The sequence below is a fragment of the Novipirellula herctigrandis genome (genome assembly GCA_007859835.1).
GTDB lineage: Bacteria > Planctomycetota > Planctomycetia > Pirellulales > Pirellulaceae > Novipirellula_A > Novipirellula_A herctigrandis.
Genome location: SJPJ01000001.1, coordinates 1,544,766 through 1,660,108, shown reverse-complemented (window position 1 = coordinate 1,660,108; position 115,343 = coordinate 1,544,766). Strand labels below are relative to the sequence as shown.

Annotated in this window: 86 protein-coding genes and 4 tRNA genes (1 of these 90 only partly in view); 45 read left to right on the top strand and 45 right to left on the bottom strand. The window is 53.3% G+C overall.

Going from position 1 to position 115,343, the window contains the following annotated elements:
* From CA13_RS05960 to CA13_RS05950, 3 genes are all read left to right on the top strand, one after another.
* On the top strand, positions 1 to 1,056 hold the 3' portion of the coding sequence (locus tag CA13_RS05960) for a sigma-70 family RNA polymerase sigma factor (protein ID WP_146395045.1). 612 nt of this gene lie to the left of the window's left edge; the window shows 1,056 of its 1,668 coding nt (coding positions 613-1,668); its start codon lies beyond the left edge, outside the window; the stop codon is at positions 1,054 to 1,056.
* Between the two features lie 180 nt (positions 1,057 to 1,236).
* Positions 1,237 to 1,518, top strand: coding sequence for a hypothetical protein (locus tag CA13_RS05955; protein WP_419193985.1), 282 nt, complete (start codon positions 1,237 to 1,239; stop codon positions 1,516 to 1,518).
* 26 nt (positions 1,519 to 1,544) lie between these two features.
* Positions 1,545 to 2,024: a hypothetical protein gene (locus tag CA13_RS05950; protein ID WP_146395043.1), complete on the top strand. Its 480-nt coding sequence runs from the start codon at positions 1,545 to 1,547 to the stop codon at positions 2,022 to 2,024.
* On the opposite strand, the gene CA13_RS05945 is transcribed toward CA13_RS05950, so the two are convergent.
* The 9 genes from CA13_RS05945 to CA13_RS05905 all read right to left on the bottom strand — a co-directional run bounded on the left by CA13_RS05945 (position 2,005) and on the right by CA13_RS05905 (position 10,684).
* Positions 2,005 to 2,760 carry a hypothetical protein gene (locus tag CA13_RS05945; RefSeq protein WP_146395042.1) on the bottom strand — a complete coding sequence of 252 codons (756 nt, stop codon included), beginning with the start codon at positions 2,758 to 2,760 and terminating at the stop codon, positions 2,005 to 2,007. The two genes, CA13_RS05950 and CA13_RS05945, sit on opposite strands and share 20 nt — an antisense overlap.
* Positions 2,761 to 2,975: 215 nt before the next feature.
* Positions 2,976 to 5,636, bottom strand: coding sequence for a pyruvate, phosphate dikinase (gene ppdK / locus CA13_RS05940; RefSeq protein WP_146395041.1), 2,661 nt, complete (start codon positions 5,634 to 5,636; stop codon positions 2,976 to 2,978).
* 366 nt (positions 5,637 to 6,002) lie between these two features.
* Positions 6,003 to 6,086 (bottom strand) — tRNA-Leu (locus CA13_RS05935).
* 54 nt (positions 6,087 to 6,140) lie between these two features.
* A complete protein-coding gene (gene rplI / locus CA13_RS05930) occupies positions 6,141 to 6,686 on the bottom strand; it encodes a 50S ribosomal protein L9 (RefSeq protein WP_146395040.1) in 546 nt (181 codons plus the stop codon).
* Positions 6,687 to 6,722: 36 nt separating this feature from the next.
* Positions 6,723 to 7,247, bottom strand: a complete 525-nt coding sequence (ssb, locus tag CA13_RS05925; protein WP_146395039.1) for a single-stranded DNA-binding protein — start codon at positions 7,245 to 7,247, stop codon at positions 6,723 to 6,725.
* Positions 7,248 to 7,323: 76 nt separating this feature from the next.
* The gene (rpsF, locus tag CA13_RS05920) at positions 7,324 to 7,758 is read right to left on the bottom strand and encodes a 30S ribosomal protein S6 (protein WP_146395038.1); all 435 of its coding nucleotides are present in this window, start codon (positions 7,756 to 7,758) and stop codon (positions 7,324 to 7,326) included.
* A gap of 69 nt (positions 7,759 to 7,827) precedes the next feature.
* Positions 7,828 to 8,406, bottom strand: a complete 579-nt coding sequence (gene pth, locus CA13_RS05915) for an aminoacyl-tRNA hydrolase (protein WP_146395037.1) — start codon at positions 8,404 to 8,406, stop codon at positions 7,828 to 7,830.
* 5 nt (positions 8,407 to 8,411) lie between these two features.
* Entirely contained in the window at positions 8,412 to 9,038 is a 627-nt protein-coding gene (locus tag CA13_RS05910) for a 50S ribosomal protein L25 (RefSeq protein WP_146395036.1), read from the bottom strand.
* A 386-nt stretch (positions 9,039 to 9,424) separates the two neighbouring features.
* Positions 9,425 to 10,684 carry a class I SAM-dependent methyltransferase gene (locus CA13_RS05905; RefSeq protein ID WP_146395035.1) on the bottom strand — a complete coding sequence of 420 codons (1,260 nt, stop codon included), beginning with the start codon at positions 10,682 to 10,684 and terminating at the stop codon, positions 9,425 to 9,427.
* Between the two features lie 150 nt (positions 10,685 to 10,834).
* On the opposite strand from CA13_RS05905, the gene CA13_RS05900 reads away from it, so the two are divergent.
* Entirely contained in the window at positions 10,835 to 11,629 is a 795-nt protein-coding gene (locus CA13_RS05900; protein WP_146395034.1) for a DUF6690 family protein, read from the top strand.
* A 7-nt stretch (positions 11,630 to 11,636) separates the two neighbouring features.
* Here the strand turns inward: CA13_RS05900 and CA13_RS05895 are convergent, their stop codons facing one another.
* Positions 11,637 to 12,101, bottom strand: coding sequence for a hypothetical protein (locus CA13_RS05895; protein ID WP_146395033.1), 465 nt, complete (start codon positions 12,099 to 12,101; stop codon positions 11,637 to 11,639).
* 237 nt (positions 12,102 to 12,338) lie between these two features.
* On the opposite strand from CA13_RS05895, the gene CA13_RS05890 reads away from it, so the two are divergent.
* The 3 genes from CA13_RS05890 to CA13_RS05880 all read left to right on the top strand — a co-directional run bounded on the left by CA13_RS05890 (position 12,339) and on the right by CA13_RS05880 (position 15,191).
* The gene (locus CA13_RS05890) at positions 12,339 to 12,746 is read left to right on the top strand and encodes a hypothetical protein (RefSeq protein ID WP_419195086.1); all 408 of its coding nucleotides are present in this window, start codon (positions 12,339 to 12,341) and stop codon (positions 12,744 to 12,746) included.
* A 633-nt stretch (positions 12,747 to 13,379) separates the two neighbouring features.
* Positions 13,380 to 14,813 carry a trypsin-like peptidase domain-containing protein gene (locus CA13_RS05885; RefSeq protein WP_146395031.1) on the top strand — a complete coding sequence of 478 codons (1,434 nt, stop codon included), beginning with the start codon at positions 13,380 to 13,382 and terminating at the stop codon, positions 14,811 to 14,813.
* A 304-nt stretch (positions 14,814 to 15,117) separates the two neighbouring features.
* Positions 15,118 to 15,191: transfer RNA gene (locus CA13_RS05880), tRNA-Arg, on the top strand.
* A 30-nt stretch (positions 15,192 to 15,221) separates the two neighbouring features.
* Here CA13_RS05880 and CA13_RS05875 read toward each other — a convergent pair.
* Together CA13_RS05875 and CA13_RS05870 are read right to left on the bottom strand one after the other, a co-directional pair.
* Positions 15,222 to 16,238, bottom strand: coding sequence for a DUF1559 domain-containing protein (locus CA13_RS05875; protein ID WP_146403445.1), 1,017 nt, complete (start codon positions 16,236 to 16,238; stop codon positions 15,222 to 15,224).
* A 195-nt stretch (positions 16,239 to 16,433) separates the two neighbouring features.
* Positions 16,434 to 17,483 (bottom strand): PEP-CTERM sorting domain-containing protein, encoded by a 1,050-nt coding sequence (locus CA13_RS05870; RefSeq protein ID WP_419193984.1) that lies wholly within the window; start codon positions 17,481 to 17,483, stop codon positions 16,434 to 16,436.
* Between the two features lie 500 nt (positions 17,484 to 17,983).
* On the opposite strand from CA13_RS05870, the gene CA13_RS05865 reads away from it, so the two are divergent.
* Positions 17,984 to 18,247 (top strand): hypothetical protein, encoded by a 264-nt coding sequence (locus tag CA13_RS05865; RefSeq protein ID WP_146395029.1) that lies wholly within the window; start codon positions 17,984 to 17,986, stop codon positions 18,245 to 18,247.
* A 240-nt stretch (positions 18,248 to 18,487) separates the two neighbouring features.
* Here the strand turns inward: CA13_RS05865 and CA13_RS05860 are convergent.
* Positions 18,488 to 18,561, bottom strand: a tRNA-Ile gene (locus CA13_RS05860).
* A 172-nt stretch (positions 18,562 to 18,733) separates the two neighbouring features.
* Between CA13_RS05860 and CA13_RS05855 the strand changes: the two genes are divergently transcribed.
* Positions 18,734 to 19,111, top strand: a complete 378-nt coding sequence (locus CA13_RS05855; RefSeq protein ID WP_146395028.1) for a DUF3127 domain-containing protein — start codon at positions 18,734 to 18,736, stop codon at positions 19,109 to 19,111.
* 80 nt (positions 19,112 to 19,191) lie between these two features.
* On the opposite strand, the gene CA13_RS05850 is transcribed toward CA13_RS05855, so the two are convergent.
* The 8 genes from CA13_RS05850 to CA13_RS05815 form a co-directional block, all read right to left on the bottom strand.
* Positions 19,192 to 21,039: a sodium:solute symporter family protein gene (locus CA13_RS05850; protein WP_146395027.1), complete on the bottom strand. Its 1,848-nt coding sequence runs from the start codon at positions 21,037 to 21,039 to the stop codon at positions 19,192 to 19,194.
* A 42-nt stretch (positions 21,040 to 21,081) separates the two neighbouring features.
* A complete protein-coding gene (locus tag CA13_RS05845; RefSeq protein WP_146395026.1) occupies positions 21,082 to 22,215 on the bottom strand; it encodes a tetratricopeptide repeat protein in 1,134 nt (377 codons plus the stop codon).
* Positions 22,212 to 23,321: an MlaD family protein gene (locus tag CA13_RS05840; protein ID WP_146395025.1), complete on the bottom strand. Its 1,110-nt coding sequence runs from the start codon at positions 23,319 to 23,321 to the stop codon at positions 22,212 to 22,214. The genes CA13_RS05845 and CA13_RS05840 overlap by 4 nt, the downstream gene beginning before the upstream one ends.
* The gene (locus CA13_RS05835; RefSeq protein WP_146395024.1) at positions 23,318 to 24,058 is read right to left on the bottom strand and encodes a P-loop NTPase family protein; all 741 of its coding nucleotides are present in this window, start codon (positions 24,056 to 24,058) and stop codon (positions 23,318 to 23,320) included. The genes CA13_RS05840 and CA13_RS05835 overlap by 4 nt, the downstream gene beginning before the upstream one ends.
* Positions 24,059 to 24,070: 12 nt before the next feature.
* Positions 24,071 to 24,943 (bottom strand): ABC transporter permease, encoded by an 873-nt coding sequence (locus tag CA13_RS05830; protein WP_146395023.1) that lies wholly within the window; start codon positions 24,941 to 24,943, stop codon positions 24,071 to 24,073.
* Positions 24,944 to 25,110: 167 nt separating this feature from the next.
* Complete coding sequence (locus CA13_RS05825; RefSeq protein WP_146395022.1) at positions 25,111 to 25,572, bottom strand: NINE protein; 462 nt, start codon at positions 25,570 to 25,572, stop codon at positions 25,111 to 25,113.
* 240 nt (positions 25,573 to 25,812) lie between these two features.
* Positions 25,813 to 26,451 carry a metal-dependent hydrolase gene (locus CA13_RS05820; protein ID WP_146395021.1) on the bottom strand — a complete coding sequence of 213 codons (639 nt, stop codon included), beginning with the start codon at positions 26,449 to 26,451 and terminating at the stop codon, positions 25,813 to 25,815.
* A 6-nt stretch (positions 26,452 to 26,457) separates the two neighbouring features.
* Entirely contained in the window at positions 26,458 to 27,159 is a 702-nt protein-coding gene (locus CA13_RS05815; RefSeq protein ID WP_146395020.1) for a hypothetical protein, read from the bottom strand.
* Between the two features lie 467 nt (positions 27,160 to 27,626).
* On the opposite strand from CA13_RS05815, the gene CA13_RS05810 reads away from it, so the two are divergent.
* The gene (locus CA13_RS05810; RefSeq protein ID WP_146395019.1) at positions 27,627 to 28,814 is read left to right on the top strand and encodes a phosphoglycerate kinase; all 1,188 of its coding nucleotides are present in this window, start codon (positions 27,627 to 27,629) and stop codon (positions 28,812 to 28,814) included.
* A 249-nt stretch (positions 28,815 to 29,063) separates the two neighbouring features.
* Positions 29,064 to 31,829 carry an MGH1-like glycoside hydrolase domain-containing protein gene (locus CA13_RS05805; RefSeq protein ID WP_146395018.1) on the top strand — a complete coding sequence of 922 codons (2,766 nt, stop codon included), beginning with the start codon at positions 29,064 to 29,066 and terminating at the stop codon, positions 31,827 to 31,829.
* Between the two features lie 190 nt (positions 31,830 to 32,019).
* On the opposite strand, the gene ahcY is transcribed toward CA13_RS05805, so the two are convergent.
* Positions 32,020 to 33,360, bottom strand: coding sequence for an adenosylhomocysteinase (gene ahcY, locus CA13_RS05800; RefSeq protein WP_146395017.1), 1,341 nt, complete (start codon positions 33,358 to 33,360; stop codon positions 32,020 to 32,022).
* A gap of 374 nt (positions 33,361 to 33,734) precedes the next feature.
* Entirely contained in the window at positions 33,735 to 34,391 is a 657-nt protein-coding gene (locus CA13_RS05795) for a phosphoribosylanthranilate isomerase (protein WP_419193983.1), read from the bottom strand.
* A gap of 180 nt (positions 34,392 to 34,571) precedes the next feature.
* On the opposite strand from CA13_RS05795, the gene CA13_RS05790 reads away from it, so the two are divergent.
* The 8 genes from CA13_RS05790 (at position 34,572) to CA13_RS05755 (ending at position 44,121) form a co-directional block, all read left to right on the top strand.
* A complete protein-coding gene (locus tag CA13_RS05790; RefSeq protein WP_146395015.1) occupies positions 34,572 to 35,264 on the top strand; it encodes a hypothetical protein in 693 nt (230 codons plus the stop codon).
* 343 nt (positions 35,265 to 35,607) lie between these two features.
* The gene (locus tag CA13_RS05785; RefSeq protein WP_473087444.1) at positions 35,608 to 36,102 is read left to right on the top strand and encodes an EVE domain-containing protein; all 495 of its coding nucleotides are present in this window, start codon (positions 35,608 to 35,610) and stop codon (positions 36,100 to 36,102) included.
* Between the two features lie 55 nt (positions 36,103 to 36,157).
* A tRNA-Leu gene (locus tag CA13_RS05780) sits at positions 36,158 to 36,241 on the top strand.
* Between the two features lie 154 nt (positions 36,242 to 36,395).
* Entirely contained in the window at positions 36,396 to 37,118 is a 723-nt protein-coding gene (locus tag CA13_RS05775) for a 3-keto-disaccharide hydrolase (RefSeq protein ID WP_146395014.1), read from the top strand.
* 178 nt (positions 37,119 to 37,296) lie between these two features.
* On the top strand, positions 37,297 to 39,003 hold the full coding sequence (locus CA13_RS05770; RefSeq protein WP_419193982.1) for a DUF1553 domain-containing protein: 1,707 nt from the start codon (positions 37,297 to 37,299) through the stop codon (positions 39,001 to 39,003).
* A gap of 27 nt (positions 39,004 to 39,030) precedes the next feature.
* Positions 39,031 to 40,386 carry a DUF1501 domain-containing protein gene (locus CA13_RS05765; RefSeq protein ID WP_146395012.1) on the top strand — a complete coding sequence of 452 codons (1,356 nt, stop codon included), beginning with the start codon at positions 39,031 to 39,033 and terminating at the stop codon, positions 40,384 to 40,386.
* A 27-nt stretch (positions 40,387 to 40,413) separates the two neighbouring features.
* Complete coding sequence (locus CA13_RS05760; protein ID WP_419193981.1) at positions 40,414 to 42,555, top strand: PPC domain-containing protein; 2,142 nt, start codon at positions 40,414 to 40,416, stop codon at positions 42,553 to 42,555.
* 288 nt (positions 42,556 to 42,843) lie between these two features.
* Positions 42,844 to 44,121, top strand: coding sequence for a Na+/H+ antiporter NhaA (locus CA13_RS05755; RefSeq protein ID WP_146395010.1), 1,278 nt, complete (start codon positions 42,844 to 42,846; stop codon positions 44,119 to 44,121).
* Here the strand turns inward: CA13_RS05755 and CA13_RS05750 are convergent.
* Entirely contained in the window at positions 44,118 to 44,372 is a 255-nt protein-coding gene (locus CA13_RS05750) for a hypothetical protein (protein ID WP_146395009.1), read from the bottom strand. The two genes, CA13_RS05755 and CA13_RS05750, sit on opposite strands and share 4 nt — an antisense overlap.
* A gap of 101 nt (positions 44,373 to 44,473) precedes the next feature.
* Here CA13_RS05750 and CA13_RS05745 point away from each other — a divergent pair, with 101 nt between their 5' ends.
* The 3 genes from CA13_RS05745 to CA13_RS05735 are packed head-to-tail and all read left to right on the top strand — an operon-like array spanning position 44,474 to position 47,756.
* On the top strand, positions 44,474 to 45,547 hold the full coding sequence (locus CA13_RS05745) for an LOG family protein (RefSeq protein WP_146395008.1): 1,074 nt from the start codon (positions 44,474 to 44,476) through the stop codon (positions 45,545 to 45,547).
* A 35-nt stretch (positions 45,548 to 45,582) separates the two neighbouring features.
* Positions 45,583 to 46,359, top strand: coding sequence for a methyltransferase domain-containing protein (locus CA13_RS05740; RefSeq protein WP_146395007.1), 777 nt, complete (start codon positions 45,583 to 45,585; stop codon positions 46,357 to 46,359).
* Positions 46,356 to 47,756 (top strand): APC family permease, encoded by a 1,401-nt coding sequence (locus CA13_RS05735; RefSeq protein WP_146395006.1) that lies wholly within the window; start codon positions 46,356 to 46,358, stop codon positions 47,754 to 47,756. Before CA13_RS05740 ends, CA13_RS05735 begins: the two co-directional genes overlap by 4 nt.
* Positions 47,757 to 47,790: 34 nt before the next feature.
* Here the strand turns inward: CA13_RS05735 and CA13_RS05730 are convergent, their stop codons facing one another.
* On the bottom strand, positions 47,791 to 49,425 hold the full coding sequence (locus CA13_RS05730; protein ID WP_146395005.1) for a DUF4153 domain-containing protein: 1,635 nt from the start codon (positions 49,423 to 49,425) through the stop codon (positions 47,791 to 47,793).
* Between the two features lie 233 nt (positions 49,426 to 49,658).
* Here CA13_RS05730 and floA point away from each other — a divergent pair, with 233 nt between their 5' ends.
* Together floA and CA13_RS05720 are read left to right on the top strand one after the other, a co-directional pair.
* Complete coding sequence (gene floA, locus CA13_RS05725; RefSeq protein ID WP_146395004.1) at positions 49,659 to 50,669, top strand: flotillin-like protein FloA; 1,011 nt, start codon at positions 49,659 to 49,661, stop codon at positions 50,667 to 50,669.
* Positions 50,670 to 50,748: 79 nt separating this feature from the next.
* Positions 50,749 to 52,422, top strand: a complete 1,674-nt coding sequence (locus tag CA13_RS05720) for a sulfatase family protein (RefSeq protein ID WP_146395003.1) — start codon at positions 50,749 to 50,751, stop codon at positions 52,420 to 52,422.
* A gap of 85 nt (positions 52,423 to 52,507) precedes the next feature.
* Here CA13_RS05720 and CA13_RS05715 read toward each other — a convergent pair whose 3' ends face one another.
* The 3 genes from CA13_RS05715 to CA13_RS05705 all read right to left on the bottom strand — a co-directional run bounded on the left by CA13_RS05715 (position 52,508) and on the right by CA13_RS05705 (position 56,479).
* Complete coding sequence (locus CA13_RS05715; protein WP_419193980.1) at positions 52,508 to 54,784, bottom strand: protein kinase domain-containing protein; 2,277 nt, start codon at positions 54,782 to 54,784, stop codon at positions 52,508 to 52,510.
* 217 nt (positions 54,785 to 55,001) lie between these two features.
* A complete protein-coding gene (gene moaC, locus CA13_RS05710; RefSeq protein WP_419193979.1) occupies positions 55,002 to 55,514 on the bottom strand; it encodes a cyclic pyranopterin monophosphate synthase MoaC in 513 nt (170 codons plus the stop codon).
* A 290-nt stretch (positions 55,515 to 55,804) separates the two neighbouring features.
* Positions 55,805 to 56,479 carry a helix-turn-helix domain-containing protein gene (locus CA13_RS05705; protein WP_473087443.1) on the bottom strand — a complete coding sequence of 225 codons (675 nt, stop codon included), beginning with the start codon at positions 56,477 to 56,479 and terminating at the stop codon, positions 55,805 to 55,807.
* 1,034 nt (positions 56,480 to 57,513) lie between these two features.
* Between CA13_RS05705 and CA13_RS05700 the strand changes: the two genes are divergently transcribed.
* The gene (locus CA13_RS05700; RefSeq protein WP_146395002.1) at positions 57,514 to 58,581 is read left to right on the top strand and encodes a M42 family metallopeptidase; all 1,068 of its coding nucleotides are present in this window, start codon (positions 57,514 to 57,516) and stop codon (positions 58,579 to 58,581) included.
* Positions 58,582 to 58,821: 240 nt separating this feature from the next.
* Positions 58,822 to 61,671, top strand: a complete 2,850-nt coding sequence (locus CA13_RS05695; protein ID WP_146395001.1) for a response regulator — start codon at positions 58,822 to 58,824, stop codon at positions 61,669 to 61,671.
* Positions 61,672 to 61,828: 157 nt separating this feature from the next.
* Here CA13_RS05695 and CA13_RS05690 read toward each other — a convergent pair whose 3' ends face one another.
* Both CA13_RS05690 and CA13_RS05685 read right to left on the bottom strand, forming a co-directional pair.
* On the bottom strand, positions 61,829 to 63,799 hold the full coding sequence (locus CA13_RS05690) for a sialate O-acetylesterase (RefSeq protein WP_146395000.1): 1,971 nt from the start codon (positions 63,797 to 63,799) through the stop codon (positions 61,829 to 61,831).
* 439 nt (positions 63,800 to 64,238) lie between these two features.
* Positions 64,239 to 66,713 (bottom strand): dockerin type I domain-containing protein, encoded by a 2,475-nt coding sequence (locus CA13_RS05685; RefSeq protein WP_146394999.1) that lies wholly within the window; start codon positions 66,711 to 66,713, stop codon positions 64,239 to 64,241.
* A gap of 512 nt (positions 66,714 to 67,225) precedes the next feature.
* On the opposite strand from CA13_RS05685, the gene CA13_RS05680 reads away from it, so the two are divergent.
* From CA13_RS05680 to CA13_RS05670, 3 genes are read left to right on the top strand one after another with little or no spacing between them, the layout of a single operon-like run.
* Complete coding sequence (locus tag CA13_RS05680) at positions 67,226 to 70,912, top strand: secretin N-terminal domain-containing protein (protein ID WP_419193978.1); 3,687 nt, start codon at positions 67,226 to 67,228, stop codon at positions 70,910 to 70,912.
* Positions 70,912 to 71,835, top strand: a complete 924-nt coding sequence (locus CA13_RS05675; protein WP_146394997.1) for a hypothetical protein — start codon at positions 70,912 to 70,914, stop codon at positions 71,833 to 71,835. Before CA13_RS05680 ends, CA13_RS05675 begins: the two co-directional genes overlap by 1 nt.
* 11 nt (positions 71,836 to 71,846) lie before the next feature.
* Complete coding sequence (locus tag CA13_RS05670) at positions 71,847 to 72,752, top strand: ion transporter (RefSeq protein WP_146394996.1); 906 nt, start codon at positions 71,847 to 71,849, stop codon at positions 72,750 to 72,752.
* A gap of 31 nt (positions 72,753 to 72,783) precedes the next feature.
* Here the strand turns inward: CA13_RS05670 and CA13_RS05665 are convergent, their stop codons facing one another.
* The 6 genes from CA13_RS05665 to CA13_RS05640 all read right to left on the bottom strand — a co-directional run bounded on the left by CA13_RS05665 (position 72,784) and on the right by CA13_RS05640 (position 79,546).
* Positions 72,784 to 73,242, bottom strand: a complete 459-nt coding sequence (locus CA13_RS05665; RefSeq protein ID WP_146394995.1) for a hypothetical protein — start codon at positions 73,240 to 73,242, stop codon at positions 72,784 to 72,786.
* A gap of 238 nt (positions 73,243 to 73,480) precedes the next feature.
* Positions 73,481 to 74,230: an FkbM family methyltransferase gene (locus CA13_RS05660; RefSeq protein WP_419195085.1), complete on the bottom strand. Its 750-nt coding sequence runs from the start codon at positions 74,228 to 74,230 to the stop codon at positions 73,481 to 73,483.
* Positions 74,231 to 74,273: 43 nt separating this feature from the next.
* Positions 74,274 to 74,828, bottom strand: a complete 555-nt coding sequence (locus CA13_RS05655) for a hypothetical protein (protein ID WP_146394993.1) — start codon at positions 74,826 to 74,828, stop codon at positions 74,274 to 74,276.
* A gap of 180 nt (positions 74,829 to 75,008) precedes the next feature.
* Positions 75,009 to 77,282 carry an ABC transporter permease subunit/CPBP intramembrane protease gene (locus CA13_RS05650; RefSeq protein ID WP_146394992.1) on the bottom strand — a complete coding sequence of 758 codons (2,274 nt, stop codon included), beginning with the start codon at positions 77,280 to 77,282 and terminating at the stop codon, positions 75,009 to 75,011.
* Positions 77,279 to 78,070: an ATP-binding cassette domain-containing protein gene (locus CA13_RS05645; protein WP_146394991.1), complete on the bottom strand. Its 792-nt coding sequence runs from the start codon at positions 78,068 to 78,070 to the stop codon at positions 77,279 to 77,281. Before CA13_RS05645 ends, CA13_RS05650 begins: the two co-directional genes overlap by 4 nt.
* A gap of 168 nt (positions 78,071 to 78,238) precedes the next feature.
* Positions 78,239 to 79,546: a homoserine dehydrogenase gene (locus tag CA13_RS05640; RefSeq protein ID WP_146394990.1), complete on the bottom strand. Its 1,308-nt coding sequence runs from the start codon at positions 79,544 to 79,546 to the stop codon at positions 78,239 to 78,241.
* 341 nt (positions 79,547 to 79,887) lie between these two features.
* Here CA13_RS05640 and CA13_RS05635 point away from each other — a divergent pair, with 341 nt between their 5' ends.
* Both CA13_RS05635 and CA13_RS05630 read left to right on the top strand, forming a co-directional pair.
* Positions 79,888 to 82,251 carry an NAD(P)H-dependent oxidoreductase subunit E gene (locus tag CA13_RS05635; protein WP_146394989.1) on the top strand — a complete coding sequence of 788 codons (2,364 nt, stop codon included), beginning with the start codon at positions 79,888 to 79,890 and terminating at the stop codon, positions 82,249 to 82,251.
* A gap of 3 nt (positions 82,252 to 82,254) precedes the next feature.
* A complete protein-coding gene (locus CA13_RS05630) occupies positions 82,255 to 83,814 on the top strand; it encodes a 2Fe-2S iron-sulfur cluster-binding protein (protein WP_146394988.1) in 1,560 nt (519 codons plus the stop codon).
* A 2-nt stretch (positions 83,815 to 83,816) separates the two neighbouring features.
* On the opposite strand, the gene CA13_RS05625 is transcribed toward CA13_RS05630, so the two are convergent.
* A complete protein-coding gene (locus tag CA13_RS05625) occupies positions 83,817 to 84,389 on the bottom strand; it encodes a hypothetical protein (RefSeq protein ID WP_146394987.1) in 573 nt (190 codons plus the stop codon).
* Positions 84,390 to 84,510: 121 nt separating this feature from the next.
* Between CA13_RS05625 and bioB the strand changes: the two genes are divergently transcribed.
* Complete coding sequence (gene bioB / locus CA13_RS05620; protein WP_146394986.1) at positions 84,511 to 85,554, top strand: biotin synthase BioB; 1,044 nt, start codon at positions 84,511 to 84,513, stop codon at positions 85,552 to 85,554.
* Between the two features lie 267 nt (positions 85,555 to 85,821).
* On the opposite strand, the gene cysK is transcribed toward bioB, so the two are convergent.
* From cysK to CA13_RS05605, 3 genes are all read right to left on the bottom strand, one after another.
* Positions 85,822 to 86,763, bottom strand: a complete 942-nt coding sequence (cysK, locus tag CA13_RS05615) for a cysteine synthase A (protein ID WP_146394985.1) — start codon at positions 86,761 to 86,763, stop codon at positions 85,822 to 85,824.
* An 81-nt stretch (positions 86,764 to 86,844) separates the two neighbouring features.
* Positions 86,845 to 87,855 carry a 2-oxoacid:ferredoxin oxidoreductase subunit beta gene (locus tag CA13_RS05610; RefSeq protein WP_146394984.1) on the bottom strand — a complete coding sequence of 337 codons (1,011 nt, stop codon included), beginning with the start codon at positions 87,853 to 87,855 and terminating at the stop codon, positions 86,845 to 86,847.
* A 56-nt stretch (positions 87,856 to 87,911) separates the two neighbouring features.
* Positions 87,912 to 89,852, bottom strand: a complete 1,941-nt coding sequence (locus tag CA13_RS05605; protein WP_146394983.1) for a 2-oxoacid:acceptor oxidoreductase subunit alpha — start codon at positions 89,850 to 89,852, stop codon at positions 87,912 to 87,914.
* A gap of 441 nt (positions 89,853 to 90,293) precedes the next feature.
* On the opposite strand from CA13_RS05605, the gene CA13_RS05600 reads away from it, so the two are divergent.
* The 9 genes from CA13_RS05600 to CA13_RS05560 all read left to right on the top strand — a co-directional run bounded on the left by CA13_RS05600 (position 90,294) and on the right by CA13_RS05560 (position 101,358).
* Positions 90,294 to 90,650: an ArsR/SmtB family transcription factor gene (locus tag CA13_RS05600; protein WP_146394982.1), complete on the top strand. Its 357-nt coding sequence runs from the start codon at positions 90,294 to 90,296 to the stop codon at positions 90,648 to 90,650.
* A 182-nt stretch (positions 90,651 to 90,832) separates the two neighbouring features.
* Entirely contained in the window at positions 90,833 to 91,393 is a 561-nt protein-coding gene (locus tag CA13_RS05595; RefSeq protein WP_146394981.1) for a rhodanese-like domain-containing protein, read from the top strand.
* A gap of 52 nt (positions 91,394 to 91,445) precedes the next feature.
* Positions 91,446 to 92,534 (top strand): DsrE family protein, encoded by a 1,089-nt coding sequence (locus tag CA13_RS05590; RefSeq protein WP_146394980.1) that lies wholly within the window; start codon positions 91,446 to 91,448, stop codon positions 92,532 to 92,534.
* 7 nt (positions 92,535 to 92,541) lie between these two features.
* Positions 92,542 to 93,633 (top strand): efflux RND transporter periplasmic adaptor subunit, encoded by a 1,092-nt coding sequence (locus CA13_RS05585; RefSeq protein WP_146394979.1) that lies wholly within the window; start codon positions 92,542 to 92,544, stop codon positions 93,631 to 93,633.
* 294 nt (positions 93,634 to 93,927) lie between these two features.
* Positions 93,928 to 97,254 (top strand): efflux RND transporter permease subunit, encoded by a 3,327-nt coding sequence (locus CA13_RS05580; RefSeq protein WP_419193977.1) that lies wholly within the window; start codon positions 93,928 to 93,930, stop codon positions 97,252 to 97,254.
* Positions 97,247 to 98,434 carry an efflux RND transporter periplasmic adaptor subunit gene (locus CA13_RS05575; RefSeq protein ID WP_146394978.1) on the top strand — a complete coding sequence of 396 codons (1,188 nt, stop codon included), beginning with the start codon at positions 97,247 to 97,249 and terminating at the stop codon, positions 98,432 to 98,434. The genes CA13_RS05580 and CA13_RS05575 overlap by 8 nt, the downstream gene beginning before the upstream one ends.
* On the top strand, positions 98,431 to 99,642 hold the full coding sequence (locus CA13_RS05570) for an ABC transporter permease (protein WP_146394977.1): 1,212 nt from the start codon (positions 98,431 to 98,433) through the stop codon (positions 99,640 to 99,642). The genes CA13_RS05575 and CA13_RS05570 overlap by 4 nt, the downstream gene beginning before the upstream one ends.
* Positions 99,639 to 100,364 (top strand): ABC transporter ATP-binding protein, encoded by a 726-nt coding sequence (locus CA13_RS05565; RefSeq protein WP_146394976.1) that lies wholly within the window; start codon positions 99,639 to 99,641, stop codon positions 100,362 to 100,364. Before CA13_RS05570 ends, CA13_RS05565 begins: the two co-directional genes overlap by 4 nt.
* A gap of 10 nt (positions 100,365 to 100,374) precedes the next feature.
* Positions 100,375 to 101,358, top strand: coding sequence for an aldo/keto reductase (locus CA13_RS05560; protein WP_146394975.1), 984 nt, complete (start codon positions 100,375 to 100,377; stop codon positions 101,356 to 101,358).
* A 14-nt stretch (positions 101,359 to 101,372) separates the two neighbouring features.
* Here CA13_RS05560 and CA13_RS05555 read toward each other — a convergent pair whose 3' ends face one another.
* Both CA13_RS05555 and CA13_RS05550 read right to left on the bottom strand, forming a co-directional pair.
* Positions 101,373 to 101,951 carry a hypothetical protein gene (locus CA13_RS05555; RefSeq protein ID WP_146394974.1) on the bottom strand — a complete coding sequence of 193 codons (579 nt, stop codon included), beginning with the start codon at positions 101,949 to 101,951 and terminating at the stop codon, positions 101,373 to 101,375.
* Between the two features lie 15 nt (positions 101,952 to 101,966).
* Complete coding sequence (locus CA13_RS05550; protein WP_146394973.1) at positions 101,967 to 102,803, bottom strand: putative RNA methyltransferase; 837 nt, start codon at positions 102,801 to 102,803, stop codon at positions 101,967 to 101,969.
* Between the two features lie 225 nt (positions 102,804 to 103,028).
* On the opposite strand from CA13_RS05550, the gene lepA reads away from it, so the two are divergent.
* Complete coding sequence (lepA, locus tag CA13_RS05545; protein ID WP_146394972.1) at positions 103,029 to 104,825, top strand: translation elongation factor 4; 1,797 nt, start codon at positions 103,029 to 103,031, stop codon at positions 104,823 to 104,825.
* A gap of 288 nt (positions 104,826 to 105,113) precedes the next feature.
* On the opposite strand, the gene CA13_RS05535 is transcribed toward lepA, so the two are convergent.
* On the bottom strand, positions 105,114 to 106,325 hold the full coding sequence (locus CA13_RS05535; RefSeq protein WP_419193976.1) for a DUF1559 family PulG-like putative transporter: 1,212 nt from the start codon (positions 106,323 to 106,325) through the stop codon (positions 105,114 to 105,116).
* Positions 106,326 to 106,611: 286 nt separating this feature from the next.
* Between CA13_RS05535 and CA13_RS05530 the strand changes: the two genes are divergently transcribed.
* Entirely contained in the window at positions 106,612 to 107,856 is a 1,245-nt protein-coding gene (locus tag CA13_RS05530) for a cysteine desulfurase family protein (RefSeq protein WP_146394969.1), read from the top strand.
* A gap of 814 nt (positions 107,857 to 108,670) precedes the next feature.
* On the top strand, positions 108,671 to 109,315 hold the full coding sequence (locus CA13_RS05525) for a hypothetical protein (RefSeq protein ID WP_146394968.1): 645 nt from the start codon (positions 108,671 to 108,673) through the stop codon (positions 109,313 to 109,315).
* Between the two features lie 232 nt (positions 109,316 to 109,547).
* On the opposite strand, the gene CA13_RS05520 is transcribed toward CA13_RS05525, so the two are convergent.
* Entirely contained in the window at positions 109,548 to 110,483 is a 936-nt protein-coding gene (locus tag CA13_RS05520) for an SHD1 domain-containing protein (RefSeq protein ID WP_146394967.1), read from the bottom strand.
* A gap of 127 nt (positions 110,484 to 110,610) precedes the next feature.
* A complete protein-coding gene (locus CA13_RS05515; RefSeq protein WP_419193975.1) occupies positions 110,611 to 113,400 on the bottom strand; it encodes a TolC family protein in 2,790 nt (929 codons plus the stop codon).
* A gap of 386 nt (positions 113,401 to 113,786) precedes the next feature.
* Between CA13_RS05515 and CA13_RS05510 the strand changes: the two genes are divergently transcribed.
* Positions 113,787 to 115,265, top strand: coding sequence for a hypothetical protein (locus tag CA13_RS05510; RefSeq protein WP_146394966.1), 1,479 nt, complete (start codon positions 113,787 to 113,789; stop codon positions 115,263 to 115,265).
* The last annotated feature ends 78 nt before the right edge of the window (positions 115,266 to 115,343 follow it).

Here is a 115,343-nt window from a genome sequence, read left to right as displayed (position 1 = left end):
TTGGTCCGCAAGAGTGTTTCACCACGGCTAAAGACGGAACTGCGTCGCCGCTTTATTCTGAACCGACGAAAGTGTTTGCAATTGGTCGAAGAATTGAGCTTGCGAAGTCGCCGCGTCACACCACTACTGGGGCAACTCGAAAAAATCTCGCGTCGTATGAATTTCATTCGCCAGCAGTTGGCAGATCTTGGTAATGATGCAATGAGCCGTGACGAAGCAGCCGATTTGCGTCAAGAATTGCGTGAGTTGATGATTGTGACTCAAGAGAGTCCGCGTAGTCTCCATAATCGCGTCACGAAAACTCGCCGTCACTTTGACGAATATGAAGCAACCAAGCGAAAGCTCAGCAGTGGTAATCTTCGCTTGGTCGTTTCGATCGCTAAGAAGTACCGAAATCGCGGCTTGTCGTTTTTGGATCTGATTCAAGAAGGGAACACCGGATTGATGCGTGCGGTAGACAAATACGAGTATCGCCGAGGTTTCAAGTTCAGTACCTACGCCACTTGGTGGATTCGACAGGCGATTACTCGGGCGATTGCTGACCAAGCTCGCACGATCCGTATCCCTGTTCACATGATCGATGTGCTTAGCAAATTGCGTCAGGCACAAAAGCGGATGACACAAGATTTGCGTCGCGAGCCGACTTATGAAGAAATCGCCGAAGCGACCGAAGTGCCAATCGAAGAAGTCCGCCGTGTGATGGACATTGGGCGTCATCCGGTAAGCCTTGACCGTCCCGTTGGGGAAGGAGAGGACAGCAGCTTTGGTGAGTTCATCGAAGACAGTGACGATGACAACCCTGTGAAAATGGCAGCGAGTGGCATTTTGCGAAACAAGATCGACGAGCTTTTGAAGACGTTGACGTTCCGCGAACGCGAGATCATTCGATTGCGATACGGCTTGGTGGACGGGTACAGCTACACGCTCGAAGAATGCGGTCGAATCTTCAAGGTTACTCGTGAACGCGTGCGACAAATTGAAGCCAAGGCGGTCGCGAAATTGCAAAGCCCTTCACGAGCCGACCGCTTGGCGGAGTTCCTGAAAACGGCGGCATAGTTGCCAAAAAGAGTAGCGTCGTTCACGAAAACGGCGGCGAAAGGTCCGGTTGCAACGATTCGATCTGTTCGATCAGTGGATAGGGTCGGATTGTGCTGCTTGGGGGGCGAAAGAATTGCATTTTCAGGTCTCATCGATTATTGTCGGGGATTGGGTTCTTGTGTTTCTTTCGCCAAAAAGATGCGTCGATCGATGTTCTACTTCATTCTCTGGGTTTTGTTCCTGTTCGCAGTCATCCTAGCGGTTCCGGTGGTTTCGTTCATGGAAAAACGAGCGGCTCGCGGTCCCGTCGTGGACGAGAATGTGGCGGAGGATGGGCAAGCCGAAGAGAAAGAGTTTGGTGAAAACGAAGGTTTCACCGATGACGCGATGGCTCCCCAAGACGCCGAATTTGCCTCTGCCGAACCAATGGAAGGTGAAGAGGTCCTGGCCGTTGACGAAGGTTTCGAAGAATTGAAGTAGCAACCGACAAAGGAAATTCACTTGCTATGTTTGGACGATGGGTCGAAATCGAGTTTGACTGTTTGCCGCTTCGTAGCGTGGTGCGAATGGACGTACCGATCGATGCTTCGCCAGCGTACGAGCAATTCGTCGCGAGAGTCAAAGCGGCGATGGCCAAGCATGGTTCCCATAATACCTATTACCTACACCGTGGCGCATGCAGGTACTATCTAACTAACGATCCTCAGATCGGAATGGTGGAATTCGCTTTTGAGGGAACCGTGATGACGGGCGAAAAGGACTTGAAAACCAAGGCGCTTGAGTTGAAAGTTGAACTCAAAGGCGAGACATGTTCGTGGTTGACTGAGCCGTTGGTGGGATCGCTGGCGGAAAGTGCAGAACACGCCGTGATGGTCGAATTCGATCGCTATATCGAAGCGGGTGATTTGAAGAAAACCGAGGAACGAATCAAAGCGATCGAAGAACAAAGCGATGCCGACGGTGGGTTCATGGGGATGTACCTCTAAGCTGCCGATTTTGATGAACCAGAATCGAAGTCGTTAACGCAATCGCCGCCAATCCACTTTGCGGTGTCCAGCATAGAAAAATCCCCATCAGTACTTTGTCGAATTCCATGCCGAGCCCATTTCCCACGGCAATGGCAACGGCAATCAATGTGAACGCCGCTGGCATTAGGATCGCGACACGGCGTTGCCATGAAAGGTTCTTAGGCAACATCGCAATTGCAACAAGGCAAATGGGGCCGAGTGCGTAGATTGCAATTAACGTTTCGGGATGCACGGCCAATTTGCTTGCGATTGTCGTAAAGACGGCAACGATTGTCGTGGCAACCATCAAACCGAACAAACTGAATTGAATGGGTTGCTGGTTCATTCCTGCGGCTTCGGCTTCAAAATCTTCAACCATTCGGTTGAGCGGGTCACGATAGTGGGCGGCAACCAATCCAATGATCAAGCCAATCGCGGTCGCCACCAAAATATTGATTCCTAGCATCGGATAGTCCGCGAACATTCCGCCATAGGTGTTGCCGGCTTCCCAAACGATCATGGGAAATCCGATTGCTTCGTGAGTCGATTTTGGCTTGCCGATTAGGCTGCTCCAATCGGACGAGCGGAAGAAGTACGAGACCGCGTTGGTCATTGCCATGATCAGCATCCCAACCGCAGTCCCGCGACTAAACCAACGAAAACGCGAGCCCGCAAGCTGAGGCGTAGGATGATCGCTGGGTGAGGGAGTGTTCAAGATATTCGTCGCGTTGAAAGTGCCTAAAAGATTATGAGCACTAGGGATCGAGTTTGGCATTTGAGGTGCGAACAAGCACGCACATAATGTTTTGCATCTATCACATTCTAAAGGTTGGGCAACCGCATGTGAGCAGCCATGGCACGAAAAACGCCGGCCTTTTGGGGCCGGCGTTTCGTTAGTTTTCTCTCGACTAAATCAAGTCGTTAACTGGCTTAGCTCAATGCCGCTTGTGCTGCGGCCAAGCGTGCAATTGGTACTCGGAAAGGACTGCAGCTAACGTAGTTCAAGCCAACTTTATTGCAGAATTCGATCGACGCAGGGTCGCCGCCGTGTTCACCGCAAATGCCGACTTTCAAGTCCTTCTTCGTGCTACGGCCCTTTGCACATCCCATTTCGACCAATTGGCCGACACCGCTTTGGTCAAGCGATTGGAACGGGTCGACTTCGAGAATGTCTTGCGACAAGTAGTCGGGCAAGAATGTGTTGACATCGTCACGGCTGTAACCAAACGTCATTTGCGTCAAGTCGTTGGTGCCGAAGCTGAAGAAGTCGGCGTGTTCGGCGACTTCATCTGCTGTCAAAGCAGCACGTGGAATTTCGATCATTGTCCCGATCAAAATATTCAACTTGCCTTCGAACTTCTTGGATGCCTTGGTGTCTTCGATCACGGCTTCGACCTTGCCACGAAGCAATTCTAGCTCGTTCGCGGTTCCGACCAATGGGATCATGATTTCGGGTTGAGCCTTGATCTTCTTTTTGGCACAGTTGATCGCCGCTTCGACAATTGCTCGAACTTGCATTTCCAAGATTTCTGGGTAGGTCACGCTCAAGCGGCAACCACGGTGACCGAGCATTGGGTTGGACTCGTGAAGTGCCTCGCCTCGCTTGGCCACTTCGGATGGCTTCACACCGAGTTGACTAGCAACTTCTTTCCGGCTCTCGGTGGTGTGAGGCAAGAATTCGTGAAGTGGTGGGTCAAGCAAACGAACGGTCACTGGCAGACCATTCATTGCCTTGAAAATGCCTTCGAAGTCTTTGCGTTGGAACGGTAGCAACTTCTTCAGCGCTGCACGACGATCTTTTTCGTCTTCGGCCAAGATCATCGCTCGCATGTCGGTGATGCGGTCGCCTTCAAAGAACATATGCTCGGTACGGCACAGGCCAATACCTTCGGCACCGAAATCACGAGCACGTTTAGCGTCGGCGGGGGAGTCCGCATTCGTACGAATCGCAAGCGTGCGGTATTCGTCAGCCCACTTCATCAACTTCGAGAAGTCACCGGACAATTTCGGTTCTTGTGTTTCCACTTCACCCGACATTACCTCGCCGGTCGTTCCGTCAAGGCTGATCACATCGTTGACGCCGAACGTCCGTCCGTTGACCTTGATCTTCTTGGTCTTGGCGTTGATTTCGATTTCGCCGGCACCCGCGACACAGCACTTGCCCCAACCGCGAGCGACTACTGCCGCATGCGACGTCATTCCGCCGGTGCTAGTCAAAATCCCAGCCGAGCAGTTCATGCCGTCGACATCTTCTGGGCTGGTTTCTTTACGAACAAGGATAACGCTATTTCCCTTGTCGGATTCTACTCGAGCGTCCTCCGCGGTGAACGCCAATTTGCCCACTGCCGCACCTGGCGATGCGGGCAAGCCGCGGCATAGCACGTCGGCTGCGTTGCGTGCGGTCGGTTTGAAACTTGGCAACAGTAGTTGCGTCAAGTCGTTTGCAGGAACTCGCAAGACAGCGGTCTTTTGGTCGATCAACTTTTCCTTGACCATATCGCAAGCGATCTTAACCGCAGCAAGACCCGTTCGCTTTCCGGTACGGGTTTGCAGCATGTACAACGTTCCACGCTCGATCGTGAACTCGATGTCTTGCATTTCCGCGTAGTGGTCTTCGAGCGTCTTTTTGATGCCTAGCAATTCCTTGTGAACCGCACGATTCCATTTTGGCATGTCGGCAACCGGTTGCGGAGTTCGGATACCTGCAACGACGTCTTCGCCTTGCGCGTTGATAAGGAATTCGCCGAAGAACTTGTTTTCACCGGTGTTGGGATTACGAGTGAATGCGACGCCCGTTCCCGAATCTTCGCCCATGTTGCCATAGACCATCGATTGAACGTTCACTGCGGTTCCAAGCAAGCCGCGAATGCCTTCGATTTCACGATAGCGTACTGCGCGAGTGGTGTTCCACGAACCGAAAACCGCCATGATCGAAAGCTCAAGTTGCTTCATCGGATCTTGCGGAAAATTTTGGCCAGTGTGTTTCTTGAAAACAGCTTTGTATTCTTCGCAGAGCTTCTTCAAGCCTTCCGCTGGCACGTCGGTGTCCTCGGTGACCTTAAAGGTTTTTTTGACCGAATCGAACGCCTTCTCAAAGATGTGGTGATCCATCCCCATGACAACGTCGCCGAACATGTTGATCAAACGACGGTAAGCATCGTAAGCGAAGCGTTCGTTTTTGGTTGCTTTGGCTAACCCTTGGGTCGCTGTATCGTTTAAGCCAAGGTTCAAAATGGTGTTCATCATCCCTGGCATACTGACGGCCGCACCGCTGCGAACGCTGACTAGCAAAGGATTGGCATCGTCGCCGAATTTCTTGCCGGTTTCTTTCTCAAGCGTGGCGACTGCTTTGTTGACTTCTTCGGTCAAACCTTTCGGCAGTTTTTCGCCTGACTTGTAGTAGGCATCGCACACTTCGGTGGTGATCGTGAAGCCAGGAGGAACAGGAAGTCCGATCGAGGTCATTTCGGCGAGGTTCAGACCCTTACCGCCGAGCAATTGCTTTTCTTTGCCTTTGCCTTCGGTCTTGGTTTTGCCGAAGTAGTAAACCATTTTTCCAAGTTTGGAAGCTGCAGCAGCTTTTTTTGCCATGAGTCTTTCTCTGTTTGTACGTGCAGAACGATTCTGCTGAGGAACCGTTACGGAGTGTGTTTGGGTTAGAGGAAATCAATCAAGAATCTAGATGTCAGGATGGGCGTAAAACGTCCGAACGATCCCGGCTCTGGCCCGTGTTGGCCAGCGTGAAGAAAACACGTCTTTTAGGGCCAAACTCTATTTCCAAAAGCGAGTTGGGTCAATGCGTCGACGTTGATTTATGCAGTTTTTTGAGGGTGTTTTAGGGTTTTCTTTGAGTTTGTGTCTTTGCATTCCAGTGCATCCGAATGACCCGTTGCCGAAAGTCGTCGGGCAGCGTTTGCGCATAAAAAATGCCGCCTCCAAAAAGGAAGCGGCATTCAGTAGGGCTGACAGGAATCGAACCTGCACTCCAGTAAAGGAACTGGATCCTAAATCCAGCGCGTCTGCCAGTTCCGCCACAGCCCCGGGCACTAAGTGCTAAGCACTCAGAATTAAACAATCAAGCCTAGGCAATCAGGCTTAGCCTTCGGTTGCTTCGGTAACCACAGTTGGCACGACCCATACCTTCAAGCTGGCGTCGACTTCCCCATGCAAGTGGACACGCACCGTGTACAGGCCTAGTTCACGCAGAGGACCTTCGAGTCGGATTTGGTCTTGAGCCAACGTGAAGCCGGCACCCTTGAGGGCATCGACGATCTCTTGGGCTCCCACGCTGCCGTACAAATGGCCTTCGTCGTTGGCGTTCGCTTCGATCGTGATCGATTGTTTGCCAAGTTCGTCTGCCAAATCTCGGTAGCTCTTCAGCTTTTCGAGTTCCAATTCGCGGAGCTTCTCGCGATGCTTGTCAACCATGCGGGCGTGGTGATCGGTAGCGACCGTCGCTAGTCCTTGTGGCAACAAGTAGTTGAGCGCGTAGCCCGTGCGGACTTCGACGATATCGCCTTGTTTGCCAAGGTTCTCAACGTTGTGGATTAGAAGCAATTGAATGCCGCCATTGGGGCCTTTTGGCAATCGCTTGTAGGGCCGTTTGTAGGTCCGGCCGCCTTTGGTTTCTGTCTTCGGCATTACAAAACTCTGTTATTCGATAACGTTAAAAGGGTGTTAGAAAGGGATGTCGGGGTCGTCGTAACCAGGGCCGTTACCGGTTGGTTGGGCTTCGCGATTTCCCGGTGGGCTGCTATGCCCATCACTATGGCTAATGTTTTCGTTGGAGTCGTAAACGGCGTCTTCACGCACTTGTTGTTGCGGTCTCGGTCGTGATTGTGAGCTGCCGCCGGAGCCACCACCCGACCCACCGGGGCTGCCTAGCATTTGCATGCGTTCGCCAACCACTCGCAACTTGCTTCGTTTTTGACCGTCCGTTTCCCAAGTGTCGTACTTCAGCCGCCCTTCAACCAGCAGCGGTGATCCCTTGCTCAGGTATTCGCTGGCTACTTCGGCGGTTCTTCCCCATAGTGTGATGTCAACGAACGTTGTCTCTTCGACCCACTCGCCGGTGGTCGCCGATTTTCGTCGGTCGTTTACCGCCAATCCGATATCTGTTACCGCCAATCCGCCCGGTGTGTATCGAAGTTCGATATCACGCGTCAAATTGCCAACCAGAATAACGCGGTTGTAGCTAGCCATAGGGTACCTCTTGGAAAAAACGATGCCAACAATTGCACGGTTTGCATCCATGCAGCGGTTTGCATGCGAATGGTCCTTAACGCGATGCAGTTGCGTCGTCGGCAACCGCGTCCGCGTTACTTGTTTTGGCGGAATCGTCGGCCTCATCGCCGGAACTGGAGCCGGCCGAAGGGTTGAACGACTGGCCGCGAGCGTTCGCGATCATCGGTTCAACCAAACGTGGGTCAAGTTTGAGAGTCAATTCGCGGACCACGGGTTCGCAAAGCGTAAAGGCGCGAGCTAGATTGCTCAGGATTTCGCCTTCGGCTTCGAAGTATGCCAACCAATAGGTGCCCTTTTGGTGGCCATCGATTGGAAAGGCCAGCTTTTGTTCCATCCACAGTCGGTTCACAAGGACATTGCCGCCATGTTCCGTAATGATGTCTTCGAGCTTTTTGCCAACGCCGCCGGGATCGCGAGCGTATTGGTTGCTATCGAGGATGAATAGCGTTTCGTAAGTGTTTTTTGCCACGGTTCGTTCGTCTCTCTACAGTTTTCTGATCGCTAAAGGTTTTCACTGAAAGCTCGGTTTGCGAATCCTTCAGCGACTTGATTCGGGGTCCGCATTGAATTTGGTCATTGTTGAAGTAATTCCAACGCTGGTCCATTCGATCGCGGCGTAAGCAGCACGAGTCGTCGCCGCTTCTATCGTCTCTTGTTCACTCTTACTAAATTTGCCCAGCACGTAATCGACCACTTCCCACCCTTGGGGTGGTCGGTCGATCCCGATTCGAAGTCGGGGAAACGACTCCGTGCCGAGATGCCGGACAATATCTGCCAGTCCCTTTTGCCCGCCCGACGAACCACTTGGCCGTAGCCGAATTCGCCCGGTGGGTAAATTTAGATCATCGCAAATTACAATGATGTCTTCAGGAACCAACTTGAAAAAATCGACTGCCTTTCGCACGCTTTTGCCACTGGCGTTCATGTAGGTGTGGGGACAAAGGATGGCCATTTTTTCGCCATTCGACGTCCCTTCGGCCCACTCTCCTTCGAAGCGAATCTTCGAAGGATCCGCATGGATCAGCGCCGCAAATTTTGCAACCGCCATGAAGCCGACGTTGTGTCGCGTTTGTTCGTACTTGCGACCTGGATTTCCCAGTCCAACAATCAGCTTCATGCGTTTTATTCGTCTTCGTCTTCCTTGGGTCCGCCCTTAGCGATTACCGCCGGTTCGGCGGTTTCTCCGTCCGCGGCTTCTACAGGCTCTTCGACCCGAACTTCTTCAACATGGACGATGGGCGTGTCGCCGGGGGTGACTAATTCAACCCCTTCGGGCAACTCCAATTCCGATGCCGTCATCGTCCCACCAAGTGCCAATTCGGCCACATGGATCGTTAACCTCTCAGGAATTGCACCCGCTGGGCAGATGATGTCCACGTTGTGACGGTTTTCAATCAAAACGCCACCTTCGCTAATGCCGATCGCTTGGCCATGAACATGGATTGCGACTGTCATTTCGACCTTTTCGGACAAATTAACTCGCATCAAGTCCATGTGTAGTACGTCAATACCCAATGGATCCCACTGCATATCGCGAATGAGCGCGGTGTCTTTGATCGCACCCGTGAGTTCCACGGTTTTGGCGTGGTGTCGCAACAAAGCCTTCACTTGGTCAACTGAAACCGACAACGATTCGGTTTCTTGACCATGTCCGTACAAAACAGCAGGCACGAGGCCGCTTTGACGCAAACGCCGAGTGGCTCGCGAGCCCAATTGCTCTCGCTTCTCGACTTGCAATACGTCTGCCATGGCTGGACTAACCTTCCAGTCAGATTGTGATTCGGTAATAAATATTCAGGTAAATGCCGAACGCCGGCTCCTAAACCCTCTAGGGAAGCGGCTAAGTATGGCGGATTCGCTCCCATACGCAAGCCCAAAGCGACCGTGATTTGAAGGCATTTTTTCAACCCAGAAGCCGGCAGCTTGAAAACGCTACATGATATCTGCCGCTCGAACTTGCTTTACGCATTCTTCCCCATTCCGGTCGGCCCGTTCGGGACTTAGGTTCGCGACTTAGGTGGTGTGCACCGCCCCGACAGCTCCTCCGGTAATGCTGGAATAACCACATTCAAGCCAAGTTTCCTAAGTTCTCGGGATGCACCTTCGGTGTTGCGGCCGCTTCACAGATGCGCTGCTTAGCCGATGCGCTGCTTAGCCGGTGCGCTCTTCACAGAAACAGCGGCGAAGACGCGTTGGCCGGTACGGCCGATCCATAAGGTCACTGGGGTTTCGCCGCATTGGCGAAATTGCTTGACCCATTTCGCCGGATCGTGGTCCGTCCCACGCACTTTGATCGTTTCAGGATACCAATTCCGCTTGCGAAACTCTTTACGCAATTTCCGGTGGTCACAACTCCCAGCCCATGCGATTTGGCCGATGTTGGCCATTTTTTCTGTCAGAGTGCCCGAGTCGCCCGTCAAGAAATCTGCATCGCCCGTCAGGAATCCTGCCGATCCGCCGAGCGTCCGAAGGGAATATGTTTCTGCGAAAGTTTCGGTTAGTCCCGCCGCGCGGATTGCCGCGTCTGGGTCGACCAGGAATGCCATGGGGGCGTTGGCCGGTTTTGCTTTTGCGTTAAGCATTTGCGAATCAGCGGAAAAGATCGAAAACGCCCCGTCCCGGCGACCCACCGCCGCTGAAACCGTCCCGACTTGCTGTCCTGCCCGCTCGGTTGATTCCCCCAATAGCACGGTCTGCTCGCGAACGCTCCCTGACAATGACATCCAACACCGATGTCCCGACCTTTGGATCGGTTCAGGCAAAATTGCCGCCGGGGCCAATTTGATAATAGCCGAAGACGCTTTGCCTACCATCGCCATTACATCGTCAAGCTGCGGCTGGTAGTCCTCGGGACGTGTTGTCCGCTTGCCGCCCGCGCGGCGATCGGGGTCGACATGAAGCGATGCACCAGCCTCGATTGCAATCGATCTGGCGTCGGCACACACGGTGGTTGTCCTCTCGGCGGCTCCCGTATTGTCAAGCGTTTTGGCGGTAATGAATTGCAGGTTCGCATCGGCGTACTCGATCACACGTGGGTCTGAATCGACCGCTACCAGCTGGCAAGTCCCGCTGGCTCGCAATGCCAATTGCATCGCATCGCCGCCGATGCCACAGCACAAATCATAGGCTTTGGCATCTCCGAGCCATTGAGATTTCAGCTTCGCGATCTGCCACGGGGTTGCTTGTTGCAGCGATTTTTCCGTCACCCACCAAACGCCTGGCCCGAATTTCAGGCAAGCTTTCTTTTGTAGTCTCGCAATTAGAATGAGTTCGCTCAAGCGTTCCGAGCCGAATTGCGTTCGCAATCGTTCAGCATCCGCCGGGCGAGGCGCAGGCAAAGCGGCTAATTTGGCGATCACACTTCGGATGGATTCGACGTCGGTCATTTGGGTCATGGTAACGGATTGTGATTGTGGTGACGATTGAGAGCAAATTTCCGAACGTGCGATTGGATCGATGATTTGGAGACAAATGGAGTTCAAAAGTCGATATCGCTTCAAGGTCATCCTCTCCTGACTTCCCTTCCGGACCCAAGCGAACGATCCATGTCCTTCACCACCCGAGCTCGCAATGTTGCGATTGCCGCTACGCTTGTTGGCGGTCCGTACGTCGCCTCGGAAACCGATCTCGGGCGTGATACGATCGCTTCTCTTAAACAACCGTTTGCATCGGAAGAGGGCGTCAACGCTTACACGACTCTCACCAGCGGTTCGTCGTACGCGAATCATTCGCACTACGAAGTCGAGCAACTTCGCAATGCAAGTTCATCGAAATTTCGCTACGACTTAGAAACGGCGCAGCGTTTGGGCGCAATACCCGTTGCTGCCGAACAGCAACCGCAGCTTGTTGGCAGCACGGTGCATGACATTCGCGAAGTACTCCGTTTTGACATCACTCCCGAGTGGGTCTTACAGCGATTCTCACGTGTCAGTACCGTGCTAGCCGACTTGAAAATGGAGGGCCTGCGAGTCCCCATTGTCACTGGGACTCGCCCCGATGATTTGGCCGGAACGCTTAGTTTCTATTTTGATCCTACTGGCAAAGTCCAGCGGATCACGATCCATGGCTTCACTGGAGACCCTGCCCGAATGGCTGCGATCATGACGGAATACTATGGGCTCAAACCAGAACGTTCGCTCGAAGCAGGCGTGTTGACGCGAAGGTGGAATGGCGAACCGATTCAATTCATGCGGCTGACTCATGCACCCGTCGTCTACAGTGATGCGGTTCACCAAAAATTCACGGTGTTCATCGAAATGAACGAACCGGGCCTTGCGTACGGAATTAGCGATGAAGCGAAAAGGATCGTCGCATCGGACCGATACAGCGGACGCTGGTAGCGGGGGGCTACTGGTTAATCGATTCTTGAATTAACGATTCTTGAATCAATCGAATCGCTTCTCGCCGCATTTGTGCGACAAGCTCGCGCCGTGGTTTGTCGAGAGGCGTGGTCATTTCAAGATTCCGAGAATTTCTGAGCAGCGTTTCCGCTACTCGTATCCTTTTGGATCCTTTTCTTTTGAATCCTTGGACGGTATTTCTAGCAGCGCCACCGGTCGTGGCGCTAGCAGGAGCATTTGCAGGGTCAAGTGAAGAGCCGTCGAGCACGCTGCCTAGATCGCGAATGATTTGCTGGACATCCTCGGTAATCGGAACGTCCACCCGTGGTTGGCTCGCCGACCTTTCCACGTCACGCCTCATCGCTTCGGCCGAAGGGGCTTCGAGGGTGGTTGTTTGGGCATGGATCGACGCGAAAGCCGCAAGGCAAAATGCGATCAGCATTAAACCGGTAACTTGGGTAAACGTCTTCATGATGGCGCTTCGTTAGGGACGTGGTCTTCGAGAAGCCACCGTTTTACGGCAGGCGGCGTTAATTCCAAAGCCCAGATCCAATTTCAAAGCCCAGATCCCTAACCATAACTTCCTCGCTACAACTTTTCCGGTTAGGCAATCTTTTCTAAAGATCCGGGTTTTGTGGGCCGATAACTAGCAATACTACGACGTTTAATCTCGAGGGGGGATACCTCGAAGCATCGCTCCGTGTCACTTATGTTGCGCCGATTGAGCCTCCAAGCTGTTTCGCTTCTCTTATGCGCTGGATTCATTTTGGTCCAGGGTGGCTGTGTCGCACTGAATATCCCCAGCGAGCGGATTGCCGACCCAACGGACGGCGGCGGAATGTTTGGCGATTGGAATAAAGGCCAACATCGCGGGGCAGCAAATCAGGGCCCTCGTCCCACAACCTTTGCCGATGGGTCGGAAATCGCATTCGATTGCGACGACCTCGGTTGTAAGAGCGACGGTGAGGGCATGAATCGCGAATTTGGTTGTGGTCCACTTGAAGTCGACCCGTTTGATGATTCGGTGGACCAAAGCGGTGTAGTGAAGCCGCCTGAGATACCTTGGCCTCGCTTCCACCCGGTTCCTACCCGCCCTGTTTTTGGGCCGCGGCCGTAACCTCCTTGCTCGTAACCTCTCAGGTCGTAACCTCCTTGCTCGTAACCTCCTTGCTCGTAACCTCCTTGCTCGTAACCTCTCAGGGCGTCATCTATCTCCCTCAGGACATCGTTCATCGTTCATCGTTCCCGCTCGGCTTGGCATTGATTGTTGCCCGGCTTTGCTACTATGCCCATGTCCTGTCCTGCATCCGTTGTCGCTGAAATGGATGTTATCGTGACACGAATTTAGCGACCAGCCTCAGCGGGCGAACGCAATCCGAGCGGCAGTTTGCTTCGCTTGGGGGTCACAACGCACAGCGATGATCCTCGCGTCAATGGTGAGACTGTTCCGTATTTGAATTGCCAGATCGTGAGTGTTGAGATCGTCGGAATGGTCAACGGGATTTCCCGAAATTCCCTCATTCGACTCCGTTTTTGGCTAACGAAATCGCCTGTTTCTTTTCCTGTAAGCATGTCCAAGTTGCTCAAGCGTTAAGCTTGGTAAACCTTGCGGGCCGCCCTATATCACATCAAGCAATTGCGACAATTGGACCGATCCAAACAGCCATGCCGGTAATACCGGCGTTTGCTTGGCGATTCGTCGTAGTGTTCGCCATGATTGTGAATCCGACCGACTCGGGTATAGGGATATATGCGACCCACAATCCTCGTTTGCCCGGCTCTTGGCCGCTTTGTTTTCACCAGCGTCGTTTTGTCGCTTGTGACATTCTTGCAGCCAGCAGCCGCTCAATCGCCGTCTCAACGCGGCAGCAGTCCCGCCAGTCATCGGGAAACGCCGACGGTGCTCGCGATTCGCCGTGCCTCGCCTGCGGTCGTCAATATTCATGGCCAAAAAACCGTTCGATCGACTGCTGCCGGTATGGCCGGTGCCACCGGTCCCGATTCGTTCCGTCAAGTCAACGGAATGGGTACCGGGGTTGTGATCGACCCACACGGTTATGTGATCACCAACTATCATGTCGTCGAAGATGTCGATGACATCCTTGTTACGCTCAGTACGGGTGAGACAACGACGGCCGAATTAGTCGAAGCTCGTGTCCGAAACGATTTAGCGTTGATCAAGGTTAACGTCACCAGCGAAATTCCTACCATCCCTCGCGGCACCAGTAGCGACTTGATGGTTGGCGAGAAAGTGATCGCAATCGGCAATGCGTTTGGCTACGTCCACACCAGCACCGAAGGGATCATCAGCGCACTGCATCGCGATGTCCCGGTCAACGAGACGCAAGAGTATAGCGATTTGATTCAAATCAGTGCCGGCATCAACCCGGGCAACTCGGGTGGACCGCTGCTGAATATTGATGGCGAAATCATTGGCGTGAATGTGGCTGTTCGTGTCGGTGCACAGCAAATTGCTTTTGCGATTCCAATCGATCAGGTGGTTGAAACCGTCACGGGGATGATAGACGACCACAATGAACAACGACTTCTTACGGGGCTGCGAACGAACGGCGGACCTCGCGATGGCGACGGAGTTACTGTCGCCCATGTCGCTGCAAACAGTCCGGCCGCCCGGGATGGGCTGAAGCCAGGAGACCGCGTGGTCCGCGTTGGTGCGCAGTCGATCGACGATCGGCTTGACCTTGCTTTGGCCCTTTTAAGTGCCAATCCAGGGGATGCGTTAAAGATTGCGGTCGAGCGAGACGGTCACCGTGTTGATGTGGCAATGCGTATGGAAGCGGCCCCGAGTCGGCTTTCCAGTGCATCGATCGGAGAGTTGGCATGGTCGACGATCGGGATCCAAGCTCGGCCCGTCGCCGACTCGACGGTTCGCCGGCTCAACAGTCGCATGCGAACGAAGTATCGTGGGGGGCTGTATATCACATCCGTTCGATCGGGTTCCCCCGCGGACCAGCAGGGGATCAGTGCCGGTGATGTACTGCTAGGGATTCATGGTTGGCAAACGGCAAGCCTGAGTGACTTGGCAGGCATCTTGGAGCATCCCGAAATGCAACGAGGTCCGCGAGCGAAGTTCTACATTGTTCGCAAGGAGCAAACGCTGTTCGGTCATCTTCAAATTGCGGCTCAGCCGGGAACCGTGCATATCGAAGACTCACGTCGATAATGATTTGGCGGAGTGATCGTGCCACACTCGCCGATTGACGCGCACGTCCCGGGGTAAACTTGTTCGCAGCGACCCGCAAACGCTCGCAAGTTTACCGACCCAGCCGGGACGAGAGCGCGTCAACGCTGCGAACCTTCGGCCTTCGCCATCGGTCCTGTTCCCGCTGGTTGTCCCCTCGGATCTGGCTATACTAACGACCGAGTGGAAAATAACTGCTTGACTAGTAATCGCTAGTAACGCGTAGGAATCGGCCCTAACGTCAACGGCCGCACTTATTTTCCGCTCGATTCAATGCGTAGCACTCGCGCCCATAGCTCAGCTGGATAGAGCAACGGACTTCTAATCCGTAGGTCGTAGGTTCGAATCCTACTGGGCGTGCTTCGCTTCTTTGGGCTCGATTGGAAAGGCCTATAGCTCGATCGCCTGATCTTTTTTCATGCGAGTCGATGCCGCTTTCCAGAGGTCGCCGTCGACACTGTTGGTAATAAACTGTGTCGATCCATCGCCATAGAGCACGTTCACGCCCCCCGCGTGACGACTGCGAGCGGTTCGCCATCCGAACGGCGTGTAGATCGTATCGGCTCCCCCGGACAACTTTGCGCTGATGCAATCGTGAGTCGGAGAATTGGGAACGAGGTAGTGGTTGTAAAGGGCCGTTCGGTATTCGCCGCTCGCCCAGGAAAAACCGCGAGGGTCAGCGTAGTTCCAACTTGGCGCAATCCGACACGCAAACTCGGTCAGTGGTGAGGCGAAAGAAAATTTGTAGGCGGTGTCCGGGTGGCGTTGGCTTGAGCCTGACTCACCGAGCAGGCTTTCGGACAACACAATCGTTTGCGACGAGCCATCTTCAATATCCGAGATACGTGTTCTTGAATTGACGTAGAACACACCGTCGGTGTCAATCGGCGTGCCACCCCCGGCACCGCTTCCGGTGCAAGCCGCATAGTTGGTCGGGCCAAAGCTTTGGCTCAAGCGTTCGCTACGGTCACTCGGGCAAAGGAAGTCAGGGACGATCAATTGCACGCCCGCGACGTTTTCAGCGGTGATCCCAAAGGTGGCCGTGTAAAGCGGTTTGCTTAAATCGATGCGGTCGACGACATTGGATTTCTCCATGAAGGGAGAAACCGATGCGAGTGCTGACCAGCGATAGAAAGTCCAAGGCGTGCTGGGGACATCCACATATTGTTTTGCGACCGCACCGGCCGGTAAGTGATCGAACGCGGCATGATGGTTGTGCATCGCAATTCCAATTTGCCGCATCCGGTTTTTGCATTGCATGTTCCTCGCACTCTCGCGAGCCGCTTGAACCGCAGGCAACAGCATTGCAACCAGGATCCCAATGATTCCAATCACTACCAAAAGCTCCACCAGCGTAAACGCTCTCGCGAGGGTGAAGCGGATGCGGCGGGCGTTGGACGTCGGCATCAAGGGCGGCGCTTTGGGTTGGCGATTGTTTGGAAGGCTCAGGCGAATCACCCCAGTTTAGGGAGCATGCGCGGTGAGCGGCAAGACGCTTGACGGCGGTTTTGAGCGGAAAACCGCCTCGCATCGATGCATGCGGCCAATCGTTTGCCGCAATAAAAGCGATCTATTCGGCTCTTAGGCCACGAGGTTGTGAGCTTAATACCGCTTTCGCCGGCGAATAGCCACCCCGGCGACACATAGCGTCAGCATCGCGACCGAGCTCGGTTCGGGGACCGCTGAGGGAACGAAGATCACACTACTGAGCGGAGTTACTGTCGAGCCCGTCTGCGCGACCAGGGATCCGCTACTGTCAAATTTGAACAGCCCGCCATTGGATTGGAAATTGTCAGCTGCGCTTGTGGGGTTTGTCCGCCCTAATGCGGCTACAAATAAGTTGCCGTTCTCATCGTATGCAACCCCTGCGGGGCTGGTAAAATCTGGACTCGCGAATGTCCCTGATGGCAGAGGCAATAGGGCTGCGTCAATCGTCAAGTAAGGATTGCTAAGTCCGACGCCATTTTCATCAAAGCGAAGCAGATCATTACTGAACGCAGCACCTCCCACAACAAAATTGTCATTCGAATCAAAGGCAATCATGCCATTGGCCAGTGGGGATGGGGCAAGCGACGAAACGATGCTCGTGTTCGGGTCAAATTGAAATATACCCGCTCCGGCAAAGGTGGAAATGAGGAGACGGCCGTTGCTGTCGAACGCTAGTCCGCTCGGCTGATTATTGCCGACACCAATATCGGGAACCGTGATGGTGTTGACTTGGTTCCAATTGGAATCGAACACGCTGATGGAGCTTCCGCCGTTGTCGGAGACAAAGACTTGCCCATTTGAGTCAACCGCCAAACCAGCGGGGGTTGTTGACAATTGGTGGAAACCGAGCGTGGAGCCTGTGTCGGCGTCAACGGTGTATATCCGTTGTGATATCCGAGCACTAACGTAAAGCTGTCTCGTTTGGTTGTTCAATGCGATACCGGATAGACCTGGAAATGGATCGCTCGCAGAGGCAATCGATGCAAAGGTCGTTTGAGCTAGCGTGTCGGGATCAAACCGCTCCAAAGTTCCCGAAAAGAAACCGGTCGCGATCACTTCCCCATTTGCCGAATGAATACCGCCACAAAGAGAAGCAACCAGCCCAATGGAAGCGGTGACCACCCACCCGGAAAAACGGCCAGAAACCTTATTCAATATCATCATGTTGTCCATCGAGTATGTTTAAATTCAACAAGCGAGCCAGTTCTAGGCTTCCCCTTGTCTTGCGACATTCAATCACTCTAGTAGGCATCCAACGCGTTGGCAAGTGTTCAGAAAAGGTGTGAAATTGTCATACTTTTGAGGGCCTTTGCCGAGCTATTGAAAGCCGCTGGCGTCGTGCTGTCGAATCCAGAATGCCTGATGATGCGAGAGTCTCAAGCGAAGTTTTAGAGGGCAACTTCATAGGTGCGGCTAAGCGATCGATGAGCGGTTGGCATCAAAATTCGGCCAAAGCTTGAACACCAACCATTTGGCGAGAGGCTTGTCGAAGCAGTGGGCTGTCACTCGGAAATAAGTCGGAAAGTCGTGGGCTCCGGAAAGGGAAAGCGAAGGACTAGAATGGACTCCATCCGCGTCCGCAAACCGATGCGAACGCCTAACGGTGGCGGATTGAGTGAGGTGTTGGAGGGAAAAGTGCCCGTCCTGAGCTATCGGAGCAAGATATGGATTTCTGGGATAATCATTCGTTGCTATTTGTATTGGCGATGTTCTTTTTTCCTCGCCTGACGATGTTGTTCGCGACCACGTATGGCGGAGGATTTCTGTATTGGCTCGGGTGGTTGTTCGCGCCTCGATTGACCGTCGCCATTATCGCCACAATGTTGTACGGAGACACCAATATTGTGTTGGTGGTGTTGACGTGGTTTTGGGCAATCGGCGGCGAATCCACCGAAAAGACCGTCGCATCAAAACGAGCGAGGGATTGATTCGCACTGGTACTCTTGAGTCGCGTGCCCCCAACCGGCCACGAATCCATGCGCGGTCGTTGTGGGAGTTCTGAGGCGACGCGGCTGGCGACGAGAAGCCTTTGCTAACAAAAAAGGCTCGAAACGCTTCAGGAAAGACGAGCCGAACGCAGGGTCCATCGAAGAGCCTCCGCGACGTTATCTGGGGCATGCGACGTTTTGTGGGGCAATGCGAAAAGTCAGGAGCGGCAATGCGAAAAATAGGGGTGGCAGGACTCGAACCCGCGACAAAGGGATTATGAGTCCCCTGCTCTAACCGACTGAGCTACACCCCCGGCAAGACGATTTTAACGCAAAATCGACATCGAGGCACAGGGGGCCCAATTGTCTCTCTACCGACGGTGACGCAAGCGGGACATGTGAGGCTGCCGGGTTGCCAGAGCGATGGTGGGTCATCCATAATAGCAGCTGTCCATTTAAGCATTTTTAGAATTTAGAGCGGTAAGTATGAGCGAGACGAAAGTCACCGGCGTGGTCCATTTGATCGAAGACACCAAAACATACGGAAGCAAAGGTTTCCGCAAGCGTTTGGTTGTTTTGGAACAAGACAAAGGTAGTTTTACTAATTATGTCCCTGTCGAATTCATCAAAGATGGATGCGACTTGGTAGATGATATGAACGTTGGGGATGAAATCGAAGTCGTCTACCGGCTCAACGGACGGCGTTGGCAACGCGATGAACAAAGTGAAGTCAAATTCTTTCTTAACGCCGAAGCGTTGTCATTCCGATTGGTCAACAGTTCGGGCGACACGATGAGTGAGCGAGTGACCGATTCGCCCAACGATGCTTTCGACGAAGCAAGCGAACAAGACGCCCCGTTCTAAACGTGCGATTGTGATGGTCGCCTTTTGTTCCGAAAACGATGCACCCATCGGGATGCTGCTTTCGAAGACCGAAAGGCGACTTAGGTTGAATTCGTCTGAGTGAGCTTTTTCACAAGCATCACAACGGCGACCGTAAATGCGAGTGCAGCCAAACCGCAAACCAACGCGTTTTGGTAATGTCCAAAAATGACGTTTCCAACGCCCGGTAGGATCGAATAGACGACACCGGTTGCGCACAGGGCTGCCAAAATCGATAGTCGTAAATCGCGATCAACCTTCACGTTTGGATTTCGTTCTGCAACGGGTCCCCAAAAAATGCCTCCGGGACGCACTTTTTGGAAAAAGGCGTCGAGCGTTTTCGGGTCATCGGCGGGGGTGATGTAGGTCACAACCACCCACAACAGAATGGTTAGCATCGCAACGCCGAACATTTTCTCTTCGGGGCGCAGAGGGCCATAGCCGATCGCCACCGATAGCGGTTCAATGGCAAGGAAAAAGACGAGCGATCCGAGCATCGACGAGATTTCACTCCACGCATTGATTCGCCACCAGAACCATCGAAGCATGAAAACGGCTCCGGTTCCAGCACCGAGGGCCAGTAGAAGTTGCCAACCGGCGTCGACCGACTTGCCGAACATCAACACTGAGGCAACGCCACCGGCAATCAGCACGATCAACGACGCGTAACGTGACGCGCGGGTCAATTGAGCATCCGATGCGTCGGGGCACATAAAACGCTGGTAGACATCGCGGACCAAATACGATGCACCCCAATTCATCTGCGTGCTCAATGTGGACATGAACGCTGCAAAGAAGGTCACCGTCAACAAACCGCGAAGCCCAGGCGGACTCAATTCACGCATCACCCGCGGGTAACCAATCCCTGAATCAAAATTGGGATCAGCGATCTCTTGAAGTCGCAGTTCGGGGTACATGGCTAGCGCCGCCAAGGCAACAATCAACCATGGCCAAGGACGCAAGCAGTAGTGTGCGATCTGGAACCACAGTGTCGCTAGTAGTGAATGCGTTTCATTCTTGCACGCCGCCATTCGCTGGACCACATAGCCACCGCCGCCTGGTTCGGCGCCGGGATACCACGTAGCCCACCACTGGACTAACAACAGCAGCAGAAAAATATGGACCGGTAACCAAGCGTTGTCACCCGAGAAGTCGGGAATCAGATGAAACGCCGCCGTTCCTCCGTCACCATAGTTTTCGATCACCTTGGCTTCCAGTTCCGCCGCACCGCCAAAGTGATTCACGGCGATCCATGCCAACCCGATGCAACCCGCCATGGCCAAGACGAACTGCATCGCATCCGCGACTGCGACGCCCCACATGCCGGAAAGCATGCCGTAAATACCGACGAGAACCAGGGTACCGAAGATGATGATCCACGGTCGGATCGATAACGCCGCGTCGCCAAACAGGGCGGTTTCAAACCCCGTTGCGGCTACTTCGTAAAGTATGGTCTCGTTTAGCACTTTATACATCGCCGATGAAACCCAGCCGATGATGATCGGGTTGACAATCAAAGAGATGTAGACCGCTCGGATGCAACGAAGCGATGCAGCGGGTTTCCCAGAGTAACGCATTTCGACCAATTCGACATCGGTCATCACTTCGGCACGTCGCCAAAGTCGGGCGTAAACGAATGCGGTGATCATGCCACCAAGAGCAAACGACCACCAAACCCAATTTCCGGCGAGTCCATGTTGGATGGTCAATCCGGTGACCGCCAAAGGTGTATCGGCGGCGAACGTGGTTGCCACCATCGACGTGCCCGCGATCCACCAGGGCAGATTACGACCGGAAACGAAGTACTCGTCGATATTCTTGCTGGCACGATTCCGAAACCAGAACCCGATGGTCACTGTGATCGCGAGGTAGGCGAGGATGATCGAGTAGTCAATCGGCGTGAGGATCATGAGTTGAATTGGAGGTAGGCGGGGCAATTTGCAGAGCTTCGTTTAGGCCGGCGGCTCCACTATCATCATGTCGTCGGTGTCCACTGGCAATGCCTGACCTTCGTCTGCCAACGTCTTTTCAATCTCTTGCACCAGTAACGCCAATCGAATACGGGGTGATTCATCGTAGGAATACTCGGCTAAACGAATCGCTTGCTGGACGTAGCTCCACGCCTGTTTCGAGTCACCGCGACCGTACCAAATCCGGGCAACACGGCACATTCGATTGGTGGCGATTTCCGTATGTCCCGATTGTTCATAAGCCGCTGCAGCAAGTTCCAATGCCACGGGGATTTCGCGATAGTTGCCTGCCAATCGAAGGTGTTTCGCTTCCTTGTCAAAATGCCAAGCGGCCTGCAATATTTCGCCCTTGGCTAGGTGAATCATTGCGGCGACATTCTGCAATTCTGCTTGTAACGCTTCGCTGCAGACTTCCGAAGCCAATTCGCATGCGCAATCAAAATGCTGCTTGGCACACTTGATGTCATACACTTCCGCGGCCAAACGGGCACGGGCAAGATGGATTTGGGCGTTGTAGTCATCCTCGCACTGTTCGGTGGCTTTCTTTTGTTTGATCCGCGAACCAACACAAGGGATCACCGTGACGCATGATTCTTTGCAGGGATCTTGTGAACAGCATGTGCAGCCGCCTGGGGTTCCTTCGCAGGGAGGATTGCAGCAAGCGGCGCGATCGACATAGATGTTCGCCTCTTCGAAGCGGCATTCTTGTTGAGCAATCTTGGCTTCGAGTAACCATGCGTTACCGGCGGAGCTTTTAGCGCGGCATAACTCGGTCCGTGCATCGAGAAGCCAATCTTTCGCTTCGGTATCCTTGCCAGCGCTGGTCATACAGGCGGCTAGGTTGTAAGCATTGGTTCCCGATTCATAGGGATCGTCGATCGCCCAGGCACGCCGAATCGCTTTTCGATATTGTTCGATCGCGTCGTCAATATCCCCTTCGGCAAATGCTTCGCTGGCATTGCTCGAAAATCGCCCCAGCGTGGCGTCGACTTTTGGAGGCGAATCGGCCGTGCTGCGGCACCCCAATTGTCCGAAGCCAATGATGGCGATGATCGCGAAAAGCGTCCATTGGGTACTGGTGATTCGGCGCATGGAGTCTGACACGTAATGAATCATCGTACGGATCCTCCGCGAATGGTGGACGGTGATAATTGTTCGGTCGCGGTAGGCTGTTTACTGTAGCGACGCAGTAGCCAATGGCTTCTAACTTCGCCCACCAAATCCTGTGTGTCGTCGACGGTGTTGTTGACCCGCTGCGTTGTTCCGGGCAAGTCGTTTGCTTCTTTTCGGACGATCCGAACGACTTCGCGTGTCTCTGTGGCAAGCTGCTGCACCTGTTCAGCGGCGACGCGGAGTGCATCCAAAGTTTCGGCGATGTCTTCGGTTACGGTTTCGGTGCTTTGGTTCACCGTTACAGCGGCTTGGCTGATGTCGTCGGTCGATGCTCGCACGTCGACTAACGTGTTTCGCATGTCGCTTTCGATAAGTTGTTCGATTTTTTGGGTAAGCGTTTCTACTCGTTTTTCCAAATTCTGGGTCACTTCACGAATCGTCTGCATCGTATCGATGGCTGCGGGGCGGATCGCTTCGTTGGACTTCAAGAACGATTCCGACGCTTCGCGAGTCGTCGCCAGGGTTGGGTCGATCGAATCGTTGAGCGATCCTTGGAAACGGTTCGCGGCGTTTTCGATGCCTGATAGTGTTGGATCGAGTTTTAGTTGGATTCGGCGAACCGATGCGCTAACCGATTCAACCTCGGCGGCCATTTGATCAAGTCGGTCTGCTTCACCGCGGAAATCTTCAATCTGACTACCTGCGGGTAAGGGGATTGGTTCCCAAGCGACGTCGGTTGGCGCACGGCGGATCACCAACATCGGTGTTCCCAGTCCATAGCGTCGCTCGAGCATGACAACCGAATCGACGAAGATGTCTTTGCTTTTGTCGGGATCGATTCCTAAATCGACACGGATTTTGTCGGTATGGTCCATGTAGGAAATGCTCTCGACAAGCCCTGCCCGCTCGCCCAGGATGTACACGTCGGCTCCTCGGTGTAGGTCGTCGACATCGGTTTGACTGGTTTCGATCCAAAATTGGTCTTTCTCGACAAAGTAGTCGCTCGCCCGCAGTAGTAGCACGGCTAGGACAATCAGAAACAACAACAAGATCATCAGGAATGTACCGACGATTTGGTTTGTATAACGCAACCGATAGGGTTCGTTCATGATGCAGATCCTCTGGTGCTTGGCGTTAACTTTCCTTGTTGAAGCGAGTAGATCATTCGTGGCGCGGTGATCTGTTCGCTTTCGTCCGCCGAATTACTGGTTAACCACAGCACGGCGGCGCCTTCGGAGCGAGCCTCGTTGATTGCTTCGACCAATTTCGGGCGTAGTCGATTCGAGACCGATTGCATGGGGCGTTCGAGTAGAAGAAGCTTTGGTTTCGAGAGGAACGCTCGAATCCATTGGTAAATCTGTAAGACGGATGGCTCGACAAACGCAGGTCGTTCCCGGCCGACGTTCTTGACATCGAACCGTTTTCGCCATTTGGCTAGGTCTTGTTCGATCGATGCACTGTCGATTTGGTGGTGCCTGCGCGCCAGTGTGACGTTCTCGGCAACATTCAAATTTTGAATCCAGGCGTCCGATTCAAACACGCGTCCGATCCGACTTCGCATTTTAAAATGTCGGTCAAAGTCGTCTCCGCCCCAATCGCCACCTTGGCTATCGAAAAAGAACTGAACGTCCCCTTCGGCTGGCTGTTTCAAGCCTTGCAGCATCGACGCCAATTGACGTGGGTGTTGGGATCGGTCGAGGTGAATCATTGCAAAGTCACCTTCCCGCAAGGTCATGTTGACGCGCTGCAGGTTGACACCACTTTCACGACCGGATCCGAAGGTGACGTTGGTCAGTTTCAGCACAATTGGTTTTTCACTTGGTGGTAGATCGGGTTGCCGAGTCATCGATTGTCCTCGCTATAGAATTTTGAAAACGAGGAGACGTCCGTAAATCAATACCGACAAAACGGCCGAGACAATAAAGACGGCGGTCAAGGCATGGATACCGCTGCGGCTGGATACTCGTGGTACGTCCGTCACACTAGTGCGGACACTCAATCCATCGCTGCAACAAATGGCGCCCGCGAACGCGCCGGCGATAATCGTCTTTGGAACAAAGAAGATCAGGTCCAACGAGTTGAATTCGCGAATGATGCCATCGAGGAACGTCATCCAGGGAACGTGGATGGCTCCCATCCCCCAACCAATCACGTAGCCTGTGATCACCATCGAAGCAGCGATGATTATCGCCAAACAAAACGCGCTGATCACCATGCCGAGGATCCTTGGCATGACGAGGGCCGTCATCGGATCGATGCCTTGTGCGTCAAGCACCTCGACTTCGTGATTGACTAGCATCGTGGCAAGTTCCGTCGAGATTGCGATACCACTGCGCCCGATCACGACCAAGCATGCCAACAGCGGAGCAATTTCACGAACGATGGCACGCCATAACATTGGTGCGATCACGTCGGTGGTGACCCCAAGCATGTCGATCCACAGGGCGGCTTGAACAATGATCAGCACGCCCACCGCAGCCCCGAACCGGCACGCCACCGCGACGCCATCGACGCCCGAGAACAACAACTGGCGTGCAAAGATGCTTCGAACCGGTGGTGTCCACGACGAGGGGCGAATCGCCAACCGGACGGTGGCCCAAAGAATCGCCAAAATGGAAGTCACCGTCGCCAGCCGACCGAGAACCTGTTCGCCAACCCATTCTGCGACCCGGAGTGGCCCGTGCCTGAATAACAAGCGAAGTATCGACGGTAGTTCGCGAGCGGTTGGCACAGTGACACTGAGTAAAAGTACGAGTCCGAATCAAACCAGCTCGAGCGACCGGTATCTTCGTTCTAATCGGCGTCATAGGAAGATGCGCGCAGCAAAACTGGTAGAACCCGCATTGCTAGCACGCCGCCTTGGTGGCTCACGCTGCATATTCGGCACAACCGGAACGACTAATAGCTCCGATTCAGCTCGTCGACCTGTTCATTCAGCGTACAAAAATCGTACACAAGGCCGATTCCGAACAGACCGCCTGTCAATAAGAAGACGACGCCGGTGATGATTTTGCCTATATAGAACCGGTGGATTCCGAATATCCCGAGAAAGGTCAGTAGAACCCAGGCGACCGTATAGTCGATCGGTCCGCGCCGAAAACGGCGGTTTGCCTCGTCCGACATCGCGGGAATGAAAAAGAAGTCCACGATCCAACCGACTAAAAACAGCCCGCCGGTGAAAAGCCACAGAATGCCGGTCAGCGGTTTGCCATAGTAAAACCGATGAGCGCCGGCAAAGCCGAGGATCCAGAACAGGTACCCGACCAGTACCGGATGCGTACTATCGGCGTCGACGACAGCGTGGCCATAGGATTCGTTCGGAGCGATATGATTTGGGAGTGGGGGAGCAGTGTTTTGCATCGGATATGGCTCGGGGGCGGTCGAGGCGGCTATGACATGATTCGTTGGCAAAACGAGAATCTTCGCAAATGCCAGGCCACTTTTAGGAGAAATGTTTGTCAGCTCGATTGCACGCTGCCAATCCCGGAAACTCATCGGGCCTCATGATCATCGGGCCTCACGATCATCGGGCAATAAGATCATCGGGCAATAAGATCATCGGGCAATAAGATCATCGGGGCTTACGACCATTCAACGCGATCAGTATTGGCCATGGAAAGTGCCCCACCACCAAATATAGACCGCTACGGCGACGAGCGCTGTGGTTGCAATTGCTTGTACCCGTTTCGGGCGTTTCACTTGAGCGATCATTGCGACAGAAAAGATCAGCATGACACCAACATTGCCCCAAGGCACCATCGCATGGACAAACGACCATTCCGAAAATGGCCATAAGGGCTTCAGCGGCCAATCACTCAAACCTTCCGCCCCCGAGACCAATGCGTCCGCGGGAATTTGGCTTAGAGCGGCAATAAATGCGACGGCGACCCAAACAAACCATGTGGATCGCGAAAACGTGTGACGGCGATCCATGTACGGCGCAAGTTCTTGTAGCGGTTTGAAACGAACCAGCCGACCAGCGACGCGTCCGCTGATGTCGAAACGATAGTCGATCGTCCCCAAGATCAAAGCAACGAGGAAGCAAGCGAGCAGGTTGTGGCCCCATACGCGGTGGCCATGTTCGAACCGGGACATGTCGATGAACATCGGCAATCCATCCCAATCAGGCGCAATCGCGGCAAACGCGGCAAGTGCGGCCAGTTTCCATCCGTGACGCTTCTGTAATCCCGTGGCAAGAAGCCCGTTCATCCCCAGTAGCGCGTGTTCGAATGTGGTCATGGTCGATTAACGGCGGTCGTCGGCCACGGTACGAGCCGCGCTGATTCGGGCCGTTTCTCGGGCTGTTTCTCGGCGGCTGATTGACGTGATCACTTCGACAAATTGCCGACGCTTGGCCGGAGAAACTTGGGGTAAACGTTCGGCAAAGTTGATCATCGCATGCGGGTTGACACGTGATGCTTCGGAGATTTGACTGACAAACCGAGCGGTTTCGATAAAGTTCGCGTCAGCCGACCGGCCAATGAACCCGCTGAGGGTGCGAGCGACTAGATCGGCTCCCAGATTGTCGAATTGCACAAAGCAATCGAGCGTGCCGGTGACGGTGGTTTCACCCGAAGCCGATTTGGCGTACGTGCTGCGAAAAACAAATACGCCGCTGCCTTTGATCGGGCGAGCAACCATCCGGCCGTCATAGCTGCCATCGGCGACAAAGATATGCAAATGGGGGTCGCCGTAGACCAAGTCGACTCGGCATGTCGTGCCGCTGCCGTCGGAGGCGTCCAATTGATACGGCCCGGTTCGTGTTGTGGTCACCTGGGTCACTCCCATCACATCCCACATGCCGACAAGGATTTCTGGATTCCGTGTGATGAACAGAAAGAAGTCACGGTCGCACGCGATCGCTTGGGTGGGCAATTGACGGTAGATCGTCGGAGAATTCGTGATTCCCGTGATCCGCTGTTGCGCTGCGGGAGTCAGCCGATTCATCGGTAGACTTTCGATCACCTGACGCCGACGCTCTATCGACCCTATCCCTGATTGGGGGGCGTCGGACGGCTCCTCCCGATTGAGGGGCCCTAAGATACCTTCGGCTGAGGCATCGGTTGTGCCGAGAATGTCGATCATGGGGCAGCCAATTAGCTCCCAAAGGGGCAAAAGCAGCACCACCGCGATAGCGCAATGTCGCCATCTGCGTACGATTCGCGTTGTCGATCCGCTCGGCACTAGGTTCCCCCACCAGAAGATTGACCGTAGTCCACCAACCACGGCGCATAATGCCACCGACCGATTTGCCGATTGCAGTGCTTGAAATCAATCTTCGGTCTTTGCGGATGGTTCAGTTGAGGAAAACTGTGACGCGTACTCGACACCCAACGCTGATTGTCGATAATCGCGATCTTGAAGGCCTTGGAAACCACAAAATATCTGTTAATTCGTGAACCACGAGAAGAAAAATGGCAAAGAAAACAATCGACCAAGTCGACGTTGCTGGTAAAACCGTTTTGATGCGAGTCGACTTTAACGTCCCACTCGATGACGACCAAACGATTTCCGACGATCGCCGCATCCGGATGGCAATGCCCAGTATCACGAGCGTGGTCGACCGTGGCGGACGCTTGGTTCTGATGAGCCATCTCGGTCGCCCCAAGGGGGAAGGAGACGATGCAAAGTTTTCGCTCGCACCAGCCGCCACACGGCTATCGAAAATCTTGGGAAAACCAGTTGCATTTGCATCGGATACCGTTGGTGATGACGCGACTTCGAAAGCCAAGGCACTCAAAGACGGCGACGTCTTGGTGCTCGAAAATCTTCGATTTAATGCGGGTGAAAAGAAAGGCGACAAGGACTTTGCCGGCAAGCTTGCCGCGCTGGCCGACGTATATTGCAACGACGCGTTCGGCACCTGCCACCGCAGCGATGCATCGATGGTCGCCGTTCCCGAAGCGATGTCCTCCAAACCACGCGTCGTTGGCCACCTGGTCGCCAAAGAAATCGCCTACCTTAGTGACACCATAAGCAATGCATCACGCCCCTTCGTTGCGATCCTTGGCGGAGCAAAGGTGAGCGACAAAATCAACGTGATTAACAATTTGCTCGGCATTTGTGACGCGGTGATGATCGGCGGAGCGATGGCGTACACCTTCTCGATGGCAAAGGGCGGGAAAGTAGGTAACAGCCTTGTCGAAGAAGACAAAGTAGCATTGGCCAAAGAACTTATCGCAAAGGGTGGCGACAAGTTGTTGCTGCCGATTGATTCTCATTGCGGTGACGATTTCAAAGCGGATTGCAACAAGCAAGTTGTCGAAGATGGCGAAATTCCCGACGGATGGCAAGGCTTGGACATTGGACCAAAAACATCAGCGAAGTTTGCCGACGTTTTGAAGAATGCCAAGACCATCGTTTGGAATGGTCCTATGGGTGTCTTTGAAATGCCGCCGTTCGATGCAGGCACCAAAGCCGTGGCTCAAGCTGTCGCCGATAGTGATGCAACCAGCATCATCGGTGGTGGTGATAGCGCAGCAGCGGTTGAACAGCTTGGGTTCGCTGAGCAAGTTAGCCATGTCAGCACCGGTGGCGGAGCCAGTTTGGCGATGCTTGAAGGGAAAGCGTTCGCGGCCGTCGATTTGCTAGACGAAGCGTAACCAGAGCAATGGGGTGCCAGGGCAATGGGGTGCCAGGGCAATGGGGTGCCAGGGCAATGGGGTGCCAGGGCAATGGGGTGCCAGGGCAATGGAGTGAATAGGGCATTGGCGGAATGCATTGATAGAAGTAGGTCATGACAGAGAAATCTGTCATTAGGTATTTGCCATTCATCATCCGCCATTTGTCTTTGGGGTCTTCTGTTTTGTATGTAAAACTTTTCCTACTGTATCCTCCATGCTCGATTGCCAATGACTGCTGAAGAAATCCGCTTGCAACAGAGTGAAGATCGGACGCAAAATTGGCAGCGATGGGGGCCATACCTTTCCGAGCGGCAATGGGGCACCGTCCGCGAAGACTACAGCAACGGCGGCGATGCCACATGGAGCTATTTCCCGCATGACCATGCTCGTAGTCGCGCCTATCGTTGGGGCGAAGACGGACTGCTAGGAATTTGCGACCGTGAGTGTCGGCTCTGTTTTTCAGTCGGTCTATGGAATGGACGTGATCCGATCCTAAAGGAACGACTGTTCGGCGTGACAGGCCCCGAGGGGAATCATGGCGAAGATGTCAAAGAGTGCTACTACTACCTCGATAGCACTCCGACACATAGCTACATGAAGGCCCTGTATAAGTATCCGCAAAGCCGGTATCCCTACGAGGAACTTGTTGACGTTTCACGCAGCCGGGCTCGGACGGAGCCTGAATACGAACTGACCGATACTTCGGCGTTTGACCAATCGCGATACTTTGACGTTCAAGCGGAGTATGCGAAGAACGATCCCGAAGATCTATTGATTCGGTTGACGATCACCAATCATGGGCCTCATGCGGCGGTGCTTCATGTGTTGCCTCAACTTTTCTTTCGTAACACTTGGACTTGGCGATGTACCGACGAGGGCTGCACGACTCGGCCGTCAATGCGGCTTGTGGATAACGTGGTACAAACCAATCATGAAACGCTTGATCGCTATTGGTTAGCATGCGATACGATTAGCAGCAGCGAGTCCGTCGGTGGTGGGGCTTCCGCTGGCAACGGTGATTGGGAATGGATTTTCACCGACAATGAAACGAACACAAATCTTCATCCTGATTTGCCGAGTGAATCGGATTACTTCAAAGATGGGCTGAACGATTTTATTGTTCTCGGTGATACCCATTCGGTAAACCCCGAACAGCGTGGGACCAAATGTGGTGCCTACGGACTATTGATGATCCCCAGTGGCGAGACCACGCAAATTCGGCTGCGGCTTGCACATGTGGATTCTCCGATCATCCGTGAAACGAGCCGAGGCGAAGCGAAACAATTCGGCACACTCGCGTTCAATGATTCGTTCGAAGCGTGTTTTGACAAACGAATTGCCGAAGCCGATGAGTTCTACCAAGCACGGATTCCCGACTTGCTCACCAGCGAGCGGGGAGCGATTTCGCGGCAGGCCTATGCCGGGCTATTGTGGACGAAACAGTTCTACTATTACTCGGTCCGCACGTGGCTCGACGGCGATACCAATAATGTCTCGACAAGCCCGTTTCGCAAGTTCGGTCGCAACAGTGATTGGCGTCACTTGTATAACCGCGATGTGATTTCCATGCCGGACAAGTGGGAATACCCTTGGTACGCGGCTTGGGATTTAGCGTTCCACATGGTCCCGATGGCGACCATCGATGTGGAGTTTGCCAAACAGCAAATGTTGTTGTTTTTGCGGGAATGGTACATGCATCCCAACGGCCAAATTCCTGCCTACGAGTGGAACCTTAGTGACGTCAACCCGCCCGTTCATGCTTGGGGCGTTTGGCAAGTTTACAAGGCGAGTGGTCCGCCACAAAAACGAGATAAGGAGTTCTTGGCTCGCGCGTTCCAGAAATTGCTGATCAATTTCACTTGGTGGGTCAATCGCAAAGACCCGCGAGGAAAGAATATCTTTGCGGGCGGTTTTTTGGGGCTCGATAACATCGGAGTCTTTGACCGTAGCAAACCGCTTCCCGAAGGACACCTTGAACAAGCCGACGGTACGGCATGGATGGCGTTCTATTGTGGCACGATGCTGAGGATGGCGATCGAATTAGCTGAGGACCACTTGGCGTACGGCGATATGGCAAGCAAGTTCTTTGAACATTACGTCGCGATCGCAGAAGCGATGAACTCGATCGACGGGTCGGGATTGTGGGATGAAGAAGACGGTTTCTATTACGACCATTTGCTCGTTCATGACAAGTCAATTCCGATGCGCGTCCGATCGCTTGTCGGATTGGTGCCATTGATGACGGGCGTTATTCTCGAAGAACCCGTGATCGAAAAGTTGCCCGGTTTTGTCAAGCGAATGAAATGGTTCTTGGAAAATCGCGGTGACCTAAGTGCCCACATGACTTACATGGAACGGGAAAACGTTACTGCCGGTGCGCTTTGTCATCGATTGTTGGCGATTCCCGCAGAAGATCGTTTTCGCCGCCTGATCGCGGTGATGTTGGACGAGAACGAATTTTTGTCGCCGTTCGGAATTCGCAGCATGTCGGCGATTCATCGTGACAAACCGTTTGTGTTTGACTTCGGCGGCCAACGCCACGAAGTGCAATACATGCCTGGCGAAAGCGATAGTGGAATGTTCGGCGGCAATAGTAATTGGCGAGGCCCGATTTGGTTCCCGATGAATTTTTTGCTGATTCAATCGCTGAAACGCTATCACGTCTTTTACGGCGAAGATTTCAAGGTGGAATGTCCCACACGCAGCGGAAATTGGATGACGCTCTTGGAGGTCGCTCGAGAATTAGAGCGGCGGTTGATTTCGATTTTTGAAGTCGGAAAAGAGGGCGTGCGGCCACTCAACGGAATCGATTCGATATACCGTGATGATCCGGCATGGAAGGATTTGATTTTGTTCTACGAGTATTTTCATGCCGATGAAGGAACGGGATTGGGAGCGTCGCACCAAACCGGTTGGACGGCATTGGTCGCAACGATGTTGAGATCCGGAGCGAACGCGGACAAATGGCAACCAATCGCCGCGAAGCGGAAGTGAGCGTTTCAGCGGCGTGTTGTGATCAAAGGTCATGACTCAATGTTTGCCGCTTTTTGCTCTGCCAAATGGGGAGCAAACGGCGATGATGTTTCGCCAATCAACGAAAAAACCCGGCCACCTAGGGTGACCGGGTTCCATTGCGATCGGCTAGTCAGGGAATTCTTCGTAAGCTTCCCCTGCGAACTCGCCGTTAGTAGCGGTAATGTTCCGACTTGTAAGGACCTTCAACGGGGACGCCGAGGTATTCGGCTTGGTCCGCGGTCAACGTGGTTAACTTCACGCCAAGTTGTCCCAAGTGAAGGCGAGCGACTTCTTCGTCCAACTTCTTCGGCAACATGTAGACCTTCGTTTCGTATTGACCATCGTTGCCCCAAAGTTCCATTTGAGCCAGAACTTGGTTGGTGAACGAGGTGCTCATGACGAACGATGGGTGACCGGTTGCACAGCCAAGATTGACCAAGCGGCCCTTGGCCAAAATGAGCACGCTGCGGCCAGATTTTTTGAAAGTGTAACGATCAACCGCACCGATGTCCGCTGGTTTGATCTCGTCCTTGGTCGCGCGACCCGCGGCGACTTCGGCTTCCAACCATGCCACGTCGATTTCAGTATCAAAGTGACCGATGTTACAAAGAATCGCGTCGTCAGCCATTTCGACCATATGTTCGCCAAGGATGATATCCTTGTTGCCCGTCGTGGTGACGTACAAACGACCTTCCTTGCAGGCTTCTTCCATCGTCGTGACTTCGAAACCTTCCATCGCCGCTTGCAGAGCGTTGATTGGATCGATTTCGGTGACGATCACGCGGCAACCGTAACGTTGCAAGCTATGGGCACATCCCTTGCCAACGTCGCCGTAACCGCAAACCACAGCGACCTTACCAGCCAACATCACGTCCGTCGCTCGCTTGACGCCGTCGGCCAACGATTCGCGGCAACCATAAAGGTTGTCAAACTTGCTCTTGGTCGCCGAGTCGTTCACGTTGAACGCGGGGACCTGCAAACGGCCGGTGCGATTAAGTAATTCCAAGCGGTGGATACCGGCGGTCGTTTCTTCACTGATTCCCTTAACACCCGCCAGTAGTTCCGGGAACTTGTCGTGGACCATCGCGGTTAGGTCACCGCCATCGTCGAGGATCATATTTAACGGCTTACCCGATGGGAAATGCAGCGTTTGCTCGATGCACCAATCGAATTCTTCTTCGTTCATGCCCTTCCAGGCGTAAACCGGTATGCCGGCGGCAGCGATCGCGGCAGCTGCATGATCTTGAGTGCTGAAAATGTTGCAGCTACTCCAAGTCACTTCGGCACCGAGTTCGATAAGCGTTTCGATCAGCACGGCGGTTTGGATTGTCATATGCAGACATCCCGCGATCCGTGCGCCAGCGAGCGGCTTCGTTTGACCGTACTTTTTACGAAGTGCCATCAAACCTGGCATTTCGTTTTCGGCGAGTTGAATCTCTTTGCGGCCGTATTCGGCCAGGCCAATGTCTTTGACTTTGTAAGGCAGTCGGTTCGTTTCGACTTGTGACACGTAAACACTCCAATTCGGAAGAGGGGGGAAAGTTTCGGAGCAAGCACGTTAGAGGGGTTGCGGACCCAACACGGGGACTCCCGCTGGTTCGCAATCCCCCGAACGTACTTACCAATTCAGGTACCAATTTTGGTGGTGCGGTTCGTCGACAGACGTTCTTGCGTTGGTAGTTAATACCCCACCAGAGTTATGACCGCATTTGAGACAGCATGATAAACAGTGAACGCGATTTTGACACGGGGCAAAATCGATCGTTTTTCCGCCAATTTGATCGGAAAATACGGGGTTTGAGTACGCTAGCGTCCTTCTCGAACACCCAGGTTCAGGCATTTTCGGGCTGAGCCGTTGGGCCTTTTGGATGCTGTGAAAAAGGGCTACGGGTTGGCGTTTCGGCAGAATTCAGAAATCAGGGTAGCTGACTTTTTGCCTCGTGGTGACTCAACGCCGCTGGCGACGTCAACGCTTTTCGCCCCAGTCACGTTGATCGCTTCGGCCACGTTGTCGGGGCGAAGTCCGCCCGCAAGCGTCCATGAGGTGTCTTCGTTCGCCTTGGACCATCGGCCCAGGGAGTCCCAATCGAGTGCCGTGCCGCTGCCGCCGTGCGCGGGTCCGGCATCGACGTCGAGCAGTACACCAAACCCAGCCTCGGTCCACGGACGGATTCGCGAATCGATTTGATTCACTCCGATCGGCCCGGCTGGTAACTTGATCGCTCGCAAAATCGGCAATCGGATCGCTGCCAACGCCTTCGCGTCCCCAAGCGTCTCGTCGCCGTGCAACTGGATGACATCGATCCATTTTTTTTCAGAAATCGATCCGATCCGTTCAGCCGATTCATTCACAAACACGCCCACACGCGTCAGACCCCGTTTCTGTGCGTAAATCGCTAGTTCGCCGGTGGAAGCGGATTGGGGGTCGAGGTAGCGAATACTTTTGGGGAAGAAATTCAGTCCCACCGCGTCGCCACCCGCCGCTTCGATTGCATCAATATCCGACTTGAGACGAATCCCGCAAATTTTAATGTGAAACACGTTTCTTGCTCCGCACAACCCAAACAATTCGATCGACCCGACTGTTTCATTGGACCTATCAAGGTCGCTTTGCCGATAAACAGAAGGCTGATAAACAGAAGAAGGTGTAGCGAAAAAGTCAACCGCCACACTATTTGGTCCTCTTCCCGCACGCCTCTTGTCCGAACGAATTTGCATCACATGAAGCTCCGTGGTCAACAAACCGTTGCATTGACCGACTTGGTGCTTGTCGCTTTGGCCACCATCGTAATCGCTCTGCACTGGATCCCATTGCCGGAGCCGCGACAACAGGTGGCCCAACGGGCAAGCGACGGACGCTACGTGCGATACACGTTGCCGATTCGTGATCCGCGAATTGTCGCAATTTTGGATAACAAAGAGCCGATGCCGTCCGTCGAACAGTTGACCGAGCGTTGGCGAGGCGAAGCGTTGCGTTTCTATGCCGAAGATCCACGAATGGCGGAGTTGGACGCTGCTTCGGGCAAAATTGTTCAAGTCGCTTTTACCGATTCAACGGCGTTCCCGAAAATTCCGACCAAGGATGCTAACAAGGGAAAGTTGGCGATCGGTTCGCAAGTTCAACCGCCACATACGATCATCGATTTTGCGATCTCTCTCGCAATTGGGATTTGCGTGGCGACCCTGTTTGCCCTTTGGAACGTCGTTTTTCCAGCGTTTCGTTTAAGGCATCCGCAGTCGCAAACCGCCGCTCGCCATCACGTCATGGATCGTTCGGTGGACGGTTTTCAAGGTGTTTTGGCGATCGAAATCGAACCTAATTGGATATCGATCCGGCAACCGTGGATGGTTCGAATTCGCCAAATCAGTTTGTTTGCGATAGTGGCCGTCGCGATCACGACGCTTTTGGTTTAATGTCTTGACTCAACGTGCTGTGACGAGAATTTGGCCGACAAGTATCCAAACGGCGGTAAACAGAATACCAAGCGTGGCATGGAGAGTATCAACATTCATTGAATCGGGCCTTTCGCAAAAGAAAGTGAACGGTCATGTTTGGCCCGTTCCTTGGCCCGTCGTTTGGTGAGCGGTCAGCTTGACTCGCACAATCCGAACGATTTTTCGATGCACCTCATTCCTGGCGCATGGTTAGTATCGGAGTGGAACCCGAGGAAACTTACAAGAAAATGGTTCGCACCCGATAGATTACCCACTCGTCACACCTTCCCAAGATGTACTCAAGAGAGCAGAGCTGACGCCGATGGCCATTCAATATTGGTTAATGAAAACCGAACCGACGACTTACTCAATAGACGACCTTGCTGCCCAGGCGGACAAAACGACGTGCTGGGAAGGGGTTCGCAATTATCAAGCTCGCAATTTGTTGCGCGACGAGATTCAGGCGGGTGATCGAGTCCTGTTCTATCATTCGGCTTGCAAGGAGCCGGCAGTCGTCGGCACTGCGATTGTTTCCAAGAGCGGCTACCCCGATCGGTTCCAATTCGACAAAAAAAGCAAGTATTTCGATCCCAAAAGTGATCCCGACAATCCACGCTGGTATCTCGTCGACATCACCCTCGACGAAAAATTCGATGCACCGGTAACGCTCGCCGAGCTACGTGAGACAGCCAGTGTGAAGGAGATGGTACTGCTGCAAAAAGGTAGCCGATTAAGTGTCCAGCCGGTGAAGAAGAAGGAATTCGACGCGATCCTAAAGATGGCCAAAAAGAAGGCGAAAACGTCACCAAAAAAGTGACCTGCGCAGGGGGCTTGTCGAACGGAGCGGAATCAAGCAAATTATGGGCCTTCAAGCCGAAGTGGCGGAATTGGCAGACGCGCTGGATTCAAAATCCAGTTCTCGCAAGGGAGTGAGGGTTCGAGTCCCTCCTTCGGTACTAGGGTTATCCAAAATCCAATGGAAAGGCTCGCGAAACATCTTGTTTTGCGAGCCTTTTTTCGTGGTTTCGGTCATGCACCCAAATGGGCGATGGGGTAAAATCGAGGTCCTCTCACCTATTTTCCCTCCTTTACCTGCCCAAGGTCATCACCATGCTGTCGAAGTTTTCCGTCGTTTCCGTTGTTGCGTTGACACTCCTTTCGGTCTGCGCTGCTGCGGATGAGCCTTCGGTGAGTCTTTTTAATGGGAAGGATTTGACCGGCTGGCACACGGATGTTCCTGCCAAGGATAAGGACGCGAACGTCAGAGATTCTTTCATCGTTCGCGACGGAATGTTGGTTAGTCTTGGCACGCCGCCCGGTCATTTGATCACCGACGCGAGCTATAGCGACTATCGACTCGAAGTTCAGTACCGTTTTGCTGGCAAGCCAGGTAACTGTGGCGTTTTAGTGTTCGCTTCCACGCCGCGGGCGCTCTACGGAATGTTCCCACAGTCGATTGAAGTTCAAATGATGCATCAAAACGCTGGGGATTTTTGGTGTATCTGCGAGGACATCACGGTTCCGGATATGGAAACGCGACGCGGACCGAAAGAGAAATGGGGGACATCGGGCAATAAACAACGTCGCATTTTGAATCTGACGGATGGTTCCGAAAAGCCGTTGGGCGAGTGGAATACGATGGTCATCGAGTGCCTAGGCAACAAAGTGAAAGTTTGGGTCAACGGTGATTTGGTCAACAATGGCTATGATAGTACCGCGAAAGGCGGCCAGATTGCTCTGCAAGCGGAAGGATCAGAGGTGGAATTCCGCAAGGTGCAATTGACGCCAATTACCGGATTGAGCGAAAAGATGGTGAGCGGAACGGAGGAATAACTGGTTTGGCCACAACGAGAGTAAAAGCAACGCGAAAGATCAGGCGATTTTATCCGTTACCCAATGGGTCGGTGGGGGTTAAAGTAATGCCCTGTTCGGAGCAAATGAGTTTTCGTTTGCTCGCACCTGCCTTCGTTTGCTGCCACCTGCCTTCTGCTCCTCGATGGAGTTGTCTGTTGTGAAAATATCACTGTGGATCGTGTTCGTCCTGCTGCCAACCATGCTTACGGTGAATGCGAACGCCGATGGTCCCCCGCAATCGCCCCCGTCGCGGGCGGTTTTCGAGTCGACTCGTCCCGTGAACCGAACAGGCAAGATCGATCGTTTGGTTGTCGATTCGCTTGATTCTCTCGGCATCAAACCAGTACTTTGTTCCGATGCTGTTTTCATTCGCCGGGCCTATTTGGACACGATTGGGACGCTGCCGACCGCGACCGAAGTACGCCAATTCCTTGCCGCTCCGAACACGGCGAATAAACGAATTCGACTGATCAACCGTCTGCTTGATCGTGAAGAATTCGCCGACTATTGGGCGATGAAATGGAGCGATGTGCTAAGAATCAAGGCGGAGTTTCCGATCAATCTTTGGCCCAATGCCGCTCAGGCCTACCATCATTGGGTACGGACTTCGATTGCCCAGAACAAACCGTATGACCAATTCGCTCGCGAGTTGCTGACCTCCAGTGGCAGCAATTTTCGTGTCGCGCCCGTCAATTTTTATCGCGCTGTGCAAAACAAGACACCTGAGGGTTTGGCCGGTGCGGTGGCGTTGACGTTCATGGGATCACGCGCGGATTCTTGGCCGGCCGAACGCTTGGACGGTATGGCGGCATTCTTCTCGCGGGTCGGTTACAAGCCAACTTCCGAGTGGAAGGAAGAAATCGTGTTTTGGGATCCGATGCACGAGAGTATTGATGCGGCAAATTTTGCACCTGGCAGCGCAGTGCCTGGAAAAGTCGCCGAGCTGAAAACCAACGACGAGGGTTCATCGTCAAAGCAGCGGCCAACGATGGCGGTGTTTCCTGGTGGGAGAAAGGTCAAAATTTCGGCGGACGTCGATCCACGCACTCAGTTCGCCGATTGGTTGATCAGGGACGAGAATCCCTATTTCGCTCGTAGCATCGTAAATCGCGTTTGGGCCTGGATCGTCGGTCGCGGCATTGTCGAACCTGCAGATGATTTTCGTCATGATAACCCAGCGGCTCATCCGGAATTGCTGGCGTATCTCGAAAAGGAATTCATCAACAGTGACTATGACCTTAAATCACTTTATCGGATGATTCTTTCATCGCAGGTGTACCAGTTTTCGTCTCTGCCCGACTCAAAACAATTGTCCGATTCAAAACAACCGGATCTTAAAAACGGCGGCGTCGCGCTAATGGCGCATTATCCCGTTCGTCGTTTGGATGCCGAAGTATTGATCGACGCGGTCAACCAAATTACCGGGACGAATGATCTCTATACCAGTGCGATTCCCGAACCGTTCACCTACATCCCACGCGACCAGCGAGCGATTGCGATTGCCGATGGCAGTATCACCAGCCCGTTTTTGGCATTGTTTGGGCGATCAGCGCGAGCGACTGGAATGGCGGATGAACGCAACAACAAACCGGTCCCGGCCCAGTGGCTGCATATGCTCAATTCGAGTCACATTCAAACCAAACTCGAACGTGGTGGAAAGCTGCGGAATATCTTTACCGCGAAATCGTTACCACGGAAAAAGATTGAAGAACTTTACCTGACGATCCTCTCTCGTTATCCGACGGAGGACGAGTTGAAAATCGCAATGTCGTACCCAAAGACACGAGGCAAGTTTCGTTGGGAAGACGGCATCGATATCAGTTGGGCGCTAATCAATAGCACCGAGTTTCTATACCGGCATTGAGACCTACTCTAACAAGGGAATTTAGAAATGAACCGCCAACCAAACAATCCGTCGCAGGCTGGGATTTCCCGACGTCAAACGCTTCGCTGCGGAGCGGTTGGTGCGACCGGTGTGATGCTTAGTGGTGGCGTGCAAGGACAAGCCTTTGCCGCGGAGGCAGCGAGCGCAAAAGCAGTGCGTTCGAATGCAAAAGCGAAAACGGTGATTCAAATCTTTCTGTGGGGCGGGATGTCCCACAACGATACTTGGGATCCGAAACCCAAGGCCGGCCGCGACTATACCGGCGAGTTTTCGGGCGTCATTTCGACCAATGTCCCGGGAACGCAATTGGGTGAGTTGTTTCCATCGTTATCGAAGCAGGCGGACAAGTATTCGTTGATCCGAAGCATGACGCATGGCAACAATGGCCACGAAACGGCTGCCTACCTGATGCAAACCGGCCATCTTCCAGGGGAACGATTGGCGTACCCAAGCGTCGGAGCCGTTTTTTCGCTGTTCAAGGGACGCGACTACGATGGGATCATTCCGCCCTATGTGGTGTTGACCAAACCGCAGGGCCGTTTTTCCGAGGAAGGATTCCTGGGGCCAAAATTCAAACCGTTCGCAACGGGTGGGGATCCAAACGCAGCACGATTCGCTGTCGAAGGGGTCGTGGCGAAGAACATTTCCGACGATCGTCAAAAAGCACGCCGCCGATTGCTTGAGAAGATGGATTCATTAGGTGCGACCATGCCGCAACTTGAAAGTGCGATTGCGACCAAAGAGGAAGCCTACGAGTTGATCCTCGGTCGGGGGAAAGAAGTTTTTGATTTGTCGATGGAAGATGACAAGCTTCGCGATCGTTACGGCCGACACACATTCGGCCAAGAGTGCTTGGTTGCACGGCGGATGGTCGAAACGGGGGTTCCCTATATTGTGATCAATTACCCAGGTGGATGGGACACCCACAAAAACCATTTCCAAACCATGCGGCGCCAAGTGCCGCAGTTAGATCAAGGTTTGGCTGCACTACTCGAAGATTTGAGCGATCGTGGTTTGCTCGATAGTACGATCGTGTGGTGCTCGGGTGAATTCGGTCGTGGCCCGAAAGTCGATTGGCAACCACCATGGAACGGCGGGCGCAATCACTATGGAAAAGTCTTTTCCGTTTTGGTTGCAGGAGGCGGATTTCAAGGCGGTCACGTGGTCGGTGCGTCCGACGACAAAGGCGAAACGGTCAAAGAGCGGCCCGTCTATCCGGTCGATTTGCTAGGCAGTATCTACACATTGGCCGGGATTGATCCGCACGCCAAATTGCCACATCCGCTGGGTGTCGATGCGCAAGTTCTGCCGCAGCCATCGGAGACGGTGAAATCAGGCGGATTGTTGACTGAGATTATGTAACCAAATCGTTGAATTGGATTGATGAACATGCCTACCGAAACTAGCCGCCGGAACATTTGGGGCATCCGCTATTTCGTTCTCTGTTTCGTTTTTTCGTTGACATCAACGTCGGCCTCGGCGCAACAAACTCCGTACATTGGGTACGTTTATCCCGCCGGCGGCCAACAAGCCACGACGGTTGACATCAAACTTGGGGGCCAACGACTGGATGGCCTCAAGGATGTCGTGGTTTCCGGATCGGGCGTCACCGCCAAGATCGTGAAGTTCTATCGAAAGATGAACAATCAAGAAGCGGTGTTGTTGCGAGAGCAGGCGAAAATCCTCAACCCGCGACAACCGAGAAAGAACGTCAATTCACGTGTTCGGCTGACCGCTGCCGAAGCGGAGATCCTTCGGAATATCCAAGCCAGAATGGTTGAGTACAACCCGCGGCCAGCATCGGCATCGATTTCCGAATTGGTTTATATCCAAGTGACAATCGCGGCTGACGCGAAGCCAGGGCCACGAGAGATCCGGCTCATTTCGGCTCGCGGTATCACCAACCCAATGGAGTTTTATGTAGGCCAAATTCCGGAAGTTGCACGCGAACCGATGCGGACCAGTGTATTGCAGGTGCTTGGCAAAGAAGAAGCAGCGCTTCGGAAACGACCAGCCGACGAAGCCGAGATGGCCATCGAATTGCCCTGTACCGTGAATGGTCAAATTGCCTCGGGTGAAGTCAATTGGTATCGATTCGAAGCGAGCAAAGGACAACGGTTAGTTTTGTCATGTGCGGCTAGGCAATTGATTCCCTATATCGCAGACGCGGTGCCCGGGTGGTTTCAACCGGTGATGTCGCTCTACGACAACGAGGGAAAACAAGTCGCCTACAACGATGATTTTCGATTCAAACCCGATCCCACGATCTTCTTCGAAGTGCCTTCCGATGGTGAATATCGCGTCAAGATCCATGATGCGATTTATCGCGGACGAGAAGATTTCGTGTATCGTATCTCGATCGGTGAACTGCCGATGATCACAAGTATCTTTCCGCTGGGCGGTTCGTTGGAATCGATTGCGGAAGTCCAACTAACCGGATGGAACTTGCAGGGGGCAAAGCTAAGTCAAGTGAATGCAACGGAGGATTCTACAGCCACTTCGTTGTCGGCATCGGTCGCTGGGGTCTCTTCGAATCGGATGCCCTATGCGATCAGTCGGATGAACGAGTCGTTTGAATCGGAACCGAACAACACGGTGAAGCAAGCAGAGAAGGTCCAAATGCCCACGATTGTCAATGGGCGGATCGAACAACAAGGCGACTCGGATGTGTTCGCCATCAACGCGAAAGCCGGGCAGATGTTGGTGGCCGAAGTCACGGCACGACGTTTGGATTCGCCTCTCGATTCAATGCTAAAGATCACCGATGCCGATGGTAACGTGATTGCTCTGAATGACGATTATGCCGATGTCGCCTCGGGACTTAATACGCATCATGCCGATTCTTATATCATGGTGAAAATCCCCCAACGCGGCGTCTACTACGTTCACATTGGCGATACCAGCCATCGCGGTGGCGAGGCGTACGCGTATCGTTTGCGATTGAGCGGTCCGCGGCCTGACTTCGAGTTGCGAACGCAACCATCGGGGTTGGCATTCCGCAGCAAAAAAGCTGCTGGCCTAAATGTTTTTGCAATTCGCAAAGATGGATTTGAAGGTGACATTCGTGTCCGCGTTGGTGGCTGGATGAAAGGTTTTACGTCGGGGTCGGCCGTGTTGAAAGCGGGTGAAGACATGACAAAAATGTGGATCAAAACCGCGCGAACCGAAACCGAGTCACCAGTCAAATTGTCGATTCAAGGCGTGGCAACGATCGGAGGGAAGCAGGTATTTCGCCGAGCGGTTGCTTCGGAAGACAAGATGCAAGCATTCCTATGGCGGCATTTAGTAACGACCGAAGGGGACTGTACCGCGATCGTCTTTAAGCCTCGAAATGTACCCGATTTCAAACGCGAGTTGCCTCCACCACCAACCATGGCCGACAAGCGGGCGGCGGAATCCGGTGCCCCACCTCAATTTACCGAACGGCAAGTCCAAGGACGGCTCAGGCAATTGAGGTTGCTGTATGACGATTGGATGCTAACGGACAATTTCTACACTGAGAAAGTGGCTCAGTGCGAAACGGTTCAATAACAGGGACGGCCTTTTCTTTCTTTGTCTGAGTCGCCCTCCTGCGACATCTTGTAACCCGGCGATTGACCCTCTTTGCGGGGGGCGGATGCCCCGACAAAGTGACCATTCCCCTTATTTGGTATAAACCGGCCGCCAGATCGCCATTGTTTGGGGGTTTCGCCTGAGGAAGTGACCTCTACCGCGTAGGCATAACTGACTATATTTCGGGCCTTGATTTTCGCGTTTCGCCGAAAATCGAATTTGGGGCTATTCGAAAACACTCAAACTACTTGGGCACAAGCACGGAAAATGTCGGGCGCAACACAGAATCGCGGTGTACTCCGCACACTCATCGATAACTCTTTCTTACTCATTGCCGGTGCCGTTGGGGCACTGGTTTGGGCGAATATTGACCAGCACAGCTATGAGCAATTGATCCATTTCGATCTCTTGTCGCTGTTTGGTGGTGGCCATGAAGTGGCACATGAAGCGACCGGCGAGGGAGCTGAGCATGCTGCATCTCACGGTTTGACGCTGCACTTCATTGTCAACGATATTTTGATGGCATTGTTTTTTGCGATTGCCGCAAAAGAAGTGTGGGAATCGTTGCTGCCCGGTGGCGCGCTTTCGAATCCTCGTAAAGCGGCCACGCCCTTGTTGGCAACCGTTGGTGGTATCGCCGGTCCGGCGCTGGTTTACATCGCGGGCGCGTACATGACCGGAACACAAGTGGATCTTGGCAAAGGGTGGGCGATTCCATGTGCAACCGATATTGCATTTAGCTATCTGATTGCACGATTCATTTTCGGAGCCAGCCATCCTGCGATCGCGTTCTTGTTGTTATTGGCAATCGCCGATGACGCAGCCGGACTAATGATTTTGGCTGTATTCTATCCGCAGGCACCAATCGCGCCTCAGTGGTTACTACTGACGCTCGGCGCGATGTTAGGTGCTTTGGTCCTTCGTCGAATGAAGGTTCATACTCATTGGGCTTACTTGATCGGCCCGGGGATTGCGTGTTGGTACAGTTTTTTCCAAGCAAACATTCATCCGGCGTTGGGTTTAGTTCCGATCATCCCGCTACTGCCTCACGCTCATACCGACCTTGGGATCTTTGCCCGCGAGGAACTCAATCGCGGTGACACGCTTAGCGAATTTGAACATTTTTGGAAGTTGCCCGTAGAAGTGGTCTTGGGTTTGTTCGGTCTTGCTAATGCAGGCGTGGTAATGAGTAGTTTGGGTACTGGTACCTGGATCGTGCTCGCCGGTTTGCTGATTGGCAAACCGGTTGGCATCACCGCATTGACGTGGTTCGCTGAGAAAGTCTTGAAGCTCGAGAAACCTGCTGGGATGGATTATCGCCATGTGGTGACTCTGGGCATGGTCGCAGGAATCGGATTTACCGTTGCCTTGTTTGTTTCCGTTGCTGCGTTTACGGTTCCTGGTGCGATTCAAGATTCGGTTAAGATGGGGGCGTTGCTGAGTTTTGGCGCGGCACCGTTGTCATTCTTAATTGCCAAAGTTCTCGGTGTCCGTCCGCAAAAAATGGTTGACGTGGATGTGCCTGCCGAAGCCCAACCGGCTTAAGGGTCGTGTATGTTAGGCTGTTGTGCTTGACGTCGAAGTTTTGTCGCCTCGGACGCTGGACCGCCCCGCGTCACCGTTGGCAAATGCGTCGTCACGGCTAGCGAATGCGTCGTCACGGCTAGCAAATGCGTCGTCACGGCTAGCGAATGCGTCGTCACGGCTAGCAAATGCGTCGTCACGGCTAGCGAATGCGTCGTCACGGGTGTCCAAAGTGAGTACACCAAGGCATGCTGGTTTTTTTGGTTGTCCAATGGTTAACCTAGAAAGGCCACGTGTTTACGAAAGCATCCAATCCTTCGACACTCCAATCCTTCGACACTCCAATCCTTCGACAAATAGAAAAGACGAACGAATGCATCAAGACAAAATACCAAGCGAAGCGATTGGCGAAGACGAACTGAAGCGGCCGCAGCCGGCGGATGAGCCAATTTCGGCGGTCGATTCGAAAGACTTGTTGCAGGTCATGAGGCACACGGTTGACCGATTAGAGAAAGACAAGTCGGCGCGGGGTGACCTGAAAATTCTCTCTCGAACGCTGCGTGAATTGCGTTACGCCTTTACCGTCTTTCGCCCCTTTCGACGTCGACGCAAAGTCACCATTTTTGGCTCCGCTCGGACGGAACCTGGGCATCCGGAATACGAAACCGCCGTGGAACTCGGACGCCGTATGGCGGGTCACGGATGGATGGTGATCACCGGTGCGGGTGGCGGAATCATGGAGGCGGGCCACAAAGGGGCCGGGCGAGAAGCGTCGATGGGGTTGAACATCATGCTTCCCTTCGAACAAAGTGCGAACCCCTACATTCAAGGTGACCCAAAGTTGGTCACGATGAAGTATTTCTTCACGCGTAAGTTGATGTTCGTCAAAGAATGCAGCGGCATCATCTGTTTGCCGGGCGGATTCGGGACACTCGACGAAGCCCTCGAAAGTTTGACGCTGATGCAAACCGGCAAGCAAGTGATTATGCCGTTGGTGCTGCTCGATTCACCCGAAGGGAGCTATTGGCACGATCTTGGCGTGTTTATGAAGAAGCAACTGCTGGGCAACGGCATGATCAGCCCCGAGGATGTCCATCTTTACAAAGTCACCCATTCGGTGGATGAAGCAGTCAAAGAGATATTAGACTTCTATTGCGTCTACCACAGTATGCGTTACGTTCGCGACCAATTGGTTTTCCGGTTAAAGGAAACTCTCAGTGACGCGACGCTTGAGCAAGTCAATGAGAAGTTTTCAGACATTTTGGTCAACGGGACCTTTAAACAAACCGATGCTTTGCCGGAAGAAATCGAGGAAGCCGATTTGGCACATTTGCCGCGTTTGGTATTCCACTTCAATCGTAAAGCGATGGGGCGATTACGAATGCTGATCGATTTCCTTAACCAATCCCACGCGGATTGTCCTGATGATTGCTGCGGTGAAACTTAGAGCATGTCTTAGCGTCAATCCACAGAGGTTCTTCCATGAGATTCGTTTTTTTGGCAAAGCTGGCTTTGCTCTTTGCCTTGACCAGCGCCAATGTCTTAGCACAGGATACTGCGGTCACAGACGCTGCGGTCACAGACGCCGCGGTCACAGACGCCGCGGTCAACACGACGGTGGATGTTTCCGACCCCAAAAGTGTTAGCCCGAATATTAACCGTCGATTTTTAGACCCTCAGATGGATGTACAGGAGTGGGTTGAGCGGTTTGAAGTGGAAAGCCGTGAGGTCTACCATGCTCGCGATGCGATCCTTCGTGGTTTGAACCTAAAGCCTGGTGAACGCGTTGCGGACATCGGAGCGGGAACCGGTTTCTATTCGCTCTTAATGGCTGATGCCGTCGGGCCAAAGGGCTGGACTTTCGCGGTCGAAATTTCGCCCAAGTTCGTCGCCTACTTGTCGGGAATGTTCGAGGGGCGGGACGTCAATAATGTGACCACTGTCATGTGCGATGAGAATTCAATCTGTTTGCCGCCAAATTCGATTGACGCAGCATTTATTTGCGATGTCTATCACCATTTTGAATATCCCGCCGAAACGATGACTTCGATGTTTCATGCCCTGGAATCGGGTGGGCGGGTCGCGGTGGTCGATTTTGAACGTGTCGCCGGTTTGTCGAGTGAATGGACGATGGGACATGTGCGTGCGGGCAAGCAAACGGTCATTGATGAAATCCAAGCGGTCGGTTTTGAGTTTGTCGCCGAGAGAGACATTCCAGGATTCAAAGACAACTATTACATCGAGTTTCGCAAGCCATGATGGACCATGGGGATGACACGCGGCCGAGTAACCCCGATCAGCCGACGCCACATTCGAATCGTGAACCGGCGCTTCCGCAAGCAGGGCGTTCGGAAACCGAACCTGTAAAATCGCTCGATTTGGTCTCGGCCACATCGTTGGTTGCGGCCAGTATGATCGGTGCGGGGGTCTATACGACGAGCGGTTTTACGCTGGCCGATCTTGGGTCGCCCGGATGGGTGATGACCGCTTGGGCGGTTGCGGGCGTGATCGCGATTTGCGGAGCGATTTGCTACGGTTCGCTAGCTCGCGAGTTGACGCAATCGGGCGGCGAATATTTGTTCTTGTCTCGGTCGCTGCATCCGATCGCTGGCTTGATGGCGGGTTGGGTCTCGATTCTTGCTGGGTTTACGGGGGCGATCGCGTTTGCCGCAACGACGTTTGAAACCTATCTGCCGTTTGAAAACGGTTTGCCGCGAGGGATAATCGCTTCGGGGGTTGTTGTCGTGGCTGCGGTTTTGCACACCATTGGGGTGCGGCCGGGAGCCCGAATCCAAGACGTTGTTGTGATTTTTAAGTTTGTCTTGATTGGTGCATTCGTGCTAATCGCGGCGCGTTGGATTGTGATTGCTGATTCGACGACTGCGACGACTGCCACGACTGCCACAATTCCCGCTGCCGTTTCACCCTTTGCGTTTGCATTGAAATTTGCGACCGCGCTAGTTTGGATCTCGCTCAGTTTTAGTGGTTTTAACGCAGCGGTTTACGTTGCCAGCGAAGTCAAGGAGCCGGGACGTACGGTTCCTCGGGCGCTTTTGCTTGGAACGGTGTTGGTGACCATTTGCTATTTGGTGCTCAACGCGATATTTGTTTACGGTGCTCCGTCAAGCGCGATTGCAGGGCAACCCGATGTCGCCGCCGAAGCGGCCCGCGCGATTGGTGGCAGTGGTTTTGAGGCGTTTGTTCGGATCGTGATCTTGTTTGGACTGTTCACGTCCGTTTCGGCGATGGTCATGAGCGGGCCGCGAGTCTACGCAAAGATGGCAGATGATGGTTTTTTGCCCGCATGGTTACGGTTTCGTGATCGGCCGCCCGTTGCTGCGATTTGGGGGCAAACCGTCTTAGCGATCGTGGTCATTCATTTGTCGACACTTAAGCAGCTTTTGGAATACCTTGGGTTTACCCTGTCGTTAACCGCCGCAGTGACTGCCAGTTTACTGTTTTGGGTGCGTGGCAATTCGGGCGAACGAATTAAGGTGCCATGGTATCCCATTCCACCGATCCTATTTGTCGGAGGGACGCTTGTAACAGCGACGCTATCGGCGATCGGTTCCCCTTCCCAAGCGGTCGTAGGGCTGGTCACGATCGGCGTCGGAGCGATTTTGTATCCCTGGTACGCCCATCGGCATTCGGTGTGAGGCGACGGTAATATACCGATGGTCTTTCAGTGACTTAGTACCACTTCATCGCATAATTCTTGAAGCGATTGATGACGGTTGTACGAAGTCCCGGTGAATCCAAATACGGCGCCCAAGTCGCTTGGTTTTGTCGCAGTTGTTGAAGCAACATCGCGTCGGAAGCTTGATACTCCTTCCAATCGCTGGTGGACTCGCGCAGGTTCGTTTCGATCTCACTTTGTCGGTTGGCCAAAAGTGCCTGCACACCTTCGCGAATCGTTTGATCCGGATGGTCGGTGAGCGAAAGGAGCGTCAGCATTCCCTCGTCGTTGATTTGTTTGACAGCCACCATTACCGATGGCGGCAAATAACCGTCGTTGACTCGGTTCGCATTATATCGATGAGCAACATAATCAACGGGAAACAAACTGAATGCGATGATTGTCACCATGACTGCCATCAGTTGATATCGAACTAACCACCAAAACGACCGGTGATTGGCAATTTTGTAGAGCACCAATAGGAAGCCGATGACGACGACAGTGATTCCAAAGAATCCAACCGTTCGCATCCGTGTCATGCCGTTGTAACCGACATAGATCGTCAAGCGGTTATAGACTGCTAATGCCAGCAGCAAATTGAGGGCTGACCAAAACCAAGCGAGCCAGCGCAAATGCGTAACCCGTGGGTCTTGCAGGACTTTTCCGTTGAAGATCGCCGACAATAGCAGCGTCGCCAAAGCCAATGCGACCGTTAACCATGCTGCACCTTGGTGAGCGTAGCCAGCGTAGTAGAAGCCTTCGGGAAATTCTCTTTTCCACAAAGTCACAAATTCGAAACACAGGTACAACGCAAACAATGCGATCAGCGTGACCAGCGAATTACGAAACGCAGGGAGCCAATCCGACGTTTGTCGTTCATCGGGGATTTCGATGAATTCGGTTTGAGGCCCGAACCGGAACATGGGTAGTCTCGGACACAAAAAACCGGCACCGATCAGCAACGCAAAAATGCAAAATGGAATTTCCCAGGCTGATTCCACCGAGAACCATCGCCAAACGTAATCAGCCAAGTCGGCGAGGTAGCTCGTCGTCCGGTTCACAAGATCGGGGTTTGCAAGGATAAATAGAGTGCCAAACACCATTACGGAGACAACCGGTAACAACCACGTAGCGGTCGATCGTTTTCGTGACGCTTGGTTCTCGGTCGCTGCGCGGAAACGATACTGTGCAATTCTAGCGGCGCCTTCGAAAAGAACTCGAGATGCAAAGGCAATTCCTTCTAGCACATACGGCATTGCGCCAGCTGCGACCATGGAAAGGGCAATCGTTAGCACGACACCTGCAAACAATGTCAACTGCGAACCCATCCATAACAATCGCAACGCGACTAGTAACAGCAGAAACGAAATCGTCAAACCGTGGCGTGGCATCAAGAACTTGTAGCAGCCGATCCAGAACAGAATGGGGACGAGTGCAAAGAAGAGTGCGGGGCCCGTAAATCCATCACTGCGAAAGATCAGAACATCGGCCAGTGCCGTCCACGCGATGACTGCAAAAAGTTCGCGGCTGCGTACCGGAGTGAGGGCTCGAGCAGGTGTGATAGGGGAATCGTCTTCTGCCGAGCTAACCTTAGCCGTAGGAGCTTCGTCGGCAGGGAACGCTGCTGAGCTGGATAGATCGTCCGACATCTGCAAATTCCCCTGTTGGTAATCCAATCGCCCAACCGATTGTCGAGCCGATCCACATTATACTCCCCAAGTCCACGAAGGGTTCGGCTGCCCCCATTGTGTAACTGCTTGGGGAATCTAGACTAACGGGTGGCAAATGCGGCCCTATCGACAGCGGCGCATGACTGTGTCGAAGGCATTGGTTCTTTCGATGAGTCGATTTTCAAGTTGCCCTTAGATAAAAGGAGGCAGCTATGTTGGAATCGGTGTTTTGCGTGGCGCTACCCACTTCGGGTCAAGTACTCGTCGCCGTTGGCGTGTTCGCCGTGATCGTTGCGATGGTCATTGTGACGATCATTTTCAAGTGGGGATCATTTTGGTTCCAAGCATACATGTCCGGTGCCAGCGTCAGCATGGCGAGCCTGATAGCGATGACCTTTCTTCGGATTGACCATCGGATGATTGTCACAGCGATGATCATGGGCCGCCAAGCGGGCTTGAAGACCGACCGCGAAAGTGGAATGACGACGGGGCGCCTGCAATCGCACTATTTGGCTGGCGGTAACGTCAAGAACGTTGTCCAAGCGATCATCGCCGCCCAACGCGCGGGAATCGATTTGGATTTCGACCGTGCTACCGCGATCGACCTGGCTGGTCGTGATGTGCTTCGCGCGGTCCAAACGAGTGTCTCGCCAAAAGTGATTCACTGTCCTGACAACTCGCACGGTGCAGCGCGGACGCTTAGCGCCGTTGCGAAGAACGGAGTTGAATTGCGAGTTGCTGCACGCGTGACGGTCCGCACCAACTTAGAACGGTTGATCGGTGGCGCGACCGAAGACACCGTGATCGCTCGCGTTGGTCAAGGAATTATTTCTGCGATCGGTTCAGCTGAAACTCACATGGACGTGCTGGAGCGGCCTTCGCAGATATCCAAAGGAGCAATGGCCAACGGTTTGGACGCCAATACGGCTTTCGCGATTGTGTCGATTGATATATCGGATATCGACGTGGGAGAGAACATCGGCGCGCGTTTACAAAGCGATCAAGCGGACGCAGATACTCGGATTGCACGCGCCAAAGCGGAAGTGCGCCGCGCCGAAGCGGTTGCTCGAGAGCAGCAGATGAAGGCAAAAGTGACGGAAAGTCAAGGGAATTTAGTTCTAGCCGAAGCCAAGGTGCCTGCGGCACTCGCCGAAGCGTTTCGAGGGGGATTATTGCGGAATCAGGCTCCGAAATTATTGCAGAATGAAAACAATCAACAATAGTTGACCCGTGAGTATGCAGCCATCACAATGGATCCCTGTGAAACGAGATCAACTTCAATAATCAGGGCCAATAAACGCGATGAAAATGCTCGTCCGAAACGCATTACTCTGTGCGCTCGCAAGTCTGGCTGTATCGGTTCACGCCGAGGATCGTCCGAACATTTTGTTCATCATGTCCGACGATCATACCGCTCAAGCGGTCGGTGCCTACGCAACACTGCTGAAGGATTTGAACCCCACGCCGACGATCGATACGCTCGCTGCCGAAGGCGTTTGTTTCGATAACGCGTTTTGTACCAATGCGATCTGCACTCCCTCGCGTGCTTGTATCCTGACCGGCAAATACAACCACAACAACGGCGTGTTTGACTTGGGGGGCAACGTTCCGCCGAAAGAACAATTGCTTCCGATTGAAATGCGAAAAGCTGGATATCAAACGGCGATTATTGGGAAATGGCATTTGGTCAAAGAACCGAACTTTGACTATTACAAGGTGCTTCCGGTACAGGGGAAATATTTTGATCCCGATTTTCGGATTCAAGGCGACAAGCCTTGGCCGCGCAACCTTGTTACCCACAAAGGGATGCACTCGTCCGATGCGATCACCGATTCAACGTTGGAATGGTTCAAGCACAAGCGTGATCCGAATAAGCCATTCTTTGTTTGTCATCAATACAAAGCGCCGCACGATTTCTTCGAGAATGCACATCGTTATGACGCGTACTTAGCCGACGTCGAAATTCCCGAACCAAAATCGCTCTGGGAAAAACCAAGCGATTGGGGATCGATCGCAACCCGTGGTGTGAATGACGAGTTGGTTCCTCACGTTGGGACTTCGATCGGACGTCGTAACCCGTGGCGGTCCTATGCACGCGACTTGCCTCGAGCATTCCCAGAGGAATTCAAGTGGGACATCAACGATCCGAACCTATCGGATGACGAGATCAAACACCTCGCTTACCAGGCTTACTTGAAGAAGTATTTGCGGTGCGTCAAAGGCGTCGATGACAACCTCAAACGCTTATTTGACTATCTGAAAGCCGAGAACCTTTACGACAATACCGTGATCATCTACACGGGCGACCAGGGATTTTGGTTGGGCGAAAAAGACTACCAGGATAAGCGATGGGCTTATGATGAGTCCGAGCGAATGCCGTTTATCGTGCGGTATCCGAAGTCGATTCCGGCGGGGACACGCAGCGATGCAATTGTCGAAAACGTTGATTACCCGGCGCTGATGCTCGACTTCGCTGGGGCCGAGATCCCCACGGAGATGCAAGGCCGATCGTTCCGCTCGATTTGTGAAACCGGCAAGGAACCTGCCGATTGGAAGAAAGCAGCTTACTATCGCTATTGGATGCATATGATCCATCACGCCAACCCCGGTGAGATGGCGATTCGAACAAAAGAGTACAAGCTAATCTTTTTCTACGGATGTGATTACGACGGTGGCGAGCAAACGCCGCCCGCATGGGAAATGTACGATCTAAAGAGAGATCCGCAGGAGCTTCACAATGTGTACGACAATCCCGAATACCAAGCCATTCGCGATGAACTAAAGTCTCAGTTTGCGCAACTTCGCAAAGACATTGGTGACGATGGGACGCATCACCCTAAATGCGAAGCTGTCGTGCAGAAGTTCTGGGACTACGATGACGTTGACCGTCAGGAAGCGGTCGAAATTTCCCATGAATTTCGATTGCGTCGCGAAGCGTTCGTCAAGGCAACGCAAAGTAAGAAGAAAAAGAAATAGATCCGCATCGCAGCCATTGGCGAGCGTCGCGTTGGAAAAAAATGCGAACTCGGTCGCTTTCTAAGCCCCACCCCGGTTTCGGGCGTTAGACTTTCTGCGGAATCAACACGCCGTAAACTTCGGTCGTTTTTCCTGATTCGTCAAAGATCGGTTGTCCTCGAACGACTAAGGTTCGATACCGCGATTGGGCTCCGCGTTGGCGAATCGAGATCTCGTAGGCTGCACCGGATTTGATTGCCGTAGTGATTGATTCCTTCATGATTTTGCGGTCTTGTGGGTGAATTAAATCCATGTATTCGGTCATCGTCGGCGTTCCTTCGGCCCGTTCACGTCCGGCCAATACGAACGCTTCGTCGCTCCAAGTGACCTTCTTGGTTTGAACATCGTATGACCACGTCGCTAATCCCGCCAACGCCTGTAAGTCTCGCAATCGCCGCCGGTTTTGGCGAAGTTCGTTTTCGGCCTTTTTGCGTAGCGAGATGTCGCGAATGCTAGAGATTAGCAATTTTTCACCATTGATTGTTGTCATTCGGGCGCTGATCAAAACATCGATGGGCGTTCCATCGCGGTGCAGAATTTGGGCGTCGAAGTTGTCGATTCGCCCTTCTTTTTCGAGAGCAGCCAGCAATTCGTCGCGTCGGTTCGGACATTCCCATAGGTTTAGCTCGTGCATCAACTTGCCAACGACTTCGTCTTCGGTGTAGCCCATTAGATCGCCAAAGGTTTGGTTCGCTTCGATGACTCGGCCCGACGAAATTCGCACCAACAGGCCCGCGTCTGGGGAATGGGTGAACAGAACCGAGTAGCGTGATTCACGCTGCAGGGTAGCATCGCGTTGGTCTCTTTCGCGGCGGACTCGGGATGCGCGTTCGCTGTCGCCAAGCCCCACGGCATCATAGAGTGACACGGCTAGGTCCAAGTCACCTTGTTCGGTCGCAGCGGCAGCGAATTGGAGGTTCAAATCCACTCGGGCTTCTTCGGCGCGGCGGTTTTGGGGCCAAATTTCCAGTGCTTCACGCAGTAACGCGTCGGCAACTCGAAAGTCCTCGTAGTGATTTTCGGCAGTCGCTTTGCTCAAATGTTCGTTGACACGTTTTACCAGCCGGGTGCTTTCCTCGTGTTCACGTTGCAGGTGGATCGCCGTCAAGAAATCGTCGACGCTGGCATATCGATCCGCGGGCGAAGTTGCCATCGCCTTGATGGCGATGTCAAGCAATTCCCCTTTGATACTGGTCGGACGGATTTTGTTTTCCGCCGCCGCTTGGATGCACTCCAACAGCGTCTCGCCATGATGGGGCGGGAAGCCTGTTTTGATTTGGAATAACACCGCACCAAGCAAGTAGACATCGGTGGCAAAGGAAACGTGTCGAGCATTACCGGTTGCCAACTCGGGGGCCATGTAGGCAGGCGTTCCACCGATCGAATGCGCTAGGCCACCGACTTCCTCATCAAGGTTTTGACTTGGATTGTGGCTAATGGCCAATCCCCAATCGGCCAACAAAACTTCGCCGAATCGTCCGAGCATCACATTTTCAGGTTTGATGTCGCGATGGACCAAGCCGCGTGAATGGGCATAGCGAATCGCGTCAGCAACTCGTGTCAGGATTTGCACGTTCTCGGAGATCGACTTTTCATTGATTTGTTGATCCCAACTCGTCCCGTCAATCCGCTTCATCGAATAGAACAGCCCACCATCTTGATCGATGCAGACTTCATGCAACGCGATAACATTGGGATGGTCGAGTCCACCGATCACGCGAGCTTCCGTCAAGAACCGTTCGCGGGACGCGGGGTCAACAGCCAAGTTTCCTCGTAAGGCTTTGATGGCCACTTCACGATCGATGGCCCTTTGGTGAGCCTGGTACACAATGCCAGTCCCCCCGGCACCTAGTTGGCCGACCAACCGGTAATCGATCTCGCATCTCTCAACGCCGGCAGGGATGTTTACTCCCCCGATCGTTGCGACTCGTCGTTTGGGAACAAAGCCACGATCTTTGCACGGCGTTTTAGGAACAAAGTCGGTCGGTTGATCCAGCGAACCGATACCCGTTTTTAGTGGCAATTCAACCGTTTCGTTTTCGTCTGAATTGGTGGGGGCGTCTCCGTCAAAGTGGTTCTCTCTCCATGCAGGATGAGCCAGCGTGGAGGATGCTAGGGCGTCACCAGAGAGAACCACGGTTTTTTCGTCCGAGGGCATCGAAGCCAATCGCTCACGCATCACTGAATTCGTCAGCACGGCAGTGATCAGGTTGACTGGATTGCCCTTCGTTTCCGTGTCAGAAACCATCGCACGTTGCACATCTGAACTAGCAGCGACACCCGAGGGCGAAGCGAGGGATTCGGTTGGATCGGGTAATTTCATGGTTGTTTGGCCAAACAGGTTGAGTGCATCCATACCGCTAGGACCCCGAATAAAATCGGCGGTTCACTTGAAAGCAGTATAAGTGGGCGGGAACGGAAACGACACGCAAAATTGACCTGCCCCGATAGGAAATCCCAGCAAGAATTCGACGACAGATGCCGGTGTCCAATGCCACACCATGATCGATCGCTCCATTGGCTAAACACCCAACGGCAGGTTAGGCCCGGTGATAATCGCCTGATTTGCCACCCGATTTTTGTTCAAGCACGATCGGACCAATCGCAATCGAGCGGTCAATTGATTTTACCATGTCGTATACCGTAAGTGATGCGATCGACGCGGCTGTCATCGCTTCCATTTCGACCCCCGTTTTTGCACTCGTTCGAACGGTGACGATGCAGCACAGCGTTTCCTGAGATTCTGTTTTGGCAACCGACTTCGTTTTGTTGTCGTCGGCCCACTGAAAGTCTACCATGACGGACTCAATGGGAATCGAGTGACACAATGGAATCAACAGTGACGTGAATTTCGTTGCTTGGATCCCGGCCAGTCGTGCGATGCCAAGCACGTCTCCTTTATTCGCCGTGCATCCGCGAATCACTTCGGCGGTTGCCGACGCCATCACGATTTGAGCCGACGCCGACGCTTGGCGAACCGAGACCGGTTTTTCCGAAACGTCCACCATGTGGGCGTCACCGCTGGGAGTTAAGTGGGATAGTTCGTTATTCAACGTTCAATTGGATGGTATTGGGGCGGAAACGGATAGGGAACGAGAAATATTGACGTTCGGTTGAAGAGTGTCAACGGTTGGCGGGGAAAACGTTGGCGGGGAAAACGTTGGCGAATTGGCGGCCGAGTAAGCGAAGCGACCGATGCACGGTAGCGACGTAATTTCTATCGGCGCGCAAAAAAACGTCGTACACCGCGGGAGGCGTACGACGTCTATGATTTGACGAGGCATTGCTGAAATCTCGATCAGTCCCTCCGGCGCGGCTTTCGCTGTGCAGGGTAAGGGCTGACTTAGACCAATTCTTTTTTGCTTCCGACAAGCGTTCTCAGGCGTTCGGCGAGCAAGTGCGCGTCGAATGGCTTTTTGAACGTCTCGTTGATGCTGCTTCGGTCGAAGCTCATCGGTTGCCCGTCGTCAGGAAGCAATGCAATCAAGACGATATCTGTGAAGTCGACATTCTTGCGAAGATTTTGGCAAATCTGCACAGCTTCGATCTTGCCGATCGAGAAGTCAACAATGATACAATCTGGATTAAAGCTTTCTGCTTGAATGCCAGCTTCAAAACCGCTCGCGGCCACAGCCACTTTGAACGCTTTCTCAGGTGGTAATTCTCGCTTGAGGTTCTCGATCAGCACCTGGTCTTGGGCGACGATCAGGCATTTAGCCATCGCTTCGTCTTCCAAGTCTCCCAGGGGCATGCCGTGTTCCTTTAGGAATTTGATCAGGTACTCACGCGGAATGCGTCGGTCCTGAGATCCAGGAATGCGATAGCCCTTTAAACGCCCCGAGTCGAACCATTTTGACACGGTTCGTGGAGCCACTTTACAGATCTTGGCGACCTGTCCAGTTGTGAAGACCTTCATACTAGGTTCTCCATAACGCCTCGTTAATTTTCCCTCGAACAATGGTGCGTCGGTAACCATTTGTTCTAGCGGCCATGTTTCGTCATCTGAATCGTCTGTCATCGTCCGGTCCTGAATCGGTCGTCTTGTTCGCAATTTGTGGGTTTGCCAACAAAGTAACAGGGATCTTCTAACGCTGGGTCCGGCCAGCCGGCTCGCATCCTGCGACACTCACCGAACGGGATTCCTCGCGGTTTGGTTGTAAAAGTAAGCACGGTTCCACCGAAGCGGGACCGGTTTCCAGGGGACAAGAAGCTGCGTGCAGATCGATTGCCTTCATCAAGTACGTCTGTTACTCGACTCCGAACTTTCGTTACGATTGTGCCGAAGTTTACACGCACGCATCGAAGTCTTCGTCACCGAAACCTTAGACGCCAGATGTCTGCAATTAATGTGCTGCTTACTGAAGCCACTTCCATTCGCAAACGCGAAAGAAGTATCCTCAGCCGAAGCGTTTCCCAGATTCCCCCCTGGGGTGGGTCGAGTGTTTGGCGTGTCTTCGTTCAAACCACGTTTCTAATCTGCCTATGTCAGCCGAGGCCAACTGCGGAACAGAAAAGTAGTCTGGGCGAAAACACCTCGATCCAAGGATTAATGTCGAGTAAAACCGGGGTAACTCTTTAGTGCGTTTGATCGCGAAAAACGAGTATCAACGGTTTCTCGTGTCAAGAGTGTTTTGACGACCATGCAGGTGCGGACCGGCCGTACGCCAATTCTCTCGCGTTTCTTCACATTCTGACGCGCCAATCGCACCATTTGCTGCAAAGAAAATAGTCTTCTCGGAGAAGAAAAAAAATCTCGTTTCTTAACGTTTTCATGACAAAGTACGCCAAAACGTCGCATCTTCGTGCAAAGAAGTCGTGGAAAAGTTGTGTTGCAACGCAAGCTTGCCTAAAGTTTTGCGATAAGCGGCACCATCAACGACCTATTGATGTTGAAGTAAACGCTCTCCTCAACCACCCGCTCGGTCGTATTCTATCCACAACCCGCTTGTATCGTCTCGTTATTTTTTTTCTGATCGATACGATTGGATCATGTCTGATCGATACGATTGGATCATGTACGTGTCCGCCGCCTTCTTTTAAAAGGATCCACCCATGCAAGACGCATCCTTCGATTTCTTCCGCAATGCCATCGAAACGCCCAGCCCTTCCGGTTACGAAGAACCGATCACACGCCTCATTCGTGATTACGCCAAACCCTTCGCCGATGCCATTCGCACGGACGTCCATGGTAACGTGATTGTCAGTGCTGGCGACACGTCGGGGCCGCGATTGATGTATGCGGGACACTGTGACCAAATCGGAATGTTGGTTTCACACATCGACGAACAAGGATTCCTGTACGCTCAGACGATTGGTGGTTGGGACCCGCAGCAATTGATCGGGCAAGGGATGACAATTTGGACCGCCGACGGACCGATTGCAGCGGTCATCAGCCGAAAGCCAATTCATTTGCTGACGACGAAAGAACGCGAAGAAGTCGTTCAGTTTAAGCAAATGTGGCTCGACATCGGCGCTGCCGACGAAGCCGAAACAAGGTCGAAAGTCCGTATCGGTGACCCCGTCACCCTTGAACTTCGTTACCGACCACTGTTGGGTGACTTGGTCAGTGGACCTGGAATGGATAACAAGACGGGGATGTGGACCGTCATCGAAGCACTCCGGCGATCGTCAAAGTCGGGAAATTCGCTCCAATGTCACCTCCATTCGGTCGCCACGGTCCAAGAAGAAATTGGACTTCGTGGTGCGAAGACTGCCGCTGGTAGCATCCATCCTGATGTGGCGATCGCGGTCGACGTCACGCATGCCTCGGATTGTCCGACGATCGAAAAGAACCAACAAGGTCATATTCGCATCGGCGGTGGCCCGGTCATTTTCCGTGGACCGAATATTAACGCAAAAGTCGCTGTTCGGTTGATCGAGTTGGCCGAAAATAACTCGATTCCCTACCAATTAGCAGCCGTGGGGCGAGCGACGCCGAACGATGCCAATGTGCTGCAACTGCATGGTTCCGGAGTGGCAACAGGGTTGGTAGCGATTCCCAACCGCTACATGCACTCAGCCGTTGAAGTGATATCGCTGTCGGATATTGACCATATCGCCGAGCTGCTAGCCAAATTCGCAGAATCACTATCGGCCGAGGACGATTTTGTTCCATCATGATGTGGGCTGGAAATCGCGTGGGCTGGAAATCGCATGGGCTGGAAATCGCATGGGCTGGAAATCGCCAAGCGCGGTCGCTTCATGTGTCCCGTCCATCTTGCCCGTTTCCTAAACTTTCGTTGATGGTACCGCTGGCATTTGTGGTTCAAGCAACCTCACGTCATCGCTTATGAGTATGATGAAGGGAAGCCAGCAAAGGGAACCGATTGACTCGATCGCCTTAAAGGAACAGTTGAAATTATGTCTGAAGGTAGCGGATTCCTTAGTCGCGTCTTTGCCGATGCGAGGTCAACCTACCAAGCTCTCGCCGATGCATTGCCCGTTAGCTTGGTTATCAAGGATATTGACGGACGCCGGATCTTTGCCAACAAGCAATACTTGACCGTCCGCGGCAAGAAACTTGAAGAGATTCTCGACAAAGACGATTTTGAAATCTTCCCCGTGGAAATCGCCAGCAACTATGTTGCCGACGATCAAATCGTGATCCGCCATGGTGAAACGCTCCATTGTGTAGCGCAAGACGTTTTTGCGGATGGCCGAGTCCACTGGATCGAACGATTCAAGTGTCCGATTTTTGATCACGAACATAAAGTGATCGGCATCCAAATCATGTTTTGGGATGTTACCGAACGCATCAAGGCGGAGGAGAAACTCAAGCATGAACAGAGCTTGCTCCGCACGCTGATGGACAACATTCCCGATTCGATCTACTTCAAGGATGCACAAAGTCGATTTATGCGAGTCAGCCGTATGATGGCAGACAAGTTTGGAATGGAATCCATCCATAGCGTGATCGGGAAAACGGATGCTGACATCTTTACCACGGAACATGCAGGTGGGGCTCGCGACGACGAGCTTCGGATCATGCAAACCGGCGCACCGCTGGTCGATCGCGTCGAGCGAGAAACGTGGCCCGACCGAGATGATACGTTCGTGATGACCACCAAAATGCCGCTGCGCGATGACGCGGGAACGATCATCGGAACCTTTGGGATCAGCCGCGATGTCACAGAACTAACAAAATCGCAAGAAGCGCTTCGTGAAGCTCGCGATGTGGCGAACAAAGCAAACGAGGCGAAAAGCAATTTCTTGGCCAACATGAGCCACGAGATTCGCACTCCGATGAATGCGATCATCGGTATGTCCGAGCTGCTTGCGATGACCGACTTGACGCCCGAACAACGTGACTACAACAACATGGTCACCGAGTCCGCTGATTCGCTGCTCCGGTTGCTGAACGAGATTCTCGACTTTTCGAAAATCGAAGCCAACCGGCTCGAACTCGAGAGTATTCCGATGGCGATCCGCGATGTGATCGAGAAATCGGGCCAAACGCTCTCGGTCAAAGCCGCTGAAAAATCACTTGAACTACTTTGCCGAGTATCTCCCGATGTTCCTAATCGACTGATCGGGGACCCTGGTCGACTTCGGCAAATCCTAGTGAATTTAGTCGGTAACGCAATCAAATTCACTGAAACGGGTAGCGTGTTTGTTGACGTGAACCGCGTTGAGAAGAATCCGTCGGACCAGTCTCCTAATCCACAAACCGGCGATACGTCCAATGACTTATGGGTGCGTTTCCAAGTCACCGACACGGGAATCGGAATTCCCCAGGACAAGGTGAAATCGGTTTTGGAAGCGTTCACGCAAGCCGATTCGTCGACCACGCGTCGCTTCGGTGGCACCGGTTTGGGACTCGCCATTTCACGCCAATTGATCAGCTTGATGGGCGGGACACTACACGTCGAAAGCGAAGAGGGAAAAGGGACGACGTTTTGGTTCATGATCCCCTTGGCTGTTGCCCAGGAGCAGCACGAACCCGGCGGCGAACTTCGTACGCTCAGCGGGACGCGAGTATTAGTTGTCGATGATAACGAAGTGAACCGGAGAATCTTGGCCGAGATTTTTTCGCATTGGGGATTCCGAGCGACGATGGTCCAAGGGGGCGAGCAAGCGTTGGCGAAGTTGCAGGAAGCGGACCACGCGGTAGCACCCTACGATTTAGCCGTCCTCGATTGCATGATGCCCGGCATGGACGGCTTTGAATTAGCCGAGCAGATCCGAAAACGTTTTCCGAATATGAAGACCGAATTGATTATGTTGTCTTCGGCCAACATGCCCGACATCGATTCCCATTGGAAAACGCTTGGGATTGCTCGCTATATGACCAAACCGGTCGTTCAATCAGAGCTTCTTGAGGCGATTTTTAATGTTCTTGGTGTGAAAAACCAAGCGGTCGACGATTTGCCGATGTCCGATACGCCCTCGTGTCCTGCGCTGCATGTGTTGGTCGCTGAAGATGGATTGGCGAACCAGCACGTAGCACTTGGAATGCTCCGAGCATGCGGTCACTCGGCCGTTGTCTCCAGTGATGGGAAAGAGGCAATTGACAAATGGCAAGGGGCGGCGAATCGAGGAAGACCATTTGATTTGATTCTGATGGACATGCATATGCCCGTGATGGATGGCCTCGAAGCAACACGCACGATCCGACAACACGAGGAAGAGAAAGGAACAGGGACGCGGATCCCGATTATTGCGCTCACCGCAGCAGCGATGCAGGATGATTCCGATGCGTGTATCGAATCGGGAATGGACGGTTTCCTGGCGAAACCGATTCACGCTCGGCGACTACAAGAGATGCTGATCGATTTCGCGCCACGAGACAGAGCAATCGACACGGTGCCAAAACTCTCGGAATCCGACGCCCAACCGGAAGTCGAAGCGTCCGCCGAACTCAATTGGGACGAGACCGATGTGGTCGATTTGCGAGCGGCTCAGCAGCGCTTGCCGGGTGGCCTTCGCGGGATGAAACGGTTGGCAGAAGTCTTTATTGGCGAATGTGATACGTTGATGAAAAAGTTCGACGAAATCATTCCTGATGGCGATTTGACGGAGATCCAACGAACCGCCCATACATTGAAAGGGTCATCGAATCTGTTTTGCGCCAGCCAAGTCTATGAGACATCACGCTTGATGGAGGTGAACGCTAGCGAAGCGAACCGAGACACACTTCCGGAATTACTTGGGACGCTTAAACGACAAGTCGACGTCATGTTGCGTGTGTTGCGAAGGTTGGTCGATACCTAGTAGACCGACATGTTTGGAAAAAACAACGCGCTAACGCCAATCCCATAAGCAATTACAGCCCGCTGTGATTACGTATTGCCGAATACCGCGTAGCACGTCGATGGATCGTGAAACACGGATCGCTGATACATGCATGGGTGCCGACGCGCAATGTCGTTTATTCCACATCGGTTCGGAACGGAATCGCAGGCAAGCCTTCGGCGTTATAAAAATTGCCGATCGGATTGTTGGCCCAATTGTAGCGCACGGCCGTCGGTTTCGTGACACCTGGCGACGAAACGATGACGGTGTCTCCACTAACCGCTGCATCGGCCCAGACGAATGTTTTGTCGTCGCCCGCGATAGCAAAGCCTTTCAATTTGTCACCCTTGGCGACCAACCCAGCGCCAACGTGTTTGAATTTAACCAATGCCTGTCCATCCCGATACTCAACCGAATCGAACTCCGGTCCGCTATAGACGATCTTTTGGTCATAGCCAATTCCTAGAGCTGCCAACATCAATCGGTGCCCGACGTCTTGCTTGTTGCGCGGGTGAATGTCGTTCGCTTCGCCAATATCAATTGCAACTGCCAAACCGACCTTGTCATCATTCTTTGCGGTCATCGATTGCGCTTCACGAAGATCAGCCCACCCTGGTTCAACCGGTTGTTGCTGGACTGCCATGAAGTTCGCCAATTGGACGATCAAGAACGGAAACTTGCCTACTTCAAACCGGTTTCGCCAATCGCCGATCATGGTCGGCAGCAATTCGCGGTACTGGGCTGCTCGACCGGCGTTCGATTCACCCTGATACCAAATCGCTCCCTTGATCGCGTAAGGAACAAGTGGTGCAATCATGCCGTTGTACAGAACCGTCACCACATTCGGGTTTTGGTGCAACCGTTGGGGGATCGGTTTCATTTGCGACACAGCGGGCCCTTGATGGATCTTCCAATCACCTGCGAGGGAGACACGTTCGTTTCCGTCGATTGCGAGAGACATCGCTTCAGGTTGGCCAAAGAATCCACCTTCGCCGCCAGTGTCAAGTACGCGAATCGTGATCACGTTGCGACCTTCCTTTAAAATGCCGGCGGGGATTTTGTAATTCCGGTCAACGTTCCACTGGTCATTCTCGCCGACCCATTGGCCGTTAATCCAAGTGGTGTCTTGATCGTCGATACTTCCAAGACTAATCGAGGCTGTTTCGCCGTTTATCGATTTGGGAAGTTCGACAGCTTTTTGGAACCAGACCACCCCATCAAATCGGCTTACGCCGTATTGTTCAAATTCCGCCGGCAGTTGGGCGGTTTTCCACTGGTCGGTTTCTGTGTTCGCATTTTGCCAATTGGCAGCACTGCCGGGGTCGTTCTCTTGCCACCATTTTTGAATCGCTTCACGATGCTTCTTATCACTCAGGTTCCCCAATGCAACGGATTGTTTGAGCGATTCCAGGCTGGCGTCAAAATCGTGCATTTTGCGCAGGCCTTCTTCGCTCGTCCACGCTTCTGCGACCGTTCCACCCCATGACGTATGGATCAAACCAATGGGGACATTGAGTTGTTGGTGCAAGTCGCGACCAAAGAAATAGCCGACCGCGCTAAATCGCGGGACATTGCTAGGCGTGCAAACTTTCCAAGTGCTTTTAGTGGTTTCGACTGGTTGCCCCGCAATTCGTTTAGGGACCGTGAATAATCGGAGTTCGGGAATATTGGCTTTAGCGATTTCCGCTTCTGCATGGTTCGAGGCCGCTAAAGGCCATTCCATGTTTGATTGTCCCGAGCAAATCCAAACATCACCAACCAAGACATCGGAAATACTCTGCGACGACGATTCGCCATTGCCGCTGGCAACCACCTTCAATGTGTGCGGGCCTCCCGCTGAAAGTGGTTCGATTTTGGTCGACCAATGGCCTTCGGCGTCTGCGGTCGCCTTGGCGGTTTTCTCTGCAATCGAAACGGTGACGGTTTGATTGGGTTCGACCCAACCCCAAATTGGTGTCTGGGCATCCCGTTGAAGGACCATGTGATCGGTGAATAGGGAATGCAGTACCGATCGATCTTGGGCGATTACGAGATTTGGAAGTGTGGCAGCAATCAAGCTAACGGTTAGGAAGCAAACCGAGCGAAGGCGAGTGCAGAGTGGTGGCATGGCGGATCAAACTTCAGAATGGAATATGCGGCGGGGTGTTGAGCGGGGAACGGTTGGCGAGATCCGCTTTAGTGTGCAAGCGGACGTGAAACACCGACTTCTATTCTACACCGAAGGGAAGCGTCGTGGAGACAGAACCAGCCGAGATATTTAGCCGATATCTCTGGTTTTTTCCTGCCTCCCCCCTCTCGCTTCTCCGTGTTGCCCAATCGTTTCCTAATCTCAACTGAGGTTCCTCTAGTCCTCCGACCGAACGAACCAAAACCAAAGCAATCCCGCACCACTTAGCAGTAAGAATAGCGAAACAATGGCGATCAGCATCGAAACCATGATGTGGTGGTGAGCAAGCAAAGGGGTGTTTGGGGGACGTTGGAATTGATTACTCTAAGGATGCATTCGCATCCGCCATTCCGAGTCGGAACAGGCTAAAACGGTGGACTTAAAACAGTGTGACGCTTTGCTCCGCTTGGATCAAGCTAAGTTCGCTATCTTCCTCATTTTGAGCAATCGATGTCATCGGGATCATGCCGACTTGTTTGGGATCAATTTGCTCTGCGTTCGCCTGTGGTTCACCGAGTGCATTGATGACAAGTAACGCATCAAGTGCGGTAATAAAATAGTCGCCGTTGACGTCATAGTAAAAATCGTTTTCGATCGGCTCCGTCTTTGGATTGAGTAACACTACCGCAATTCGATCGGTCAATTCATTGATGACCGCCAACGCATCGAATGCCGAGAAATCTCCGCTACTGTCGACGTCTAACGGCATTTCTTGGTTCTGATAGAAAGGGGGTTCGTCATCAAGTAAATCAATCGATGCTTGGTCGTTGAGGTATCCGGTCGCCGTGAAGGCATACGCATAAGATTGCATTGGTTCGGGATCGTTGTCATTGACAGGCAACACGTCCAACACCACGCTTTGCTTTCCGGCGGGGATCACAAAATCGGCACTAAATCCAAGTTGTTCTGTATTCCCACCGGTTGCATTGACGGTGAGTGCCGAGTTTGTGTTCGTGTTACTTCGGGACAAGGTTAATTTGACGGATTCCGCATCATTTTCGAGAACTTGCGGCGAGCTAAAGATCGCATCGATCGTTTCATAATCGGTGACGGTTAATTCCACATTACCGGGATCAACGCCCGTTGCTGCCGCAGCCAGGGTTAATGATTGGGAGCCGTCCAGCAGTGCATCGTCAACGGCATCGACTGGAACGGACACCGAAGTCGCGCCGGCTGTGATCACCGCGGTCGCTGGCAAGGTTGCTTCGCTGGTATCGTTGGACCGCAGCGTCACGGTCAATGACTTGTCGGACGCCGGCCCGCTTCGCCGCACTGTCAATGTGGCTGCGTCTGTTCCCTCGTTTTCAACGATCGAAGATTGATTCAATGACAATTCAAGCTTCGGAGGTGCCGCGACGGTCACGCGAAAGGTTTCCTGGTCCGAGCCACCGTCGTCATCCGAGACCCGCACGGTAACGGTATAAATGCCGGTTTCGGTGTAAGCATGCGTGCCATTGAAGGATGCCAATGTATCTCGTGTTGCGTTACCCGTTTGGTCGATCGTCGCGTCGCCCGCAACGATATCGCTGCCATCACCCCAATTGATCGTGTAGGTAAAAGTCTCGCTTGTCGGCGGGGTAGACGCACTTTGGTTAAATCCCGGATCCGAAAGAGAACCGATGTTGGTTAGACTCAGTGCCACGCCGGCGACCACAGATTGGTCGGTCGGCACCGTCAATGTTGGAGCGACATTCGTGACCGTTGCGGTGGTCGCCGGAATCACGACCTCACCGAGTTTGCTACCGCGAAGGATGATCTTTGTTGGAAACGCTCCGTTGTCCGCGTATACATGGTTGGCGGTGACCGTTAAGGTCGAACCAAGGAGTGTCCATCCAATGTCATCGAGCGCAGCAACATCAAGTGGTGTCACTGGTTGGCGTTCACCTTGCGAAAGATTCTCGCGCATCAATGTCGGTTGATTGTCTTGCGTTAGGAGCGAATCGCCCCAATGGTAGCTTTGATCTAGGGGGACGTTTCCCACGCCAACATAAGCCGCTTTCGCTTTCACGCCGGTAAATTGGTCGTTCACCGCGAAGGTGTCCCAGGACTTATTGATTCCAGCCCGACCAAAGCCGAGCACGTGAGCCAATTCATGCATTGCAACGCTGACGAAATCGGTTTGGCCATCTTGAGCCCCATCAGCGTCACGGCCAAAGTACCAATTGGTTCCGAGGGTATCGAAGGCGATTGATCCACCCCACGGCCCAAAATCCGTAGGCGTCGTTGCTTTTGCACCCGTTTCGCCGCGGAATTGCACGGTATCCCAAAAAGCTAAAATTTGTTGTTGCTCGGCGATGGTACTTGGTTGGACCGGCGGGAGATAATAGCCGCCTGGTCCGCCGCGGCCTCGCTCGTTGCCACTGAGGTCCCGAGCGGCCACAAAGACGACCAACTCGTTTGAGCCCACACTCAAATTTTTTGCAACCGAGACGTTCACGGTTCCGTCGGGATTGAGCGTCGTTCTGCCATTGGCTGGGTTAATAAACTGAGCGTTCCATTGCAACTTTCCACCTGGAGTGATCGCTTGTAAGTCGTCATTGAATCGGCGGACCAATGCATCGGCGGCTTCTTGAAGGATCGTACGGCGTGAAAGGTTCGCTCCGGCAAAAAAACCACTGGTGTCGAGCGAATAATCGAGCCGAATCTTCAGCCTGCCTGACGCTGGTTGAGCGGACACTTCGCCACTCGTTTGGGTGCCGTCCCCCCATTGGACTTGGGCGGATACCGTACCGAGAAGTCCGGTCGCATCGACCGTTTTGCTGAGCGAAAAGAGGTCGCCCTCCGCCACCAATAACCGGCGTGCTTCAAGCGGCTCAAACCGCATCGCGCGGCGAGAACGCGAACGTGGGCGCATTATAACGCGGGAAAATAATGCAGCTGACTTCTTTGGTCTGAACATAACCGTATGGATGCAAGAGTCACAGAGAGAAAAGAGATACCAGCGTTCATGTTGTTTGTTCAGGCTGCGTGCATCGTCATTTCGGAAGTGTATACCTTTGAGCAGATTAGGTGTATGGGGAATCTTCAGTTCCTTTTGACGGAAAAGTGAGGAGGGTTGATCTCCGGTAAGCCACTTCTGGAGCTCGTGAAACATAGTTGACTCAATTTGATTGTAGCGATTAACCGGGTCGTGCCGATGAATCCATTTGAACGGACAATTACGCGCCCATTTCGTTGGCATAGATTTGGCCGTTCACCTAGGGAAGCAACTTCATCCCTAGGGAAGCAACTTCATCCGTACCGGAAAGGTGGTCGCAAATGCGGCGTCGGACTTCCTGCAAAATGACATTGGGTCTAGCGATCTTCGCGACAATATTGGCCGCTTCGAGCCCGCTTTCGGCACAAAATGGGGTGAATCCTCGTTCCGTGAAACCGGAACTTCGAAAGTTGGCCGTTCCGTCGTCGCAAACACGTGCGATCGCTACCCGGCTAAGTTTGAAGTATCACGATATGCCGGGTGTCCAAATTTCGCCGGACACACGTAACGGTCAATTGGTGGTTATGGCACCGGAAGCGGCTCAGATGCGGATTGCCGACGACATCCAATCGATGCTTCGGTCCGGCGGCGTCTCGCAAGTTTCCGCAACAGGCCCGGTCCAGGTGCAACTCAAACATGTCACATGGCGTGAATTTGAAGACGACCTAAAGCAACTCGCCGGCCAGAACCTGCCGATCACGACCAGCAACAACGGTGAACGCGCATCGTTCATGTTAAACGCGATGCCACTCGCCGGAACCACGGTCCAAGTCGACCGGCGTAACAACTTGGTTACCATCATGGCGCCAAGTCATGCGCAAACGCCTTGGCGCGAAATGATTGAAGCGCTCGACGTTGACCCAGGCACAAACGGCGGTATCACCCAATTGATACGACTCGAAAATGCCGAGCCGGCTCCTGTTCAACGCGCGATTCGTTTGCTCGGTCAGCTCGACGCACAACGACCGACGCCGCTTGATGCCAATGCCGGCTTTCGAAATGCTCTTTTTCAACAAGAGGCTGCGGGCAATACTGCGGACGCCGGGCAACCAGGACCTGCAAACGGACCTGCAAACGGACCTGCAAACGGACCTGCAAACGGACCTGCAAACGGACCTGCAAACGAGGCTACGATCGGCAATGGTCAAGAGGAATTGTTGGATGATGCCGCTGGCGGGTCAGGGGTGATTGGCGATACACAAATCCAATTCGTTCCTGAGTTAGGAACGATCATCATTCGGGGTGCCAAACGCGATGTTCAACGCGTGATGGACGTGATTCGTGAAATTGAGAAACAAAGCGAAGTCACCCGGCCTGACATCGAGGTTGTCATGCTGCAGCACGCCGACAGCACAGCCGTTGCGACACTTTTGACCCAACTTTACACCGACGTCCTGTCGGCTCGCCAAGGCGAAGTCAGCATCACCTCGCTCGATGCCCCCAACGCCCTTTTGTTGATCGGCCGCACCGAAGCGGTAAACGGTGTACGCGATTTGATTGCCAAGGTAGACCAGCCGATTGACCAATCAAGTAAGCTGAGGATCTTTCGGTTGCAGCATGCATCGGCAGCAGACGCCGAAGAAACGATCCGCGAATTCTTTACCGAACGTCCTGGCAGCGACGATGAAATGCGTCCAACGCTTGGGATTCGCGTTCGCCTGTCAGCCGATTATCGAACGAATTCATTGATTGTCAGTGCTTCGCCACGCGATATGGCCGAAGTCACGCGACTGATCAACGACCTTGATGTACAAGAGATTTCATCGCAAAGTGAAATCAAAATTTTTCCGCTCAGCAACGCCATCGCTGAAGACTTAGCAACCGTCATCCAATCAGCGATTAGTGGTGAAAGCGACGTTGATGGCGATGGAAACATTACCACACCTTCATCCACCCTGTCGATCGTTTCGATCGACGCCGAGGGTAGCCGGATTCTCGATTCAGGGATTTTGACTGGGGCGATCGTGACCGCGGACGCCAACGCGAATTCGATTGTCGTGCGGGCTCCGGCGGCAAGCATGCCGTTGATCGGTGAATTGATTCGTCAATTAGACAAAACGCCCGGTGCCGAATCATTGGTGAAGGTGTTTACGGTCGAAAATGGTGACGCAGTGCAATTGGCAACCGCATTGCAAACGCTCTTTGGCGACGAGGCCGCGACGAGCGGAACGAGCGTCGGCGCGGGTAACCTTGGCGGATTACCGAGTTCCACAGCCGGAGTGGATAGTACATTGGTACCACTGCGGTTTAGTACCGATCAGCGAACCAACAGCATTATCGCCAGTGGTTCGGCGGACGATTTGGAAGTGGTAGAGAGTATTTTGATACGACTTGATACCGAAGGGTTTGCCGAACGCATTACCGAAGTGATTTGGTTGCGTCACCAAAATGCGCCTAACATCGCCGCAGCGATCCAAGACTACGTGACTCAGCGAACAACGCGAGTCAATTCGATTCAACAATTCCAACAAGGTGGACTCGGTCCCTTTGACCTGCCCGATCGCGATTTGATTGTGGTAGCTGAAGAGAACAGCAACAGTTTGTTGCTAAGCGTATCGCCGCGATTGTACGAAGACGTCCGTCGTCTGATCGACAAACTTGATCGTCGGCCGCCGATGGTATTGATTAAAGTCGTGCTAGCTGAAGTAGCGCTAGGTGACTTGTTTGAGATCGGTGGCGAAGTTGGATTGCAGGATTCGTTGATGTACGATCGTGGAATCGTGTCAAGTGCCTTTCCTACGTCCGATCCCGGGTTCAATTTTAATGGCAACGGGGCAACGAACGTGAGCTCGTTCGGCAAAGAAAGTTTGGCCGGAAGCGGGCTAAGCAGCTTCGGCGTTGGCGCCACCAACGGCACTTTGGGCTACGGAGGATTCGTCCTGAGTGCTGCCAGCGAGTCGGTCAGCTTGCTGTTGCGGACGTTGCAAACGGCGGATCGACTGCAAATTCTCAGTCGACCGCAGATCATGACGATGGACAATACCGAAGGTTACGTTCAAGTCGGTCGCCAAATTGCACGTGTGACCGGTGTGATCAACAACGGTGTCTCCGGTACGCAAGTCGTGACCGAAGACACCGAGGTTGGATTGATCATGCAAGTGCGACCACGCGTTGGTGCCGATGGATTGATTGTGATGGAAATCGACGCTACCCGTTCAGCACGCGACACCAGCAGCGGCACGCTCATTCCAGTGGCCGGTTCGGACCCGATTTTGGTCAACGATATTCTGCGTACGACCGCTCAATCGACCGTCGCAGCCTACAGCGGGCAAACGGTGATCTTTGGTGGCTTGATTCAAAAAGAACGTGCCAATTTTAGTCGCCGTGTCCCGTGGTTGGCAGACATCCCTGTTTTGGGGCACATGTTCAAGTACGATCAAGAACGCGAACTCCGGACAGAACTATTGGTCATCATGACCCCCATGCTGATCACCGGCGAAGAGGACCTCGACTATGTCAAGTCGACCGAATCGAGCCGAATGAGTTGGTGTTTAGCCGACGTGGTGGAAATGCATGGCGATGTTGGACTCAATGGGGGTTACGGGTTATGGGGCCCCGCAGTGGGCCAAACGATCTATCCCGATTTGCAGCCAACGGTCGACCAATTCCACCAAGAAATGGCAGCCGACGGTCGAGGCAATGGTCGCGAGTATGCGGAAGGTGTTTACATCGGAGCCGAGGGGACCGAAGGTATCGATGGGACAAATTCCGTCATCGCGCCGCCAGCAACGTACGAGCAATTCACGGATCCCGCGATGATCGATTCAGGTCTCCAATGGGATCAGGGCGATGTGATCTACGGCACCGAAAGTGTTCCGCTTGAATCGGTTCCACTTGAATCGTCCTCAAGTTCACAGTCGCTCGAGAATCCGTTTTCGGATCAACCGATCGGTTTGATGGTTAACCCAAGCCAAATCGAAAGTGCGTCGCAACCATCCGCCGGTCAGACCCGTCAAGTCGGATACCAACGTGGTTTGCCTACGCGGCTAGGTGCGAATTCAAAAACGACACAACCGCCGACGATGACGTCACCTGCGGTCCAATCAAGCATCATGCCCCAATCATGGATCAAATAATGAAACGAACTGTACTCAATGGCGTCGCGCTGGTTGTGGTTGCGGCGATGGTTTGCAGTGCCGGTTGTGTGACAGTACCAGCCGGCAGTCCGAAGGAACTGGCTAAACCGAGTAAGCTGTTCTCGTGGCAGATGCCGTGGAACAAGAAGAAAGACGAGGCACCCGCGCCGTATCCGAAGCCAGTCAAAATGGCGACGACTTGGTCACCCGATACGCTGGTGCAAACCGGTCGTACGCCAACTCGAGGTTTCGGAGGACGCATCTTTTTCTATGATGAAAAATCAAGAGCCGTGCCGGTCGAAGGGACACTCATCGTCCACGCATTTGACGAAAACAGCCCCAACCCCCAAGCCAATGCGAAGCGTTACGAATTCACATCCGAGCAATTGACGAGGCATTTTAGCCAAACCGATCTCGGTGCCTCGTACAGTGTTTGGATTCCTTGGGATGCTGTGGGTGGAGAGTCCAAACGGATTTCGTTGGTCGCTTCGTTCAAACCGGTTGAGCCAAAGGGTTCGATACTCAGCGCGAACGGCAAAACACGCGAAGAAGTGAAGTTGGTTCAAGGATTGCCGGCCATGGTGATGTTGCCAGGTGTTGATTCGGAACTCAACAAAATTGCCAAATCAGAAAATCGAATGTCACCCGAGTATCAAGATTATAAGGCTGCCTTAGCGTCGATTGATACGAAACCGTCGGGCTTAACGACAACGACGATCCAGCGGCGTCGAGGCCACCATCGCTCGTCCGATCCGATTCCATCGATGAAAATGCCACGAAGTCTGCTGCCCAGGGGGGTTAATGAATTGGGGACGCAAATCGCCGAAGGATCGTCAACACCTTCATTGGAGATTAAGATGGCAGGTCGAAACGCGGGGCAATCGAACGTCTTGCCCGCTAGCGCCACGATGCCATTGCAGTAACCGTTTGCCACATGACACCATCGAAACCAACACCCGCTGCGGAACGCCGTCGACAAAATCAGCGTCCGGAAGGGCCGCCGTGGCGTCAACAGATGTACGACGTCATCTTCGAAGCGGACACGCCCGCGGGATATGGTTTCGATATCGGGTTGTTGGTCGCGATCATCACCAGCATCGTGTTGTTTTCCCTCGAGACAGTTGAAGGATACGAGGATGCGGTATGGATCAAAAATGGAGAATGGTTTTTAACGATTCTCTTTTCGATCGAATATGTGTTGCGGCTGATTTGTTCGCGACATTCGTTCCGCTATGCGTTAAGTTTTTGGGGCATCATTGACCTGTTTAGCGTCTTGCCAAGCTATTTGGCCTTCTTTATCGGCGACTCATCGCGATCACTAATGATCCTCCGCAGTGTTCGATTGTTGCGTGTTTTTCGCGTGATGAAACTGTGGCGGATGATGAACGAAGCGGACGAATTGTCGACTGCTATTTGGCGTGCACGCAATAAAATCGTCGTCTTTTTAACTGTCGTCTTGGTCGCGGTGACAATCAGCGGTTCGCTGATGTATCACGTCGAAACCTTGATGACCAATGTCGACGAACAAAAGAAAAACGATACTGAAAGCGACTTCACGTCGATCCCCCAAGCGATGTATTGGGCGACGGTCACGATGACCACGGTCGGCTATGGCGATGTGGTTCCCAAAACGGTGATCGGCAAAATGATTTCCGCCGCATTGATCTTGCTAGGTTACAGCCTGATCATTGTGCCGACCGGATTCGTTAGCGCGGAAATCCTGGGGGGCAAAGCGGTCGGTAAGGAGCCGGATTTCATGTGCGATGTTTGTGAAGCGACCGGTCACCCCGTCGATGCGCATTACTGTTACCGATGCGGGGCCAGGATGCACCATGCCTAGTGTCGATTGTGGCACCACAGCAAGGGGGACACTATTCGGGTGCAGCCTGCTCAGACGCAGCCTGCTCAGACGCATCTTGTTCAGACGGATCTTGCTCAGACGCAGCCTGCTCAGACGCATCTTGTTCAGACGGATCTTGCTCAGACGCATCTTGCTCAGACACATCTTGCTCAGACGCATCTTGTTCAGACGCATCTTGTTCAGACGGATCTTGTTTGGGGGCAGATTCGATTACGGTCTCCGTCGACTCATCCGCCTTCGCTGTATTGTCAGGCCCCGGTGTGGCTGGGGTTAACGAGTTGATATTTGGAAAGCGGGGCGGAGTGAACCGCGTGTTATGATAAATGAGCACTGCAAATCCGCATAACGTCGTCGTCAAGAAGAACGCCAACAGAACATTGCCGTGATTCTTTTTCCACGGATTAACGTCCATGAGCGAATGCGGAAGATACTCCTCGTCATCTTCTATCTGAGATTCCTTTTTGCTCATTGTCTTGCTCTACAGTAGCTCACGGGCATTGTCAGGGTTATGTTTTGCAGTGTCGACTGCCAACGTCATGTTAATGTTGACTTCGTTGAGCTTGCAACCGCGCGTCGAAAAAAATTGGAGATTCTCGCATCCACGTTCTTTGATGCAAACCGAGTCGAAGTTGGCTTTTGCACCGCCGCAGCTGCATGTTCAGCCGCAATTTTGGATGAGCGGATCGCGACATGGGGTCACTGTCGAACTAACGCCATGCAAGTAATTGGACCTGTCTCGCCCCGACTTCACGTCGCCACGCATCGAGGTGTGCCGGCAACGCGTGCTCATCGAAACGAGATTCCGATTCAACTTGGAAGCCCGCCGCACGAAGTTGACTTTCAATTGCTACTGCGGAATTCGTTTCGATTGTCTCATTGGTTTCGTGAACTTCGGCATAGATCGCATCGATGTTGCCAAGCAAATCATTGATCTCCGTCAACACACTCTGCTCGACGCCCTCGATATCCAATTTTAAAAACGCAATTTTTTTACTGGCTAGATGAGTTGAAAGCCGCGTGCAGTTAACGGTCGTTTGTTTCCCTGAACCACGGACTCCGTCGACCGAGCGGTTTCCCCACACCGGTTCGATCGAATTGCCTCGTGCATCGCCACCGGCGCAAATGTCGCCATACAAAGTGGTTTTGCCGTCGGTGTCCGAGAGCGCTGCATTAATACAGCGGACGCCGGGTATGTCGTTCACGTCAACGTTTTGTTCGAGCGCCGCAAAGGCGAATGGATCCGGTTCGAAGCAAAGTACCTGAGATTGTGGCCAACGCGTTTTCCATTCCAACATCGAAACGCCAATATTCGCTCCGCAATCGACGATCAGCGGGGAGTCACCGACGGGAGTAAAGAATGACGGGAACTCCTCGATTTGCCGAATCATCGACTCGGCTGCGTCGAGGTCTTGGTAGAAGAGTTTGAAACTGCGGAATTTGAGGTGGTGCTGAAGCATCACCTCAGGATATCCGGGGATCCGATAGCGTGAAAGCCAACGCTTAGGACAAAAGTAGATCGTTCCCTTTGTCGCCTTCTTCCCATTCGCGGCGGACTTCTCGTAGACCGTAGGCGCACAATTCAAATTGTTCGCTGAGTCGGCGAAGCAAGTCAGACGGAGGCCGCTCCTCGCCACCTTCAATCTCTGCTGCGATCGCGTAGGCTCGTTTGCCTTGTTGGCAATAATTGACAAAGCCGTCTGCGGATTCCGAAGGTTTAATGCGTCGCAAACTTTCCGGGTACATTCCAGACCAGAACAGCGTGAAGTCGCCGATGTGGCGGTGGACTTCGCGGCGAGCTAGTCCAATCCGGCGATCAGCTTCGAGCACCATTTGAAACACCTCGGTTGCCGGTTGTCCATTTGGGCGGCGCACGCGATGCATCGATTCGGTTCGGACGAACCGCAGCAGCATCCCGCTGAGGTAGTCAACGAGTTGGACGTCGGCGACGCCAAGTTCGGACTGAAAAATACACTCGCTAATTCCAGTCAGAAAACGTTCGATGGTCGAGCTTTTTTCAGCCGAGCCCTTGTTAGAAGAGTCTTCGTTCGGATTCATACTTGCCTCCTCCGCGAATGTTTTTCCGGATTGGTTCAAAATGACCACTCTTCACAACTACTGTGAATCCGCATTCATGTCAAGGCAAATCTTTGCATGTCGCCTATCGCTTTGCAGTTCGCGACGTGGGTGAAACGCGATTTAGAGGCGACGAAAATGCAACTCAAACACTCGATTGCACTAACAACCGGTCAAGCGGGCCGACGGATCAACAAGAGGCGTATCGGTATCGAATCGCTCGATTGCAGCTTCAACCGGTTTCGACCGGAGCGTTGCGAACCACCAGAACAATATCAGGGCGATGATCCCGCTGCCGAGTACCCATAGTGGTTGGTACTCAGGCCCTTCGCTTGTCATTCGGAACATCATTGCGGCACCACCCCAATTGCTGGTTGCAATCGTTTCCAACGAGACGGATAACGCATTGTTGGTGAAGTGCAACAAAATGCATGGCAACACGGAGCCGGTTTTCCAAGCGAGCACACCTAGTAGCAGTCCCATCACGGTTGCTGCAAGTGATTGTTGAAGTACGCCGTGAGAAATGCCGAACATGACTGCGGAGACCAAGATTGCTCTCATCGCAGTGCGGTTGCGAGTGAAGCTGTTTTCGCGATTGAGTCCGCCGAAAATGAAACCGCGAAATGCCAACTCTTCGCATACGGCCGGTAACAGCGCCATCAGGAACAACACCGACATTAGCGGCGCACTGCGGAGGTGTTCCGCGAACGGCTTCATCGCAGCAGCAGCTTGTTCGCTGACGGGGTACATGTAAGTGATCCACGATGCCATCGAAACGTAAAGCGGATGCAATGCAATCCCCAGCAAAACCGCCAATGGCAACGTTGGCCAATGCGGCATTCGAATGCGAAGACTCGTTCGCAGGGAGGTCGTTAACACCGTCGCCATCAACAGTGTCGGTGCCAGGATCATCCCGATTTGTGGCATTAGGATAAGCTTTGCGATTCCTCGGAAATCGCCGGGCATTTCCGTGACAGCAAGTTTGCCGAAAAATAGTGCGACCAAAATGATCGCCCCGCATGCGACGCCTTGCGCCGGAGTCGCTACCAATTGGCGATCGCGCCACAAGTGACGGACCCAATTTCGAAGCTCCCATTGGTCGCTGTCTCCGAACAACACCGATTCGTCCTCGAATTGTCGGTGTGCCCATTTTGCCGCCATCATTAAGCACGCGACCATAACGATGGCCACCAGCGGAAAATGCCAAAGGGCGAGCGCGTATTGGCCTTCAACCAAGGCACGGACCATCAAAAACATGCCCGTTACGGGAATCAAACTGGTCCCGGTCGTCAAGGTCGTGCCTGGCAACATCGGCAACATCACGAGCGGCAACGTTACCATCATCAACGGCATCAAATAGTATTGGCCTTCTTTACTGCTGCGTGCCATCGCGGCCACTGCCAATGCCAATGCACTGAACAAAGCCGACAGGGGAACGAGTGCCACCAACAACCATAACATTGGTATGATCGGTGGTGCTCCGAATGAGTTTTCGGCCGCTCCCAAACCGATGTGGCTGAACACGAACGAACTCGTGATCAGCATACTCGTGGCATTCAGAATTGCCGTCATCATGCTAAACGAGGTAACGGTTGCCAATTTCCCTAGCACGATTTCCGAACGAAGGGCTGGTGAGCAAAGGAGTGTTTCAAGGGTTCCGCGTTCTTTTTCGCCAGCCACCAAATCGATAGCCGGATAGAACGCGCCGGTCATCGCCCAGATCAGCATGATGAACGGCAGCAATTTGCTCCACAACGCGGCTTCGCGTGTTCGTTCGGGGGCGATATCGATATCGGCCATTTTGAATGGCTCAATCGCGTCGACATCAATTCCCGACCGACTCAGGCGATCGCGTATCCATCCGCTGCGCCATTCGCCTAACAAAGTTGAAACGCGTTGCCGCGCAACCATCGATTGGTCCGAGGCGACGTTGTACAAGACCCGGACGGATGCTTCGGAATCATGCAGGCGGTCGGGGGAACTAGCGAACGACGGGGGTACCAACACGACACAATCGAATGCACCGGTGCGCACCCATTCGGTTGCGCGGTCTTCGACGGTTTGGGTCGTGATAATGTCTTTCCACGCGTACGTGACGACCCTAAGTTGTTCTGCGTCGGACGAAAACGTTTCGTCGAAGCAATCTTCGCCGACGAGCGGCGGAGCATCTCGAAGGTTTTCGGTGCCGATGACACAAACACTCGCCGAATGCTGGTGAGTGAATTGGACGATTTGTAATAGCAGTGTGCCAACCAGCGGATACAGCAGCATCGGCAAGACGGCGATGGTAAACAACGTACGGCGATCGCGAAGTTGGTCACGCATTTCTCGCATGAAAATCAGCCACACGGCTGACATCCGAGGCTTGCCAGCCATTTTTGCCGCTAACCGTTTTTCTTTTGCGGATTCGATGCGCTCGATGGCCCATTGTTTCATGATATCACTCCGCGCTCATTAAGTTCGGAGCCGTGTGAACGTAGCTCACCTTGTTCGTGCTTGCTTAGCAAACCAAAAAATAGTTCTTCAAAATCTTGTTCGCCGTGGCGACCACGAAGTGCTTCGAGTGTACCGGAATCCAAAATCCGGCCTTGGTGCATGATCGCGATTCGGTCGCACAGTTTTTCGACCTCGCTCATGATGTGCGTTGAAAAAATCAAGCACTTGCCGCAATCTCGCAGGTCGCGGATCACGGACAACAAATTCCGTGCGACCATCACGTCGAGTCCTAGCGTGGCTTCGTCGAAAATGAGCACAGGTGGATCATGAACCATCGCTCGAGCGATCGAGACTTTTTGTTTCATACCGGTCGACATTTTTCCGCCAGGAACGTCACGGAAATCGTTCATTCGCAATTGCGTGAACAAGGTTTCAATGCGTTCGCTCAGGGTGGCCGGCGTCATGCCATGTAGACGGCCGAAGTACTCAACCATTTCCCAGGCGGTCATCCGGTCATACATCGCGGTGTTATTGCTGACGAACCCGATCCGTCGGCGAACTTCGGCGGGATCGTTGACGACGTCGTGTCCGGCGACGTTGGCGATGCCCGATGTTGGGCTTAGCACCGTGCTAAGGATGCGAAGGACCGTCGTTTTGCCCGCTCCATTGGGACCGAGTAGGCCAAAGATTTCACCAGATCCGACCGTGAACGAGACACCATCGACGGCCGCAAATGTGCCTCGATGTAAGTCTTCGTAGTGTTTCGTGAGGTGCTGTACTTGGATCATGTACGACCGGTGTTGGTAGACGAACTCGCGTAGAGTTCGATGATTGGCTGTTCATGTGGGAAGCCTTTACGGCTTTCTCTACCGGAGAAGTTAGCCCCTAAAACCGCGTTATGAAAATAACCAATCCATGGACACCAACACGAATGTCCAACGATTCGCAGTTGGCGGTCAATCCTTCACTCTAAGCCGTACAACCGGACCGTTAACGGCCGCAAGTGCTTCGATTTCTTTCGTCGCGGCTTTGGCCGCCCCTTCGGCTGCTGCGTGGGTCATGATCACCAGCGGAACGGTATCAGCATGCTCTGTCCCATCATCCGGTTCATGTTGAATAACCGATGCAATCGAAATACTGTGTTTCGATAGCACCGCGGTGATCGCGGCCAGCGTGCCGGGATGGTTGGCAACGCTTAAACGGAAATAGTAACGCCCGAGCAGCGTCGCGGCATCACGCAATTTGACGCGTGGCGGATTGTCGATCGAAAAATATTCGAGCGTTTGGAACGTCAACCGCGTTCGACCCACCGCCGTATCGATCAAGTCGGCGACAACCGCCGAAGCGGTTGGGTTTTGGCCAGCCCCGAGACCATGATAGAACACGGGGCCGACTGCATCGCCGATAACTCGAATGGCGTTAAACGCATCGCGAACTTCGGCAAGCGGGGTGCCGATGCGAACCAGTGTCGGACCAACCGAAAGTTCGAGGCCATCGTCTGCGAGTTTCGCCAACGCTAGTAGCTTGATTCGGTAACCAAGTTGGCGGCTGTATTGCAGATCGTCGGGATCGAGCCCATCGATACCCACGCGAGGAATCTCAGCCCAATTGACCGTGGCACCAAAGGCAAGGTGAGCGAGGATCGCGAGTTTTTGGGCCACGTCGGTTCCATCGACATCCATCGCCGGATTCGCTTCGGCATAACCGAGTTCTTGGGCGCGGCGGACGACATCGTCATAGGGAGCGTCTTTTTCGTCCATTTGCGTAACGATAAAGTTGCTCGTGCCATTCAGGATCCCTTCGAGCGACAGGATTTGATTGGCCGACAAGCATTGGCTGATGTTGGCAATGATCGGAACGCCACCTGCGACGGATGCTTCGAATGCAATCGTTCGGCCTAGCTCGCGGGCCCGAGTGAACAACTCTGCACCGTGTTCGGCTAGCAGTGCTTTGTTGGCCGTGACGATGTTTTTGCCCGCTTCGAGCAGGCTCAACATGATCGTTCGAGCTGGTTCGAGGCCACCGATCAATTGGGCAACGACTTCGATCTCGGGATCATTGATTACGTCGTCAAGTGAATCGGTCAGAACGCCTTCCGGTAAATCGACTTCACGGTGCTTTCCTAAGTCGCGATCGACCACTTTTTTCAGCCACATCGTCCGACCGGCATGACGCGCTGTACGGTCTCCGTGATCAAGAAGGAGGCGAGCGACACCGGTGCCAACGGTTCCAAGTCCAACGATAGCAATATTTGTTTTTTCCATGACGCAAATAATAATCGCCAACCAGCGAGATTACGAGTGGTGATTCGGTTGCCACCGTCACGGCGATGGTGGACAGGGTTTGATGATCGCGATTTGGGCTCTTTCGCACCGCTTTGACAGCGTCGTTTTCCGCGTTGAGAGGATGTTTTTGCGTTATTCGACGGTCGCTGGGAAAGGTCGAGAACAGCATTTGCAGTGAACGTGAATGACGGAGCAACTGCGACGCTTTGCCACTCGACGCAATCTGCACTACCCGGGTAAGATAGGGCTAAGCCTCAAGGGAGGCTTGCCCCCCGAAGCTCCTCTCTTCACATTGCCGCCCACCTGATATTAGCTCCTCTATGGATACCATTGACCTCAATTTTGTTGACGACGCGATCGAGCGAATCGGTCGGGGGCCGGAGGCGGTGATCCCGATTCTTCAGCAGATCCAGCAGCATTACAGGTACCTGCCCCAAACTGCTCTCCGGCACGTTTGTGCTCACACCGATATCACCCCCGCGTCGATCGAAGGGGTTTCGAGTTTCTATACGCAATTTCGGCACGAACCGGTTGGCGAACATTTGATCCATGTTTGCCTGGGCACCGCGTGTCATGTGAAGGGGGCTCAATTGGTGATGGATTCGATTCGCCAAGAATTGAAGATTGCCAAAGGGGAGGACACCGATCGCGACGGGAAGTTCACCGTTCAATCGGTCGCTTGTCTGGGGTGTTGTACGCTCGCCCCGGTCGTCCAAATCGACGAGCTTACGTACGGGGGACTCACCCCTAAGAAAGTCCCTGAGATGTTGCACGACTTTTCCGCTCAGGCTATTCGGCCTGCAAAGCCTGCGGCCATTACGGCCCACCGCAGCGGTGAATCGATTGGCGAAATACGCATCGGCATGGGGTCATGTTGTGTCGCACAGGGCAGCGACAAGGTGCGAAGTGCTATCGAATCGGTGATCGCCCAATCGGGAGCGTGTGCCGACGTGAAACGAGTCGGTTGTGTAGGGATGTGTCACCAAACGCCACTGGTAGAGATTGTTCCCAAAAGCGGAGAGACGAGTCTTTACGCGAAGGTTCAAGCCGACGATGTCGAATCGTTGGTGATGAAACATTTTAAACCGAAAAGCCTTATGCGGCGGATCAGCTACTCTGCCGAAAAATTCCTCGATCGATTTCTTAGCGACGACGAGGATGAGCCGACGATCCAAAAATCGATCAATCCACGTGAAGGCAGTGTGTGCGCGTTCTTGGGGCCACAGAAGCATCTGGCGACGGAATACTGCGGCCAAATTGATCCGATGAATTTGGAAGAGTATAAACGCCACGATGGCTTTGCCGGTTTGAAAAAGTGCATCGAGATCGGTGATCCGATGAAGATCATCGAAGAAGTTCAAAACAGTGGCCTTCGAGGCCGCGGTGGTGCGGGATTCCCGTCCGGCATTAAATGGCAAAAGGTTCGTGAAGTTGCCATCGATCAAAGCCGAGGCGAGAAGAAATACATTATTTGTAACGGTGACGAAGGCGATCCCGGTGCGTTCATGGATCGTATGCTGCTCGAATCGTTCCCCTATCGAATCATCGAAGGGATGGCGATCGCGGCGATGGCGGTCGGTTCCAACGAAGGTTACTTCTATGTCCGAGCCGAGTATCCATTGGCGGTCAAGCGGATTCGCGAAGCGATCAAAATTTGTGAACAGGACGGGATTCTCGGCGAGAATATTCTGGGTAGCGATTTTTCGCTCAAACTTGGAATCATGGAAGGCGCCGGTGCATTTGTTTGTGGGGAAGAAACGGCATTGCTCGCGTCGATGCAGGGCGAACGCGGTATGCCCCATTTGCGTCCACCTTACCCCGCAGAGTTGGGACTTTGGAAACAACCGACTCTGATCAACAACGTCGAAACCTATGCGTTGGTTCCGTGGATCATGCGAAATGGATCCGATGCGTTCGCTGCCCTTGGGACCGAAAAGAGCAAAGGGACCAAAGTATTCGCTTTGGCAGGCAAGGTGTCGCGTGGTGGTTTGATCGAAGTGCCGATGGGGATCACCATGCGGCAAGTGATCGACGATGTCGGTGGAGGCGTGGCGAACGGCAAGAAGCTCAAAGCAGTCCAAGTCGGCGGACCTTCGGGCGGATGCGTCCCGGCGTCGCTCGCCGATACATCCATCGATTATGAATCGCTCGCCGAAGTCGGCGCGATCATGGGCAGTGGCGGTTTGGTGGTCTTGGACGAAGACGACTGTATGGTGGATATTGCGAGATATTTCCTACGGTTCACACAAGATCAATCTTGCGGCAAGTGTACGTTTTGCCGAGTCGGCACGCGGCGAATGCTCGATATCTTGGACCGGCTTTGCGAAGGCAAAGGCAAGAAGGGAGACCTCGATACACTCGAACGATTGTCGCATGACGTCTCGGCGGGCAGTCTTTGCGGGCTGGGGAAAACAGCACCGAATCCTGTGTTGTCGATGTTGAAATACTTCCGTGAAGAATTCGAAGCTCACCTCGATGGTCGTTGCCCCGCTGGAAAGTGTGTGGCGATGATCGAGTATAAAATCAACAGCAAGTGCACCGGATGCACGATTTGTGCCCAAGAATGCCCGGTCGATGCAATCCCGCTGACTCCTTACAAGATTCACACGATCGACAACGATAAATGCACCCGCTGTGACACCTGTTTACAAGTTTGTCCCGAAAACGCGGTTTATGTGGAATAGTCCATGCCAAAACTTACGATTGATAGCCGCGAAGTCGAAGTCGAGCCCGGGGAAACGATCCTCGACGCCGCTCGGAAACTTGGCATTCATGTACCAACATTGTGTTACCTGAAAGGGTACAAGGCGTCGACGTCGTGCCAAGTGTGCTTGGTAAAGATGGTTGACAACGGACGCGTCGTGCCATCGTGTGGCATGCCCGCGGCCGATGGAATGAAGATCGAAAGCGAAACGGCCGAGGTCCACGCACTGCGGCGAACCGCTTTGGAACTGTTGCTGAGTGATCACGTTGGCGATTGTTTGGCCCCCTGCTATTTCGCGTGTCCCGCACATATGGATATCCCGAAAATGTTGCGGGAAATCGGTGACGAGGATACTGCGGCAGCGATTGCGACGATCAAAGAGGACATCGCTCTACCAGCGGTTCTTGGCCGCGTTTGCCCGAAACCATGCGAAAAAGGTTGCCGGCGAAACAGCGCGGATGGACCGGTCGAAGTGTGTGACTTGAAACGGTCGGTTGCGGACCGTGACTTGGCATCGGGGACCCCTTTCATTCCCGAATGTAAAACCGATTCCGGCAAACGGGTTGCCGTGGTGGGCGCGGGGCCGACGGGGTTGGCGGCTGCGTTCCATTTACGCTGCGAAGGTCACGCGGTGAAGTTGTTTGAGGCAGCCGAGAAAGCAGGCGGGCGATTGCGACATGAATTTCCCGTCGATCTGCCGGCGGAAGTGCTCGACGGCGAAGTCGACGTGATACTGGAAATGGGAATTGATTTTGCGCCAAAAACGCGAATCGGCGAGGATCTTTCGTTGGATGAGTTGAAGCAAGATTTCGACGCGGTGCTCGTTTGCAGCGGCGGTGATACTAAGGACCACGCGAAAGATTGGGGATTGAAGATCAGTCGACGAGGGGTCGACATTAACGCAGGGACTTTTGAAACGGGAACCGAAAAGGTCTTTGCAGCCGGAAACGCGATTCGCGGAAAAGGATTGGTCGTGCGAAGTGTGGCCGATGGAAAAGAAGCCGCTGGAACGATCAACGAGTTCTTGCAAGGCAAGCCAATCACGCCTATTGCACGTCCGTTTTCCTCGCGGATTGGAAAAATTCCCGAATCGGAAATGCCCGAATTCTTGGCCAATGGAAAACCGATTCATCGTTTGGCAGAGCCAGAAACGAACCCGTTTGATTTGCCAGTTGCTGCCGAACACGCCGATCGTTGTTTGGAATGTGGTTGTATCGCGCACGGCAATTGTTCGCTCGAAACGTACGCAGCAATGTACGGAGCCGATCCGACGCGTTACCACAGCGAACGACGAGCGTATGTAAAAGTGAATCGTTCCGGATCCGTCGTTTACGAACCGGGTAAATGCATTAATTGTGAATTGTGCATTCAAATCGCTAGCGAATCGCAAGACGCCTTGGGCTTGAGCTTCGTTGGACGAGGCTTCGACGTCCGCGTCGGGGTTCCCTTTCACGGCACGATGGAAGACGCGTTAGGCTCAACGGCTGAAAAGTGTATCGACGCGTGCCCAACCGGGGCGTTGTATTCGGCAAGGAAACGATAGCCTCAGGGCTGCGTGTTTCCGTTGAAGCATTTGGTGGTTCCGGCACATCCAACGCATCCGCCGGTGGTTCCGCAGCCCATTCCTGCGACGGTTCCACAGTCGGGACCGCATCCATCCCGAAGCAATTTGGCGAAGTGACGCGTCCGGGCGACTTGCTCGTATTGCTCAGTAATTTGTTTGGTAATGCTCTCGGCCAATGGGTCGATTTCGCCCAAAAAGTGCATCACCAGGGTCCCGCCATCAAACAGTTGGTCCACATCCAACAGCACCGCACTTGACCCGGCTCGGGCCAATTCTTCCCGACATGCTTCAACTGCCTCGCGGCGGTGCCGGTCGAGCCGGCGGATCAAAAGCTCGTCTTGTTCGGTCGTGGGACGCAGAATTTCAGCTTGCGGCACACCTGCCAGTGGCGAAGATTCGTCAGAAAAGGCCGAAACGACTTCGGCCAATTCCACCCCGCGGGCGGTTCGCGTGATCACGCGTGTACCGCGTGGGAGCGTCATATGGGACAGATTGGCGTCTTTAGCAACGAATAGGCTCCCTAGCGATCCAATTCGTACTAAGTATAGGCCCATGGCAAAAATCATCCTCAAGACGGCTTGTCGATTCGGCCCTTCGCGTTCACCATGTTGGTTCAATGATCACTCGCCCAAAATAGGCGATGCTTAAGCAAACTCGAGCCAAAGGCAATCTATAATGTCGATAAGCACTGACTCCTCCGCGACGCTAACCGAACCCGAACTTTCGCCCGAGCTGCCGATGAGTCGCTACGACCAGCTTGCGGATCAAGTGCTCGACGGACAACCCGTCTCTCGCGAAGAGGCCCTTGCGATCCTGGACGCGCCCGACACTCACGTCCCCGCTATCTTGGCAGCTGGGTTTAAGATCCGCAACCGTTACTTTGGTCGTACGGTGCAAATGAACTTCTTGATGAGTGCCAAGAGTGGCCTTTGCCCAGAAGATTGTAGTTATTGTAGCCAATCGAAGGTTTCCGAAGCTCCGGTACCAAAGCACAATATTCTCAAACGCGATGACCTGATGAAGGCGGCCGCACAAGCTTCCGAGCAAGGTGCCAAAACCTACTGCCTCGTTATTTCCGCTCGCGGGCCAAGCGAACGCGAAATGAAAGCGGTTGAGGAAATCGTGCCTGAGATCAAACAAAAGTACGATCTCGATATTTGTGCTTGCCTGGGGCTACTTAACAAAGAGCAAGCGGATCGGTTGAAGGAATGCGGCGTCAATCGAGTGAACCATAACTTGAACACGAGCGAAACGCATTACGCCGAAGTTTGCACAACGCACACTTATGCCGATCGTGTTCAAACGCTCAAACACGTCAAAGCGGCTGGCATGGAAATGTGCAGCGGCGGGATCATCGGGATGGACGAAAAGTCTGATGACATCGTCTCGATGGCAATGGATCTACGCGAACTTGGCGTTCATTCGATTCCGTTGAACTTCTTGGAGTCGATCGATGGGACACCGTTCCAAGGCAAATCGAACCTAACGCCCAACAAGTGCTTGAAAGCGTTGGCGATGTTCCGGTTTGTGATTCCGGACAAGGAACTGCGAATCTCAGGTGGTCGTGAAATTCACCTGCGTTCGCTTCAACCGCTCGGGTTGTACGTCGCTAACAGTATGTTCGTTGGCGATTACTTGACAACCAAAGGACAAGCACCGGATGCGGATCGTCAAATGATCGAAGACCTTGGTTTCGAGATTACGACGAAGGTTGAGTAGGTCCAAGGGACTAGCTGTTCATTTATTAGCCGACGGTGAAAGCCGTCGGTTTTTTTGTGTCTTGAGAACATGCGCTGGTGTTCAGGATTTCGCCGCCCGAGTATGGGAAAGCCGACGCCGGACGGCGCCTCAAGGCTGGACACCCACTTGCGCTGGTGTGCAGGCTTTCGCCGCCCGCGTATGGGGAATGCTCGACGTCGGACGGCGCCTCAAGGCGGGACACCCACATGCGCTGGTGTCGAGTATGGGGGCAAGGCGAATTCGATCCTAAAGACCTAAATCGCCGAACAGCGGAGTGCTTAGATAACGCTCACCGAGGCTGCACATGACCGTGACGATTCGCTTGCCTTTCATCTCGGGGCGAGCGGCAACTTGAGCGGCAGCCCACATGTTCGCTCCGCTGCTGATGCCTGCAACGATGCCTTCTTCCTTGGCAAGGCGTCGGCCCCATTCGAACGCGTTTTCGTCGTCAACTTTGACAACGTCATCAATCAGTGATGTCTCTAAGTTCTTTGGGATAAACCCAGCACCGATGCCTTGGATGCGGTGTTTGCCAGGCTCGCCACCGCTGATTACCGGTGAATGAGTCGGTTCGACTGCGAATGCTTTGAAATCGGGGTTTTGTTTCTTCAGAAAACGGGTCACGCCGGTGATCGTTCCGCCGGTTCCCACGCCCGCAACGATGGCATCGATGTGTTGGCCGCTGTCCATCCAAATTTCAGGACCGGTGGTCAATTCGTGTATTGCGGGGTTCGCTGGGTTTTCGAACTGCTGGGGCATGTAAGCGTTTGCCTCTTCGCTGACCATCTCGGCAGCTTTATTGATCGCCCCTTTCATTCCCTCGGCGGCTTGAGTGAGTACCAAGTTGGCGCCCATCGCTCGCAGTAGCGCTCGACGCTCGACGGACATTGATTCCGGCATGGTCAATGTCAGCCGATACCCTTTTGCTGCGCAAACGAATGCTAACGCAATCCCTGTGTTACCGCTGGTAGGCTCGATGATATGCGTGTCTTTGTTTATCATTCCATCCCGCTCACCTGCTTCAATCATTGCGACGCCGATTCGGTCTTTCACACTATTGAGTGGCTGAAAGAATTCACACTTGGCAAGCACTGCTGCTCCGCCGCTAGGGACGAGGCGATTGATTTCGATCATCGGAGTATCGCCGATGGCTTTTGAAACGTCCGAATAGATTTTTCCGCGCGGCATGAATCCAATTCCCGATAGCAGTAAACAATTGAAAGTGAAACGCTGGCAACCATTAGCAAGTAGCTGATCGCTGACAGTTTCCTAGGCAACTTCCCATGTGTCGCCGGTGGTGAACAGTTCTTGGAGGCTTCCGGGCCCCTTCTTGATCTTCGCTTGTTCGACTTGGTCGTTGATTTGGTCATTGTATGTCGCGACCCCTTCGACTGCTCGCAGGACTCCGATCGGCTCCGGCATCTCAGGGTAGCGCATCCGAGCCATCATCATTTGGATAGCAGGATTGGGTTCTTTTTCGTCATGGATCAACAAGTCGTCGACTGGCACATCGGCCAAATTGACCACTTCCAATCGGCTGCCGACCAAGCGAACGCCCTTGTCGCTTTTTTCGCCGAAAATCAAAGGCTTGCCATGTTCAAGCTCGACCACATTTTCAGCCCGTTGTTTGCGTTCTTGAGCGTACGCCATCGCGCCGTCATTGAAGACGTTGCAGTTCTGGTAGACTTCCACGAGCGAAGTCCCCTTGTGTTCGGAAGCACGTTGAAGCATGTTGCCAAGGTGTTTTACGTGTGCGTCGATACTCCGCGCGACAAACGTTGCTTCGGCTGCTAACGCCAACGATAGCGGATTGATCGGATGATCAATCGAACCCATTGGCGTACTCTTGGTCACCTGGCCTTCGGTACTAGTCGGACTGTATTGGCCCTTGGTCAAACCGTAAATCCGGTTATTGAAAAGCACAATGTTGACGTCGATGTTTCGGCGAAGTGCGTGGATGAAATGGTTTCCACCAATGGACAACGCGTCGCCGTCACCGGTGATTACCCAAACCATCAAATCCGGCCGCGTTGATTTTAGGCCCGTCGCGAAAGTCGGCGCACGTCCGTGGATGCTGTGCATGCCGTAGGTGTTCATGTAGTACGGAAATCGGCTGCTACAACCGATCCCGCTGATGAAGACGATCTTTTCACGGGGTACGCCCAAATCGGGGAGCACCTTTTTCATTTGAGCCAAAATTGAATAGTCGCCACAACCAGGGCACCATCGGACGTCTTGGTCGGAAGCGAAATCAGCAGCTTTAAGTACAGGAAGATTCATGGGTGAAATTCAAAGAGTGAAGATGGAAGTTTGGAAAGGGAAGCGAAGGTTTCGTATTAACTGGCACGACTTTGAACATTCGCTTTGCCGTTTGGCTTCGAGTTTCCGGTTGACTTCGAGTTTCCGGTTGACTTCGAGGGCACCGAAACGTGCGACTCGATGGCATTGACCAACTCACTGATATGGAACGGTTTCCCTTGCACTTTGTTCACTCCGATGCAATCGACCAAATAGGTCGAACGTAACAGCATCCGCAATTGGCCCATGTTCAATTCAGGTACGATCACCGTCTTGAACGCCTTCAACAATTCGCCCACATTCTTGGGCATTGGGTGAATGTATCGAAGATGCATGTGGCTGACCGAATGGCCAGCTTGGCGACACTTATTGACTGCCGTATGGCAAGCACCATACGTTCCGCCCCACGATACGACTAACACGTCACCGCTGGTTTCCCCCAAGATATCTTGGTCCGGAATCCGTTGGGCGATTTGGTTGACCTTGGCCGCGCGAGTGTCGGTCATGTGTTGATGGTTCGCCGGATCGTAACTGACGTTTCCAGTCCCCTCTTGCTTTTCCAAACCACCGACGCGGTGCATCAATTCTGGTGTTCCTGGGATCGCCCAAGGGCGTGCCAAATGCTCGTCACGCGCGTAAGGCAAGAACGGTTCGTCGCCATCGGCTCCTTCGGGATGTTTGATATCGATCTTTGGCAGCGACGCGATATCCGGAATGCGCCACGGTTCGCTTCCGTTGGCCAAATACCCGTCCGACAAAATCATTACCGGGCACATGCATTCGGTCGCTAATCGCCACGCTTCAACCGCAATGTCAAAACAGTCGCCGGGCGAGCGAGGTGCTAGGATTGGAAGAGGCGATTCGCCGTTGCGGCCATACATGCACTGTAGCAAATCGCTTTGCTCGGTCTTCGTTGGCAAACCGGTGCTGGGGCCGCCACGTTGGACGTTGATCACAATCATGGGCAATTCCAAAATCATGCCCAATCCCATTCCTTCGGCTTTCAACGCGATGCCCGGTCCGCTGCTAGCGGTGACCGCCATCGTGCCTCCAAATGCCGCACCGATTGTTGCGCACATGGCGGCAATCTCATCTTCGGCTTGGAATGTTCTCACGCCAAAGTTCTTGAACTTAGCTAACTCGTGCAAAATATCACTAGCGGGCGTGATTGGATACGTTCCATAGAACAAATCCTTACCGCATAATTCGGACGCCGTAATCAATCCCCAAGCTAACGCTTGATTTCCCATCATGTTGCGATAGGTACCAGGCGACAACGTTGCTGCTTCGACTTGAAAGCTTTCGCCGAATGCTTCGGTCGTTTCGCCGTAGGCCCATCCGGCGCGAAGTGCCGCAATGTTCGCTGCCGCGATTTCCGGTTTACGCCCAAACTTGTCTTCGATGAAACGCAATGTCGTGTCGAGCGAGCGTCCGAATAGCCAATAAACCAATCCCATCGCAAAGAAATTCTTGCAACGATCGCCTACTTTTTGACTGAGTCCATGTTCGGCAACCGCAGTTCGGGTCAACTTCGTCATCGGAACTTTGAAGACACGATAGGTCTCCTCAATCACGCTCGCGTCGAGCGGATTCGCTTCCAATTTGGCGAGTTTGAATTCCTTTTCGACAAAGCCGTCGACATTGGCAATCAAAATGCCGCCTTTTCGCAAATCACCCAAATTGGTGACCATCGCAGCAGGATTCATGACCACCAAGGCATCGAGTTGGTCACCGGGGGTGAATATTTCTTCACTAGCAAATTGGACTTGGAAGCCGCTCACGCCAGCCCGTGTCCCGCGTGGAGCCCGGATTTCCGCTGGGAAATCGGGGAAAGTCGCCACATCATTTCCCGCCAACGCACTGGTGTTGGTCAATTGGGTGCCAAGCAGTTGCATACCATCCCCCGAGTCACCGGCGAGACGCACGGTGATACCGGAAACGGTTTTTACGTTCTTGGACGTGGTGGGAGAGGCCGTCATTTATCTAATACCGTCACTTCTTCAAAAAGTGTGCGCGATATGGCGCATCTTTAGTCATACAGAGGGTTTGAGGAGGATCATTACGATTGTATCGATCGTTCCGGTCAGGAAAGTTACCGAAATTCTATATTTTGGCGATTCAGGCGTAAGGCTAACGGACCTCAATCTCAGGGAATTTGATGAGAAAAGGTCGCAGGCACGCAGTTTTTTAAAAAAAGTGCCTTTGCCGAACCATCGAATTGATTCCTTGTCCACTGAGCCATTCAGCGGCTTCCCTGTTCAACGTGCGTGGACCAACGATTTATATCTGCAGGGGGGGGCTATCCGAAGGGGGACTCAATGGAGTCGCTTCGCTCGAAAAATCATGTTCTTTCGAGATAAATACTGAATTGACACCTCGCGATGTTGCGATATATTGATTCGTAAGGAGCAGTGATCGCGATGGCCAAAAGTAACTCAAACAAAATCAGTACGTCTGCCGCAGGTCAAAAGCCTGTGGGGGACACCGAAGCGTTTGCGCCCGCAGCAGAATGTCTCCGCACGCTCGCCCACCCGGTTCGGCTAAGGATCGTCCAGCTCCTGCTTCACGGTCGTTACAGTGTCGGTGAATTGGCAGATGATTGTGGGATTCCCGATAACGTTGCCTCCGAGCACCTGCGGTTGATGCAGCGTTGCGGGTTCTTCACAAGCGAACGGGAAGGACGCAAGGTGTTCTATCAAATCGCAGAGCCGCATCTTGCAAGCTTGATGGCATGCATCGAAAATCGCTTTATTGAGCCTTACCCCAGCGATGATTAAACCCCAGCGGTGATTAAACCCCAGCGATGATTAAACCCCAGCGATGATTAAACCCCAGCGATGATTAAACCCCAGCGGTGATTAACGCTGTAAAATATTGTTACATCCATTACCTTTTTTTTCGAAGATATATCGTCGCCTTGCGAGGTAACGATTATTTCTACAGCCCCCATGGGAAAAATATGTCAAATTTGAAAACGGTCACGGTCAACGAATTGGCGAATCGAGAAGCAAACGGCGGTGTCGAATTAATTGATGTTCGAACGCCCGTGGAGTTTCGCTCCCTGCATGCCGAGTGTGCGAGAAACCATCCGCTCGATTCGCTGGATCCTCACGCCATTATGGGATCGCGAACCATGAACACAGACGATCCTCTCTATGTGATTTGCAAGTCGGGGGGCCGGAGCCTGAAGGGATGCAAAAAGTTTTTGGATGCTGGGTTTACAAACGTGATCAATGTCGAAGGCGGTACATCAGCATGGGACCGAGCGGGCTTAGCGGTCGTTCGGGGGAAAAAGTCAATGTCGCTCGAACGACAAACTCGCATCACCGTCGGTTTGATTATTTTGGTCAGTGGGATTTTGGCTTTGACGGTTCATCCGATTTTCGCAGGCTTGGCGGCTTTGATGGGCGCCGGTTTGGCATTCGCGGGAATCACCGACAGTTGCATGATGGGGATGATGTTGGCTCGGATGCCTTGGAACCAAGTCGGTACCGAAACGCAAGCCTGTGCCGTTGAATAGGCCTGCGGGCTACGACCTATAAATACTTCCCAATTTTGGACACACCACTAACATGATTAACTCTCTCCGCTTCACTGTGTTGTTTTCGCTTGTTGGTCTCGTTTCGATTGCCGCGTACGGACAAGGACGTGGCATGGGGCAGGGCCGTGGCATGGGGCAAGGCCGTGGTATGGGGCAGGGCATGGGCCGGGGCGGCGGTATGGGCATGGGCCAGGGCGGTGGCATGGGCCACGGCGGACCGATGCAGGACGAACGGTTCACCGCTGACCGTGACGACTTTCACTTTTTGCTTGAAAACCATGCCAAGATCACTCGCACGGTCAAGCAGCGCAGTGATGGTGTCGAGACATTGACGGTTTCCGATGATCCTCCGATCGCTGCGAAGATCAAGGAACATGTCAAATGGATGGAATACCGGATCGAGGAAACCAACCCGATTCGGATGCGGGATCCGTTGTTCGCTGAGATTTTTCGACACACAGACAAAATTAAAATGGTTCACGAAGAGGTTGCTGGTGGCGTTCGAGTGACCGAAACGTCCGAGGACCCATACGTGATCAAGCTGATCCAAGCTCACGCCGAAGCGGTCTCTGGCTTCGTGGCACGCGGGTTTGACGAAGCGATGAAGAATCACCCTGTGCCATCTCGAGATGATCCGCAAGCCACCCCCGAAATTGCTCCGCTCATTAAGGACTATGGCAAAGTGCATTCGATGCCCAATGCGGCCCAGCAACCTCGTGACGGCAGCAAGCTTTGCATTGACATGACGACGGGTGGTGCTCCGGAGTTGCCTAACCCGGGGCTCGAATCGGTTGCGAGGTTTGTGAATTTGTATCACTCTGGTGGTGCTAAACCTGCGTCTGCGCAATTCGCAGTCGTGCTGCATGGCGATGCGAAACTCATTGCATTGAATGCGGATTCTTACAGCGAACGATACGACACCGATGGTAATCCAAATTTTGAACGCCTCCGAGCACTGCATGAAGCGGGGGTTGAGTTCTACGTGTGTGGGCAATCCTTGACCTCCGTTGGCGTGAAGCCCGAAGAGGTCATCGTGTTCGCCGATGTCGCGGTTTCCGCAGTGACTTCGATTGTGAACCTACAAGCGGATGGTTTCGCTTACGTCTCCTTAGGGAATTAATGTTTTCATGAAAACTCACTTTCTACGCAAAATAGCGTCGATTTTTGGCCGCATACTTGGCATCGTCGTCGCGTTGGCTTGCTTGGTGCTAACCATCGCGTGGTTGTCAGGTATGTTCCAGGAAAAGGTCGCGCCCGGTTGGGCAGCCACAGGTGTGACCAAGCATACGGACGAGCCGACGGATGTCGTCCACGAAATCCGTAAAGAAACAATCGAGGAAGCGATTGGAACACTCAAAGCATCGAGCCGAACGGTGGTTTCATCGAAACTCTTAGCCACAATCGACCAAATTAGCGTCACCGCAGGAGAAGAAGTTACCGCGGGTCAAAAACTCATTGAACTTGACAGCAAGGAGTACGAATCGCGATTGAATCAAGCCCAGTTGGCGCTTGAAGCGGCAACCGTTCATCGCGCTCAGGCTAAACGCAATTTCGACCGCATGAATGCATTGATGCAGCAAAACGCAGCCTCGCCATCTGACATGGAAATGGCAACTCGAGATTATGATGTTGCCAAGGCCGAGGAAAACCGTGCTCGCCAAGCGGTTTCCGAAGCCGCAGTGATGCTTTCCTACACCAATATTATGGCGGCGAAAAACGGTCGGATTGTTGACCGATTTGCAGAACCCGGCGATATGGCCAAACCTGGTGAACCGATCTTGGTGTTGTACGATGCAACCTCGTTACGACTCGAAGCACCGGTGATGGAACACTTGGCGGTTAAATTGAACATTGGCGATCAATTGAAAGTCTACGTCGATGCATTGGACAAAGAGTACGACGTGACGATTGATGAGATTGTGCCGCAAGCCGATGCGCCGAGCCGATCTTTCTTGGTCAAAGCGAGTTTGCCAAAGGCGAACGATTTGTACGAAGGAATGTTTGGTCGATTGAGAATCCCATCGGGTGAGCGACGTCATCTCTGTTTGGCGGATAACGCCGTGGTCACTGTGGGACAGCTTGAATTCGTCGACGTGGTGTTGGCCGATGGCACGATTGAGCGGCGTTTGATCAAGAGCGGGCAAATGGGCATGCCAGGCCGTCACGAAGTGCTCAGTGGATTGAAGGCAGGCGAGCAAGTAGTGTTGCAGAGAGAGTGAGAAATGGTAAAGACGCTGGTGTGCAGGCTTTAGCTGCCCGGGTATGGAAGAGGACCGACGCCGGACGGCGCCTCAAGGCTGTACACCAACAAGTGCTGGTGTGCAGGCTTTAGCCGCCCGGGTATGGAAGATGACCGACGCCGGACGACGCCTCAAGGCTGGACACCAACAAGTGCTGGTGTGCAGGCTTTAGCCGCCCGAGTATGGAAGAGGACCGACGCCGGACGGCGCCTCAAGGCTGGACACCAACAAGCGCTGTACAACCAAGATTAGTGTCTTTGGGCCGATACAACAATGATTGAAAGCAATCGAAGCATGGATCACGAAGATCAATCGAATTTTCTGACACGAGTTGTCGAAGTGTTCCTCCGAGCCGACGTGGCGATCCTGATCACGTTCGTATCACTGGTGCTTGGAGCAGCGGCGCTTTACATCACGCCCCGTGAAGAAGAGCCTCAAATCGTCGTCCCAATGGCCGACCTTTTTGTATCCGCACCCGGCTTATCAGCCGAGGAGGTTGAGCGCCAGGTCACCGATCGAATCGAAAAATTGCTCTACCAAATCGATGGCGTCGAGTACGTCTATTCGATGAGCAAAACAGGCCAATGCATTGTGACGGTTCGTTTCTATGTCGGCGAAGACCGCGAAGATTCGCTGGTGAAAATCTATAACAAGGTCAACTCCTCGACCGATCAAATTCCGCCATCGGTGTCGTCGTGGGTGGTGAAACCGATCGAAGTAGACGACGTCCCGATTGTGATCGCGACTTTATGGTCGGATCAAACCGATCGATACGGCGATCATGAGCTTCGCCGGATTGGCGAAGAGGTGCAGCATGAATTACAGGCGATCCCCAATACTAACCGCGTGGAAGTGATTGGCGGTCGTCCACGGCGGATCTACGTGAACCTCGACACACAACGTTTGGCGGCACACAAAACATCGCCCCTTCAAGTTGCGCAAGCGTTGCAGGTCAGCAACGTGACGGTACGTAACGGCGAATTCGAACAACAAGACCGTCTGTTTGCCGTCGAAACGGGGACCTTCATTCAAGGCGTCAATGAACTCGAAAATTTAGTGGTCAACGTCGCCGGCGACCGTCCAGTCTATTTGAAAAATGTAGCGACGGTTGTCGATGGGCCAGCGGAGGCGGAATCGTATAGCTGGATCGGATTCGGTTCGGCTGACCCGGAACTTGGCGGCAGCGACACACTTTTTCCTGCCGTGAATATCTCGGTTGCCAAACGGAAAGGGGCCAATGCAGTACGCGTCGCCCAAGCGGTCCATGACAAATTAGAGGAATTGAAGGCGACGCATTTGCCAAGTGGCGTCAATGTTCGCGTCACTCGCGACTATGGTGAAACCGCCAACGAGAAGGTCAACGAATTAGTGGAGGGGTTGGTGGTCGCCGTATTGACGGTGATTGGTTTGATCGGATTGGTGATGGGGTGGCGACCGGCATTGGTGATCGCGATGGCGATTCCCGTATGCTACTCGTTGACATTGTTCATCAATTTAATGGTTGGCTATTCGATCAACCGAGTAACCATGTTTGCGTTGATCTTGTCCCTGGGTTTGTTGGTCGATGACCCGATCACCGATGTCGAGAACATCGCTCGTTACTTTGCCATGAAGGTCCTGCCGCCGCGTCAGTCCGTTTTGAGGGCGGTCCAAGAAGTCCGTCCGGCGTTGATTATGTCGACCCTTGCGATCATCGCTAGCTTTTTGCCGTTGGCGTTCATCACGGGAATGATGGGACCCTACATGGGGCCAATGGCATTGAATGTGCCATTAACAGTTATGATTTCGACGATGGTCGCGTTTGTGATCACGCCGTGGTTATCGATGGTGGCCCTGAAACACATTGATGATGATGCGGACGATGGTGAAGGGTTTGATTTAACCAAACGACCACTGTACCGAATGTCCAAAGCCGTTTTGACGCCCGTGGTGACCAAGCCGATTTATGCTTGGGGCGTCCTGCTTGGGATCGCCGCGTTGCTGGTCGCCGCAATGTTGTTACCTGTTTTTCGCGCGGTTCCGGTGAAGATGCTGCCGTATGACAACAAGAACGAATTTCAAGTTGTTATCGACATGCCCGAAGGAACGACGTTGGAAAGGACCGATGTGGTTTCGCGTCGGATCGGACGCTACTTGGGTGGATTGGCCGAAGTACGTGACTACGAACTTTTTGTCGGTGTCGCGTCGCCGATGGACTTCAATGGGTTGGTGCGACATTACTTTCTACGTCGCGGCGCGAATGTAGCCGATATTCGCGTCAATTTGATTGGTAAAGACTTTCGTGTTCAACAGTCGCACGAGATTTTGTTGCGGATTCGCAGTGAATTGACCAAGCTTGCCGAGTCGATGGGGGCGAATATCAAATTGGTCGAGGTGCCGCCGGGGCCGCCTGTGTTGGCATCGATCACGGCCGAGGTTTACGGACCAGCGGACCGCAGTTACGCCGACCAAATCGCGGTCGCACGGCAAGTCGAAAAACGTTTGGCGATGGAACCGGGAGTCGTCGACTTGGACGTCAGTGCCGAGGATGACCACCAGCGGTATGTGTTTGAAACTGATAAAACCAAAGCGGCGTTGTCAGGTATCTCGACGCAAACGATTGCCGAGACAATTGATACCGTGCTCAGTGGGAACAAAGCGACGGTGTTGCATGTTCCCGAAGAAGTAGAGCCATTGTGGATTGAATTGCGATTGCCTCGCGAGAACCGATCGGCGATCGATGACTTGGAAGAAGTCTACGTGCAAGGCAATCAGGGACAAGTCGTTCAACTTGGTGGTTTAGGACGGTTTTATCAGTCCGAAGAAGAGAAGACGATCTATCACAAGAATTTGCAGCGAGTCGTTTACGTCTTTGCCGAAGTGGCGGGACGTCCTCCCGCAGACGCGATCATGGACTTGGAATGGGATCGTACGCAAACGACGGACTCCGTCGCGTCGGTATCGGATGTAACACCTCGTCCGGTGGACGACCGATCATGGATCTCGCTAGGCGGCGGGGTCCCTTGGTCGATTCCCGAAGGCTATCAAGTCGATTGGGCAGGCGAAGGAGAATGGAACATCACGCTTGATGTATTCCGAGATCTGGGGTTGGCTTTTGGTGCAGCACTGCTTGGTATTTTTGTGTTGCTGATGTTCCAAACCGGTTCGCGGTTATTGCCCGTGCTGATCATGTTAGCCATTCCGCTCACAATGATTGGCATCATGCCGGGTTTTTGGATCTTGAATCGGATTACGGATCAAGGCGTCGGCGGATTTCCGAATCCAGTGTTCTTCACTGCAACCGCCATGATCGGGATGATCGCGTTAGCGGGGATTGTGGTCCGCAATTCAGTTGTATTGATCGACTTTATTCACTTAGCTCAAGCCGAAGGCCATTCGCTCGATGAATCGATTATTCGCAGCGTCGCGGTACGGACGCGACCGATCCTGTTGACCGCTGGCACAACCCTGCTGGCGAACTGGGTGATCACTCTTGATCCGGTCTTTTCGGGGTTAGCCTGGGCGATCATTTTCGGAATCCTGACCTCGACAGTGTTTACCCTGATTGTGATCCCTGCCGCCTATTGGTTGCTTTACCGTGGAGAGACAAAACATGCCTGATAAAGCACAGCACTCCAAACGTTTCCATGCTGTTCGACGCTGGTTGGGGACGTTGGCAAAGCTGATCGTCCTCGCCGTTGTGATTGGCGGATTGGTTTATTGGATGAAGTTCTCGCCGATTTCGGTGGTTGAGCATCCGGTCACTCGCGGTTTGATCGTTGCGGAAGTGATGGGGACGGGGACACTCGAAGCTCGGGTGCAAGCTACCGTTAGCCCCAAAATTTCAGGCCGGATCGAAAAGGTGTTGGCGGATCAAGGCGACCGTGTTGTGGCAGGTGATTTGTTGGTGGAATTGGACGATGAGGAATTGCAGCAACAAGTAGAGATCGCGGCGGCCAATGTCGATGCGGCCCGCGCGGCCATTGACCGATTGATCGCTGATAAAGACCGGGCAACGGCCGCGTTTACGCAAGCGGAAAAGAGTAACGAACGAGTGCAATCGTTGACCACACGCGGCGCAGCGAGCCAAGAAGATTCGGACAAAGCGACAGAAGCCTTAGCGGTTGCGGTTACCGGAGTGTCGCGCGCCGAAGCGGCGATCGCCGAAGGACAAAAGGAGTTGGTCGCAGCCGAAAAGACGCTTCAGTACCATCAAACACGCCTTTCCGATAGCCGCGTCGTCGCACCCTTTGACGGGTTGATCATTCGACGCACGCGTGAACCGGGCGATGTGGTTGTTCCCGGTAGCGAAATGATGAAGCTGATTTCGATGGATCAAATCTGGATTAGCGCATGGGTCGATGAAACCGAAATGGGTAAATTGCATCCCGAACAAACGGCCCGGATCGTATTTCGATCTGAACCCAATTTGGATTATGAAGGCAAAGTGATTCGGCTGGGCAAGGAAGCTGACCGCGAAACTCGCGAATTTATTGTTGACGTCGATGCACTTCGATTGCCACAAAATTGGGCCGTCGGGCAACGCGCCGAGGCATTCATTGAAGTCGAACGAAAAGACAACGTTGTCCAAATTCAAGCCGATCAGGTGATCAATCGAGATGGTGCGGTTGGCGTATTTGTAAACCAGGATGGCGTGGCAAAATGGACACCGATCAATATTGGACTTCGCAACCGTGACGTCGTTGAAGTCACCGATGGACTTGTGGTCGGCGATCGAATCGTAACGGCTGCAACTAAGGGAATGGTACTGACCGAAGGACGAAAGGTCGCGGCAAAATGAACCTGGCTTTCAAAGACATTCGCCATAACCTTGGTCGTTTCGCGTTGACAACCGTCGGGGTCGGAATGTTGTTGATGATCGTGATGGGCATGGGCGGTATCTATCGTGGTATCGTCGAAGACGCGACGTTGCTGGTCGATAATGTTGGTTCCGATTTGTGGTTGGTCCAACGCAATACACGTGGGCCGTTTGCGGAAATCTCTCGCGTCCCATCGAATCTCGTCCATCGAGCCTATGCGGTTCCAGGCGTTGTTTCGGCACGCGAGTTCGTCTATCACACGATCCAGCGGGAACAAGACGGCAAACCCCTCCGAATCGCGGTGCTGGGGCTTAGTTGGCCAATCGACAAAGGCCAATGGATACCGCTGACCGGTGGTCGATCGCTAGGCCAGAACCATTTTGAAATGGTCGCGGACCAGTCGCTCGGACTTGCGCTCGGCGAAACAATCGATCTCGGCAAAGAAAGTTACACCATCGTCGGAACAACCAAGAGCATGCTAAGTGCCGGAGGTGACGGGATTGCTTTTGTCACTGTCACGGATGCTCAGCAGATACAATTCGATACACCTGGGGAAGCGGTCCGGCTCGAACGTGCCTCGCGTCTTGCTCGAGGCGAGCAGTCGGACTTGGGGAATCTGCAACCGGCAATATTGGACAACACAAATAAACCAGCATCTCAATTGCCTGCGATCGCGAGGCCGCAAATGAGTGCCGTGTTGGTTAGCGTGTCACCGGGCGCGGATCTAGCCAAAGTAAAGGAAGCGATGTCGGGATGGGGTGACGTTTCGGTTTATACCCAATCGCAACAGCGGGATTTATTGCTTAAGGGTACGGTCGATCGTGCGCGTCGCCAAATCGGTTTGTTTCGCGTTCTGCTAACTCTGATCGCTGCAATCATTATGGCTTTGATCCTGTATACGTTGACGCTCGACAAGATTCATTCAATCGCGTTGCTGAAACTGATTGGGGCACCAAACCGTGTCATCCTTGGCTTGATCCTTCAACAGGCATTGATGCTTGGTGTCGCAGGGTTCGGTATCGCCTATTTGGTGGGCGGGAAGTTGTTTCCGATGTTCCCTCGGCGCGTGATTTTGACCCAAACCGATTTGTTTCAGTTGGCCTTAATCGTGGTCGGTATTTCGGTCGTCTCAAGCCTGTTGGGGATTTGGAAAGCAATGAAGGTGACACCGAATGAGGCGTTATCATGAGTGATCGGGATAGCCGCAGTTTGGCGATCGAAACACGCGGGCTGACAAAGATTTACGGCAGCGGTAACACGGAAATTGTTGCGATGAAGGATGCATCGATGAAGGTGCATCGTGGTGAGGTTGTTGCACTGCTAGGCCCAAGCGGTTCAGGGAAATCGACTTTCTTGACAGCCGTTGGGTTAATCAATCCGCCCACGTCCGGCCAAGTCTGGATTCGAGATCAGTTGGTGCTTGAGGGCGAAATCTCGTACACGAATCTGAGGTCGTTCCGTCGTCAACACATCGGGTTCGTTTTTCAGAAGTCGAATTTGATTCCGTTTTTAACGGCGATCGAAAATGTGCAAATTGCATTGGAATTGAACGGTGCAACGTCGCGCCAGGCACGTCGTCGGGCTCTGCATTTACTTGATGAACTTGGCGTCGAGGATCGCGCAAGTAATTTGCCCTCCATGTTGTCGGGGGGCCAACAGCAACGTGTCGCGGTTGCTCGAGCGCTGGCAAATCATCCCAGTGTCATTTTAGCGGATGAACCGACCGCGGCGTTGGACGGCCATCGAGGTCGGCAAGTGATGGAATTGTTCGCCAAGGTTGCTCACGAACATGGTACTGGTGTGATTGTGGTGACCCATGACCACCGCGCCCTCGATGTTTTTGATACAACATACGAGATGGAAGATGGGCTTATGGGTTTGAGTTCGTCCGAGGCAACCTCAGTAACATAGAAGCAACTTAATGTTTAAATCGTCCCGATATGATCAAATGGTGTATCGCCGCTCAGGTAACTCGGGATTGCTTTTGCCCGCAATTAGTTTAGGCGGTTGGCAGGCGATCGGCAGCTACCGTAGTGATGAAGAATCGAAGCAAATTTTCTTTACTGCGTTCAATCATGGGATTACGCATTTCGATTTTGCGAACAACTACGGCGATCCGTCGGGTGCCAGCGAGGCGTTGTTTGGACGTATTTTGCCAGATATGCCGCGGCATGAATTGGTCATCAGCAGTAAAGCGGGTTACCCGATGTGGCCCGGCCCGTACGGCGACGGTGGCGGACGGAAATATTTGATCGAATCATGCGAGCAATCACTAAAACGATTGGGCGTTGATCATCTCGATATTTTCTATTCTCACCGAGTCGATCCCGGTACACCGATCGAAGAAACGATGGGGGCTCTCGACACGCTCGTCCGCCAAGGCAAGGCCTTGTACGTCGGGATCTCGAACTATCCCGACCCGCCGTTTTCCGATGCCGTTGCGGCGGTTCGCAAACACGATTGGGCCAACATCACGATCCATCAACCTCGTTACCACATGTTTGAGCGGACGGTTGAGCAAACGGTTTTGCCGACCGCTGATCGTGAAGGTGTCGGCGTGATCGCGTTCTCGCCACTGGCCCAAGGCATGTTGACCAATCGCTATCTCAATGGCGTTCCCACGGATTCGCGGGTGTCAAGCAACAAGGGCAATGGAGCGATCGAAGCCGGTCAAATCACCCCCGACCGAATCGGTCAAATTCGCAAACTCAACGCGATCGCTGCACGACGCGGTCAATCGCTTGCCCAAATGGCATTGGCGTGGATTCTGCGAGACCCGCGGATTACATCCGTGTTGACCGGAGCGAGTCGCCCTGAACAGGTCGTCGACAGCATCGCGTGTCTAGAAAATCTCGTGTTTAGTGACCAGGAGCTAACTGAAATCGATTCGATCGTCGGTGTTTAACGATGATTCCGTGTTTAACGATGATTCAGTTGCGTAAACACTCGTAGTTGGAATTGCGAATAGGTTTCGTCTTGGAAATTGCTTTTGCGAGATACAAACACGAACAGTTGAGGTTCAGGGCTAAACAGTAGCCCTCGTATCGTCCGCGATACTTGCACGTCTTTGCTCGGCCATGCAAATGGACCGTTGGGCGTATTCAGTTTGAATTGTGTATCGCTAACCCCCAACCAGCACTCTGCATTGTTCACCAAACCGACGACCTGCATCCGCTCGCGCAATCGGATCTTAAATTGATGGACCAGCGTCAAGTAGCATGCCGCCGACAAAAAAAGCGCCGTCACCCAGCCAACGGAAAAATATCCCAATGTTGCTAACCAGCCAATCCAAACGACGCTGGCTGCAATCAATCCGAACGAACCAAGCGACAAGCGAGCGATGTTCGAATGCAAGACATGTTTGGCTTCCGCGTGACGCAGGTCCGCAGCGGTGAGTCGGAACGCCACATCCCATGCTCCATCGGTGTTTAATGGTACCGAGGGCGAGTCGTCCGTCGGGATTGTGGATGGCTGATAAGGATTGATGTCGCCTTGCATGAAAGGTTTCCCAGATTAGATGCGATGAACGAATTGCATCAAGTCCGCCGACAACGTCACAGTCATGGTGTCTAGGGATTCCAGTCGTGATTGTTCGCTATGCCGCACCGCTCGGTAAGTCATCGCCAAGGCGTCGGCAATCGCGTCCGGTTGAAGCTCGATACGCTGTTCCCAATGTTTGCGTTCGACACACTCCATTGATCCGGCGGCCATTTCTTGGATCACCATTTCCCATCGGCTCCGTCGTTGGCCTGTTTGCTGAACTTGTTCCCGCAGTTCGATTAAATCCTCTTCGCCGGGCACAGCCACAATGCAAATGCCACTAGGGGTTAGCACTCGATCGATTTCCGTCACCGGCCGACGGCCAAACAGCGACACTACTCTGTCGATGCTTCGGTCGGCCACCGGCAAGATACGGTCTGCGTTGGCCAGCACCCACGTCGCTTCGGGCCACCCGCGGGCGGCTAACTTGATCGCCCGTTTTGATAGGTCGATGCCGCAGTAACCTTCGGCTTGGTCTGGGAAAAGTGCGGGCCCAAACGATCCTTCGCCACACCCGAGGTCAACGGTGCGGGCGCCCCGGTCCGATTTCGATGAAACCGTCGCTCCGATCCAAGGGCGAATCGCCTCGATGAGTCCGGCGGCATGCCCTCGGGCGAGCCAACGATGTCGGGCCAGGACGGCGGCGTCAGTGTCACCAGGATTTTTCGAACGCCGATCCTGTGGCTGCAGCAGGCTCCAATAGCCCTCCTTGGCCCGGTCAAAATGGTGGCCTGATGCACAAAATAGTCCTCCTTCACGGTGTTCAAGGAGATGGTGGCAATTTCGGACGGTGCATCGAAGTTCAAACATGACGGCTAGTGTAAGGGGGACGGGTCGCACTGAGCTAGTACGCTCGGTCGTGCCCGCCCGTGTTGGGGCAAAGGCCCGTGTTGGGGCAAAGGCCCGTGTTGGGGCAAAGGCCCGTGTTGGGGCAAAGGCCCGTGTTGGGGCAGCGGTGACCCTGTTGGTCGAGAACGTCTTTCACTAGAATTCGGGTTGAAACCTGTTTTCCCCAATCCACAACGACCTTTACGCATGAAACGCATTCGGAACTTTTGCATTATCGCCCACATTGATCACGGGAAATCGACGCTTGCCGATCGACTGATTCAAGCGTGCGGTGGCGTGACACAGCGTGAGTTCCAGGACCAAATGCTCGATTCGATGGACATCGAACGCGAGCGGGGGATCACGATCAAAAGCAATACCGTCACGCTTGGCTATACCGCTACGGATGGCGAAACGTACCAATTGAACTTGATTGATACCCCCGGGCACGTCGACTTTTCCCACGAAGTTCGTCGATCGCTGATGGCTTGCGAAGGAGCGTTGATGGTCGTCGATGCCTCGCAAGGGGTGGAGGCCCAAACGGTCGCCAACCTTTACTTGGCGCTTGAATATGATCTAGAACTTTTGCCGGTGATCAACAAAATCGATCTGCCGGCGGCCGATGTCGAACGAGTTCGCGAGGAAATCGATGCCGACCTAGGGCTTGACCCGTTCGCTGCGATCCCGGTATCCGCAAAGACAGGCGAAGGGATCGATCAAGTGCTTGAGGGAATTGTCCAGTATTTGCCTCCGCCTGAGGGCGACCCAAACGCACCGCTCAAAGCGCTTGTCTTTGACGCCTTTTTTGACAAATATCGCGGTGTGATTTTACAGTGTCGCGTCATGGATGGAACGCTAAAACCGAAAGACACCATCCATTTCATGCACGCGGACCGCGACTTTACCGTCGACGAATTAGGCTACAACCAATTCCGCTTGAGCCCGCAAAAAGAGCTGCATGCGGGCGAAGTGGGTTACATTGTCGCGGGGGTGAAAAGCGTTCAAGATATTGAGATCGGTGACACGATCACGCTTCTCAACCGACCCGCCGCCGAACCGATCCCCGGTTACCAAAAAGCCAAGCAAGTTGTTTTTTCGTCGGTCTATCCGATGAGTACCGATGAATACCAAGATTTGACAAAAGCACTGGAGAAATTGTCGATCAACGATGCGGCATTAACGTACGAAAAGGATAGCTCCGCAGCACTCGGTTTCGGTTTCCGTTGCGGTTTCCTTGGGTTATTGCATCTCGATGTGATCCAAGAGCGACTGCAACGCGAATTTGATTTGGGGCTCGTCATTTCTGCGCCGTCGGTTGAATACAAATTGGACCTTCAAGACGGCTCGACGATCCATGTAGACAACCCAAGTTATTGGCCCGATCCGACCAACATCGCTTCGATTAGCGAACCCTACATCAAGGCACAGATCCTTACGCCGGAGGAATACGTCGGGCCGGTGATGGAGTTGTGTCGCGAATATCGCAGCGAAAGCCAGACCATGAACTATTTGTCCGCTGGCCGCGTCGAAGTGACAAGCGAAATGCCGCTAGGCGAAGTGTTGTTCGATTTCTACGGTAAGTTAAAGATGATCACGCGCGGCTACGGGTCGTTTGATTATGTGCCGATCGAGTACCGAAAAACCGACGTGGTCAAGGTCGATATCTTGGTTAATAAAGAACCGATCGATGCGTTGGCATATTTGGTTCACCGCGAAAAATCTCGAGCCCGGGCGCTGCATTATTGCGAACAGCTGGCCGAAGCGATTCCGCGTCACCAATTTAAGATCCCGATTCAGGGAGCCATTGGTGGGACGATCATTGCGCGGGCGACGATCCAGCCTTTCCGAAAAGATGTGACGGCCAAGTTGTACGGTGGTGACGTGTCACGGAAGAAGAAGTTGCTTGAGAAGCAAAAGAAGGGAAAGGCCAAGATGAAGCAATTTGGCAGCGTCAATATCCCGCAAAAAGCATTCGTTTCGGTGTTGAAGGCGGACAAGGATTAGGGTGAAGTAATCCCCAATTGCGGTACCCGCAGGGATTGCGGTACCCGCAGGGATTGCGGTACCCGCAGGGATTGCGGTACCCGCAGGGATTGCGGTACCCGCTGACGTGATGGGTAGCAGTGTCGGGTAAATCGGCCGGCGGCCAAACTTGGCATCGCCAATGTCATCGAACTCCACGAAAAAAGGGCGACTCTGGAACCCAGGGCCGCCCTCGTGTGGACACGCGATTGATCGTTGTGAAAACCTTAAGCTGCGAATCCCATCAAACAAGGGCTCCGCAAAAGTCGATTAGAGAGCTTCAGGATCCAAAATGTACTCTGGCCAAGGAACCAAAGAGCTCTTTCCGCGTGGGGTCAACAATGCTTGGTAGATTCGGTAGTCGACCGATTCGGTAAGAAACTTGGTCGCACCATCAGCCATACCAATGTTGACGCCGTCGGTGTGGGCGGACGATGGGCGAGCAAGTTGGCGACCGGTGAGGGCATCCGTAATCGACTTATTATAAATCTCATCCGAAACCGTGGACCCGCCACCATTGATTCGGTGGAAGGTAGTGACTGCCGCTGGTCCCACGCCAACCGAAGCGTTCCAGAAGGACGCCATTGTCGCGTCGCCTGATTGAATGTCTTCGTAGTGCCAGACCATGCCGTGAACGTATCTTGCGGTTTCAACGCTATACACGACGTCTTTATCAGTCGCAGTTGCGACATCCAAGCTATCTGCAGTGATCAACCCAGCACGATGCCATGGAAGAGCTTGCACGTTTTCCGAAAACAGCATTGTGTTGCCTTGGCCGTCCTTGAAGTCATCCAATCGGACTTTTGGGCCTTCGGATGCATGAACGCCATTACCTTTGCCGTCAATGCTCGTCACATTGTATTTGGAATTGAATGCACCATTGGCGCGATCTTGCGAGTTCGCAAGGTTGATTGCCGTCGCAGGAATAGCCGATCCACTGTCATCAAATGCAATGTGACAGAGTCCATTGTTGGCGATATAGCTATTTCTACCGTTTTCGGCGTCCGTGTTTGGATTACTTGGGCATTGGAAGATCGCCAAGTTGGGAGCGGCAAGCGTGTGGAAGTTTAGACCTGCAACGCCATCGGTAGCACCCAGATCCGATCCTGAGCTCGCTTTGATTGGATAGCGGTCTTCGGTCCAATGCTCGTAAGTTGGTTGTGCGTCGAGCCATGACAACAATGCAACGCCCCAAGTTCCTAGCTTCACATGAGGATCGATCGATGTGTTCGATGGATCTGAAGGGTCAATTCCGCTCGAGTGGACACCGAACTTTTGCACATAACCTGGCAACTGTCCCTTGTTGTTTTCATGTTGGATCGTTGCTAACGCGATGTTTCGGACATTGTTTGCACATTGGGTCTTTCGAGCGGTTTCGCGTGCAGCCGTGATGGCTGGCAAGAGCAACCCGACAAGAATGCCGATGATGGTGATCACCACCAACAATTCGACTAAGGTAAATCCATTTCGTTCACGTTTCATTTCACGCTCCAAAGATAAGATGGTTTGAGAGGTACGTGCGCCGCCAGAAAAATCGAATGATTCTTAGCGATTTGGCCCGTATGCAGAGTTAAGGTTCTTCACGTCTTGATTATCACCACTTTAGCGGTGCAGTGCAAACCCGTTAACTGCGTGAATGGTAGAAAAAGGGCGTTTTGTGCCGTTACAAGCGGCATTTCGGCTTCCTTTTCACTGGGCAGCTGGTTTTCCTTGCGGTCTCGATTAATCTTGTACTTTTGCAAGCTTTAACGTGGTCACTTGGGGCATAATGTTTGCAACGCTTTTCGCGCTGAAAAACCGCATCGAAACCGCGTCGATTTTCGCATTTTTTTTTGACCAATGCCAATCGGGCGATTATTTTCCTCGCACATTCTCATCCTCGTTGATCTACCTCGATTATAACCGCACGACACCGTTGGCCCCGTCCGTCCTGGAGGCGATGCAGCCGTACTGGATGACCCATTTCCTGTTGCCTGGGCAAGAGCACAGTCATGCTCAAGCGGTCGGCGAGGCGCTCGAACAGGCACGCGAATCGGTCGCAGGTATGGTCGGCTGCGAATCGTTTGAAATCGTCTTTACGGGCGGCGGCACCGAATCGAATAATTTGGCAATCCTGGGCCAATTGACTCACTCGCAACGCCATCAAGACAAGGCGGGGCATGTCTTAGTCAGTCAGCTTGAGCATGATTCGGTCATCGCTGCGGCTCACTCGATGGAAGCCGCTGGGGTCGAGGTTGAGATGGTTCCGTGCGAGGTCGACGGGGTGGTTGATCCAGACCGTATCGCGGGGCTGCTGCGTCCCAACACGCAGTTGGTTTGTCTGCAATTGGCGAACCCCGTTCTAGGGACTTTCCAGCCCGTCCGTGAAGTGGCTGATATTTGCCACAACAGAGGGGTGTCTGTTCATTGCGATGCGACGCAGGTTTTCGGGAAGCATCCCGTTGAGGTGAGTCGCCTGCGAGTCGACACCTTGTCGCTAAGTGGGCACAAGTTCTATGGCCCCAAGGGAAGCGGGGCAGTCTATGTTCGGCGGGGCCTGAATCTTTCTCCGATCGGCTACGGTGAGCCTCGCGAAATGGGGCTTCGGCCTGGTGCCGAAAACGTCCCGGCGTGTATTGGGTTGGGTGCCGCGGCGAATCTGGCTAGCCGCTGTGCAAGTGAGGTTTCCGACAACTTTTCGGAGTTAGCGGCTCGTTTCTTTAATGGATTGCAATCTTCCCTAAGTATAGAGCCGATTTTGTTGGCCGAAGACGCTCCGAGGTTGGCCAATACGTTGGCGATCGAGATGCCATGTGAGGCGGTGCGAATTCAAAAAGCCGCGCGGCATTTGGTGATGGCGACAGCCCAGTCGACGTTGCCAGCCGATGAGATCACGAGGTCGCTGCAGGCGATCGGGCGAAGCGAGGCTCAAATCCGTCGGACCTTGCGAATTTCGCTCGGGTGGACCACTAGTCGAGATCAGGTTGATCGGGCTGTCGGGTTGATAGCCGAGGCCTGTGACGCGGTGGTCTGAATGCGATAGGCGATTGGGAGCGAGGGGGTTTAGTGCGTCGGGGGGATAGTGTTGCGTGATGTCCTGATCGCGGTCTTGTTCCGCTTGCTGTCCTGTTCTGAATGTACAGAATTCGCCGTAGAGACAGCGTGCCTTCTGTGCTCGAAAGGCAATTTCGGGAATCCCCTCTAGTGGAGGTGTCGTTTTGTTTGGCCAGCTTTTGTTCTCGTGTGAGTCCCTTCGTTGAGGGTCGTCGCATGTTTATGTATGAGTGAGTCTCGAGCTGGCACTTGACTTCCGTTGCCGCTTGCTACTGCATAGGCCGTGCTCTTGCGTGCCCCTCTGGTGGTGATTTTCGGGTTTCGGTGTTTTCTGGAATCCAGTCGGCCGCGAGGTGAAATCTTGGGTGGACCAAGCCCTTGACTTGCATTTCAATGCTTTCAAAATCTTTGGTTTTCTTTTTCGGCTTAAAAGTACGTGAATACCGAGCTTTGGCGACGTCCGATACGATCCTTTTCTTTGCTTGCTTTTAGTGGACACTTGGCAAATGCACACCCTGGCCCTGCCTTCTTTTTGTGCAAGTCTCGTTTGCCTTGGTCTCCGGCATGGCTGCCTGCAACTTAGGCAGCCAGCTAGCAATAGACGTAAGTTGTTTTGAAAGCATAGTTTCCGTAGATCGGTTTGACGGTGCGTGAGTATGGGCCCAAACAACCCACGCACTCATGGTCTTGGAAGTTGGTTGCGAGCGATTGCACTGTATTCCGCGCTGTATTCCGCACGGTGAATCGCTAGCCAACGTCCGAGACACGCTCCGAGAAAAGGAATCTCTTTTACGATGACACCTCTATCTAATTCTGCTAGCAACTTATCCACTCACGCAAACACGGCTACCGAAACGACGACGGAAGCTCGCTCCAGCCTTCGTTATGCCAGCGACCCATTGCCGGAACAAACCGATGCGATTGCCCCCCGGTTGGGTATTGCACCTCCGTCCGCGAACGAAATCCCCAAAGACCAACGCGGCCGCGAAGTGCTCCGGTTGGCGGAAGAGGCATTCGCGAAAACGGGGAGTTGGGTCGTGTTCTATCGCGAGATGTTGGGAGTGGATGGGGTGGTGCGAAAGCTCTATCCGGAATCCGATGACTTGCGAGCATTCGAGACGAGTCAGGAGTTCTTGGAGCTGCAAGAAATGGTCGCTGCAATGCGTGGCCAGGATCCGTCCAAGGGGGACGCCGCAGAGCCTGAGCGAATGATTACAATTCGTTTGCCGATGAGCCTTCATGATGTGCTAAAGAAGGAGAGCGAAGAGATGAATTTGAGCATCAACAAGCTCTGTATCAGCAAGTTGATCCAGCCGATTGCGGGCCGGTTTGTGCCGCTTCAACAAGGTCGTCGGCGAGGTCGCCGCCCAGGTCCTCAAGGGCCACGCAAGAAGGTTCAAGACGCGCAACGGGCCACCCTCGAAGGGTCGCAATCTTAACATTGCGTTTTGCGGGTTTGTTCTTCGGCGGTCGCGATGATACGACTGCTAGCCGTTGATTCATAAGCGAGCGACAAGGCGATTGTCGCTCGAATTTGGATCCCAATTCCCTTGCGGCGGACCGTGCCCGTGCAACTAATTGGCGACCGAAAGGTTGAACTGCAAGTTTCCGCTAACACGTACCGTTGAACTCAAGTACGTGGCTGACCCTGGGGTAGAGCCGATGTGTTTGCTAGCGGACTTTGCGGATCCCATAGATCTTGAAACCAGGGTAATTCTGCATCGCGATTTGTGATGCTTGGGCACTATTTTGGGCCGGAATAATCACGGAGGTTCGTCGCCAATTGTTCCCCCCCATCGGTTGGAGTCCGACTTCCCAAATTTTGATCAAGCCGGTGGCGTTTGCCATCATCGTCAGTTTCAACATTTCGATCCGTCGCAGCTCTTCGCGATGTTCTTCCTGTTGTTGGTATTGCATGGCTTCGGCTTGCATATACAAACTTTCACGTTGGCTCGCCACTGAGTCTTGTTCGTTCTCAAGCCACGACTCCCAACCTGGCTTGAGCACCTTTAGGTCCTCTTGGGCGAACAGGAAAAACGGAAGGGCGAGTTTGTCGCCACTTTCGAGTTCCATCAGTACCCCCTGTAGGGGGTGTTCTTTGACGTTTGCCCCAAGCCCCATTGCCCACGCCTGAAGCTGTTTCCGGTTTTCGAGCGTTTGGTTTTCTAGTTCGCTGAGAATTCGCAAGACAAGTCGCTGATGCAGCGGAGCGAACTGATCAAATGCGACATCATTGATGTACACTTTTCCGAGCTTTCGGTTAACCTTCATCGTGCTGCGGCCGTATGCAAGCACTCGCCCCCGAACCTGCATTCCGTCGGCGGAGGTCCAGGTTTGCATTTGTTCGGCGGATTTTTTGATTGCCGAGCTTGTATCGTCGGACCCAACGAAGGCTTGATCGGCATCGGACAGTTCGTTGCGTTCGACCCCAACAAGGTCCCCATTTTCACGTTTCAAGACGATCGTAGTGTCATTGAAGGCAACCAAGTCCGCTTCGAGCTTGTAGTTGCCGTCGCGACTCGACCACTGACGAGCAGTGGCTAGGGGAGAAGCGGCGAGGGGATAAATGACCAGCGCGAACAGGAGGGATGTACAAAGGCGACGCATCGGATTTGAGGCTCCACGGAGAAAGTGCGAACAAATGGAAGAGGGCACTTTACCATCATATACGCCTGCCAGCGCTTGACCACTCGCTTCTCGTGTTCAATTCTCGTGTTCAATCATTTCTCCGCTTCTACTGAATCACCTCTTCGAAGATCATTCCTTCAACGGGGGTTCCGCTATCGACGGTTGCCGTGGGGGTCAGGCCAAAATAGGGTTCGCGAGGTTGGCGGCGTCGGGGCAAGCAACAATTGTTGCATCCGCCGATCATGCCGGAGTCGCTTGTGCCCGAAAGGGTCAGCAAGTATTCGGGATCAATCTTACCGGGATCGATCCACAATCCTTCGGGGGTCAATTCCATTGTGCCGAGGTCAAAGTCCAGTGTCCGGCGGACGACTTCGTAGTTGACGAAGATATCCAGAAGCGAGTTTTGTGCATCCAGCAAATCGTTTAACGCGCTGATCGCGTCACGAGCGGCTGTGGGGCCGTTGCTTTGACCGCGAGCTTCTTTATCAATCCGGATGTCGGCGTTCAATTGGATCTGAGAGGCGGCAATTTGGACCGCTTGGCGACCGAGTTCAAAGGTCAGGCGGTTTGCTTGCAGTTGACGAATTTCGGCGCGTAACTGTTGCCAAATACTGTCTTCAAACGAATAGTAGTCGCGTTTGGATTGCTCAAAAGAGATTAGCGTGGCTCGGTAATTGTTGCGTTCAAGCAATCGTGTGATAGGGGTATCCCATTGGATCCCGACGGATAGGGTTCCGTTGGACGAGCGGAGGTCCAGTGGGTTGTCGCCGACATTCGCGACATCGCCATTGAAACTGATGTCGAGTGTGCTTTCTAGGTCATCGGCGGTCACTTCGATTAAACGCCACTGGTCCACTAATTGGGCGCGAGCGTTGGCCCAATCGCGACGGTTGACGCGTGCGATTTGCAATGCCGTCGCGGGGTCGATATCGACGGCGGGTAGCAACACGCTTTCGCTTCTGGCGCGGGCTTGAATCAGCTGTACTGACAATACGTCGTCGGCGAGTTTGCCCAGTAAATCCTGAGACGCTTCGATCACTTCTTTGCGAAGTTCGCGAGAGACGTTTTTCGGATCTTTGTCTTTCGGGCCGTCTTTTACAAAGCGGTCAATCGTCTCTTCGAGTTTAACGATCGCTTTATCGTAACCGTTTAATCGTCCGTCGAGCTTGTTGTATTCGTCTTTAAGTTCGTCACTCAGCGTGGTTAATTCAGTTAGATCAAACAGCGTTTCGTCAACATCGGACGTATTGAGAAGAGAACAGATTTGATCCTTTTCTGTCTCGTACGTTTTCTTTAGGTTTTCGTTTTGGGATTCGCGTTCTTCTAGTAGTTCGGTAAACCGATCAATGTCTTTCATGACGCGAGGCAAATCGTCATCGATTAGGGTCTTGTTGAATTCTTCGAGTGGTTTTAGTGCTTCCCGCATTCCTTGCAGCGTTTCAGCGACGCTGTCGTTCCATTCCATTTCCGATTCAGGTAGACCCGTTACCTCGTCGACGATGTACCTTGCTCCGTCGAGCATGGCAACATTGAATTCGCCAACTTTGGTGCGTACGTCGGCCAATTGTTCGCGGCGGCTTAGCAGTTCGCGATCGATCAATTCAAACCGTTGTAGGACAGGGTCTTCGAGTTTGACGCAAATGTAAGGTGGTAGTCCGAGTGTGCGAAGGAACGCGTCGACGGACCTTTCATACGTGGCTTGTCGAGTGATAAGGCTGGTTTGACTTCGCAGCAAGCTCGATCGTGTTTGAGCGACCTGCAATCGGTCGGTGAGGATTTGCCCCGCGCCACTTCCTTGGGATTCAGGCAGCTTGGTTAAGGTTTCGATCAGCGTATCTTCGAGGATCAGCAAGTTCTCGGTTTGCCGGGCGATGTTTTCTTGCAAGTTGCGGATTTGCAGCTGGGATTGCAGCAGACCGAGGTAACCTTGTGCGCCGCCGTTGGTCCCGAACCCTTGTCCGTTTATCGCGATCGAGGGGCCCCCGTTGGCGTTTACTTGGCTTTCGAATCCGCGACCGGTGGTGATGTTCAAGAAGAAACTGCGGCGATAGCGTTCGAATGCTCGCACATTGGCTAGCAGGTTTCGTTCCGAAAAGGTAAGCCCTTCGAGGATCTTGTCGCGACCGGCTTCGCGGAGCAGAGGTTGGACCAGTGAAAAGTCGAGAAGCGTGGTGACACTTTGCGTATCGGGGCCGCTGAGTTCCCAGACAATATTATTGGCAACTCCCACGACTAGCTCGGCCCCGGTGGCAAATTGTCGCTCGAGCGAAAGCCCCCCGTGTTCGCCTTTGCTGAACGTGCCCACTTCATACCGAGTGCTGCTTTGGCCGTCGGCTCGTTTGCTACGTCCTGCGGCGGTCAAAAAGGTTTGAGCTCCGCCAAAGAATTGTGTGTCGAACGCAAATCGTTCGTTACTGACGTCAAGTGCCGCTAGGTAGAGCTCTTCGAGTTCGGATTGGTATTCTGGTGAATGCAGCAGGGCGATGCGGACCGCGTTTTCGGCATTGAGCACGAGCACGCCATCGTCGTCCAGGGGTAAAAATTGCCACCAATCGGGACTTTCGGCCGTGTTGGTTACGCCGGCGGCTTCCCACATCGGGTAGCCTCGTCGCCCGTCGACGCACTGCATGTATTCATAGGACGAAGGGTCGTCGAGCGGCATTGGTTGGAAATCGAGGTCGAATGGGTTGAACATTCGGCTGCGTCGGTCAACGTCGATTCGCAGGGCTTGATCGGGAGGTCGCGAAATGTGACTCGATTTTTCGTCCAATAACATGTTTGCTTCGCAATCGGCTTGCTTGCGATAGTATTGCCGGTGACATCCGGTGGCCGCAACAAGCGTCACGGCAGTCAAAGCGATTACGAATTGCAGTTTTTTTTGTGCAGGGTTGCTCACGGCAGTCGCTAAACGTCGGAGAATGGGATTGGTAAGAAAAATCGGCGCAGCTGGCATAGCCGGTAACGCTTTGATCCGTTTCGGATACCGATGGGGTCCTCCTTTACCGCATTGACCGGTTATGCAGGGTTCGCGTGGCATGGTCGTGCCGCTGGTTCGCTTTGGGGCGACTTTGCGGGGTAGAAGATCGCAGCAAAGGCTCGGTTGTGGTTGCTTGGTGGAATGGGATAGGCCGGGGGGGGAGTTAACCAAGATCAACCGTTTTGCTCGTAGAAAGCGAGAAAAGCTTGACGGTCCATCTTGCCCAACTTATGATCGAACGAAGCAAAATTATGCAGATTCGCAGCCTTCTATCTCCCTTTGCCTGTCACGTGTCCTGAGCGATCATGAAATTTGTCATTCTTGCAATTTTGATCCTGGTCCTGATTGGCTTTTTCGTAGTTGTTTGGAAGGCCCGACACAATTGGCGATGGTTCCATATTGTCGCGGTGATTTTGAACATGATCCTTGCGATCGTCTTCCTGTTCCCAACTGCGGGTGTGCTGAAAAGCCGCCAAGCATGGCACAAGGTCAAAGAAGAGCTCGAAGTCCGGGCAGCGAAGGCCGAATTGGAACAGGAACAGTTGAAGCTAGGCGACCCGACGAACCCCGCAGCGGGCAAAGGGTATGTGGCCGTGGCGGATGAGTTGGCCGAGATCGCCGTAGAAGCTGGTCGCGTTTGGCGGTCGCTTGCGATGCAGAGTAATGATTTACAGGGTGTCGTCTTGGCACAAAACCAAGCTGCCTCGGATGTGCCTCCGGAATTAGCCGGCGGAGTGGCTGAAGCAGGTGGTGACGGTGAAGCAGTGGCCGGCCCGGTTGCTCCACAACCACTTCTGCCCGTAGGACTCGTTGTTTATGGGTTTGGTGAGCAAGCGATGCCAAACTCGACAATGTTCCTGCCCGTTTTTTATCTCGGCGAATTTCAAGTCACTGCAAGCACGCCGACGCAAGTCACGGTCGTTCCGACGATGCCGCTAGAACCGGCCCAACAAGATGCGATCTCGAGCGGGCAGGCGCGAAGTTGGTCGTTGTATGAACTGTTGCCGCTTGATGGTCACAAAATGTTTGTGCGCGAAGGCAGTGAACAGAATGACGAAAGTCAATTTGGACTGATGGACGAACAATTGCTGAACCAATTGTTCAGTAACCGTGTTAAACCTGAATCGCTGCAACGTTACATTCGCGATGGTGGCCGATCGCTTCCCGACGATCCACCAGCGAGTCGGTGGACGCAAGTCGAATTCACAAAGAAGTACAAGATTGAAGTGGATAGTCCCGAACAACGAGGGGCACTCGATGGCGGATTCTTTGACGGTAACGGACGGGCAGTGGACAGTCGATTGCAACGCGCCGAAGACAACGAAGTGCCATTCAATGTTGGCGATGTTATTACGGTAAAAGAAGAAGCCGCCGACATGTTGATGGATGAAGGCGTCGCAAAATTAAAGAACCAATTCTACGTCCGACCTCTCAACGATTATCGGTTCGGTCTTCGAAGCGTTCGTCTTCAGCTTGACCAATTGGCGACTCGCAAGAAGGAAGTTGAAGATCAAAGCAGGGTGTTGCAGGACGCGATTGCGGCGACGGATTCGATGTTGACGAGCAACCAGGCTATCAAGTTGAAGCTTGAGCAAGACCTGAAACAACGTCAAGTCGAAAAGGTTGCGATCCGCGAATATCACGACACTGTTGAAAAAGAGGTCAAAGAAACACGCGAGCGGCTTGTTCGGTTGTACAACAGCAACCAGAAGCTCGAGCAAGAATTGACGCATATTGAGTTAGCTATACAAAACCGCATCGACTCGCTGTCGTTGAACCCCTAACTGGGCTCGTGTTGGTGTTCAGGCTTTCGCCACCCAAAGTGGCAGACACTTTGGGGGATGAGACACCTTGTTTGGAGG

Bases quoted from the DNA above. Each gene is read 5' to 3' on its own strand.
- CA13_RS05955 (WP_419193985.1), top strand. From the start codon at position 1,237: ATGCGTCGATCGATGTTCTACTTCATTCTCTGGGTTTTGTTCCTGTTC.
- CA13_RS05950 (WP_146395043.1), top strand. From the start codon at position 1,545: ATGTTTGGACGATGGGTCGAAATCGAGTTTGACTGTTTGCCGCTTCGT.
- ppdK (WP_146395041.1), bottom strand. From the start codon at position 5,636: ATGGCAAAAAAAGCTGCTGCAGCTTCCAAACTTGGAAAAATGGTTTAC.
- rplI (WP_146395040.1), bottom strand. From the start codon at position 6,686: ATGCCGAAGACAGAAACCAAAGGCGGCCGGACCTACAAACGGCCCTAC.
- ssb (WP_146395039.1), bottom strand. From the start codon at position 7,247: ATGGCTAGCTACAACCGCGTTATTCTGGTTGGCAATTTGACGCGTGAT.
- pth (WP_146395037.1), bottom strand. From the start codon at position 8,406: ATGAAGCTGATTGTTGGACTGGGAAATCCAGGTCGCAAGTACGAACAA.
- CA13_RS05910 (WP_146395036.1), bottom strand. From the start codon at position 9,038: ATGGCAGACGTATTGCAAGTCGAGAAGCGAGAGCAATTGGGCTCGCGA.
- CA13_RS05905 (WP_146395035.1), bottom strand. From the start codon at position 10,684: ATGACCCAAATGACCGACGTCGAATCCATCCGAAGTGTGATCGCCAAA.
- CA13_RS05900 (WP_146395034.1), top strand. From the start codon at position 10,835: ATGTCCTTCACCACCCGAGCTCGCAATGTTGCGATTGCCGCTACGCTT.
- CA13_RS05895 (WP_146395033.1), bottom strand. From the start codon at position 12,101: ATGAAGACGTTTACCCAAGTTACCGGTTTAATGCTGATCGCATTTTGC.
- CA13_RS05890 (WP_419195086.1), top strand. From the start codon at position 12,339: ATGTTGCGCCGATTGAGCCTCCAAGCTGTTTCGCTTCTCTTATGCGCT.
- CA13_RS05885 (WP_146395031.1), top strand. From the start codon at position 13,380: ATGCGACCCACAATCCTCGTTTGCCCGGCTCTTGGCCGCTTTGTTTTC.
- CA13_RS05875 (WP_146403445.1), bottom strand. From the start codon at position 16,238: ATGCCGACGTCCAACGCCCGCCGCATCCGCTTCACCCTCGCGAGAGCG.
- CA13_RS05870 (WP_419193984.1), bottom strand. From the start codon at position 17,483: ATGATGATATTGAATAAGGTTTCTGGCCGTTTTTCCGGGTGGGTGGTC.
- CA13_RS05865 (WP_146395029.1), top strand. From the start codon at position 17,984: ATGGATTTCTGGGATAATCATTCGTTGCTATTTGTATTGGCGATGTTC.
- CA13_RS05855 (WP_146395028.1), top strand. From the start codon at position 18,734: ATGAGCGAGACGAAAGTCACCGGCGTGGTCCATTTGATCGAAGACACC.
- CA13_RS05850 (WP_146395027.1), bottom strand. From the start codon at position 21,039: ATGATCCTCACGCCGATTGACTACTCGATCATCCTCGCCTACCTCGCG.
- CA13_RS05845 (WP_146395026.1), bottom strand. From the start codon at position 22,215: ATGATTCATTACGTGTCAGACTCCATGCGCCGAATCACCAGTACCCAA.
- CA13_RS05840 (WP_146395025.1), bottom strand. From the start codon at position 23,321: ATGAACGAACCCTATCGGTTGCGTTATACAAACCAAATCGTCGGTACA.
- CA13_RS05835 (WP_146395024.1), bottom strand. From the start codon at position 24,058: ATGACTCGGCAACCCGATCTACCACCAAGTGAAAAACCAATTGTGCTG.
- CA13_RS05825 (WP_146395022.1), bottom strand. From the start codon at position 25,572: ATGCAAAACACTGCTCCCCCACTCCCAAATCATATCGCTCCGAACGAA.
- CA13_RS05820 (WP_146395021.1), bottom strand. From the start codon at position 26,451: ATGACCACATTCGAACACGCGCTACTGGGGATGAACGGGCTTCTTGCC.
- CA13_RS05815 (WP_146395020.1), bottom strand. From the start codon at position 27,159: ATGAATCGGCTGACTCCCGCAGCGCAACAGCGGATCACGGGAATCACG.
- CA13_RS05810 (WP_146395019.1), top strand. From the start codon at position 27,627: ATGGCAAAGAAAACAATCGACCAAGTCGACGTTGCTGGTAAAACCGTT.
- CA13_RS05805 (WP_146395018.1), top strand. From the start codon at position 29,064: ATGACTGCTGAAGAAATCCGCTTGCAACAGAGTGAAGATCGGACGCAA.
- CA13_RS05790 (WP_146395015.1), top strand. From the start codon at position 34,572: ATGAAGCTCCGTGGTCAACAAACCGTTGCATTGACCGACTTGGTGCTT.
- CA13_RS05785 (WP_473087444.1), top strand. From the start codon at position 35,608: ATGGCCATTCAATATTGGTTAATGAAAACCGAACCGACGACTTACTCA.
- CA13_RS05775 (WP_146395014.1), top strand. From the start codon at position 36,396: ATGCTGTCGAAGTTTTCCGTCGTTTCCGTTGTTGCGTTGACACTCCTT.
- CA13_RS05765 (WP_146395012.1), top strand. From the start codon at position 39,031: ATGAACCGCCAACCAAACAATCCGTCGCAGGCTGGGATTTCCCGACGT.
- CA13_RS05760 (WP_419193981.1), top strand. From the start codon at position 40,414: ATGCCTACCGAAACTAGCCGCCGGAACATTTGGGGCATCCGCTATTTC.
- CA13_RS05755 (WP_146395010.1), top strand. From the start codon at position 42,844: ATGTCGGGCGCAACACAGAATCGCGGTGTACTCCGCACACTCATCGAT.
- CA13_RS05745 (WP_146395008.1), top strand. From the start codon at position 44,474: ATGCATCAAGACAAAATACCAAGCGAAGCGATTGGCGAAGACGAACTG.
- CA13_RS05740 (WP_146395007.1), top strand. From the start codon at position 45,583: ATGAGATTCGTTTTTTTGGCAAAGCTGGCTTTGCTCTTTGCCTTGACC.
- CA13_RS05735 (WP_146395006.1), top strand. From the start codon at position 46,356: ATGATGGACCATGGGGATGACACGCGGCCGAGTAACCCCGATCAGCCG.
- CA13_RS05730 (WP_146395005.1), bottom strand. From the start codon at position 49,425: ATGTCGGACGATCTATCCAGCTCAGCAGCGTTCCCTGCCGACGAAGCT.
- floA (WP_146395004.1), top strand. From the start codon at position 49,659: ATGTTGGAATCGGTGTTTTGCGTGGCGCTACCCACTTCGGGTCAAGTA.
- CA13_RS05720 (WP_146395003.1), top strand. From the start codon at position 50,749: ATGAAAATGCTCGTCCGAAACGCATTACTCTGTGCGCTCGCAAGTCTG.
- CA13_RS05715 (WP_419193980.1), bottom strand. From the start codon at position 54,784: ATGAAATTACCCGATCCAACCGAATCCCTCGCTTCGCCCTCGGGTGTC.
- CA13_RS05705 (WP_473087443.1), bottom strand. From the start codon at position 56,479: ATGACAGACGATTCAGATGACGAAACATGGCCGCTAGAACAAATGGTT.
- CA13_RS05700 (WP_146395002.1), top strand. From the start codon at position 57,514: ATGCAAGACGCATCCTTCGATTTCTTCCGCAATGCCATCGAAACGCCC.
- CA13_RS05695 (WP_146395001.1), top strand. From the start codon at position 58,822: ATGTCTGAAGGTAGCGGATTCCTTAGTCGCGTCTTTGCCGATGCGAGG.
- CA13_RS05690 (WP_146395000.1), bottom strand. From the start codon at position 63,799: ATGCCACCACTCTGCACTCGCCTTCGCTCGGTTTGCTTCCTAACCGTT.
- CA13_RS05685 (WP_146394999.1), bottom strand. From the start codon at position 66,713: ATGCGCCCACGTTCGCGTTCTCGCCGCGCGATGCGGTTTGAGCCGCTT.
- CA13_RS05675 (WP_146394997.1), top strand. From the start codon at position 70,912: ATGAAACGAACTGTACTCAATGGCGTCGCGCTGGTTGTGGTTGCGGCG.
- CA13_RS05670 (WP_146394996.1), top strand. From the start codon at position 71,847: ATGACACCATCGAAACCAACACCCGCTGCGGAACGCCGTCGACAAAAT.
- CA13_RS05665 (WP_146394995.1), bottom strand. From the start codon at position 73,242: ATGAGCAAAAAGGAATCTCAGATAGAAGATGACGAGGAGTATCTTCCG.
- CA13_RS05660 (WP_419195085.1), bottom strand. From the start codon at position 74,230: ATGCTTCAGCACCACCTCAAATTCCGCAGTTTCAAACTCTTCTACCAA.
- CA13_RS05655 (WP_146394993.1), bottom strand. From the start codon at position 74,828: ATGAATCCGAACGAAGACTCTTCTAACAAGGGCTCGGCTGAAAAAAGC.
- CA13_RS05650 (WP_146394992.1), bottom strand. From the start codon at position 77,282: ATGAAACAATGGGCCATCGAGCGCATCGAATCCGCAAAAGAAAAACGG.
- CA13_RS05645 (WP_146394991.1), bottom strand. From the start codon at position 78,070: ATGATCCAAGTACAGCACCTCACGAAACACTACGAAGACTTACATCGA.
- CA13_RS05640 (WP_146394990.1), bottom strand. From the start codon at position 79,546: ATGGAAAAAACAAATATTGCTATCGTTGGACTTGGAACCGTTGGCACC.
- CA13_RS05635 (WP_146394989.1), top strand. From the start codon at position 79,888: ATGGATACCATTGACCTCAATTTTGTTGACGACGCGATCGAGCGAATC.
- CA13_RS05630 (WP_146394988.1), top strand. From the start codon at position 82,255: ATGCCAAAACTTACGATTGATAGCCGCGAAGTCGAAGTCGAGCCCGGG.
- CA13_RS05625 (WP_146394987.1), bottom strand. From the start codon at position 84,389: ATGGGCCTATACTTAGTACGAATTGGATCGCTAGGGAGCCTATTCGTT.
- bioB (WP_146394986.1), top strand. From the start codon at position 84,511: ATGTCGATAAGCACTGACTCCTCCGCGACGCTAACCGAACCCGAACTT.
- cysK (WP_146394985.1), bottom strand. From the start codon at position 86,763: ATGCCGCGCGGAAAAATCTATTCGGACGTTTCAAAAGCCATCGGCGAT.
- CA13_RS05610 (WP_146394984.1), bottom strand. From the start codon at position 87,855: ATGAATCTTCCTGTACTTAAAGCTGCTGATTTCGCTTCCGACCAAGAC.
- CA13_RS05605 (WP_146394983.1), bottom strand. From the start codon at position 89,852: ATGACGGCCTCTCCCACCACGTCCAAGAACGTAAAAACCGTTTCCGGT.
- CA13_RS05600 (WP_146394982.1), top strand. From the start codon at position 90,294: ATGGCCAAAAGTAACTCAAACAAAATCAGTACGTCTGCCGCAGGTCAA.
- CA13_RS05595 (WP_146394981.1), top strand. From the start codon at position 90,833: ATGTCAAATTTGAAAACGGTCACGGTCAACGAATTGGCGAATCGAGAA.
- CA13_RS05590 (WP_146394980.1), top strand. From the start codon at position 91,446: ATGATTAACTCTCTCCGCTTCACTGTGTTGTTTTCGCTTGTTGGTCTC.
- CA13_RS05585 (WP_146394979.1), top strand. From the start codon at position 92,542: ATGAAAACTCACTTTCTACGCAAAATAGCGTCGATTTTTGGCCGCATA.
- CA13_RS05580 (WP_419193977.1), top strand. From the start codon at position 93,928: ATGATTGAAAGCAATCGAAGCATGGATCACGAAGATCAATCGAATTTT.
- CA13_RS05575 (WP_146394978.1), top strand. From the start codon at position 97,247: ATGCCTGATAAAGCACAGCACTCCAAACGTTTCCATGCTGTTCGACGC.
- CA13_RS05570 (WP_146394977.1), top strand. From the start codon at position 98,431: ATGAACCTGGCTTTCAAAGACATTCGCCATAACCTTGGTCGTTTCGCG.
- CA13_RS05565 (WP_146394976.1), top strand. From the start codon at position 99,639: ATGAGTGATCGGGATAGCCGCAGTTTGGCGATCGAAACACGCGGGCTG.
- CA13_RS05560 (WP_146394975.1), top strand. From the start codon at position 100,375: ATGTTTAAATCGTCCCGATATGATCAAATGGTGTATCGCCGCTCAGGT.
- CA13_RS05555 (WP_146394974.1), bottom strand. From the start codon at position 101,951: ATGCAAGGCGACATCAATCCTTATCAGCCATCCACAATCCCGACGGAC.
- CA13_RS05550 (WP_146394973.1), bottom strand. From the start codon at position 102,803: ATGTTTGAACTTCGATGCACCGTCCGAAATTGCCACCATCTCCTTGAA.
- lepA (WP_146394972.1), top strand. From the start codon at position 103,029: ATGAAACGCATTCGGAACTTTTGCATTATCGCCCACATTGATCACGGG.
- CA13_RS05535 (WP_419193976.1), bottom strand. From the start codon at position 106,325: ATGAAACGTGAACGAAATGGATTTACCTTAGTCGAATTGTTGGTGGTG.
- CA13_RS05530 (WP_146394969.1), top strand. From the start codon at position 106,612: ATGTTTGCAACGCTTTTCGCGCTGAAAAACCGCATCGAAACCGCGTCG.
- CA13_RS05525 (WP_146394968.1), top strand. From the start codon at position 108,671: ATGACACCTCTATCTAATTCTGCTAGCAACTTATCCACTCACGCAAAC.
- CA13_RS05520 (WP_146394967.1), bottom strand. From the start codon at position 110,483: ATGCGTCGCCTTTGTACATCCCTCCTGTTCGCGCTGGTCATTTATCCC.
- CA13_RS05510 (WP_146394966.1), top strand. From the start codon at position 113,787: ATGAAATTTGTCATTCTTGCAATTTTGATCCTGGTCCTGATTGGCTTT.